General features: G+C 72.0%; 83 protein-coding genes and 2 tRNA genes (1 of these 85 running past the window's edge). 56 read left to right on the plus strand and 29 right to left on the minus strand.

Translation table 11 applies throughout. From position 1 onward, the window contains the following. The first annotated feature begins 201 nt into the window (after window positions 1-201). The 4 genes from ABZX11_RS19345 (at window position 202) to ABZX11_RS19360 (ending at window position 28598) form a co-directional block, all read left to right on the plus strand. Window positions 202-3399, plus strand: coding sequence for an SDR family NAD(P)-dependent oxidoreductase (locus ABZX11_RS19345; protein WP_354914607.1), 3198 nt, complete (start codon window positions 202-204; stop codon window positions 3397-3399). Between the two features lie 33 nt (window positions 3400-3432). Next, window positions 3433-18372: a type I polyketide synthase gene (locus tag ABZX11_RS19350; RefSeq protein WP_354914609.1), complete on the plus strand. Its 14940-nt coding sequence runs from the start codon at window positions 3433-3435 to the stop codon at window positions 18370-18372. A gap of 33 nt (window positions 18373-18405) precedes the next feature. Further along, window positions 18406-26919, plus strand: a complete 8514-nt coding sequence (locus ABZX11_RS19355; RefSeq protein WP_354914611.1) for an SDR family NAD(P)-dependent oxidoreductase — start codon at window positions 18406-18408, stop codon at window positions 26917-26919. Window positions 26920-27029: 110 nt separating this feature from the next. Then, window positions 27030-28598 carry a carbohydrate-binding protein gene (locus ABZX11_RS19360; RefSeq protein WP_354914613.1) on the plus strand — a complete coding sequence of 523 codons (1569 nt, stop codon included), beginning with the start codon at window positions 27030-27032 and terminating at the stop codon, window positions 28596-28598. Window positions 28599-28601: 3 nt separating this feature from the next. Here ABZX11_RS19360 and ABZX11_RS19365 read toward each other — a convergent pair whose 3' ends face one another. Further along, entirely contained in the window at window positions 28602-28985 is a 384-nt protein-coding gene (locus ABZX11_RS19365; protein ID WP_354914615.1) for a helix-turn-helix domain-containing protein, read from the minus strand. A gap of 48 nt (window positions 28986-29033) precedes the next feature. Between ABZX11_RS19365 and ABZX11_RS19370 the strand changes: the two genes are divergently transcribed. The 5 genes from ABZX11_RS19370 (at window position 29034) to ABZX11_RS19390 (ending at window position 33327) form a co-directional block, all read left to right on the plus strand. Further along, window positions 29034-29828: an NAD(P)H-binding protein gene (locus ABZX11_RS19370; RefSeq protein ID WP_354914617.1), complete on the plus strand. Its 795-nt coding sequence runs from the start codon at window positions 29034-29036 to the stop codon at window positions 29826-29828. Beyond that, window positions 29825-30574, plus strand: a complete 750-nt coding sequence (locus ABZX11_RS19375; RefSeq protein WP_354914619.1) for an alpha/beta fold hydrolase — start codon at window positions 29825-29827, stop codon at window positions 30572-30574. Before ABZX11_RS19370 ends, ABZX11_RS19375 begins: the two co-directional genes overlap by 4 nt. Before the next feature lie 136 nt (window positions 30575-30710). Continuing rightward, a complete protein-coding gene (locus ABZX11_RS19380) occupies window positions 30711-31028 on the plus strand; it encodes a DUF6317 family protein (RefSeq protein WP_354914621.1) in 318 nt (105 codons plus the stop codon). Then, entirely contained in the window at window positions 31028-32722 is a 1695-nt protein-coding gene (locus tag ABZX11_RS19385) for an alpha/beta hydrolase (RefSeq protein WP_354914623.1), read from the plus strand. Before ABZX11_RS19380 ends, ABZX11_RS19385 begins: the two co-directional genes overlap by 1 nt. A gap of 14 nt (window positions 32723-32736) precedes the next feature. Beyond that, entirely contained in the window at window positions 32737-33327 is a 591-nt protein-coding gene (locus tag ABZX11_RS19390; RefSeq protein ID WP_354914625.1) for an LppA family lipoprotein, read from the plus strand. 67 nt (window positions 33328-33394) lie between these two features. On the opposite strand, the gene ABZX11_RS19395 is transcribed toward ABZX11_RS19390, so the two are convergent. Then, window positions 33395-33468 (minus strand) — tRNA-Pro (locus ABZX11_RS19395). 79 nt (window positions 33469-33547) lie between these two features. On the opposite strand from ABZX11_RS19395, the gene ABZX11_RS19400 reads away from it, so the two are divergent. Further along, window positions 33548-33618 (plus strand) — tRNA-Gly (locus tag ABZX11_RS19400). On the opposite strand, the gene ABZX11_RS19405 is transcribed toward ABZX11_RS19400, so the two are convergent. Then, window positions 33573-38246, minus strand: coding sequence for a HAMP domain-containing protein (locus ABZX11_RS19405; RefSeq protein ID WP_354914869.1), 4674 nt, complete (start codon window positions 38244-38246; stop codon window positions 33573-33575). The two genes, ABZX11_RS19400 and ABZX11_RS19405, sit on opposite strands and share 46 nt — an antisense overlap. A gap of 139 nt (window positions 38247-38385) precedes the next feature. Here ABZX11_RS19405 and ABZX11_RS19410 point away from each other — a divergent pair, with 139 nt between their 5' ends. The 3 genes from ABZX11_RS19410 (at window position 38386) to ABZX11_RS19420 (ending at window position 40863) form a co-directional block, all read left to right on the plus strand. Then, complete coding sequence (locus tag ABZX11_RS19410; protein ID WP_354914627.1) at window positions 38386-39939, plus strand: SpoIIE family protein phosphatase; 1554 nt, start codon at window positions 38386-38388, stop codon at window positions 39937-39939. Between the two features lie 87 nt (window positions 39940-40026). Beyond that, a complete protein-coding gene (locus tag ABZX11_RS19415) occupies window positions 40027-40569 on the plus strand; it encodes a type 1 glutamine amidotransferase domain-containing protein (RefSeq protein ID WP_354914629.1) in 543 nt (180 codons plus the stop codon). 129 nt (window positions 40570-40698) lie between these two features. Continuing rightward, window positions 40699-40863: a hypothetical protein gene (locus ABZX11_RS19420; protein WP_354914631.1), complete on the plus strand. Its 165-nt coding sequence runs from the start codon at window positions 40699-40701 to the stop codon at window positions 40861-40863. Between the two features lie 54 nt (window positions 40864-40917). Here the strand turns inward: ABZX11_RS19420 and ABZX11_RS19425 are convergent, their stop codons facing one another. Beyond that, complete coding sequence (locus tag ABZX11_RS19425) at window positions 40918-41328, minus strand: hypothetical protein (protein WP_354914633.1); 411 nt, start codon at window positions 41326-41328, stop codon at window positions 40918-40920. Between the two features lie 153 nt (window positions 41329-41481). On the opposite strand from ABZX11_RS19425, the gene ABZX11_RS19430 reads away from it, so the two are divergent. The 3 genes from ABZX11_RS19430 to ABZX11_RS19440 all read left to right on the plus strand — a co-directional run bounded on the left by ABZX11_RS19430 (window position 41482) and on the right by ABZX11_RS19440 (window position 44328). Beyond that, a complete protein-coding gene (locus ABZX11_RS19430) occupies window positions 41482-41895 on the plus strand; it encodes a helix-turn-helix domain-containing protein (protein ID WP_354914635.1) in 414 nt (137 codons plus the stop codon). Between the two features lie 135 nt (window positions 41896-42030). After that, window positions 42031-43128 (plus strand): hypothetical protein, encoded by a 1098-nt coding sequence (locus tag ABZX11_RS19435; RefSeq protein WP_354914637.1) that lies wholly within the window; start codon window positions 42031-42033, stop codon window positions 43126-43128. A gap of 360 nt (window positions 43129-43488) precedes the next feature. Continuing rightward, complete coding sequence (locus ABZX11_RS19440; protein ID WP_176171860.1) at window positions 43489-44328, plus strand: SAM-dependent methyltransferase; 840 nt, start codon at window positions 43489-43491, stop codon at window positions 44326-44328. 36 nt (window positions 44329-44364) lie between these two features. Here ABZX11_RS19440 and ABZX11_RS19445 read toward each other — a convergent pair whose 3' ends face one another. Both ABZX11_RS19445 and ABZX11_RS19450 read right to left on the minus strand, forming a co-directional pair. Further along, a complete protein-coding gene (locus ABZX11_RS19445; RefSeq protein WP_354914639.1) occupies window positions 44365-45198 on the minus strand; it encodes an aldo/keto reductase in 834 nt (277 codons plus the stop codon). 23 nt (window positions 45199-45221) lie between these two features. After that, the gene (locus ABZX11_RS19450; protein WP_354914641.1) at window positions 45222-46406 is read right to left on the minus strand and encodes an MFS transporter; all 1185 of its coding nucleotides are present in this window, start codon (window positions 46404-46406) and stop codon (window positions 45222-45224) included. Between the two features lie 133 nt (window positions 46407-46539). On the opposite strand from ABZX11_RS19450, the gene ABZX11_RS19455 reads away from it, so the two are divergent. The 9 genes from ABZX11_RS19455 (at window position 46540) to ABZX11_RS19495 (ending at window position 54839) form a co-directional block, all read left to right on the plus strand. Continuing rightward, window positions 46540-47001 carry a MarR family transcriptional regulator gene (locus tag ABZX11_RS19455; RefSeq protein WP_354914643.1) on the plus strand — a complete coding sequence of 154 codons (462 nt, stop codon included), beginning with the start codon at window positions 46540-46542 and terminating at the stop codon, window positions 46999-47001. A 558-nt stretch (window positions 47002-47559) separates the two neighbouring features. Then, complete coding sequence (locus ABZX11_RS19460) at window positions 47560-48669, plus strand: inositol-3-phosphate synthase (RefSeq protein ID WP_354914645.1); 1110 nt, start codon at window positions 47560-47562, stop codon at window positions 48667-48669. Then, on the plus strand, window positions 48654-49505 hold the full coding sequence (locus tag ABZX11_RS19465) for an SCO3242 family prenyltransferase (RefSeq protein ID WP_354914647.1): 852 nt from the start codon (window positions 48654-48656) through the stop codon (window positions 49503-49505). The genes ABZX11_RS19460 and ABZX11_RS19465 overlap by 16 nt, the downstream gene beginning before the upstream one ends. Beyond that, window positions 49502-50323 (plus strand): sugar phosphate isomerase/epimerase family protein, encoded by an 822-nt coding sequence (locus tag ABZX11_RS19470; RefSeq protein WP_354914649.1) that lies wholly within the window; start codon window positions 49502-49504, stop codon window positions 50321-50323. The genes ABZX11_RS19465 and ABZX11_RS19470 overlap by 4 nt, the downstream gene beginning before the upstream one ends. After that, window positions 50320-50841: an EboA domain-containing protein gene (locus ABZX11_RS19475; protein WP_354914651.1), complete on the plus strand. Its 522-nt coding sequence runs from the start codon at window positions 50320-50322 to the stop codon at window positions 50839-50841. Before ABZX11_RS19470 ends, ABZX11_RS19475 begins: the two co-directional genes overlap by 4 nt. Then, window positions 50841-51692: a TatD family hydrolase gene (locus ABZX11_RS19480; RefSeq protein WP_354914653.1), complete on the plus strand. Its 852-nt coding sequence runs from the start codon at window positions 50841-50843 to the stop codon at window positions 51690-51692. Before ABZX11_RS19475 ends, ABZX11_RS19480 begins: the two co-directional genes overlap by 1 nt. Continuing rightward, window positions 51689-52816 carry a metabolite traffic protein EboE gene (gene eboE / locus ABZX11_RS19485; protein WP_354914655.1) on the plus strand — a complete coding sequence of 376 codons (1128 nt, stop codon included), beginning with the start codon at window positions 51689-51691 and terminating at the stop codon, window positions 52814-52816. Before ABZX11_RS19480 ends, eboE begins: the two co-directional genes overlap by 4 nt. Continuing rightward, a complete protein-coding gene (locus ABZX11_RS19490) occupies window positions 52813-54183 on the plus strand; it encodes a nucleotide pyrophosphatase/phosphodiesterase family protein (RefSeq protein WP_354914657.1) in 1371 nt (456 codons plus the stop codon). The genes eboE and ABZX11_RS19490 overlap by 4 nt, the downstream gene beginning before the upstream one ends. An 11-nt stretch (window positions 54184-54194) precedes the next feature. Further along, a complete protein-coding gene (locus ABZX11_RS19495; RefSeq protein WP_176171849.1) occupies window positions 54195-54839 on the plus strand; it encodes a ThuA domain-containing protein in 645 nt (214 codons plus the stop codon). 16 nt (window positions 54840-54855) lie between these two features. Here the strand turns inward: ABZX11_RS19495 and xylA are convergent, their stop codons facing one another. Continuing rightward, the gene (gene xylA / locus ABZX11_RS19500) at window positions 54856-56004 is read right to left on the minus strand and encodes a xylose isomerase (RefSeq protein ID WP_354914660.1); all 1149 of its coding nucleotides are present in this window, start codon (window positions 56002-56004) and stop codon (window positions 54856-54858) included. Between the two features lie 98 nt (window positions 56005-56102). Between xylA and ABZX11_RS19505 the strand changes: the two genes are divergently transcribed. Beyond that, on the plus strand, window positions 56103-57326 hold the full coding sequence (locus ABZX11_RS19505; protein WP_354914662.1) for an ROK family transcriptional regulator: 1224 nt from the start codon (window positions 56103-56105) through the stop codon (window positions 57324-57326). On the opposite strand, the gene ABZX11_RS19510 is transcribed toward ABZX11_RS19505, so the two are convergent. Beyond that, window positions 57323-60556 carry a S8 family serine peptidase gene (locus ABZX11_RS19510; protein WP_354914664.1) on the minus strand — a complete coding sequence of 1078 codons (3234 nt, stop codon included), beginning with the start codon at window positions 60554-60556 and terminating at the stop codon, window positions 57323-57325. The genes ABZX11_RS19505 and ABZX11_RS19510 overlap by 4 nt on opposite strands. Window positions 60557-60793: 237 nt before the next feature. Here ABZX11_RS19510 and ABZX11_RS19515 point away from each other — a divergent pair, with 237 nt between their 5' ends. The 4 genes from ABZX11_RS19515 to ABZX11_RS19530 all read left to right on the plus strand — a co-directional run bounded on the left by ABZX11_RS19515 (window position 60794) and on the right by ABZX11_RS19530 (window position 65512). After that, entirely contained in the window at window positions 60794-61408 is a 615-nt protein-coding gene (locus ABZX11_RS19515; RefSeq protein WP_354914666.1) for a TetR family transcriptional regulator, read from the plus strand. 2 nt (window positions 61409-61410) lie between these two features. Further along, complete coding sequence (locus ABZX11_RS19520) at window positions 61411-62319, plus strand: ABC transporter ATP-binding protein (RefSeq protein WP_354914668.1); 909 nt, start codon at window positions 61411-61413, stop codon at window positions 62317-62319. Then, on the plus strand, window positions 62316-63878 hold the full coding sequence (locus ABZX11_RS19525) for an ABC transporter permease (protein ID WP_354914670.1): 1563 nt from the start codon (window positions 62316-62318) through the stop codon (window positions 63876-63878). Before ABZX11_RS19520 ends, ABZX11_RS19525 begins: the two co-directional genes overlap by 4 nt. Window positions 63879-64063: 185 nt before the next feature. Continuing rightward, a complete protein-coding gene (locus ABZX11_RS19530) occupies window positions 64064-65512 on the plus strand; it encodes an amidohydrolase family protein (protein WP_354914672.1) in 1449 nt (482 codons plus the stop codon). On the opposite strand, the gene ABZX11_RS19535 is transcribed toward ABZX11_RS19530, so the two are convergent. Continuing rightward, entirely contained in the window at window positions 65496-66821 is a 1326-nt protein-coding gene (locus ABZX11_RS19535; RefSeq protein WP_354914674.1) for an erythromycin esterase family protein, read from the minus strand. The genes ABZX11_RS19530 and ABZX11_RS19535 overlap by 17 nt on opposite strands. After that, window positions 66822-67616 carry a MerR family transcriptional regulator gene (locus ABZX11_RS19540; RefSeq protein WP_176171841.1) on the minus strand — a complete coding sequence of 265 codons (795 nt, stop codon included), beginning with the start codon at window positions 67614-67616 and terminating at the stop codon, window positions 66822-66824. Between the two features lie 117 nt (window positions 67617-67733). On the opposite strand from ABZX11_RS19540, the gene ABZX11_RS19545 reads away from it, so the two are divergent. From ABZX11_RS19545 to ABZX11_RS19560, 4 genes are read left to right on the plus strand one after another with little or no spacing between them, the layout of a single operon-like run. Then, window positions 67734-70061, plus strand: a complete 2328-nt coding sequence (locus ABZX11_RS19545; protein WP_354914676.1) for a GH92 family glycosyl hydrolase — start codon at window positions 67734-67736, stop codon at window positions 70059-70061. A 54-nt stretch (window positions 70062-70115) separates the two neighbouring features. After that, window positions 70116-70310: a zinc finger protein gene (locus ABZX11_RS19550; protein ID WP_176171840.1), complete on the plus strand. Its 195-nt coding sequence runs from the start codon at window positions 70116-70118 to the stop codon at window positions 70308-70310. Continuing rightward, complete coding sequence (locus ABZX11_RS19555; protein ID WP_254896885.1) at window positions 70292-70720, plus strand: hypothetical protein; 429 nt, start codon at window positions 70292-70294, stop codon at window positions 70718-70720. The genes ABZX11_RS19550 and ABZX11_RS19555 overlap by 19 nt, the downstream gene beginning before the upstream one ends. Window positions 70721-70746: 26 nt before the next feature. Beyond that, window positions 70747-71223: a DUF2127 domain-containing protein gene (locus ABZX11_RS19560; protein WP_176171838.1), complete on the plus strand. Its 477-nt coding sequence runs from the start codon at window positions 70747-70749 to the stop codon at window positions 71221-71223. 131 nt (window positions 71224-71354) lie between these two features. Here ABZX11_RS19560 and ABZX11_RS19565 read toward each other — a convergent pair whose 3' ends face one another. After that, complete coding sequence (locus ABZX11_RS19565) at window positions 71355-72065, minus strand: serine/threonine protein phosphatase (RefSeq protein ID WP_176171837.1); 711 nt, start codon at window positions 72063-72065, stop codon at window positions 71355-71357. A gap of 91 nt (window positions 72066-72156) precedes the next feature. On the opposite strand from ABZX11_RS19565, the gene ABZX11_RS19570 reads away from it, so the two are divergent. Further along, a complete protein-coding gene (locus ABZX11_RS19570) occupies window positions 72157-72891 on the plus strand; it encodes an AfsR/SARP family transcriptional regulator (RefSeq protein ID WP_354914679.1) in 735 nt (244 codons plus the stop codon). Here ABZX11_RS19570 and ABZX11_RS19575 read toward each other — a convergent pair. After that, the gene (locus tag ABZX11_RS19575) at window positions 72879-73628 is read right to left on the minus strand and encodes a hypothetical protein (protein WP_354914681.1); all 750 of its coding nucleotides are present in this window, start codon (window positions 73626-73628) and stop codon (window positions 72879-72881) included. The genes ABZX11_RS19570 and ABZX11_RS19575 overlap by 13 nt on opposite strands. A gap of 88 nt (window positions 73629-73716) precedes the next feature. On the opposite strand from ABZX11_RS19575, the gene ABZX11_RS19580 reads away from it, so the two are divergent. Then, complete coding sequence (locus ABZX11_RS19580; RefSeq protein WP_254896883.1) at window positions 73717-74145, plus strand: nuclear transport factor 2 family protein; 429 nt, start codon at window positions 73717-73719, stop codon at window positions 74143-74145. A 27-nt stretch (window positions 74146-74172) separates the two neighbouring features. On the opposite strand, the gene ABZX11_RS19585 is transcribed toward ABZX11_RS19580, so the two are convergent. The 4 genes from ABZX11_RS19585 to ABZX11_RS19600 all read right to left on the minus strand — a co-directional run bounded on the left by ABZX11_RS19585 (window position 74173) and on the right by ABZX11_RS19600 (window position 78229). Continuing rightward, window positions 74173-76011, minus strand: coding sequence for a glycosyltransferase family 39 protein (locus ABZX11_RS19585; protein ID WP_354914683.1), 1839 nt, complete (start codon window positions 76009-76011; stop codon window positions 74173-74175). Next, window positions 76011-77267, minus strand: coding sequence for a bifunctional glycosyltransferase family 2/GtrA family protein (locus ABZX11_RS19590; RefSeq protein WP_354914685.1), 1257 nt, complete (start codon window positions 77265-77267; stop codon window positions 76011-76013). The genes ABZX11_RS19585 and ABZX11_RS19590 overlap by 1 nt, the downstream gene beginning before the upstream one ends. Before the next feature lie 69 nt (window positions 77268-77336). Continuing rightward, entirely contained in the window at window positions 77337-77960 is a 624-nt protein-coding gene (locus ABZX11_RS19595; protein WP_354914687.1) for a hypothetical protein, read from the minus strand. Further along, complete coding sequence (locus ABZX11_RS19600; RefSeq protein ID WP_176171831.1) at window positions 77957-78229, minus strand: hypothetical protein; 273 nt, start codon at window positions 78227-78229, stop codon at window positions 77957-77959. Before ABZX11_RS19600 ends, ABZX11_RS19595 begins: the two co-directional genes overlap by 4 nt. Before the next feature lie 536 nt (window positions 78230-78765). Here ABZX11_RS19600 and ABZX11_RS19605 point away from each other — a divergent pair. Genes ABZX11_RS19605 through ABZX11_RS19620 form a run of 4 tightly spaced genes read left to right on the plus strand, consistent with a single transcriptional unit; the run spans window position 78766 to window position 82386 of the window. Then, complete coding sequence (locus ABZX11_RS19605; RefSeq protein WP_354914689.1) at window positions 78766-79983, plus strand: helix-turn-helix transcriptional regulator; 1218 nt, start codon at window positions 78766-78768, stop codon at window positions 79981-79983. A gap of 15 nt (window positions 79984-79998) precedes the next feature. Further along, window positions 79999-80748, plus strand: coding sequence for a hypothetical protein (locus ABZX11_RS19610; protein ID WP_176171829.1), 750 nt, complete (start codon window positions 79999-80001; stop codon window positions 80746-80748). Next, window positions 80745-81359 carry a dCTP deaminase gene (dcd, locus tag ABZX11_RS19615; RefSeq protein ID WP_176171828.1) on the plus strand — a complete coding sequence of 205 codons (615 nt, stop codon included), beginning with the start codon at window positions 80745-80747 and terminating at the stop codon, window positions 81357-81359. The genes ABZX11_RS19610 and dcd overlap by 4 nt, the downstream gene beginning before the upstream one ends. Further along, complete coding sequence (locus ABZX11_RS19620; RefSeq protein WP_354914692.1) at window positions 81343-82386, plus strand: thiamine-phosphate kinase; 1044 nt, start codon at window positions 81343-81345, stop codon at window positions 82384-82386. The genes dcd and ABZX11_RS19620 overlap by 17 nt, the downstream gene beginning before the upstream one ends. Window positions 82387-82431: 45 nt before the next feature. Here ABZX11_RS19620 and ABZX11_RS19625 read toward each other — a convergent pair whose 3' ends face one another. Genes ABZX11_RS19625 through ABZX11_RS19635 form a run of 3 tightly spaced genes read right to left on the minus strand, consistent with a single transcriptional unit; the run spans window position 82432 to window position 86249 of the window. Next, window positions 82432-82821 carry a hypothetical protein gene (locus ABZX11_RS19625; RefSeq protein ID WP_354914694.1) on the minus strand — a complete coding sequence of 130 codons (390 nt, stop codon included), beginning with the start codon at window positions 82819-82821 and terminating at the stop codon, window positions 82432-82434. 4 nt (window positions 82822-82825) lie between these two features. After that, window positions 82826-83956 (minus strand): hypothetical protein, encoded by a 1131-nt coding sequence (locus tag ABZX11_RS19630; protein ID WP_354914696.1) that lies wholly within the window; start codon window positions 83954-83956, stop codon window positions 82826-82828. 19 nt (window positions 83957-83975) lie between these two features. Beyond that, window positions 83976-86249, minus strand: a complete 2274-nt coding sequence (locus ABZX11_RS19635) for a tetratricopeptide repeat protein (RefSeq protein WP_354914698.1) — start codon at window positions 86247-86249, stop codon at window positions 83976-83978. Window positions 86250-86508: 259 nt separating this feature from the next. On the opposite strand from ABZX11_RS19635, the gene ABZX11_RS19640 reads away from it, so the two are divergent. Together ABZX11_RS19640 and ABZX11_RS19645 are read left to right on the plus strand one after the other, a co-directional pair. Next, a complete protein-coding gene (locus tag ABZX11_RS19640) occupies window positions 86509-87552 on the plus strand; it encodes a helix-turn-helix transcriptional regulator (protein WP_354914700.1) in 1044 nt (347 codons plus the stop codon). 71 nt (window positions 87553-87623) lie between these two features. After that, on the plus strand, window positions 87624-88697 hold the full coding sequence (locus ABZX11_RS19645) for a hypothetical protein (RefSeq protein WP_354914702.1): 1074 nt from the start codon (window positions 87624-87626) through the stop codon (window positions 88695-88697). Between the two features lie 10 nt (window positions 88698-88707). On the opposite strand, the gene ABZX11_RS19650 is transcribed toward ABZX11_RS19645, so the two are convergent. Then, window positions 88708-90543, minus strand: a complete 1836-nt coding sequence (locus ABZX11_RS19650; protein ID WP_354914704.1) for a glycosyltransferase family 39 protein — start codon at window positions 90541-90543, stop codon at window positions 88708-88710. 5 nt (window positions 90544-90548) lie between these two features. Beyond that, window positions 90549-92084 (minus strand): ATP-binding protein, encoded by a 1536-nt coding sequence (locus tag ABZX11_RS19655; protein WP_354914706.1) that lies wholly within the window; start codon window positions 92082-92084, stop codon window positions 90549-90551. Between the two features lie 198 nt (window positions 92085-92282). On the opposite strand from ABZX11_RS19655, the gene ABZX11_RS19660 reads away from it, so the two are divergent. Continuing rightward, window positions 92283-92804: a hypothetical protein gene (locus ABZX11_RS19660; RefSeq protein WP_354914708.1), complete on the plus strand. Its 522-nt coding sequence runs from the start codon at window positions 92283-92285 to the stop codon at window positions 92802-92804. A gap of 20 nt (window positions 92805-92824) precedes the next feature. On the opposite strand, the gene ABZX11_RS19665 is transcribed toward ABZX11_RS19660, so the two are convergent. Then, entirely contained in the window at window positions 92825-94927 is a 2103-nt protein-coding gene (locus ABZX11_RS19665; RefSeq protein ID WP_354914710.1) for a fatty acid desaturase, read from the minus strand. Window positions 94928-95065: 138 nt separating this feature from the next. Here ABZX11_RS19665 and ABZX11_RS19670 point away from each other — a divergent pair, with 138 nt between their 5' ends. From ABZX11_RS19670 to ABZX11_RS19700, 7 genes are all read left to right on the plus strand, one after another. Next, window positions 95066-95656 carry a TetR family transcriptional regulator gene (locus tag ABZX11_RS19670; RefSeq protein WP_354914712.1) on the plus strand — a complete coding sequence of 197 codons (591 nt, stop codon included), beginning with the start codon at window positions 95066-95068 and terminating at the stop codon, window positions 95654-95656. Window positions 95657-95784: 128 nt separating this feature from the next. Continuing rightward, the gene (tig, locus tag ABZX11_RS19675; protein WP_176171817.1) at window positions 95785-97164 is read left to right on the plus strand and encodes a trigger factor; all 1380 of its coding nucleotides are present in this window, start codon (window positions 95785-95787) and stop codon (window positions 97162-97164) included. Between the two features lie 140 nt (window positions 97165-97304). Then, window positions 97305-97910 (plus strand): ATP-dependent Clp protease proteolytic subunit, encoded by a 606-nt coding sequence (locus ABZX11_RS19680; RefSeq protein WP_091320319.1) that lies wholly within the window; start codon window positions 97305-97307, stop codon window positions 97908-97910. Window positions 97911-97934: 24 nt separating this feature from the next. Continuing rightward, the gene (locus ABZX11_RS19685) at window positions 97935-98588 is read left to right on the plus strand and encodes an ATP-dependent Clp protease proteolytic subunit (RefSeq protein ID WP_091316263.1); all 654 of its coding nucleotides are present in this window, start codon (window positions 97935-97937) and stop codon (window positions 98586-98588) included. 229 nt (window positions 98589-98817) lie between these two features. Beyond that, window positions 98818-100113 carry an ATP-dependent Clp protease ATP-binding subunit ClpX gene (gene clpX, locus ABZX11_RS19690; RefSeq protein ID WP_004562779.1) on the plus strand — a complete coding sequence of 432 codons (1296 nt, stop codon included), beginning with the start codon at window positions 98818-98820 and terminating at the stop codon, window positions 100111-100113. A gap of 52 nt (window positions 100114-100165) precedes the next feature. Next, window positions 100166-100573, plus strand: coding sequence for a hypothetical protein (locus ABZX11_RS19695; RefSeq protein ID WP_176171816.1), 408 nt, complete (start codon window positions 100166-100168; stop codon window positions 100571-100573). Between the two features lie 53 nt (window positions 100574-100626). After that, the gene (locus tag ABZX11_RS19700) at window positions 100627-101547 is read left to right on the plus strand and encodes a sensor histidine kinase (protein ID WP_354914715.1); all 921 of its coding nucleotides are present in this window, start codon (window positions 100627-100629) and stop codon (window positions 101545-101547) included. A 162-nt stretch (window positions 101548-101709) separates the two neighbouring features. On the opposite strand, the gene ABZX11_RS19705 is transcribed toward ABZX11_RS19700, so the two are convergent. Together ABZX11_RS19705 and ABZX11_RS19710 are read right to left on the minus strand one after the other, a co-directional pair. After that, complete coding sequence (locus ABZX11_RS19705) at window positions 101710-102663, minus strand: alpha/beta hydrolase-fold protein (RefSeq protein ID WP_354914717.1); 954 nt, start codon at window positions 102661-102663, stop codon at window positions 101710-101712. A gap of 79 nt (window positions 102664-102742) precedes the next feature. Then, window positions 102743-103450 (minus strand): TetR/AcrR family transcriptional regulator, encoded by a 708-nt coding sequence (locus ABZX11_RS19710; protein ID WP_176171813.1) that lies wholly within the window; start codon window positions 103448-103450, stop codon window positions 102743-102745. 71 nt (window positions 103451-103521) lie between these two features. Between ABZX11_RS19710 and ABZX11_RS19715 the strand changes: the two genes are divergently transcribed. Beyond that, a complete protein-coding gene (locus tag ABZX11_RS19715) occupies window positions 103522-104961 on the plus strand; it encodes a carotenoid oxygenase family protein (protein WP_176171812.1) in 1440 nt (479 codons plus the stop codon). Here the strand turns inward: ABZX11_RS19715 and fdhD are convergent. Beyond that, window positions 104958-105782: a formate dehydrogenase accessory sulfurtransferase FdhD gene (gene fdhD, locus ABZX11_RS19720; RefSeq protein WP_354914720.1), complete on the minus strand. Its 825-nt coding sequence runs from the start codon at window positions 105780-105782 to the stop codon at window positions 104958-104960. The two genes, ABZX11_RS19715 and fdhD, sit on opposite strands and share 4 nt — an antisense overlap. 104 nt (window positions 105783-105886) lie before the next feature. On the opposite strand from fdhD, the gene ABZX11_RS19725 reads away from it, so the two are divergent. The 5 genes from ABZX11_RS19725 to ABZX11_RS19745 all read left to right on the plus strand — a co-directional run bounded on the left by ABZX11_RS19725 (window position 105887) and on the right by ABZX11_RS19745 (window position 110445). Continuing rightward, window positions 105887-107236 (plus strand): OFA family MFS transporter, encoded by a 1350-nt coding sequence (locus ABZX11_RS19725; RefSeq protein ID WP_354914722.1) that lies wholly within the window; start codon window positions 105887-105889, stop codon window positions 107234-107236. Continuing rightward, on the plus strand, window positions 107236-107361 hold the full coding sequence (locus ABZX11_RS19730) for a hypothetical protein (protein ID WP_303246965.1): 126 nt from the start codon (window positions 107236-107238) through the stop codon (window positions 107359-107361). The genes ABZX11_RS19725 and ABZX11_RS19730 overlap by 1 nt, the downstream gene beginning before the upstream one ends. Continuing rightward, entirely contained in the window at window positions 107358-108110 is a 753-nt protein-coding gene (locus ABZX11_RS19735; protein ID WP_176171809.1) for an SDR family oxidoreductase, read from the plus strand. Before ABZX11_RS19730 ends, ABZX11_RS19735 begins: the two co-directional genes overlap by 4 nt. 51 nt (window positions 108111-108161) lie before the next feature. Then, window positions 108162-109586 carry an LCP family protein gene (locus ABZX11_RS19740; protein WP_354914725.1) on the plus strand — a complete coding sequence of 475 codons (1425 nt, stop codon included), beginning with the start codon at window positions 108162-108164 and terminating at the stop codon, window positions 109584-109586. 277 nt (window positions 109587-109863) lie between these two features. Next, window positions 109864-110445 carry a hypothetical protein gene (locus ABZX11_RS19745; protein WP_254896879.1) on the plus strand — a complete coding sequence of 194 codons (582 nt, stop codon included), beginning with the start codon at window positions 109864-109866 and terminating at the stop codon, window positions 110443-110445. Here the strand turns inward: ABZX11_RS19745 and ABZX11_RS19750 are convergent. From ABZX11_RS19750 to ABZX11_RS19765, 4 genes are all read right to left on the minus strand, one after another. After that, window positions 110433-112748 (minus strand): FdhF/YdeP family oxidoreductase, encoded by a 2316-nt coding sequence (locus ABZX11_RS19750; protein WP_354914727.1) that lies wholly within the window; start codon window positions 112746-112748, stop codon window positions 110433-110435. The genes ABZX11_RS19745 and ABZX11_RS19750 overlap by 13 nt on opposite strands. 42 nt (window positions 112749-112790) lie before the next feature. Continuing rightward, a complete protein-coding gene (locus ABZX11_RS19755) occupies window positions 112791-114092 on the minus strand; it encodes an MFS transporter (protein WP_176171806.1) in 1302 nt (433 codons plus the stop codon). Between the two features lie 65 nt (window positions 114093-114157). After that, window positions 114158-114595 (minus strand): MarR family transcriptional regulator, encoded by a 438-nt coding sequence (locus ABZX11_RS19760; protein ID WP_176171805.1) that lies wholly within the window; start codon window positions 114593-114595, stop codon window positions 114158-114160. A 52-nt stretch (window positions 114596-114647) separates the two neighbouring features. Then, on the minus strand, window positions 114648-115343 hold the 3' portion of the coding sequence (locus ABZX11_RS19765) for a hypothetical protein (RefSeq protein WP_354914730.1). It continues 303 nt past the right edge of the window; 696 of the gene's 999 nt are visible here — the last part of the coding sequence; the start codon falls outside the window, past its right edge — the gene reads right to left on this strand; the stop codon is at window positions 114648-114650.

Raw genomic sequence — 115343 nt, forward strand, 5'->3', positions numbered from 1 at the left:
TTCCCCCCTTGGTCCCCGCCGGACCCGACGGGGCCCGGCGCCCCCGGCCCGGTGCCCTGGGTCCTGTCCGCCAAGACGCCCGCTTCGCTGGCCGCGCAGGCCGGCCGGCTGCAGGCGTGCGTAGGGGCCGCACAGGGGGTCCGAGCCGCAGATGTGGGGTACTCCCTGGCGAAATCCCGGTCTACGTTCGAGCAACGGGCGGTGCTCGTGACCGCCGTCGAGCACGACGGCCACGACACGCTGGGCGCGCTCGCCCACGACCGGGCCGTCCCCGGCCTGGTGCGGGGCAGCGCCCGCCACGGGGGCAAGGTCGCCTTCGTCTTTCCCGGGCAGGGCTCGCAGTGGGTGGGGATGGCTTTGGACCTGATGGACACGTCGCCGGCGTTCGCGGCCCGCATGCGGGACTGCGAACGCGCGCTGGCGCCGTTCGTCGAGTGGTCACTGCCCGAGGTCCTCGGCGACGAGGCCGCGCTGCAGCGGGTCGACGTCGTGCAGCCCGCGTTGTTCGCGGTGATGGTGTCGCTGGCCGAGGTCTGGCGCGCACACGGGGTCGCCCCGGACGCCGTGGTCGGCCACTCCCAGGGCGAGATCGCCGCCGCCGTGGTCGCGGGCGGACTGTCCCTGGAGGACGGTGCCCGCGTGGTCGCGTTGCGCAGCAAGGCGATCCTGGCCCTCGCCGGACACGGTGGCATGGTCTCGGTGGCCGCCTCCCGCGAAACCGTCGAGCCGCGGCTCACGGACGGGCTGTCGGTCGCGGCCGTCAACGGCCCGGCCGCGGTGGTGGTGTCCGGCTCGCCGGCCGCCCTGGCCGCGCTGATCGAATCCTGCGAGGCCGACGGCATCCGCGCCAAGCGGGTCCCGGTGGACTACGCGTCGCACTCGGCCCAGGTCGAAGCGATCGAAACCGAGCTGCGCGAGCTGCTCGCCCCGGTGGCGCCGCGGTCCTCGGAGATCGCCTTCTGCTCCACGGTGACCGCCGAGCCGATCGACACCGCGGCCCTCGACGGCCCGTACTGGTACACCAACCTGCGCCGCCCGGTGCTCTTCGACGCGGCCGTCCGGCGGCTGGCCGAGGACGGCTACGGCACCTTCGTCGAATGCAGCCCGCACCCGGTGCTCACGATGAGCGTCCAGGACACCGTGGACGAAGCCGTGGTGACCGGCACGCTGCGTCGCGGCGAAGGCGGCCTCGATCGGCTGTACACCTCGTTCGCCGAGGCGTGGGTGCACGGCGTCGACCTCGACTGGACACCCGCGTTCGGCGAAGGCGCCCGGCTCGTCCCGCTCCCGACCTACGCCTTCGACCACCAGCGCTACTGGCTCGACCCCGCGCCGTCCGCCCCGGCCGATGACGGCTTCTGGACGGCGCTGGAGGAAACCGGCGACCTGGCGGGTGTCCTCGGCGTCGACGGCGCCGCGCTCGACGAGGTGCTGCCCGCGCTGACCCGCTGGCGGTCGCGCCGCACCGAGGAATCCACTGTGGACTCGTGGTGCCTCGCTGTCGGCTGGACGCCGGTCGCCGAGCCCGCGTTGCCGCTGCTGTCCGGCCGCTGGCTGGCCCTCGTGCCCGCCGGACCAGGCCGGTTCGGCTCCGCGGTGCTCGACGCGCTCGCCGCCCGCGGCGCCGACGTCGTCACCGCCTCGCCGCAGGAGCTGCCGCCGGGGGCGTACACCGGCGTGGTTTCCCTGCTGGGCCTGGACGAAACGCCGCTGCCCGGGCACCCGCTGCTCGCCACAGGCCTGGCCGCGACGGCCGCGCTCGCCCCGGCGCTGGCCGCCGCCGGCATCGACGCCCCGCTGTGGCTGCTCACCCGCGGCGCCGTGGCCACCGGGCCCGGCGACGCCCCGGCGTCGAGCGTCCCGGCGCAGCTGTGGGGCCTCGGCCGGGTGATCGGCCTGGAGTACCCCGGCCTCTGGGGCGGGCTGGTCGACCTGCCCGCGGTGCTCGACGAACGGGCCGCGGACCGGCTGGCCGGCCTGCTGGCCGAGCCCGGCGGCGAGGACCAGCTCGCGGTCCGGGACCACGGCGTACTGGCCCGGCGGCTGCGCCCGGCCCGGCCGGCGCCGGCCGGTGCGCCGTGGCGGCCGCGCGGAACCGTGCTGGTCACCGGCGGCACCGGGGCGCTCGGGGCGCACGTCGCCCGCTGGCTGGGCCGCTCCGGCGCCGAGCACCTCGTGCTCACCAGCCGCCGGGGCGAAGCCGCGCCCGGCGCGGCCGAACTGGCCGAAGAGCTGCGCGGGTACGGCTGCGCGGTGACCATCGCCGCGTGCGACGTCGCCGAGCGCAAGGCCGTCGAAGCGCTGCTGGACGGCCTGGAGCACCCGCCGTCCGCCGTCGTGCACGCGGCCGGGCTGCCGCAGTCGAGCACCCTCGCCGAGACCGGGCTCGACGAGTTCGAAGACGTCCTCGCGGCCAAGGTCGCCGGCGCCGCGCACCTGGACGCCCTGCTCGGCGACGACCTCGAAGCGTTCGTGCTGTTCTCCTCCAACTCCGGGGTCTGGGGCAGCGCGGGCCAGGGCGCCTACGCCGCCGCGAACGCCTACCTGGACGCGCTCGCCGGACAGCGCCGCGCCCGCGGGGCGAAGGCGACGTCGGTGGCCTGGGGGTTGTGGGCCGGCGGCGGCATGGCCTCCGACGACGGCGAGCAGCAGCTGCGCCGCCGTGGCCTGCGGCCGATGGCGCCCGAGCGGGCCGTGGCCGCGCTGCAGGGCGCGCTCGACCGCGACGAGACCTTCCTGGCCGTGGCCGACGTCGACTGGGACCGGTTCGTGCCCGCCTTCACCGCGTCGCGGCGGCGGCCGCTGATCGAGGACCTGCCCGCGGTTCGCGGGGTGCTCGACCGGCTGGAAGCCGAGCAGGAGGTCCGCGACGACGGCGCCTGGAGCGAGCGGCTGGCGGCGCTGCCGGAGGCCGAACGCGACCGGGTCGTGCTCGACCTGGTCCGCACCGAGGCCGCGGCCGTGCTCGGCCACCGCGGGGCCGAGGCGATCGGCAGCACCCGGCCGTTCCGCGACCTCGGGTTCGACTCGGTGACCGCGGTCGAGGTGCGCAACCGGCTGCGCCGGGTCACCGGCCTGCGGCTGGCCGCCACCGCCGTCTTCGACCACCCGACCCCGGTCGCGCTGGCCCGGTTCCTCGCCGCGGAAATCGCGCCCGGGAGCACGCCCGCGGACACGGCGTTCGGCGCGCTCGACCGGCTGGAGGCGTCGCTGACCGACCTCGCGCAGCCGGACGAGAACGTCCGGCTGCGCGTCGAGATGCGGCTGAAGTCCCTGCTGAACCAGTGGCGCGGGGAGGCGGAGGCCCCGCGGCAGGCGCAGCTGGCGGACGCCTCGGCGGCCGAGGTCTTCGCGTTCATCGACAACGAGCTCGGGGTTTCCCCGCCGCCGGCGCACTGACCCCCTGACCTGGACGAACGGATGAGGTTGGCGATGGCAGAGCAGGACAAGCTCCTCGAGTACCTCAAGCGCGTGACCGCCGACCTGCACCAGACCCGGCAGCGGCTGCAGGCGGCGGAGGCGGCGGAGCAGGAGCCGATCGCCATCGTCTCCCTCGCCTGCCGGTACCCGGGCGGGGTCGCCTCACCCGAGGACCTGTGGGACCTCGTCGCGGGCGGCACCGACGCGATGTCGGGTTTCCCCGGCGACCGCGGCTGGGACGTCGACCGCATGTACGGCGCGGAAGGTGCCCGCGCGGCCGAGGGCGGCTTCGTCCACGACGCGGCTTCGTTCGACCCCGGGCTGTTCGGCATCTCGCCGCGCGAAGCGCTGGCGATGGACCCGCAGCAGCGCCTCCTGCTGGAGACGTCCTGGGAGCTGCTGGAACGCGCCCGGCTCGACCCGTTTTCCCTGCGCGGCAGCCGGACCGGCGTGTTCATCGGCGCGAACGCGTCCGGCTACAGCAGCACGCTGCAGGCCGCGGCGGGCTCCGAGGGATACCTGCTCACCGGTGAGGCGCCCAGCGTCATGTCCGGGCGGCTGTCCTACACCTTCGGCCTCGAAGGCCCGTCGGTCACCGTCGACACGGCGTGTTCGTCGTCGCTGGTCGCGCTGCACTGGGCCTGCCAGGCGCTGCGGCAGGACGAATGCGGCCTGGCGCTGGCCGGCGGGGTCACCGTGATGGTGAGCCCGCTGGCGTTCGCGGAGTTCAGCCGCCAGCGCGGGCTGGCCGCGGACGGCCGGTGCAAGTCCTTCGCCGACGCCGCCGACGGCACCGGCTGGGGCGAGGGCGTCGGCATGGTGCTGCTGGAGAAGCTCTCCGACGCCCAGCGCAACGGGCACCGGGTGCTCGCGGTGATCCGCGGCTCGGCGGTCAACTCCGACGGCGCGTCCAACGGCCTGACCGCGCCGAACGGGCCGTCGCAGCAGCGCGTCATCCGGACGGCGCTGGCGAACGCCGGCCTGTCCACTTCGGACGTGGACGCGGTCGAGGCGCACGGCACGGGGACCGCTCTCGGCGACCCGATCGAGGCGCAGGCCCTGCTGGCGACGTACGGCCAGGACCGGCCGGCCGACCGGCCGCTGTGGCTCGGGGCGCTGAAGTCGAACATCGGGCACACGCAGTCGGCGTCCGGCATCGCGGGTGTCATCAAGATGGTGCTGGCGCTGCGGCACGAGCTGCTGCCGCGCACGCTGCACGTCGACGCGCCCTCGTCCGAAGTGGACTGGACGGCGGGTGCGGTGGAGCTGCTGACCACGGCGCGGACGTGGCCCGCCGGCGCGGTGCCGCGGCGGGCCGGGGTTTCGGCGTTCGGTGTCAGCGGGACGAACGTGCACGTCATCGTCGAGGAGGCGCCCGCGGTTCCCGACGAGCCCGCGTCCGATGCCGAGCACGGGCTGCTGCCGTGGGTGCTGTCCGGGGCGAGCGATGCCGCGCTGCGGGCGCAGGCCCGGCGGTTGCTGGACGCGGACCCCGACCCGGTCGACGGCGGGTACTCGCTGGCCGTCACCCGGGCGCGGCTCGCCCGGCGGGCGGTGGTGCTCGGGTCCGATCGCGACTCTCTGCGGGACGGTCTTTCGCACATCGAAGACGCCATCACCGGGACGGCCGATCCGGATGCCCTGCTGGCCGTGTTGTTCACCGGTCAGGGAGCGCAGCGGGTGGGCATGGGGCTGGCTCTGTACGACCGGTTTCCGGTGTATGCCGAGGCCTTCGATGCGGTGCTCGCGCACTTCGATCCGGCTCTTCGTGACGCTTTCTCCGATGCTTCCCTGTTGGATCGGACGGAGTTCACGCAGCCTGCGTTGTTCGCGGTCGAGGTGGCGTTGTTCCGGTTGGTTTCTTCGTTCGGTGTTCGTCCGGATTTTTTGGCGGGGCATTCGATCGGGGAGATCTCGGCGGCGCATGTGGCCGGGGTGTTGTCTCTGGAAGACGCCTGTCGCTTGGTTTCCGCCCGGGCGTCGTTGATGCAGGCGTTGCCGTCGGGTGGGGCGATGGTGTCGATCGCTGCGCCGGAGTCGGCGATCGAGCTGGCCGAGGGTGTTTCGATTGCGGCGGTGAACGGGCCGGAGTCGGTGGTGATTTCGGGCGAGGAGGCCGCGGTGCTGGCGATCGCGGCTCGGTTCCCGAAGACGAAGCGGCTTTCGGTGAGTCATGCGTTCCATTCGCCGTTGATGGATCCGATGCTGGCGGAGTTCCGCGCGGTGGCGGAGTCTCTCACGTATCACCCGGCGGAGATTCCGGTGATCTCGAATGTGAGCGGTGCGCTTGCTGAGCCGTTCACGGCGGAGTATTGGGTGCGGCACGTGCGGGAAGCGGTCCGGTTCGCCGATGGGGTGTCCACTTTGGAGGCCGCCGGGGCCGGGGTGTTCCTGGAACTCGGGCCCGACGGGGTGCTCAGCTCGATGGTGCCCGGGGTGGCCGTCCCGGCGTTGCGGGAAGGCCGCTCCGAAGAGAGAGCACTGCTCACCGCGTTGAGCACGGTGCACGTCCACGGGGTGGACGTCGACTGGACGCCGTTCTTCCCCGGCGGCCGCCGGATCGACCTGCCCTCGTACGCGTTCCAGCGCGAGCGGTTCTGGCCACGCGGCGGCGTCGCGCACGGGGACGCGGGATCGCTGGGCCTCGGCGCACTGGACCACCCGCTGCTGGGCGCGGCGGTGAGCCTGGCCGGCCACGACGGCGTCGTCTTCACCGGGCGGCTGTCGCCGGAGGCCCAGCCGTGGCTGTCGGGGCACGCCCTGGGCGGCACGGTCCTGGTCCCGGGGACGGCGCTGCTGGAACTGGCGGTCCGGGCGGGCGACCAGGTGGGATGCGACGTCGTCGAGGAGCTGACCCTGGAAGCTCCGCTGGTTTTGCCGGCGCGCGGCGGGGTGGCGGTCCAGGTCTACGTCGGCCCACCGGACGGCGAGGGCCGCCGCGAGCTGACGCTGTACTCCCGCCCGGACGACGGCACGGCACCGGGCGAGGACACCTGGACCCGCCACGCCGGCGGCCTGCTGGCCCCGGGCGGCGCACCGGCGGCCGACCTGCCGGAGTGGCCCCCGCCGGGAGCAGCGCGGGTTCCGACGGACGGGCTGTACGAGCAGCTGGAGGGCTTGGGGTTCACGTACGGCCCGGCCTTCCACGGCTTGGGATCGGTGTGGCGCCTCGGGGACGAGACCTACGCGGAGGTGACGCTCCCGGAGGAGTGCCACGAGGACGCGGCCGCATTCGGCCTGCACCCGGCCCTGCTCGACGCGGCTCTGCACCCACTGGGTTTGGCCGCTCCCGCGACGGCCGACTCCACTGCGCCCGGCGGCGCGGGCGTGGGCGCGGTTTCGGCGGCTGATGGCCCTTCGGCCAGCGCTGCGACTGGCGCGGCGAGCGCGGCTTCGGCGCATGCCACCGCACGCTCCGGTGGCATGCCGTTCTCCTGGAGCGGCGTCACCCTGCACGCCTCGGGCGCCACCGCCCTCCGCGTCCGGCTTTCCCCGGCCGGGGACAACGCCGTCTCCGTCGAAGCCTGGGACCACGCCGGGGGCCCGGTCGCCTCCGTCGATTCCCTCGTCCTGCGCCCGATCTCCGCCACCGCCGCCGCCCCCGTCCAGGACGGCTCGCTCTTCCGCCTCGACCAGGTCCCGGTCCCCGCCGGTCCGCGAACCCGGGCCGTCGCGCTCGGGGAAGGCGAACACGGCCTCGACCTCCCCACCGTGTCCGAAATGGACACCGAAGCCGACCTCGTCTTCGCCGTCATAGCAGCCCAAAACGTCCACGAAGCCACCGGCCAAGCCCTCACCCTCGTCCACGACTGGCTCGCCGCCGACCACCCGGGCCGCCTGGTCGTCGTCACCCGCGACGCCGAAACCGACCCGGCCGGCGCCGCCGCCCGGGGCCTCGTCCGGTCCGCCCAGACCGAGCACCCCGGCCGGTTCCAGCTGCTCGACCTCGACGGCTCCCCGCACCCCGACCTCGCCACCCTCCCCGCCGAACCGCAGATCGACCTCCGCGACGGCGTCTTCACCGCCCCGCGCCTGGCCCGCGCCCAGGCCCTCGCCGTCCCGGACCAGCACTGGCGGCTCACCACCACCGGCACCACCCTCGACGACCTCGCCCTCCGCCCCCAGCCGGAAACCCCGCTCGCCGAAGGCGAAGTCCGGGTCGCCGTCCGGGCCGCCGGCGTCAACTTCCGGGACGTCCTGATCGCCCTCGGCATGTACCCCGACCCGGCCGCCGTCCTCGGCTCGGAAGCCGCCGGGATCGTCACCGAGGTCGGCACGGGCGTCACCGGGCTCGCCGTCGGCGACCGGGTTTTCGGGCTGTTCACCGGGGCGTTCGGCCCCGAGGCGGTGACCGATGCCCGGCTGCTCGTCCCCGTCCCCGGCGGCTGGACCTTCGCCGAGGCCGCGTCCGTGCCCGTCGCCTTCGTCACCGCCTACTACGCCCTCTTCGACCTCGGTCACCTGGCCGCCGGCCAGTCCGTGCTCGTCCACGCGGCCGCCGGCGGCGTCGGGATGGCCGCCGTCCAGCTCGCCCGCCACCGGAACGCCGAGGTGTTCGCCACGGCGAGCCCGGCCAAGCAGGACGCCGTCCGCGCCCTCGGTGTCGAGCACGTCGCGTCGTCGCGGGACCTCGGGTTCGCGACGCAGTTCCCCCGCGTCGACGTCGTCCTCAACTCGCTGACCGGCCCCTTCATCGACGCCTCGCTCGGCCTGCTCACCCCCGGCGGCCGGTTCCTCGAGATGGGCAAAACCGACCTGCGCGACCCCGAAGACGTCACCTACCTCCCCTTCGACCTCGGCGACCCCGGCCCGGACCGGATCCAGGAGATCCTGCGCCACCTGCTGGCGCTGTTCGCCGACGGCGCGCTGCACCCCCTGCCCACCAGGACCTGGGACGTCGTCCGCGCCCCCGACGCGTTCCGGTTCATCAGCCAGGCCAAGCACGTCGGCAAGAACGTCCTCACCCTCCCGGTGCCGCCGGACCCCGATGGCACCGTGCTCGTCACCGGCGGCACCGGCACCCTCGGCGCTCTCGTGGCCCGGCACCTCGTGACCACCCACGGCGTCAAGAACCTCCTGCTGACCAGCCGTCGCGGCCCCGACGCCCCGGGCGCGGCCGAGCTGGTCGCCGAACTGACGGCCGCCGGCGCCACCGTGCGCGTCGAGAGCTGCGACGTCGCGAACCGGGCGGAGCTCGAAGCCCTGCTCGCCCCGGTGAACCTGACCGGTGTCGTGCACACCGCGGGCGTCCTCGACGACGGGGTCATCGCCTCGCTCACCCCCGAGCGGCTCGGCACCGTCCTCCGCCCCAAGACCGACGCCGCCCTGCACCTGGACGCACTGACCCGCGACCGCGACCTCGCCTGGTTCGCGCTGTACTCCTCCCTCGCCGGGGTCGCCGGCGCCGCGGGCCAGGCCGGCTACGCGGCCGCCAACGCCGCACTCGACGCGCTCGCCGCCCGCCGCCGCGCCGAGGGCCTGCCCGGCGTCTCCCTCGCCTGGGGCCAGTGGGCCGCGGCGAGCGGCATGACCGCCGGCCTCGACGACGAGGACCTTTCCCGGATCGCGCGGTCCGGCATCGGCGCGCTGGGCACCGAGGAAGCCCTGGCGCTGTTCGACGCCGCCCAGGTCGCCGGCGCCGCCTGCGTGGTCCCGGTCCGCGTCGACCTCGCCGCCCTGCGCGCCCAGGCCGAGCACCTGCCCGCGCTGTGGCACGGCCTGGTCCGCGTGCGGACCCGCCGGGCGGCCGGGCTGCCGTCCGGGACCGACGGGCTCGCCGCCCGGCTGGCCGGGCTGAGCGGCGACGACGTCCGCCGGTTCCTGCTCGACCTCGTCCGCACCCACGTCGCGGCGGTCCTCGGCCACGACGGCGCCGACGCCGTCGAACCCGCCAAGGCGTTCAAGGACCTGGGTTTCGACTCCCTGACCGCGGTGGAACTGCGCAACCGCCTCACCGCGGTGACCGGCCTGCGCCTGCCGGCCACGGTCATCTTCGACCACCCCAACCCGCAGGCGCTCGCCGCGCTGCTGCAGGCCGAGCTGATCGGCGACGCCGGTCCGGCCACGACGGCGGCGATCACCACCGCCACCGACGGCGACCCGATCGCCATCGTCGCGATGAGCTGCCGCTACCCGGGCGAGGTGACGTCCCCGGAGGACCTGTGGCGCCTGGTCGAAACCGGCCGCGACGCGCTCACCGCGCTGCCCGCCGACCGCGGCTGGGACCTCGCGGCCCTCGGCGCCGCCGAGGGCGGGTTCGTGCACGACGCCGGCGGCTTCGACGCCGAGTTCTTCGGCATCTCCCCGCACGAAGCCCTCGCGATGGACCCGCAGCAGCGGCTGCTGCTGGAGATCTCCTGGGAGGCACTGGAACGCGCCGGGATCGACCCGCGCTCGCTGCGCGGCAGCAGTACCGGCGTCTTCGTCGGCGCCGCGCACCAGGCCTACGGCAGCGGCGTGGCCGAGGTGGCGTCCGGCGTCGAAGGCCACCTGCTGACCGGCAACGCGACCAGCGTCGTCTCCGGCCGCGTGTCCTACACCTTCGGCTTCGAGGGCCCCGCCGTCTCGATCGACACGGCCTGTTCGTCGTCGCTGGTCGCGCTGCACTGGGCGGCACAGGCGCTACGCCGCGGCGAGTGCGACCTCGCGCTGGCCGGCGGCGTCGCCGTGATGGCCCAGCCCGGCATGTTCGTCGAGTTCGACCGGCAGGGCGGCCTCGCCTCCGACGGCCGCTGCAAGGCCTTCGCCGAGGCCGCGGACGGCACCGGCTGGGGCGAAGGCGCCGGTCTCGTGCTGCTGGAACGGCTGTCCGACGCCCGGCGGAACGGCCACGCAGTCCTGGCGCTCGTCCGCGGTTCGGCGGTCAACTCCGACGGCGCGTCCAACGGCCTGACCGCCCCGAACGGCCCGTCGCAGCAGCGGGTGATCCGCGCCGCGCTGGCCGGCGCGGGCCTGCGTCCGTCCGAAGTGGACGCGGTCGAGGCGCACGGCACCGGCACGACGCTCGGTGACCCGATCGAGGCACAGGCCCTGCTGGCCACCTACGGGCAGGACCGCGACGAGCCGCTGTGGCTCGGCTCGCTCAAGTCCAACCTCGGGCACACCCAGGCCGCCGCGGGCATCGCCGGGGTGATCAAGGTCGTCATGGCGCTGCGGCACGGCGTGCTGCCGCGGACGTTGCACGTCGACGCGCCGTCGTCGCGCGTCGACTGGGAGTCCGGCGCGATCGAACTGCTCACCGAGGCCCGCCGCTGGCCGGACACCGGACGGCCGCGCCGCGCCGGCATCTCGTCGTTCGGCATCTCCGGCACCAACGCGCACACGATCATCGAGCAGGCCCCGGCCGCTCCGCCCGCACCCGAGCGCCCCGAAAGCACCGGCCCCGTGCCGTGGCTGCTGTCCGCCCGCGATGCCGACGCGCTCGCCGCGCAGGCCGGACGCCTCCGTGCGCACGTCGAGGCCCACCCCTCGCTGTCCCCGGTCGACGTCGGCTTCTCGCTGGCCGAGACCCGGGCGGCCCTCGAACACCGGCTCGTGGTGTTCGGCCACGACCGCGCCGAACTCCTGGCCGCGCTGGCGAACCCGCCGGTGACCGGGGTCGCGCGGCCGGACCGCCGGCTCGCCGTGCTGTTCACCGGCCAGGGCGCGCAGCGACCGGGCATGGGCCGCGAGCTGTACGAGCGGTTCCCGGTGTACGCGGAGGCGTTCGACGCGGTCTGCGCGCACTTCCCCGGCCTGCGCGAACGGGTCCTCGACGGCGCCGAGCCGCTCGACGACACCGGCGTCACCCAGCCGGCGCTGTTCGCCGTCGAGGTCGCGCTGTTCCGGCTGGTTTCGTCCTTCGGGGTCCGTCCGGACTTCGTGGCGGGGCACTCGATCGGCGAGATCTCGGCCGCCCACGTCGCCGGGGTGCTCACGCTGGCCGACGCGTGCCGGCTGGTGTCGGCCCGTGCGTCGCTGATGCAGGCGCTGCCGCCGGGCGGGGCCATGGTGTCGATCGCCGCGCCCGAATCGGCCATCACGCTGACCGAGGGCGTCTCCCTCGCGGCCGTCAACGGGCCGGAGTCGGTCGTGATCTCCGGCGAGGAGGCCGCGGTCCTGGAGATCGCGGCGAAGTTCCCGAAGACCAAGCGGCTGCCGGTGAGTCACGCGTTCCATTCGTCCTCGATGGACCCGATGCTCGCCGATTTCCGCGCGGTGGCGGAGTCGCTGACCTACCACCCGGCGCAGATACCGGTGATCTCGAACGTGAGCGGTGCGCTCGCTTCGCCGTTCACGGCGGAGTACTGGGTGCGGCACGTGCGCGAGACCGTCCGCTTCGCCGACGGAGTGTCCACTCTGGACGCCGCCGGGGTCGACGTGTTCCTGGAGCTGGGGCCGGACGCCGTGCTCAGCGCGATGGTGCCGGGCATCGCGATCCCGGCGTTGCGCCGCGACCGCTCCGAAGAGAAAGCACTGCTCACCGCGTTGAGCACTGCTCACGTCCACGGCGTGGACGTCGACTGGACGCCGTTCTTCCCGGGCGCCCGCCGGGTCGACCTGCCCACCTACGCCTTCCGGCACCGCAGCTACTGGCTCGCCCCGGAACCCGGCGTGGCCCCGGGTGGCGACTCGGGTTTCTGGGACGTCGTCCGCAGCGGCAAGCTGGCCGCCGAGCTCGAGCTGGACGCGGCCGTCGCCGAGGCGGTCACCCCGGCCCTGTCGGCCTGGTACCGGCGACGCCACCAGGAGTCCACTGTGGATTCCTGGCGCTACGGGATCGCGTGGCGGCCGGTGTCGCCGGACACCGCCGCACTCACCGGGCACTGGCTGCTGGTCGTGCCGGAGGAAGGTCAGCCCGGTGTCGTGGCCGGGGTCGCGCAGGCCATCCTCGAACGCGGCGCGCGAGTAACGCCGGTGCGAATCGACCCGCTCCTGCCGCGCGCCGAGTTCGCCGAACGCCTCCGCGCGGCCCTCGACGGGGCCGAAGTGGACGGAGTGCTCTCGCTGCTGGCCCTGGCCGACGGCGGCCACGGCATCGCGGCGGGCACGGCCACCCTGCTCCAGGCCCTCGGTGACCTCGGCGCGGGCGGACGGCTGTGGTGCCTGACCCGCGGCGCGGTCGCGGCCGGCCGGGCCGACCGTGTCGAAGCCCCGGTCCAGGCCCAGGTCTGGGGCCTCGGCCGCACCGCGGCGATGGAGTACCCCCAGCGCTGGGGCGGCCTGGTCGACCTGCCCGCCGAGCTGGACGAACGGGGCCGCACCCGCCTCGCCGCCGTCCTCGGCGGCACCGAAGACGAGGTCGCGCTCCGGCCGTCCGGCGTCTTCGCCCGGCGGCTGGAACGGCGGGCCGCAGCGGGGGAGTCCTGGCAACCTCGCGGCACCGTACTGGTCACCGGCGGCACGGGAGCCCTCGGCGCCCGAGTCGCCCGGCGGCTGGCCACCAGCGGGGCCGAGCGGCTGGTGCTGCTCAGCCGGCGCGGACCGGCGGCGCCGGGTGCCGCGGACCTCGAACGCGAGCTGACCACCCTCGGCTGCGAGGTCTCGATCCTGGCCTGCGACGCCGCCGACCGCGACGCACTGGCCGCGGTCATCCCCGCCGACCTGCGCGCGGTGGTGCACGCGGCGGGCGTCCTCGACGACGGCGTCATCGAGTCCCTCACGCCGGAGCGCTTCGACACCGTCCTGCGCGCCAAGGCGGCCGCGGCCGAGAACCTCTCCGCGCTCACCGGCGACCTCGACGCCTTCGTCCTGTTCTCCTCGATGGCCGGTGCGTTCGGCGCGGCCGGCCAGGGCAGTTACGCCGCCGCCAACGCCCACCTCGACGCGCTCGCCCAGCAGCGGCACGCCGCCGGCCAGCCCGCGGTCTCGATCGCGTGGGGCCCGTGGGCGGGCGACGGCATGGCCGCGGGCGACGCCGAAGCTCGGCGACGCCTGCGCGCCGCGGGCGTCGGCGCTCTGGACCCCGGCCTCGCCCTCGACGCCCTCACGCTCGAAGCCGCGGGTGACACCCCGCTGGCCGTGGTGGCCGACCTCGACTGGGACGTCTACCTCCCGGCGCTGCGGTCCGTCCGGCCCCGGCCGCTGTTCACCGGGTTCGGTGAGCCGCGCGAAACCGCGCAGGGCCCGGCCGAACCGGCGGGGCTGCTCACCGGGCTGTCCGAGGCGGACGCCGCCCGTACGGTCCTCGACCTGACCCGCACGCACGTCGCGGCCGTGCTCGGCTACCCCGACGCGGCCGCGGTCGACCCCGAGCGCGCCTTCTCCGACAGCGGGTTCACCTCCCTGACCGCTGTCGAGCTGCGCAACCGCCTCGACTCCGCGACCGGGCTGAGCCTGCCCGCGACGTGCGTGTTCGACCACCCGACGCCGGCCGCGCTGGCCCGGCACCTGCACCGCGAGCTGCTCGGCCGCCTGCCCGAACCGGCCGCGGCCGCACCGGCCCGCACCGGCGGCGACGAGCCGATCGCCCTCGTCGCGATGGGCTGCCGGTTCCCCGGCGCGGTGGCCACACCGGAGGACCTCTGGCGGCTCGTGGAAGACGGCGTCGACGCGATGACCGGCCTGCCCGAGGACCGCGGCTGGGACCTCGGCGCGCTCTACGACCCGGACCCGGGCAAGAGCGGCCACAGCTACGCCCGCGACGGCGGCTTCCTCGACACGGCCACGGAGTTCGACGCCGCCTTCTTCGGCATCTCGCCCCGCGAAGCCCTCGCCATGGACCCGCAGCAGCGCCTGCTGCTGGAGATCACCTGGGAGGTCTTCGAGCGGGCCGGGATCGACCCGCACGCGCTGCGCGGCAGCCGCACCGGCGTGTTCGCCGGCACCAACGGCCAGGACTACGCGGGCCTGCTCGGCGCGGCGGGCGACGAGGTCGGCGGCTTCATCGGCACCGGCAACGCCGCCGCGGTCGTGTCCGGCCGGCTGGCCTACGCCTTCGGCCTCGAAGGCCCGGCCCTCACCGTCGACACCGCGTGCTCGTCCTCGCTGGTCGCCATCCACCTCGCCGCGCAGGCCCTGCGCCGCGGCGAGTGCGACCTCGCGCTGGCCGGCGGCGCGACCGTGATGGCCACCCCGGCGACCTTCGTCGAGTTCAGCAGGCAGCGCGGCCTGGCCGCCGACGGCCGGTGCAAGGCCTTCGCCGAGGCTGCGGACGGCACCGGCTGGGGCGAAGGCGCCGGGCTCGTGCTGCTGGAACGGCTGTCGGACGCCCGCCGCAACGGCCACCGGGTCCTGGCGGTGGTGCGCGGTTCGGCGGTGAACTCCGACGGCGCGTCCAACGGCCTGACGGCTCCGAACGGTCCTTCGCAGCAGCGGGTGATCCGCGCCGCGCTGGCCGACGCCGGTCTGTCCACTTCGGACGTGGACGCGGTCGAGGCGCACGGCACCGGGACGAAGCTGGGCGACCCGATCGAGGCCCAGGCGCTGCTGGCGACCTACGGCCAGGAGCGGGAAACGCCGCTGTGGCTGGGCTCGGTGAAGTCCAACCTCGGCCACACCCAGGCCGCCGCGGGCATCGCCGGCGTCATCAAGATGGTCATGGCCATGCACCACGGCGTCCTCCCGCGGACGCTGCACGTCGACGCGCCGTCGTCGCAGGTGGACTGGTCGGCCGGGGCGGTGAAGCTGCTCACCGAGGCGACGCCGTGGCCGGAGACCGGGCGCGCCCGCCGGGCCGGCGTGTCGGCGTTCGGCGTCAGCGGCACCAACGCCCACGTGGTCCTCGAAGCCGGCGAACCGGAACCGGCCACGTCCATCCACACCGGACTCACCGTGTGGCCGCTGTCGGCGAAGGACGAGCAAGCGCTGCGCGAGCAGGCCCGGCTCCTCCGCTCCGCGGTCGGCGAGGACGTGCCGGCGGTCCGGGTCGGCCGCACCCTGGCGACCGGGCGGGCGGCGCTGGAGCACCGGGCCGTCGTGCTCGGCGCGGATCGGGACGAGCTGCTGGCCGGACTGGCGGACCTGGACAACGCGGTGCGCGGCACCGCGGTTCCGGGTGGCCGGCTGGCCGTGCTGTTCACCGGCCAGGGCGCCCAGCGCGCCGGGATGGGCCGCGAGCTCTACGAGCGGTTCCCGGTGTTCGCCGACGCCTTCGACGCCGTGTGCGCCGAGTTCGACGGCCTGCTGGATGCGTCCCTGCGCGAAATCGTCTTCGACGGCGGCGAGCGGCTCGACCGGACCGGCTACACCCAGCCCGCGCTGTTCGCGGTCGAGGTCGCCCTGTACCGGCTGGTGACGGCGTGGGGCGTGCGCCCGGACTTCGTCGGCGGGCACTCGATCGGCGAGCTGGTCGCCGCGCACGTCGCCGGGGTCATGACGCTGCCCGGCGCCTGCGCGCTGGTCGCCGCCCGGGCCACGCTCATGCAGGCGCTGCCCGCCGGCGGGGCGATGGTCTCGATCGCCGCGCCGGAGTCGGCCGTCACCCTGACCGAGGGGGTCTCGATCGCCGCGGTCAACGGCCCCGAGTCGGTCGTCGTCTCCGGCGACGAGACCGCGGTACTGGCGATCGCCGCGGAGTTCGCCGCGCGGGGTGTGAAGACCAAGCGGCTCACCGTGAGCCACGCCTTCCACTCCCCGCTGATGGACCCGATGCTCGACGAGTTCCGCGCGGTCGCGGACACCCTGACCTACCACCCGGCCGAGATCCCGGTGCTCTCGAACGTGACCGGTGCGCTCGCCGGGCCGTTCACCGCGGACTACTGGGTGCGGCACGTGCGGGAGGCGGTCCGCTTCGCCGACGGGGTCGCCACTCTCGAAGCCGAAGGCACCCGGATCTTCCTGGAACTGGGGCCCGACGGGGTGCTCAGCGCGATGGTGCCCGGCGTCGCGGTCCCGGCGTTGCGGCGCGACCGCTCCGAAGAGCGAGCACTGCTCTCGGCGCTGAGCACGGTCCACGCCCACGGCGTGGCCGTCGACTGGGCCGCGTTCTTCCCGCAGGCCGGCCCGGTCGACCTGCCCACCTACCCCTTCCGGCGGCAGCGGTTCTGGCCCGAGCCCGCGCCGGCCGCGCCGGTGTCCGAAGGGGACGCCGAGTTCTGGGCGGCCGTCGAAGGCGAGGACCTGGAGGCGCTCGGCTCGCTGCTCGGGCTCGACGGCGACCAGCGCGCCGCCATCGCCCCCGCCCTCCCGGCCCTTTCCGGCTGGCGACGGGACGCCCGGTCCGCCGCGGACTCCTGGCGCTACCGCGTCGCCTGGCGCAAGCTGCGCGAGGAACCCGCCGGGGTGTCGGGCGACTGGCTGTTCGTCCTGCCCGAGACCCTCGGCGACCCGAGCGCGGTGACGGCGGTGGCCGGCGCCTTCGCGACAGCCGGGGCGCGGCCGCTGGTCGTCCGGGTGCCCGAGGACGCCGACCGCATCACGGTCGCGAAGCTGGTCGAGGCCAAGCTGGCGGAAGAAGCCGCCACGCCGGTCGGGGCCCTGTCGCTGCTCGCGTTCGCGCCCGGCACGCCGGGGTCGGCCGTGGCCGCCGGGCTCCCGCAAACGCTTGCGCTGGTCCAGGGCCTGGGCGACGCCGGGGTCACCGCCCCGCTGTGGTGCGCCACCCGCGGCGCGGTCGCGACGGCGGACGGCGAGGCCGTCGCGGACCCGGCCCAGGCCCAGTTCTGGGGCTTCGGCCGGACGGTCGCGCTGGAGCACCCGAACCGCTGGGGCGGCTTGATCGACCTGCCGCCCACCCTGACCGCCGAAGACGGCGAGCGGCTGTGCGCGGTGCTCGCCGCCGGAGGCGAGGAGGAAATCGCCCTCCGGTCCTCCGGCGTCTTCGCCCGCCGCCTCGTCCGGGACACCGGGCGGGGTCCACAGTGGACGCCGACCGGCACGGTGCTCGTCACCGGCGGCACCGGGGCCCTCGGCGGGCACGTCACCCGCTGGCTGCTGGACCACGGCGCCGGGCACGTCGTCCTGGCGAGCCGCAGTGGCGGCGAAGCACCGGACGAGCGGGTGACGGTCGTCTCCTGCGACGTCGCCGACCGGGACGCGGTCGCGGCGCTGCTCGCCGAGCACCCGGTGACCGCGGTGGTGCACGCCGCGGGCGTCCTCGACGACGGCGTGGTCGACACCCTGACCGGCGACCGGTTCGCCGAGGTCCTGCGGGCCAAGGTGACCGGCGCCCGGCTCCTCGACGAGCTGACCGGCGACCTCGACGCCTTCGTGCTGTTCTCCTCGCTCGCCGGCGCGGTCGGCGCCGCGGGACAGGCGAACTACGCGGCCGCCAACGCCGAGCTGGACGCCCTCGCCCAGCGCCGTCGCGCGTCGGGCCGCTCGGCCGCCGCGATCGCGTGGGGCCCGTGGGCGGGTGAGGGGATGGCCGCCGAAAACGCCGATCGGATGCGGCGCGCCGGGGTCACCCCGCTGCCCGCGGCCGACGCCGCGGCGGCCCTCGGCAGGCTCACCCGGTCGTCGGTCGTCGCCGACATCGACTGGGACACCTACCCGGCCGTCCGGCCGCTCTTCGCCGAACTGGCCCCGGCGGCTCCGGTCGCGGCGGCGCCCGTGCACCTCGGCGACCGGCTGGCCGGGCTGTCCGCGGGTGACGCAGGCGAGCTCGTGTTGACCGTCGTCCGAGAGCACGTGGCAGCGGTCCTCGGCCACGGCCGGGCCGCCGACGTGGCCCCGGACCGGGCGTTCAGCGAAACCGGCTTCACGTCGCTGACCGCGGTCGAGCTCCGCAACCGCCTGGACCGCGTCACCGGGCTGAACCTGCCCGCGACGCTGGTCTTCGACCACCCGTCGCCGTCCGCGCTGGCCCGGCACCTGACCGCGGAACTGCGGGACGACGAGCCCGGGGTCGACGGCCTGCTCGACCAGCTGAGCCGCGTCGGCGCCACCCTCGGCGAAGCCGATCGCGCCCGCGTTGCCGAGCAGCTGCGGCAGCTCACGGCGGGCTGGACGGGCGGCCCGGCCGCCCCGAGCCTCGACTCGGCCAGCGACGAGGAGATGTTCGACCTCCTCGGCAAAGAGTTCGGCATCTCCTGACCCGGCGCCCGCGACCTACGGAGTGAGAAGACGATGGACAACGAGGAAAAGCTCCGCTACTTCCTCAAGCGGGTCACGGCCGATCTGCAGGACACCCGCCGCCGGCTCCAGGAGGCGCAGGCGACCGAGCCGGTCGCGATCGTCGGCCTCGGCTGCCGGTTCCCGGGTGGGGTCCGCACCCCGGCGCAGCTGTGGGACCTGGTCGAGGGCGGCCGGGACGCGATCTCCGGCTTCCCCGAGGACCGCGGCTGGGCACTCGGGTCGCTGTACGACCCCGACCCCGAAGCCCCCGGGACGTCGTACGTGCGCGAAGGCGGCTTCCTCGACGGGGTCGCGGACTTCGACGCCGGGTTCTTCGGCATCTCCCCGCGTGAAGCACTGGCCATGGACCCGCAGCAGCGGCTGCTGCTGGAGACGTCGTGGGAAGCACTGGAAGACGCGGGCATCCGGCCGCCGTCGCTGAAGGGCAGCCGGACCGGTGTCTTCGTCGGCTCCAACGGCCAGGACTACGGCACCCTCATGCTCAGCTCCGCCGAGGCGCTGGAAGGGCACCTCGCGACGAGCAACGCGGCGAGTGTCCTTTCCGGACGCGTTGCCTACGCGTTCGGTTTCGAGGGCCCGACGCTCACCGTCGACACGGCGTGCTCGTCGTCGCTGGTCGCGTTGCACCTGGCGGTGCAGGCGCTGCGGCAGGGGGAGTGCGACCTCGCCCTCGCCGGCGGCGTCACCGTGCTGCCGACGCCGGGCTCGTTCATCGCGTTCAGCCGGCTGCGCGGGCTGGCTCCGGACGGCCGCTGCAAGGCGTTCGCCGAAGCCGCCGACGGCACCTCGTGGGGCGAGGGCAGCGGCATGGTCGTCGTCGAACGGCTGGCGGACGCCCGCCGCAACGGCCACCCGGTCCTGGCGGTGGTGCGCGGTTCGGCGGTGAACTCCGACGGCGCGTCCAACGGACTGACGGCTCCGAACGGTCCTTCGCAGCAGCGGGTGATCCGCGCCGCGCTGGCCGACGCCGGTCTGTCCACTTCGGACGTCGACGTCGTCGAGGCGCACGGCACCGGCACCACGCTGGGCGACCCGATCGAAGCACAGGCGCTGCTGGCGACCTACGGCCAGGAGCGGGACACGCCGCTGTGGCTGGGCTCGGTGAAGTCCAACCTCGGGCACACCCAGGCGGCGGCCGGGGTGGCCGGGGTGCTCAAGATGGTCCTCGCGATGCGGCACGGCGTGCTGCCGCCGACCCTGCACGTCGACCGGCCCTCGTCCCAGGTGGACTGGTCGGCGGGGGCGGTCGAGCTGCTCACCGAGCGCCGGGCGTGGCCGTCGGACCGGCCGCGCCGGGCGGCGGTGTCGGCGTTCGGCATGAGCGGCACCAACGTGCACACCATCCTGGAGGAAGCGCCGGCCGAGGATCGGCCCGCCACCGGCCCCGACGAACCCGGCCGGGTCGTGCCCTGGGTGCTGTCGGCCCGGTCGCCGGAAGCCCTGCGGGCCCAGGCCGCCGCGCTCGCCGGTGTCGAGGCGCCGTCCGGGGACGTCGGGCTGTCCCTGGCGACGACGCGGTCCGCGTTCGACCACCGCGCGGTGGTGATCGGTGATCGCGACGGGCTGTCGGCCGGGCTCGCCGCGCTGGCCGGGGACGTCCCGGCCCCCACCGTCGTCAAGGGGACGGCCGCCGCGGGCAAGGTCGCGATGGTGTTCCCCGGCCAGGGTTCGCAGTGGGCCGGGATGGCCGTGGACCTGCTCGCCGAGTCGCCGGTCTTCGCCGCGCGGATGGCCGAATGCGCGGAAGCTTTATCGTCCTTCGTGGACTGGAGGTTGACGGACGTCATCCGCGACGCCGCGCAGCTGGAGCGGGTCGACGTCGTGCAGCCCGCGCTGTTCGCCGTGATGGTCTCGCTCGCCGAGCTGTGGCGCTCGTACGGTGTGGAGCCCGCCGCGGTCGTCGGGCACTCGCAGGGCGAGATCGCCGCCGCCGTCGTGTCCGGCGCGCTGTCCCTCGAGGACGGTGCAAGGGTGGTGGCGTTGCGCAGCCAGGCGATCCTCGCGCTGGCCGGGCAGGGTGGCATGGTGTCGATCGCCGAGGGCGCCGACGCGGTGGCGGCCCGGATCGCGCCGTGGGGCGAGCGGCTGTCGATCGCCGCGATCAACGGCCCGGCCGCCGTGGTCGTCTCCGGGACGCCGGACGCCCTCGACGAACTGGTCGCGTCCTGCACCGACGTCCGCGCGAAGCGGGTCCCGGTGGACTACGCCTCGCACTCGCCGCAGGTGGAACGGATCCGCGAACGCCTCCTCGAGGTCCTGGCCCCGGTCCGGCCGGGCCGGGCCACGACCGGGTTCTTCTCCACGGTCACCGGCGCCTGGCTCGACGGTCCCGAGCTGGACGCCGAGTACTGGTACACCAACCTCCGCCGCGCGGTCCGGCTCGACACCGCCGTGGCCGCGCTGACCGGCCAGGGCTTCCGCACGTTCGTCGAAGCCTCGCCGCACCCCGTGCTGACCATGGCGATCGGCGGCGACGACGTGACCGCGCTCGGCTCGCTGCGCCGTGGGGAAGGCAGCCTCGCCCGGTTCCACACGTCCCTGGCCGAAGCCTGGGTCACCGGTGTCGACGTCCGGTGGGACGACGCGTTCCCCGGCGCCCGCCGCACCGGCCTGCCGACGTACGCCTTCCAGCACGAGCGCTACTGGCCGCGGCTGGTCTCGGCCGGCGACGCCGCCGGTCTCGGCCTGGCCCCGGCCGGGCACCCGCTGCTCGGCGCGGTCGTGGCACTGGCCGGCTCCGGCGGCACGGTCCTCACCGGCAAGCTTTCGCTGCACAGCCTGCCGTGGCTGGCCGACCACCGCGTCGGCGGGGAGGTGCTGTTCCCGGGCACGGCGTTCGTCGAGCTGGCGCTGCGCGCCGGCGACCAGGCCGGCCGGCCCGCCCTGGACGAGCTGACCCTGGAAGCGCCGCTGGTCCTGCCCGCGCAGGGCGGCGTGCACGTCCAGGTCTCGGTGGGGGAGGACGGCGAACTCGCGATCCACTCCCGCCCGGACGAGTTCACCCCGTGGACCCGGCACGCCACCGGCCTGCTGACCGAGGCCGCTCCCACCGTCGAGCGGGTCGACGCCTGGCCGCCCGCCGATGCCACGCCGGTCGAGCTCGACGGCTTCTACCCGGCCATGGCGGCCACCGGCGTCGACTACGGCCCGGCCTTCCGCGGGCTGCGTGCGGTGTGGACCCGCGGCACCGACGTGTTCGCCGAGGTCGAGCTGCCCGAGCCGCAGCGGGCCGACGCGAGCCGGTTCGGGCTGCACCCGGCGTTGCTGGACGCGGCCCTGCACGCGGCCGGGCTCGGGGCGCCCTCCGCGGGTGCAGACGGGCCGAAACTGCCGTTCGCCTGGAGCGGCGTCTCCCTGACCGCGTCCGGTGCCACCGTGCTGCGGGTCGTCCTCACGCCGGGGCCCGGGGACGCGGTCGCGCTGACCCTCGCCGACGAAACCGGCGCCCCGGTCGGTGCGGTGCGGTCCCTTGCACTGCGCACGCCCGCGAAAACGACGCGGCCCGACGCGCTCTTCGAGGTCACCTGGCCCGAGGTCACCGGCACCGAGGTGACCGGCGAGTTCGAGGTGTTCCGCGTCTCCGGCGGCCCGGTCCGGGAGGTGACCGCGGAGGTCCTCGCACGGCTCCAGGACGGGCTCGCCGGCGACGGGCTCCTGGTCCTGCACACCACCGGCGCGGTCTCGGCCGACGGCGAAGACGTCACCGACCTCGCCGCCGCGGCCGTGACCGGCCTGGTGCGCTCGGCCCAGGCCGAGAACCCCGGCCGGTTCGTGCTCGTCGACGCCGACGAGGTCCCGGCGGAACTGCCGCTCGGCGAACCCCAGCTGGCCCGGCGCGCCGGGAAGTGGCGGGCCCCGCGGCTGGCCCGGGCGTCCACTTCGGACGGAGCACCGGACTGGGGCGACGGCGAAGTGCTGATCACCGGCGCGTCCGGCCTGCTCGGCGGCCTGATCGCCCGGCACATGGTCACCTACCACGGCGTCCGGCGGCTCCTGCTGCTGTCCCGCCGCGAACCCGCGCAGCTCGCCGGCGAACTCGCCGGGCTGGGCGCCACCGCGACCGCGGTCGCCTGCGACGTCGCCGACCGCGCGCAGCTGGCGGCGGCACTGGCCGGGCACCGCGTGTCCGCGGTCGTCCACGCGGCCGGCGTGCTGGACGACGGCGTCGTCGAATCCCTCACCCCGGAGCGCCTCGACGCGGTCCTGCGGCCCAAGGCCGAAGCGGCACTCGCCCTGCACGAACTGACCTCGGACCTCTCCGCGTTCGTCCTGTTCTCCTCCTTCGCCGCCACCATGGGCGGCGCGGGCCAGGCCAACTACGCCGCCGCGAACGCGTTCCTCGACGCGCTCGCCCAGCACCGCCGCGCCCGGGGGCTGCCCGCCGTTTCGCTGGCCTGGGGGCTGTGGGCCGAAGCCAGCTCGATGACCGGCCACCTGGCCGACGGCGACCGGCAGCGGATGGCCGGCGCGGGCATGACACCCCTGGACACCGAGCTCGGCCTGGCGTTGTTCGACCGGGCCGTCGCCGCGGACCAGGCGGTGCTCGCGCCCGTCCGGCTCGAACTCGCGGCGCTCCGGCGCCGTCCGGTGACACCCGCGCTGCTGCACGGCCTGCTGCCCCCGGCCCGGCGGCAGGCCACGGCGGCGGTCGCGACGTCGTCGTTCGCGCAGCGGCTGGCGGGACTGGGGGCGGACGACCGCGTCCGGCAGGTGCTCGACCTCGTCCGCGGGCTCGTCGCGGGCGTGCTCGGGTACGCGTCCGGCGCCGCCGTCGACCCGGCGCGCGCGTTCAAGGAACTCGGCTTCGACTCGCTGACCGCGGTGGAGCTGCGCAACCGGCTCGCCGCCGAGACCGGCCTGCGGCTGCCCGCGACGCTCGTCTTCGACCACCCGACCCCGCAGGCGCTCACCCGGCACGTGCTCGAGCGGGTGTCCGGGGAGGCGGCTTCGGTGGCGGTGCCGCAGCGCCGGGTCTCCGGCGACCCGATCGTCGTCGTCGGCATCGGCTGCCGCTACCCCGGCGGCGTCCGGAGCCCGGAAGACCTGTGGGACCTCGTCGCCGCGGGCCGTGACGCGGTCGCCGGCCTGCCCGACGACCGAGGCTGGGACCTCGACGCCCTCTACGACCCCGACCCGGACCACCCGGGCACCAGCTACGCCAAGGAAGGCGCGTTCCTCCACGACGCCGCCGACTTCGACGCGGGCTTCTTCGGCATCTCGCCCCGCGAGGCGCTCGCCATGGACCCGCAGCAGCGGCTGCTGCTGGAGACCTCCTGGGAGGCACTGGAACGCGCCGGCATCGACCCGGACTCGCTGCGCGGCAGCCGGACCGGCGTCTTCACCGGCGTGATGTACTCCGACTACGCGTCCCGGCCGCTCGCCGTGCCCGAAGGGGTCGAGGGCTTCCTCGGCACCGGCAGCTCGGCCAGCGTGGTGTCAGGCCGGATCGCCTACGCGTTCGGCCTGGAAGGGCCGGCGATCACGGTGGACACGGCGTGTTCGTCGTCGCTGGTCGCCCTGCACCTGGCGTGCCAGGCGCTGCGGCAGGGGGAGTGCGACCTCGCGCTGGCCGGCGGGGTGACCGTGCTTTCGACGCCGGGCGTGTTCATCGACTTCAGCCGCCAGCGCGGCCTCGCCGCCGACGGCCGGTGCAAGTCCTTCGCCGACGCGGCCGACGGCACCGGCTGGGGCGAAGGGGCCGGGATCCTGGCCGTGGAAAGGCTTTCCGACGCCCGGCGGCTCGGGCACCCGGTGCTCGCCGTGGTCCGCGGCACGGCGGTCAACTCCGACGGCGCGTCCAACGGCCTGACCGCCCCGAACGGCCCCTCGCAGCAACGCGTGATCCGCGCCGCGCTGGCCGGAGCCGGGCTGGAGCCGTCCGAAGTGGACGTCGTCGAAGGGCACGGCACCGGCACCACGCTGGGCGACCCGATCGAGGCCCAGGCCATCCTGGCGACCTACGGCCAGGACCGGGTGAGTCCACTGTGGCTCGGCTCGCTGAAGTCCAACATCGGGCACACGCAGGCGGCCGCCGGGGTGGCCGGCGTGATCAAGATGATCATGGCGATGCGGCACGGCGTGCTGCCTGCGACCCTGCACGTCGACGCGCCGTCGTCCCATGTGGACTGGTCGGCCGGTGCGGTGGAGCTGCTGACCGAGTCGCGCGACTGGGTGGCCGACCGGCCGCGCCGGGCCGGGGTGTCGTCGTTCGGCGTCAGCGGGACGAACGCGCACGCGATCCTCGAAGAGGCGCCTTCGCTGGCTCCGGTGGCGGCTCCCCGCGGGGAAACCGGTTTGCTGCCGTGGGTGCTGTCCGGCCGCAGCGAAGCGGCGTTGCGGGCGCAGGCCGCCCGGCTGCTGGACGTCACCGAGCACCCCGCCGACATCGGGTGGTCGCTGGTTTCGTCGCGGAGCCGGTTCGCGCACCGGGCCGTGGTCCACGGCACCACGGCCGAAGAGCTGTCCGCCGGGCTGGCCGCGCTGGCGGACGGCCGGTCCGCGGCCACCGTGGTGACCGGCCGCGAACGGCCCGGCCGGCTCGCGGTGCTGTTCACCGGCCAGGGTGCGCAGCGCGTGGGCATGGGGCGTTCGCTGTCCGAGCGGTTCCCGGCCTTCGCCGCCGCTTTCGAAGCTGTGCTCGCGCATTTCGACCCGAAGCTGCGCGAGGCCCTCGCCGACGCCGAGCTGCTCGACCGGACCGAATTCACCCAGCCCGCGTTGTTCGCCGTCGAGGTCGCGTTGTACCGGCTCGTCGAGTCGTTCGGCGTGCGCCCGGACTTCGTGGCCGGGCATTCGATCGGCGAGATCTCCGCGGCCCACGTGGCCGGGGTGCTGTCCCTCGAAGACGCGTGCCGGCTGGTCTCGGCCCGGGCGTCGCTGATGCAGGCCCTGCCCGCCGGTGGGGCGATGGTGTCGATCGCCGCGCCGGAGTCCGGCATCGAGCTGACCGAAGGCGTCTCGATCGCCGCCGTGAACGGCCCGGCGTCGGTGGTCATCTCGGGCGAGGAGGCCGCGGTGCTGGCGATCGCGGCTCGCTTCCCGAAGACGAAACGGCTTTCGGTGAGCCACGCGTTCCATTCGCCGTTGATGGACCCGATGCTGGCGGAGTTCCGCGCGGTCGCGGAGTCGCTGACCTACCACCCGGCGCAGCTTCCGGTGCTCTCGAATGTGAGCGGTGCTCTCGCTGAGCCGTTCACGGCGGAGTACTGGGTACGGCACGTGCGGGAGACCGTCCGGTTCGCCGACGCCGTGCGGACCCTCGAAACCGAGGGCGTCACGACGTTCCTGGAGCTGGGCCCGGACGGCGTGCTCAGCGCGATGGCCAGGGAAACCCTGGGCGAAGACGGCGTCGCCGTCCCGGCGTTGCGGCGCGACCGCTCCGAAGAGAGCGCACTGCTCTCGGCGTTGAGCACGCTGCACGTCCGCGGGGTGGACGTCGGCTGGACGGCGTTCTTCCCCGGCGCCCGCCGCGTCGACCTGCCCACCTACGCCTTCCAGCGGACCCGCTACTGGCTGGACCTGGTCCTGCCGGAGACGGTGGTCCCCGAGGCGGCCGAGGCGCCGGAGGCCGAGCCGATCACCGGACGGCTGGCCGCCCTGCCGGCCGCCGACCGCCCGGCGTGGCTGCTCGACTGGGTCCGGGCGGAGGTCGCGGCGACGCTCGGGCACCCGTCCGCCGACGCGGTCGAGCCGGAGTCCGCGTTCGCCGACCTCGGGTTCACCTCCCTCGGTGTCGTCGAGCTGCGCAACCGGATCAGCGCGGCGACCGGCCTCGACCTGCCCGCCGCGCTGGTCTGGGACTACCCGACGGTCGCCGAGCTGGCCGCGCACCTGCTCGCCGACGTCCCCCTGCCCGCGGCCGATCCCGGTGGCTCGCTGGGCACCCTGCTCCGGACGGCGAGGGAAACCGGCCGCACGGCCGAGTTCCGGACGTTCCTGAGCACCGCCGCGCAGTTCCTCCCCGCGTCGCCGTGGACGCCCCGGCTCCGGCGCGCGACGACGGGCGCGGCCCGGCCGCTGCTGTTCGCGTTCGGCACGCTGACCGGCTCGACCCGGTGGTGCGAGGACGTCACCGCGCGCTTCGACGGCGTCCGCGAGACGTGGCTGGTGCCCGCCCCGGGCTTCGACGGCGAGACGCCCGCGCCCGCAGACCTGGACACCCTGGTCACGACGGCGGCCGCAGCGATCCGCGACCAGGCGGACGGCGAGCCGTTCGTCGTGCTCGGCTCCGGCTCGGGCGCGCTGCTCGCCGCCGCGGTGGCGGACGCCGCGGGCGCGACCGGCGTGGTCCTGGCCGGCCCGGCGGGGGTGGAGTTCGACGAGCTGTCCGAGACCGTGCCCGACGCCGAGCTGACGGCCGTCGGCGCCTACCTGCGGCTGTTCGGCGCCGCGGTCACCGAGCCGCGGGTGCCGGCCCTCACCCTGGAAGCGGGGGCGGACGTCGCGGACGCGGCCCGGCGGCTCCACACGTGGCTGGTGGAGGAACTGCCCGTGCCGTGCCGGTGACCGGGATGATCCGACGTCATATCTGATGTTTCGTGCAGCAGACCTTGACGGCCTGATTGGAAGGAACTTTTACTAACCGGAGGTCCTCCACCTCACCTCCGGGAGCACGCATGTCCTCACTCCGGCGCACCGCGAGCGCGGCGGCCGCCTTCGCCATCGCGGCCAGCGGTCTCGTCCTGGGTGCGCCCACGGCGTCGGCCCTCGAAAACGGCCTGCTGCGCACGCCGCCGATGGGCTTCAACAACTGGAACTCGACGCAGTGCCGCGCCGAGTTCAACGAGGCGATGATCAAGGGCATCGCGGACACCTTCGTCAGCAAAGGCCTCAAGGACGCCGGCTACACGTACGTCAACATCGACGACTGCTGGGCGCTGCCGTCCCGCAACTCGGCGGGGAACCTGGTGCCGGACCCGGCGCGGTTTCCGGGCGGCATCAAGTCGCTCGCCGACTACGTGCACGGGAAAGGCCTGAAGTTCGGCATCTACACCAGCGCCGGCACGAAGACCTGCAACACCGCGGGTTTTCCCGGCGCGCTGGGGCACGAGCAGCAGGACGCGAACCTGTTCGCCTCCTGGGGCGTCGACTACCTGAAGTACGACAACTGCAACAACCAGGGTGTCGACGCGCAGCAGCGGTACAAGGCGATGCGGGACGCCCTCGCGAAGTCCGGCCGCCCGATCGCGTACTCGATCTGCGAATGGGGCCAGAACAAGCCGTGGACCTGGGCCGAGCCGGTCGGGAACCTGTGGCGCACCACCGGTGACATCTCCGACAAGTGGTCGAGCATGATCTCGAAGGCGCAGACCAACCGCGGCCTCGCGCAGTACGCCGGCCCCGGCCACTGGAACGACCCCGACATGCTGGAGGTCGGCAACGGCGGCATGACCACGGCGGAGTACCGCACGCACTTCAGCCTGTGGGCGATGATGGCCGCCCCGCTGCTGATCGGCAGCGACCTGCGCAAGGTGTCCGACGACAACTTCGCGATCCTCAAGAACACCGACGTCATCGCCCTCGACCAGGACCCGCTGGGCAAGCAGGCGACGGTGCTGAGCGCGAGCGGCGGCCTGGTCGTGTACAGCAAGGTGCTGGCCAACGGCGACCGCGCGGTGGCCCTGTCCAACGAGACGGCCGCGACGGCGACGATCAGCACGACCGCGTCCGCGACCGGGATCGGCAGCGCGTCCTCGTACACGCTGAAGGACTTGTGGAGCAAGGCTGTGCGGAGCACTTCGGGGACGATCAGCGCGTCGGTGCCCTCCCATGCGACCGTGCTGTACCGGGTGTCGCGCGCCGGTGGCGCGACGCGCTACGAAGCCGAGTCGGCCACGGTTTCGGCGGGCGGGACGATCGACTCCAACCACGCGGGCTTCTCCGGGACCGGCTTCGCGAACGGCGCGAACGCCGTCGGCAGCTACGTGGAATGGCAGGTCACGGGCCCGGCGTCGACGCTGACGTTCGGTTACGCGAACGGCACCACGGCGGCGCGTCCGGTGGACATCGCGGTGGACGGCACGGTGGTCGCGGCGGGCGTGCCCTTCCCGGGGACCGGCGCCTGGACGACGTGGAGCACGGTGGCCAGGTCGCTGTCGCTGCCGTCGGGCTCGCACACCGTCCGCGTGACCGCGACGACGGCCGACGGGCCGGCCAACCTGGACTACCTGGACGTTGCGCCGTAGCCGTCACCTGGCGGAGTTGCGTTCGTCGTAGCTCCGCCGGGCCGCTTCGACCTTGCCGAGGTTGCCCGACCACTCGGTGAGCGACGCGAACAGCGGGCCGAGGCTGCGGCCGAGCTCGCTGATCTCGTACTCGACGCGTGGCGGGACCTCGGCGTGGTAGGTGCGGGTGATCAGGCCGTCCCGCTCCAGCTGCCGCAGCCGCTGGGTGAGCACCTTCGGGGTGATCGTGGTGATGCGGCGCTCGAGTTCGACGAACCGCTGGCGCCCGAACTCGTTGAGCGCCCACAGGATCGGCGTCGTCCACCGGCTGAAGACGATGTCGACGACCGGGGCGATCGGGCAGGCCAACTCGGGTGTGGTCTCGGTCACTTTCACGTCTTCGGCCATTACTTTCCTCTAGGTACCTACTATCACCCCGAATGTAGCGTCTTTCCCATGATCATGGTTGTGGGAGCGACGGGAAATGTCGGAACACCGCTGGTCCGGATGCTGGCGGAGGCGGGCGAAGAGGTGACGGCGGTGTCCCGCCGGATCACCTCGGCCCCGCCGGGAGTCGTGGTGCGGCAGGGAGATCTGGGGTCGGTGTCGTTTTCGGGCGTCGCGTCGGCGTTCTTGATGGTGTCGGGCGCGTTCGTGCCCCTGGACGACGTCCTCGCCCGCGCGGCAGCGGCGGGCGTGCGCAAGGTGGTGGTGCTGTCGTCCCAGGGCGTGCCGACCGGCCGCCACCCGGCGGTGACGGAGGAGTCGGTACGCCGCTCGGGTCTGGAGTGGACACTGCTCCAGCCGGGCGCGTTCGCGTCGAACGCACTGCAGTGGGCGGAAAGCGTGCGATCGTCGCGCGAGGTGGTGGCGCCGTTCGGGGACGTGGCGCTGCCGGTGGTGGACCCGGAGGACATCGCGGCGGTGGCGGCGGTGGCGTTGCGCGCGGAGGGGCACGCGGGCAAGTCGTACGTGCTGACGGGCCCCGCCCCGATCACCCCCCGCGACCAGGCGGCGGCGATCGGCGCGGCCGTGGGCGAGCCGGTGCGCTTCGTTCCGCAGACGCGCGACGAGGCTCGCGCTGTCATGTCGGGCTTCATGCCGCCGGAGGTGGTGGCCGTGACGCTGGATGTTCTCGGCTCGCCGACGCCGGAGGAGCAGCGGGTGAGTCCGGACATCGCCGCCGTCTTGGGCCGCCCGCCGCGCCCGTTCGCGGAGTGGGCGTCGCGCTTCGCGGGGGCGTTCAAGTGACGCTGGCTCACCGTTCTTCGGGTTCCGGGGCGCCGGTGGTGTTGCTGCACGGCAATCCGACGTCGTCTTACTTGTGGCGCAACGTGATGCCGTCCCTGCCGGGCCGGGTGCTGGCCCCGGACTTGATCGGCATGGGGGAGTCCCCGCGGCCGGACATCGCTTACACGTTCGAGGATCACGCCCGCTACCTGGACGAGTGGTTCGATTCGTTGTCCTTGACCGACGTGGTCTTGGTCGGCCACGACTGGGGTGGCGCACTGGCGGCGGACTGGGCGTCCCGGCACCCCGCGCGGGTGCGCGCGTTGGCCTTCACGGAGGCCGTGGTGAAGCCGATGACGTGGGAGGAGTTCCCACCGGCGGGGGCAGAGGTGTTCCGGGCGATCAAGGATGGAGGCGCGCTCGGCGGCTTCTTGCCGGGTCTGCCGCCGGAGTACGCGACGACGTTCGAGCGTCCCCTGCTGCAGTGGGCCCGCTCGATGCCCCTGGGCGGCTCGCCGGCATCGGTGGTCGCCCGGATCGAGGCGTTCGACCGGTGGCTGGGGTCTTCCGCGGAGGTTCCCAAGCTGCTGGTGACGTTCGAGCCGGGTTTCGACACGATGCTGACGCCGTCGATGGTGGAGTGGTGCGAGAGGAACTTCGCCTCGTTGGAGGTGGTTCGACGTCCGGAGAAGGCGGGGCACCACACGCCGGAGGAACAGCCGGAAGCACTCGCGCAGGCGTTGTCGACCTGGCTGACGAAGGCTTGAGTAGTACTACTCAGGAGGCGCCTGCGTAGATCCGCCCGAATTGCGTTTCGCCTGCCCCCACCTGCCTTCGCACGGTTGTTCCCGCGAAATGTCATGCCTTAGAGTGACGGGGCTGCCACATACCGGGGAGGGCATTGTGAGCACGGGTTACCAGGTGGTGATTGCAAAGATCCGCCACACCGGCGAAGCGGCCGGGCGGGTGGCCGACGGACTACGCGGCGCGGGGTGTGCGGCTGCCATACCCAGTGGTGACCTGGGCATGCCGGGGTCGCGGGCCGCGCTGAAGATGGCCGAAGTCAAACACGCCTTGGTGTACCGGCAGCAAGGATTCGAATCCCGCCTTGACACGCACGCGGGCAACATGGCGAAAGCGGCCGACCATTATGCAGCGCAAGAATCGGCAGCCGCCGCGGATCTGTCCACGCGGACCGTGGGACCGGTGAAGGCAAGCTGATGGTCGTTTGGTCTGACGTGACGCGGTGGAATCCCGCCGTCCTGCAGAACGCGGTCGACAACATCAACACCGCCTACAACAAGCTGGTGGCATGCTCGGACGACCTCCGGGATGTCAACACGCCCGAGGGTTGGCACGGTGAGGCGGCCTCCGCGGCGGCCGCCGAGGTCAACGGGATCATCGACGGCCTCGAGGAGTACGCGGCTGATCTCGCTGCCCTGCGCCGGAAAGTGGGCGACGTCGGTGACGCCATCACGGGCGTGCAGAACGGTGTCAAGGAAGCCGAGGCGATCGCGGCGCACAACCACTTCGCCATCGCCGGTGACGGCGCGATCGTGGACAATGGCGCGCCCGACGTCCCCGAAGAACAGCGGGAAGTCGTCGCCGAAGAACGCAACCGGATCGCCGAGGAGCTGAAGGACCGAGTCGAGGAAGTCCTGCGGCAGGCGACGAATGTCGACGAAGACCTGTGCGCAGTGCTTGACCTGATCCAGGCCGGCCAGGTCATCGACGCCACAACCAACGACAACGAGCACACGAGCCTGGCCGCCGCAGGTAACTCCGGCGAGGCGATCGCGATCTCCTCGATCATGCCTCCGCCGGCGGTGGACGCGGACCCCTCCATGAACGCAGCCTGGTGGGCGGCACTGTCGGACAAGGAACGGCAGCAACTGATCGCCCGGCATCCCGACTGGGTCGGCAACCGGGACGGCATCAAGGCCGCCGACCGCAGCAAAGCCAATCTGGCTCTCGTCGAGCAGGAGAGGCGCAGCTTCACCGCCGAACTCGACAAGCTGCGCCGGGACGTGGGCGACGCCGGCGAAATCGTCCGCGTCGAAGAACGGCTCAAAGCGCTCGACGCGATCGCCGGCATGATGCACAACCCGGACGGCAGCTTGAACTCCCACCGCCAGCTGATGTCCGTGGACATGACCGGCGACCACCCCAAGGCCGCCATCGCCAACGGTGATGTCGACACCGCGCAGCACGTCGCCGTCTTCACCCCCGGCATGAACAGCACCGTGGACGGCAACATGCACGGCTACGTCGACGACATGGACGGCGTCCAGCGCAGCGCGGAGCGGATGCTCGCCACCCAAGGCGGCGGTACCGTCGCCACCGTGACGTGGATCGGCTACGAGCCATCATCATTCGACGACAAGGGCTCGCTGGCGGGGCTCATCACCGGCGAGAACGCCGACACCGGCGGCGCCAAGCTGGCGCGGTTCGACCAGGGCATCAACGCGTCCCGGCCGACCGACCCGCACTTCACCGCGCTCGGCCATTCGCAGGGCTCCATCGTCACCGGCGTCAGCCTGACCCACGGCGGCACAGGCGTGGATGACGCCGTGGTGTTCGGCTCTCCAGGGGTGGCGGACCACTTCGGCATCGACAACACCGCCCGCGACCTGAAAGTGCCCACCGGGCACACCTACAACATCACGGCGGCCGGTGACCCCGTCGCGCAATGGGTGCCGGAAACCTGGCGCTACGGCACGGCCCCCTACGCCATGGACGGCATGACCCAACTGTCAGCCGGCGCTGCCACCGGCTCGGACGGCAGCCCTCTGGCCGCGTCGACCGGACACAGCGAGTACACCCGCGCGCTGCCGGACGGCACCGACACCACCAGCAAACACAACATCGCGGCCATCGTGGCAGGCATGCCGCAGCTTGCCGTACCCGCGCGGTAGGGAAGATGGCTTCCATGCTGACCAAATCCTTGTCGGCCGCCGCGGTGGTCGCGGGCGCCCTGCTGCTCGCGGCCTGCGACAGCGGCGATCGATACCTCGGAACGCCGTCATCGGAGACCACAGTGCCCAGCCAGCAGCAGTACGCCGAACTCCTGCGGCGGCCGACGATCGACGAGGCCGTCACCCGCTACGAAGAAGCCCGCAAGACACTGCAGACGAAGCTGACCGAAGGCCTCGGCATCACCGGCTGGGTCGACAAGCACGACGGTCGCCAGTCCGGCTGCGCCAATGAATTCCCCGGCGTCGACAGCCGTGACGCCGTGCGCACGTTCCTCAGCTTCCTCACCGCACCCCGAGGTATCTCCGGCGAGCAATGGGCTGACGCGAAGCGAATCGCCACGGAAGTGGGCGCGGGCTACGGGTTCACCAAACCGGGGGTGCAGACGAACAACCCGCCCACGTTCGAGTTCGAGCTGAAGGACCAGTACGGAGCCGCGCTCGCGCTCTCCTCGGGCACGACCACGGTCATCTCGATCGAAACGGGCTGCCACCTGACCACCGAGGCGAAGGGGCGGATCGGAGCGGCCGCGACAACGCGACGCTAGCCGATGATGACAGAAAGTGCCCAAACACGCCCGGCGATCGCCGGGCGTGCAGAACAGGCCTATCCGGTCGGGATGACAGGATTTGAACCTGCGACCCTCCGCTCCCAAAGCGGATGCGCTACCAAGCTGCGCCACATCCCGGCACACCCCCAGGGGGGTGTGTGATCAGCCTAGCGGGTCACGCTAAGCTGGCCACGCACCCGGGTACCTCCGGGGGCACGCGGGTGTAGCTCAATGGTAGAGCCCTAGTCTTCCAAACTAGCTACGCGGGTTCGATTCCCGTCACCCGCTCCGGAAACGTCACGGGTCGACGCGGCGTCCGCTTCCAAGGACGCCGCGATCACGTCCAGCAGCTTGTCCGTGTCCACCGGCTTCGTGATGTAGTCGTCCGCCCCGCTCGCCAGCGTCCGGGCCCTGTCCTCCGCCGTTGCCTTCGCTGTGACCGCGATCACCGGCAGGTCCGCGTTCGCCGCTTCTGCCCTGATCGCCGCGATCGTGGCGTTGCCGTCCAGCTCCGGCATCATCACGTCCATCAGGACCAGCGCCGTGTCCTCGTTGCGCTCCAGCGCCCGGATGCCGTCCACGCCCGTCTCCGCGTAGATCACCTCCAGGCCCGCCTGCTCCAGGACCGCCGCCAGGGCGAACACGTTCCTGAGGTCGTCGTCGACGATCAGGACCTTCTCGCCGTGGAAGCGCTTCGGCCTGACGTCCGGGGCCGCCACCAGGACCGTGCTCGGCACCGGTGGCAGCCGGGGGGAGGACAGCGCCGTCAACGCCGGGTCCACCAGGTTGGCCGCCGCCACCGGGAGGTACAGGGTGAACGTCGAACCCACGCCCGGCTCGCTCACCACGCGCAGCTCGCCCCCGAGCAGCTCCGTCAGCTGCTGGCTGATGTTCAGCCCCAGACCCGTGCCGCCGTACTTGCGGCTCGTCGTGCCGTCCGCCTGGCGGAACGCCTCGAAGATCACCGCCAGCTTCTCCTCGGGGATCCCGATGCCGGTGTCCTCGACCGCGAACGCGATGATCCCGGGGGCGTTGCGAAGCGACTCCTGCTCCACCTCCGCCGGGTCGGCCGCGCGGATGTGCAGGCGGACGCCGCCCTCGTCGGTGAACTTCGCCGCGTTCGACAGCAGGTTCCGGAGGATCTGCTGGAGGCGGTGCTCGTCGGTGTGGACGCTGCCCGGCACCGGCGGGTCGATGTGGACCGCGAACTCCAGGCCCTTGTCCGCGGTCAGCGGCCGGCACAGCGATTCGACGTAGTCCACCAGCTCCGGCAGCGTGATGTCCGTCATCTGCAGGTCCAGCCGGCCCGCCTCGACCTTCGCCAGGTCGAGGATGTCGTTGATCAGCTGCTGCAGGTCCGACCCGGCCGCGTAGATCGTCTTCGCGAACTGGATCTGCTTCTCCGTCAGGTTCCCTTCCGGGTTCTCCGACAGCAGCTTCGCCAGGATCAACGCGCTGTTCAACGGCGTCCGCAGCTCGTGCGACATGTTCGCCATGAACTCGGTCTTGTACTGCGACGCCACCGTCAGCTGCCCGGCGCGCTCCTCCAGCTCCTGCCGCGCCTGCTCGATCTCGCTGTTCTTGACCTCGATGTCGCGGTTCTGCTGCGCCAGCAGCGCGGCCTTCTCGGCCAGCTCGGTGTTCGACCGCCGCAGCTCGCCCTGCTGGGCCTGCAGCTGCTCCGACCGGGCCCGCAGCTCCTGGGCCAGCCGCTGCGACTCGGTCAGCAGCGCCTCGGTCCGCGAGTTCGACAGGATCGTGTTCACGTTGACGCCGATCGTGTGCCGCAGCTGCTCCAGCAGGTCCTGGTGGACCGTGCTGAACTCGTTCACCGAGGCCAGCTCCAGCACCCCGAGCACCTCGCCCTGGAACAGCACGGGCAGCACGATCAGGTTCACCGGTGCCGCCGAGCCCAGGCCGGACGAGATCAGCGCGTACTCCGGCGGCGCGTTGTGGACCAGCACCGTGCGCTGGTCGACGGCGGCCTGCCCGATCAGCGACTCGCCCATCGCGAACCGCAGCCCGGCGCGGGACTGCGCCAGTCCATACGCGGCGATGCACTCCAGCACCGTGCCGTCGCGGTCGTCGTCGCGGGCCAGGAAGAACGCGCCCTGCTGGGCCCGGACCAGCGGGGCCAGCTCGGACAGGATCAGCGCCGCGACCGACGCCAGGTCGCGGTGGCCCTGCATCCGCCCGGACAGCTGGGCGAGGTTCGTCTTCAGCCAGTCCTGCTCGCGGTTGGTCCTCGTCGTCTCCTTGAGGTTCGCGATCATCTGGTTGATGTTGTCCTTGAGGTCCGCGACCTCGCCGGACGCGTCGACCGTGATGTGCCGGGTCAGGTCGCCGGCCGTCACCGCCGTCGCCACCTGGGCGATCGCGCGGACCTGCGTGGTCAGGTTCCCGGCCAGCTGGTTCACGCTCTCGGTGAGCCGCTGCCAGGTGCCGGACACGCCGTCGACCTCGGCCTGGCCGCCCAGCTTGCCTTCGGTGCCGACCTCGCGGGCGACCCGCGTGACCTCGGAGGCGAACGCCGAGAGCTGGTCGACCATCGTGTTCATCGTGGTCTTCAGCTCGAGGATCTCGCCGCGGGCGTCGACGTCGATCTTCTTCGTCAGGTCGCCCTTCGCGACCGCCGTCGTGACCTGCGAGATGTTGCGCACCTGGCTGGTCAGGTTGTGCGCCATGAAGTTGACGTTCTCGGTCAGGTCCTTCCACGTCCCGGCGACGCCGGGCACCCGCGCCTGGCCGCCGAGGATGCCTTCCGTGCCGACCTCGCGGGCGACACGGGTGACCTCGTCGGCGAACGCGCGCAGCGTCTCGACCATCCCGTTCAGCGTCTCGGCCAGCGCCGCGACCTCGCCCTGGGCCTCGATCCGGATCTTCTTCGACAGGTCGCCGTTGGCCACCGCGCTCGCCACCGTGGCGATGTTGCGGACCTGGTCGGTCAGGTTGTCGGCCATGACGTTGACGTTGTCGGTGAGGTCCTTCCAGGTGCCGGCGACGCCGCGCACGCGCGCCTGGCCGCCGAGGATGCCTTCGGTGCCGACCTCGCGCGCCACTCGGGTGACTTCGTCGGCGAACGCGGACAGCTGATCCACCATCGTGTTGAGCGTGGTCTTGAGCTCGAGGATCTCGCCGCGGGCGTCGACGGTGATCTTCTGGGTCAGGTCGCCCTTCGCCACCGCCGCCGTCACCGTGGCGATGTTCCGGACCTGGTCGGTCAGGTTGTTCGCCATCGAGTTGACGTTGTCGGTGAGGTCCTTCCAGGTCCCGGCGACGCCGGGCACGGTGGCCTGGCCGCCGAGCTTGCCCTCGGTGCCGACCTCGCGCGCCACTCGGGTGACTTCGTCGGCGAACGCGGACAGCTGATCCACCATCGTGTTGAGCGTGGTCTTGAGCTCGAGGATCTCGCCGCGGGCGTCGACCGCGATCTTCTGGGTCAGGTCGCCGCGCGCGACGGCCGTCGCGACCTGGGCGATGTTGCGGACCTGGGTGGTCAGGTTGTTCGCCATGAAGTTCACGGACCCGGTCAGGTCGCGCCACGTGCCGGCGACGCCGGGGACCTGCGCCTGGCCGCCCAGCTGACCCTCGGTGCCCACCTCGCGCGCCACCCGGGTGACTTCGTCGGCGAACGCGGAGAGCTGGTCCACCATGGTGTTCATGGTCGTCTTGAGCTCGAAGAACTCGCCGCGGGCGTCGACGGTGATCTTCTGGGTCAGGTCGCCCTTCGCCACCGCCGTGGTGACGTGCGAGATGTTCCGGACCTGGTCGGTGAGGTTGTCGGCCATCTGGTTGACCGAGTCGGTGAGGCTGCGCCACGTCCCGGCCGCGCCCGGCACCTCGGCCTGCCCGCCCAGCTTGCCCTCGCTGCCGACCTCGCGCGCCACCCGGGTGACTTCGCCGGCGAACGCCGAGAGCTGGTCGACCATCGTGTTCAGCGTGTTCTTCAGCTGCAGGATCTCGCCGCGGGCGTCGACGTCGATCTTCTTCGTCAGGTCGCCGTTGGCCACCGCGGTCGCCACCTGCGAGATCCCGCGGACCTGGTCGGTGAGGTTGTCGGCCATCAGGTTGACCGAGTCGGTGAGGTCGCGCCACGTCCCGGCGACGCCCGGCACCTGCGCCTGGCCGCCGAGCTTGCCGTCCGAACCGACCTCCCGGGAGACCCGGGTGACCTCGTCGGCGAACGCCGAGAGCTGGTCGACCATCGTGTTGATGGTGTTCTTGAGCTCGAGGATCTCGCCGCGGGCGTCGACGTTGATCTTCTGGGTCAGGTCGCCGCGCGCGACGGCGGTGGTGACCTGGGCGATGTTGCGGACCTGCTCGGTGAGGTTGTCGGCCATGAAGTTGACCGAGTCGGTCAGGTCGCGCCAGGTGCCCGACACGCCCGGGACGACGGCCTGGCCGCCGAGACGTCCCTCACCCGCGATCTCGCGGGAGAGCCTGGTCACTTCGGCGGCGAAGCGCGACAGCTGCGCGATGAGGCCGTTGACCGTCTTCGCCAGTGTGGCGTACGCGCCCTGCAGCGGGCGCCCGTCCAGGGTGAGGGTCATCGGCTGGGACAGGTCGCCGTCGGCGACCCCGCCGAGCACGCGCTCCAGCTCGATCGCCGGCCGGGTGAGGTCCTCGACCAGGCCGTTCACCGCGTCGACGGCGGTGGTCCAGCCGCCCGGGCCGACCTGGCCTTCGAGCCGCTCGCTGAGCCTGCCCTCCTGGCCGACGGCCGCGCGAACCCGCAGCAGCTCGCTGACCAGCCGCTGGTTGCGCTCGGCGATGTCGTTGAACGCGACCGCGAGCTGCGCCGAGATGCCGTCGCCGTGCGGGACGAGCCGCCGGCGGAAGTTGCCGTCCCCGAGATCCCGCACCGCCACGAGCACCCGCTCGAGCGCGGCCGCCTCGCTCTGGGATTCCGTTGTCATGTGTGCCGACCCTCTCCACCACGCATGCGCCAGCCATGGTCGTCGACCCAGCGTGCCATGCTTCGCCCTACACTTCGAGCCAGCCCGCCCGCTCACGCGGTAGCCGTGCGACAGCAGTCCGGAGGCAGGAGGTCCGTGCATGGTGTCACGTCCGGCCCCGGCCTCGGCGGCCCTGCCGCCGGTGACCGGTGACGGCGGGCCGCCGGGCATCGACGCCTTCACCCGAGCGGCCCTCGAAGACGTCCGCGACGCGGTGTTCCTGCAGGACGCCACGGGCGCGGTGCGCTGGGCTAACCCGGCCGCGCGAGCGCTGACCGGGGACACCGGACCGCAGCTGCACCCGGTCACCGAAACCGCAGGTCACCTGGACGTGGCCGGGCTCCGCCGTCCGGCGCGGATCCGCGCGCTGCCCGGCGGCTGGCACGCCTGGACCGTCCCCGCCGACGACGTCCCGCAGCGGCGCGTCGGCGACTTCCTGGCCGAGGCCGGCCCCCGGCTGGCCGCCGCGCGCGGGCGGCACGGCACCGCCCGGGTGATCGCCGAGCTGGCCGCGTCCGCGCTGGCCGAGACCGTGTTCGTGCTGCTGCCGACCACCCGCGGCCGGTGGGAGTGGTGGAGCTGCGAGCGCCCGGCCGCGCAGGGCCACGGCCGGATCCGGCGGGTCGCACCGCACGTCGCGCCGGTGCTGGCGGCGACGTTCGGGGCCACCGGGCCGCCGCAGCAGGCCCCGCTGCCCGCGCCCGAGGTCGCCACCCTGCCGTCGGTGGTCGCCGACCGGCTCGAAGGGCACGCCGAGGTGTCGGTCGTCTCGCTCGGCCCGAGCGCGAGCGCCGAGGTCACCGGCGCCCTGCTGCTGGGCCGCCACGGCGACGCCGGCTTCGGCGCCGAGCAGTCCCGCGCGGTGGCCGAATTCGCCGTCGCGGCCGGGACGGCGCTGGCCAACGCCCAGCGCTACGCCCGGCAGGAAGAGGCGACCCGCGGCCTGGAGACGACGTTGCGCCCGGTCGACCCGCCGGAGCTCGACGGCGCCCGGTTCGAGACCTGGTACGAGCCGGCGGGCGGGGTGCTCACCGTCGGCGGCGACTTCTTCGACGTGCTGCCCCACGACGACGGCAGCGCGTTCCTGGTGCTCGGCGACGTCTGCGGCAAGGGGCCGGAGGCGGCGGCCCTGACCGGCCGGGTCCGGCACGCGCTGACCGCGCTCGCCATGGTCGAACGCGACGGCCGCACCCTGCTGCGGCTGCTCAACGAGCTGCTCATCGCCGGCGGCAGCAGCCGGTTCGCCACCCTCGTGCTGGGCACGGCCCGGCCGTCCGATGGCGGCGTCGGCCTGACGCTGGCCTCCGGCGGCCACCCGGCGCCGCTGATCCTCCGCCGGTCGGGCGTGGTCGAGGAGGTCACCGTGCCGGGCACGCTGGTCGGCATCTCGCCGCAGGCCCGGTTCGCCGAGGCGGAGGTCCGGCTGGAGCGCGGAGACGTCTGCCTGCTGTACACCGACGGCATCACCGAAGCCCGCAACCGGCGCGACCAGACGGAACTCTTCGGAGACGACCGGTTGCGCGCTGTGCTCACGGCGGCGGCGGGCGAGCCGGCGCGCGAAGTCGTGCGGCAGCTGCGGCAGTCCGTTCGCGACTGGCTCGGCAGCTCCGCACACGACGATATCGCCGTGCTCGCCGTGGAATGCGTCGACTGATTGCACCGTCCTCAATGGACTGAGTTTGACGCCGTCGCGAGGGGGTAATCACCCCGGTGCACTCAGATTTTCCGACGGAGGAGCCCCATGGCGAACGCACTGCAAGGACGCCGGGTCGCGATCCTGGCCGCGGACGGCGTCGAACAGGTCGAGCTGGAGAAGCCGCGCCAGGCCGTCCTCGACGAGGGCGCGACGGTCGAGCTGGTTTCGCTGGACACCGGTGAAATCCAGGCGATGAACGGCGACATCGACAAGGGCGACCGGTTCCCGGTGGACCGGAAGGTCGCCGACGTCGGAATCGGCGACTTCGACGCGCTGCTGCTGCCCGGCGGCACGATGAACCCCGACCACCTGCGCACCGACCCCGCCGCGGTCAAGTTCGTCGGCGACTTCGTGCGCGCGGGCAAGCCGGTCGGGGTGATCTGTCACGGTCCGTGGACGCTCGCCGAAGCGGATGTCGTGCGTGGCCGCACGCTGACGTCCTACCCGAGCATCCGGACGGACCTGCGCAACGCCGGCGCCACGGTGGTCGACGAAGAGGTCGTCGTGGACAACGGACTGGTCTCCAGCCGCAACCCGGACGACCTGCCGGCGTTCTGCCAGGCGGTCGTGCGCGAGTTCGCGGGCTGACCGCGCGTCCTTTGTGGACGTCACCCGTTCGTGTCTGTTAAGTCCGGCTTAAATCTGTTGGCGTTCGGCCCCGCGGCGGAGGACGCTGATGGTGTGACGAGGATCGCCCGCGGAGAGGAGGTGGACGCGATGACTGTGCACGCAAGGCGCTACGGCCGCTGGTGCCGTGAACACTTCGACGCGATCGCCGCCGAGGGCGTTCCCGCTCCCCGCGGTGGCGAGCCCGCCGGCCAGGCGCTGCCCGAGCCCGAGCGGGAGCCCGTTCAACCGGCTGCCGAACAGCCCCGAGGCTGACGAACACGTGAGAAGGCCTCCCCCGCCGCGGCGGGGGAGGCCTTCTCACGTGGGTCAGCGGTAGCTGCGCCGGTACCAGACGCGCCGCGGGCCGGGGATGCCGATCCGGGCGATGACGTCGGTCAGGATGGCGCCGATGACGAGCCAGAGAACGGCGGCGAGGCCGTCGTTGAGGAACGTCCGCAACCCCTCCGAATCCGGCGTGAAGAGGTTCCGCAGGCCGAGCGAAACGCCCGCCGACCACTCCGAGATCAGGTGCGCGAAGCCGTTCGCCGAGTTCGCCCCGCCCAGCACCAGCACGATGTGCACGGCCAAGACCAGCGCGAACACCGCGCAGACCAGGTGGATGAGGGCGTTGACCGTGCGAACGGCCCGGATCCGCGGGTGGGTGCGCTCCACGATTTCTTCGGTGGGGGCGGGCTCGTACGGCGTTCCGTACGGCTCCGGGGGCGGGGGATACGGCATCGTCGGCGTCCTTTCGACTGTCCGATGTGGACGTATCTGGGCGGACTTGAGTGACACCGGGGAGTACCCGTCACTCGGGTGAGCGAACCGTCGACTCCGCAAACTTCCCTAATCGGCGCGTGATAGGGTCGTTTGGGGAATGCGAGGAGGGGTATGACCCAGGACCTCTACTCCGTCGAACAGGTCGCCGCGAAGCTCGGGCTGCACGTCCGGACGGTCCGGAACTACGTCCGGGACGGTCGGCTGAAGGCGGTCCGGATCGGCAAGCAGTACCGGATCGCGGCCGCGGACCTGGCGGCCTTCACCGGGCTGCCGGTGGCCGAGCGGGCCGCGGCGCCGGTGGCGGAGCTGTCCGGGGTCGTCGAGATCGCCGGCGTCGACCGGGCGGCGGCCGACCGGATCGCGGCCTCGGTCAACGGGCCCCGCGACGGCGACGAGCGGCCGTTGCGCGTCGAAACCATCCACGACGGGGAGCGCGCCACGATGAAGATCATCGTGCTCGGCGACCTGGCCGCCGGGGCCGATCTGCTGCGCTGGGTCGCCTCGGTTACGGAAAACCTGGCCTGACCGCCACCGCGGTCCGCGTCGCGCGGGAGACGTCCGGACCGGGCTCGGCGCCCGGGCGGCGGCAGGGCGCTGAGCCGGGCGGCGCAACCGGCGCGCGGAGGGCAACCCGTGGTGCGCACGGGACGTCAGGTGATCATGAGAACTCCCCGGCGCGCTGCGCTGCTGGTGTCCGTCATCGCCCTCCTCGCCGCGTTCGCCTCGCCCGCGACCGCCGAACCCGTGGTCCCGTCCGGGTTCCAGCCCGCGTCGACGAGCTGGACCGGCCCGGACCGGGGGTACGTCCTGGGGTACCGGCCGTGCGCCGGGACGTGGTGCCCGGTGCTGCTGGGCACGACCGACGCCGGACGGCACTGGCGGCGGCTGGGTGCGCCGCCGATGGCGCTGCCGGACAACCACAACCACGTCGCGCTGCGGGTGTTCGGTGACCGGGTGGCGTACGTCGAGGACGGCGTGCACGTCCTGACGACCCGCGACGGCGGCGTCAGCTGGCAGCCGGTCACGCCGGCCGGGGCCCGGGAGCCGTACTACCTGTCGAAGATCGCCGAGACCGGCGGCCGCGTCTTCGCCCTGCTCACCAGCTACGGCGATGGCCGCGGCTCGACCCGGCTGTATTCGGGGGCCGCGGGTTCGCCGGCGCTGGTCCCGGTGCCCGGGTTCTCCGCGACGGGCGGCCTCACCTACGGCGACCTGGCCGTCGGAGGTGGTCTGCAGATCGCGCTCGGGGCCGACTACGGCACCGAGCAGTACTGGACCTCCCGCGACGGCGTCCGGTTCGCCCCGGCCGACCCGCCGTGCCCGGAGGGGCAGGTGGCCTCGCTGAGCGCGGTCCGCGACGGGCAGGTGGTGGCGTTGTGCAGCAGCAGCCCGGGCTCGCCCCAGCCGGGTTCGACCGAACGGCAGCTGCGGCACGCCCCGCAGCTCGGAGCGCGGTTCAGCGGAACGGACGCGGCCCCGTTCGCGGGCATCAACCAGGGCTTCGCGGCATCGTCCCCGAAGTCGGCAACGGTGGCGGCGGTGGCCGGCGGAGTCGGGTTCCTGCACACCACGGCCGACGGCGGCCACACGTGGACGACGGCGGAGCTGTCCGACCGGGGGTTCGCGCTGACCGACCTGGACTTCCCGGGCAGGGGCGTCGGCGTCGTGGTGGACGGCCAGCCGGACGCGTCGGGCGGGTCGGCGGTGTACCGGACCACGGACGGGGGAAGGACGTGGCGGGAACTGCCGTTCGGGTAGCCGGTTCCTGGGGGCAGGCGGGTCGCGGGTTCCCGGCTGCGGGGTTGGCGGCGGCCGGGCGTCAACCCGGCCGCTCGGCCCCGAAGCGCCTCGGCGGTGTACCGGACCACGGACGGGGGAAGGACGTGGCGGGAACTGCCGTTCGGGTGATTGATCCCCGCGTGGCGCACTCCGCACACGGATGGGGGAAAGTCCCGCCGCCGGCGGCGTTTCGGGTAGTTATCCCTGGCAGGTAAGGCCCTTGTGCCCGGTTCACTTGGTGAACGGCATGTCGTAATCTGAGCACTGTCCGTTGCCGGACACGGTGAGCGAAACCCGGGCAGGGGTGTCGTCGCCACGGGGAGAGTGGGAGAGCAGCCGATGACGCCTGGCGACCTGCGGTCCGGAACCGGGGGCGGTGCCGCCGCCCTCGATTTCAGCAAGGCGAGCCTGGCCCGGCTGTCCGACGCGCTGCTCGGCGGGCACGACCACTACGAAGTGGACCGCGAAGCGATGCGGCGGCTGCTGGCCATCGCGCCCGGCGCCCGGACGATGGCTAAAGAACACCGCGACTGGCTGGTGCGCGCGGTGCGGTTCCTGGCCGGCAAGCGCGGCATCGACCAGTTCCTCGACCTCGGTTCCGGCATGCCCACCGCGGAGAACACCCACGAGGTGGCGCAGCGGTACAACCCGGACGCGCAGGTGGTGTACGTCGACAACGACCCGGTCGTGCAGGTGCACGGCCGGGCGCTGCTCGAGGAGAACTACCTGACCCACGTGACCGGAGCCGACCTGACGCGGCCGGCCGAAACGCTCGCCGACGAGGTCGTCAAGGAGTACCTCGACTTCACCCGTCCGGTGGCGTTGATCCTGACCTCGATCGTGCACCACATCGACGACTACGACCGCGCGAAGGCGATCGTCTCCGAGTACGTCGACGCGCTCGCGCCCGGGTCGTTCCTGCTGCTCACGCACAACTTCGACCCGGAAGAGGACTCCCCGCGCCAGGAACTGGCGCGGCTGCTGGAGACCAGTTTCCAGGGCACCGGCCTGGGCAGCGTCCACCGCACCCGCGAGCAGATCACCGGGTTCTTCGACGGCACCGAGCTGCTCCGGCCCGGCCTCGTCTACCTGCACGAATGGTGGCCGGACGGCCCGCGCCTGCACCCGCTGGGCGAGCTCAACTTCCTCACCCTCGGCGGGGTCGCCCGCAAGCAGTGAGCGTTCAGGCGGGCCGCCTGAACGCCCACGGCCGCGTCAGGCGGCGTTGAAGGTGTCCGGGTCCGGGCCGGTGCGCTCGCCGCGGTCCAGCGGGGTCAGCGACTCCATCTCCTCCTCCGTGAGGGTGAACCCGAACAGGTCGAAGTTCTCCTCGATCCGGGACCGCGTGACCGACTTCGGGATCACTACGTTGCCCAGCTGCAAATGCCACCGCAGCACGATCTGCGCGGGCGTCCGGCTGTGCTTCACCGCGAGTTCCGCGACCACCGGGTCGCCGAGCAGGCTGCCGCCCTTGGCCAGTGGGCTCCACGCCTCGGTCGCGATGCCCTGCTTGGCGTCGAATTCGCGCAGCTCGCGCTGCTGCAGGTACGGGTGCAGTTCGACCTGGTTGACCGCGGGGGCGATCTCGGCGGCGTCGAGCAGGCGCTCGAGGTGCGACGGCTGGAAGTTGGAGACGCCGATCGCGCGGACGCGGCCGTCGGTGTAGAGCTTCTCGAACGCCTTCCACGTGTCGAGGAACTTGCCGCGCGCCGGGGTCGGCCAGTGGATCAGGTACAGGTCCAGCTGCTCCAGGCCGAGCTTGGCCATGCTCTCGTCGAACGCCTTGAGCGTCGAGTCGTAGCCCTGTGCGGAGTTCCACAGCTTGGTGGTGACGAACAGCTCGCCACGGGCGATGCCGGACTCGGCGATCGCCTGGCCGACACCCTTTTCGTTGCCGTAGACGGCCGCGGTGTCGATGCTGCGGTAGCCCACTTCGAGGGCGGTCTTCACGGCGGCGGCGGTCTCGTCGTCCGGGACCTGGAACACGCCGTAGCCGAGTTGCGGCATCCGGACGCCGTTGTTGAGTTCGATGTCGGGCACGCTGGTCACGAGGGGTCCTTTCGGTGGCTGGTTCATCGGGCGAGTACCCGTTCCGCGGCATCGAAACTAGCCGGGGAACGGCGGTCGAGCAGTCCGGAGACGAGCGCCACGGCGAGGCCGGCCGCGGCGAGCGCGGCGCCGATCCAGTTGGAGGCGGTGTAACCGAGGCCGGCGTCGATGGCCTGGCCGCCGAGCCAGGCGCCGCCGGCGTTGCCGAGGTTGAACGCGGCGATGTTCGCGGCCGAGGCCAGCGCCGGGGCGCCCTCGGCCTTGGCCATCACGCGGGCCTGCAGCGGCGGCACGGTGGCGAAGCCGGCCGCGCCGAACAACGCGATCGTGATTGCCGCGGGCACCTTCGCGTGCGCGGTGAACACGAACGCCACCAGCACCAGCGCCAGTGCGGCGAGGATGACGTAGAGGCTGGGCATCAGCCTGCGGTCCGCCGCCCGGCCGCCGAGCAGGTTGCCGGCGAACAGGCCGGCGCCGAAGAGCACGAGCAGCCAGGTGACGGCGCCGCTCGAGAAGCCGGCGACCTCGGTCATCATCGGGGCGATGTAGGTGAAGGAGGCGAACACCCCGGCGAAGCCGAGCGTGGTCATCACCAGCGCGAGCCACACCTGCGGGCGGCGGAACACGGCGAGCTCGCCGAGCAGGCCGGCGCCGGGGTCCGGCTTCTGGTGCGGCACGAGCGCGAGGATGCCGATCGCGCCGGCCACGCCGAGCGCGCTGACCACCCAGAACGTCGAGCGCCAGCCGAAGGCCTGGCCGAGTGCGGTGCCGGCGGGCACGCCGAGCACGTTCGCCACGGTCAGCCCGGTGAACATCAGCGCGATGGCGCTGGCCTGCTTGGCCGGGGCGACCAGCGACGCGGCCACGACCGAGCCGACGCCGAAGAAGGCGCCGTGCGAGAGGGCGGCGACGACCCGGCCGGTCATCAGCAGGCCGTAGCTCGGGGCGAGCGCCGAGAGCACGTTGCCCGCGATGAACAGGCCCATCAGGGCGACCAGCACGGTCTTGCGCGGCACCCGCGAGGCCAGCGCGGTGAGCAGGGGAGCGCCGACGACGACGCCGAGCGCGTAGCCCGAGATGAGCAGGCCTGCGGACGGGATCGAGACACCGAAATCGGCCGCGACCTCGGGCAGCAGGCCCATGATCACGAACTCGGTGGTGCCGATCCCGAAAGCGCTGATCGCCAGTGCGAGCAGAGCGGCGGGCATGGACTTCCTTCTTCCGGGGGTAGACTGTGGTTGTCGTTGACAGCTACAAGCGTCCGAGATAGTTGCAGACGCCGTATATTGCACAAGCTTGCGACTTGTCGGGTGGTCCGCGCAAGCCGGGGAGAGGTGAACCGTGTCACTGGACGACGACGCCATCGAAGCGCGCGCACAGGGCTGGCGGACGCTGGCCGCGCTCCACGCGCGGATCGAGGACAGGCTGCAGCGCGCCCTCGAGCGCGACCACGAGCTGTCGGTGAGCGAGTACACGGTGCTGGACGTGCTGGCCCGCCAGGACGGCTTCCACCTGCGGATGAACCAGCTGGCCAACGCGGTGGTCCTCAGCCAGTCGGCGACGACCCGCCTGGTGACCCGGCTGGAGGGCCGCGGGCTGCTGGCCCGGTACCTGTGCGCGGACGACCGCCGCGGGATCTACACGGAGGTGACGCCGGCCGGCCGCGCGCTGTTGACGGCGGCCCGGCCGACGCACGACTCGGCGCTGGCGAAAGCGCTGGCGGAGGCGGAGACGCTGCCGGAGCTGGCCCCGCTGGTCGGGGCGCTGGGCGCCCTCAGCTTCGGCGGCGCCGCTTCGGCTTGATCAGGCTGGGCTGATCAAGCTCGGCTTGATGGGGGCTTGCGGCTGCGGGCGGACGGCGCTTGGCGTGGCTGGGGCGGCTTCGGTCTGACGGGCCGGGGTCGCTTCCGCTGGACCGCCTCGGCTTGACAGGCCGGAGCTCGCCTTTCGTCGGTCGGCTTCGGCCTGACGGGGCCGGGGTCGCCTTCCGCAAGACCGCTCCGGCCCGACACGCCCGAGGCGCGCCGCGAAGAGGTCCCCGGCCCGGGGGTCCCCCGGTTCTTACGTTACCGGGCACCTCCGACAATTCCGGGTCCCGCGCACCGCGAGGCCGCCGGGGCTCGGGCACGGCGATTCGCCCGGATGATCGCGCTCTGTCCGCCATGTTGTCCGCGCGGCGGGGTCGATTTGGGCGTTTCTGCCGGTATCGTGAAACCGGGGGGCCGACGCCGTCGGCCGTGAAGTTCTTACCAGGCAACAGAACCCAGTACCGCCGCGCCGGGCGCAGACCGGCGCGTGATCTCTCGCTGTGTGGACCCGCGTCAGGGCCGGCGCGGGCTGGACCGGGGAACTGGAGGAGCCATGGGGAAGATCGGTGTCTGGCTGATCGGCGCGCGCGGCTCGGTGGCCACCACGGCCGTTGCCGGGGCCGCCGCCTTGCGGGCGGGGCTCGCCGCCCGCACCGGCTGCGTGACCGACCTGCCGGACTTCGCCGGAGCCGCCGTGCCCGCCGTCGGCGACCTCGTCTTCGGCGGTCACGACGTCGTCGGCACACCGCTGGTCAAGCGGGCCGAGCAGCTCGCGGCCGCCGGGGTGCTGCCGGCCGCGCTGCCCGGTGCGGTCGCGGCCGAACTGGACGCCGCCGAAGCCCGGCTGCGGCCCGCGCCGTCCGGGCCCGGCCGCGCGGCGATCGAGCAGGTCGTCGCCGATCTCACCGAGTTCCGTCGGCACGTCGACCACGTCGTCGTGATCAACGTGGCCTCCACCGAACCGCCGTGCCCGCCGCACCCCGCGCACGCCTCCCTGGCCGCCCTGGACCAGGCGCTCGACGTGCTGCCCCCGAGCGCCCGCTACGCCTACGCCGCCTTCCGCGCCGGTTGTGGCTTTGTCGACTTCACCCCGTCCACCGGGGCTCGCCTGCCCGCGCTCGACGAGCTCGCCCGCCTCACCGGGCAGCCGTACGCGGGCCGCGACGGCAAGACCGGCGAGACGCTGCTCCGGTCCGTACTCGCGCCGATGTTCGCCCAGCGCGGGCTGAACGTCCTGGCCTGGTCGGGCACGAACCTGCTCGGCGGCGGTGACGGCGCCACCCTGGCCGATCCCGCGGCCGCCTCGAGCAAGAACGCCTCGAAACAGCAGGTCCTGGCCCGCAACCTCGACCGGCCGGTCGACGGCGAGGTGCACATCGACTACGTCCCGGCGCTCGGCGACTGGAAGACCGCCTGGGACCACGTGCTCTTCGAAGGCTTCCTCGGCACGCGGATGACGCTGCAGCTCACCTGGCAGGGCTGCGACTCGGCGCTGGCCGCGCCGCTGGTGCTCGACCTCGCCCGGCTGACCGGCAAGGCGTGCCGCGACGGCGTGGCCGGGCCGGTCGCCGAATTCGGCTTCTTCTTCAAGGACCCCGTCGGCGACGGCCCGCCCGACCTGGCTTCGCAGTACGCGGCCCTGCGCGAATGGGCGCACCGGTGACGGCCCCGGTGAAGGTACTGGCCGAGCTCGTCCGCGCGCCCGCCGCGCTGACCGTGCCGGGGGACGCCGTCGCCGGGGCCGCCGCGTCCGGCTGGCCCTTCGGCCGCCGCACGCTCGCCCTGACCGGTGCCTCGGTCTGCCTCTACTGGGCGGGCATGGCGCTCAACGACTACGCCGACCGCGCCCTCGACGCGGTCGAACGGCCCGAACGGCCGATCCCGTCGGGCCGGGTCTCGCCCGGGACGGCGCTCGGCGTCGCCACCGGGCTGACCGCGGGCGGCCTGGGCATCGCCGCGGCCGCCGGGGGACGGCGGGCCCTGCGTGTCGCCCTTCCGTTGGCCGTCACCGTGTGGGCCTACGACTTCGCGCTCAAGAAGACCGTCCTCGGCCCGGCCGCGATGGCCGCCGCCCGGACCCTCGACGTCCTGCTCGGCGCCGGCGGGCAGCGCGCCGCCCTGCCCGCGGCGCTGACGGTCGGGGCGCACACCTACGCCGTGACAACGCTGTCGAGGTCCGAAGTGGACGGTGCCACGCCTGCTCTGCCCGCCGCCGCACTGGCCGCGACGGCCGGGGTCGGGCTCGCCGCCTGCCGCGGTGGCCCGCTGGCTTCGGCGCTGCTCGGCGCGTATGCCGTCACCACCGGAGGGGCGCAGTTCGACGCCGTGCGCGATCCCGCCGCCGTCAAGATCCGGCGGGCGGTCGGCGCCGGGATCCACGGCATGATCCCGCTGCAGGCCGGGCTGATCGCGCGGGCGGGCGCGTGGCGCCCGGCGCTCGCCGTGGCCGCGGCGTTCCCGCTCGCGCGGGCGCTGGGCCGGAAGGTGTCGCCGACATGAGGTTCGGGTACGGCACCAACGGCTTCGCCAACCACCGCCTCGGCGACGCCCTGCGCGTGCTGGCCGACCTCGGGTACGACGGCGTGGCGCTCACCCTCGACCACCAGCACCTCGACCCGTTCGGCCCGGACCTGGCCCGCCGCGTCGCCGCGCTGGCCGCCGACCTGGACCGGCTCGGGCTCGCCGTGGTGATCGAGACCGGCGCCCGGTTCCTGCTCGACCCGTGGCGCAAGCACTCGCCGACGTTCCTCGACACCGACCGGGCGCGCCGCGTCGAGTTCCTGACGCGGGCGGTGGCGATCGCCGCGGACCTGAACGCCGAAGCGGTGTCCTTCTGGAGCGGCAACAAACCTGCGGACCTCGAACCCGAGAGCGCTTGGGCGTACGTGGTCGACGGGTGTGCCGAGGTGCTCGAGGCCGCCGACGAACACGACGTCGAGCTGGGCTTCGAACCCGAGCCCGGCATGCTCGTCGAGGACCTCGACGGGTACTTCGAGCTGTCGAGGAGACTCGGCGACCCGGCCCGGTTCGGGCTCACGCTGGACATCGGGCACTGCCGCTGCAACGAGTCGGCGTCCGTCCCGGACTGCGTCCGCCGGGCCCTGCCGCGGCTGGTGAACGTCCAGATCGACGACATGCGCCGCGGCACCCACGAACACCTGGAGTTCGGGAACGGCGAGATCGACTTCCCGCCGGTGCTGGCCGCACTGGAGCCGTACCGCGGGCTGGTCGCCGTCGAACTGCCCCGTGACAGCCACGCGGCCCCGCGGATCGCCCGCGAATCCCTGGAGTTCCTGCGGAAGGCGGTGACCGCGTGAACGCCTGGCTGGAAACGGCGCTGTCCGACGTGGCCGCCGACGCGACGGCGCTGCGCACGGTGTTCCCCGCCGTCGGCCGCCGGGTCGGCCGGACGGTGGCCGACACGGCTCGCGTGGAGCTGCTCAAGGCGGCCCCCGGCGCCGCGGCGGAGATGCCCGATCTCTACCGCTACGGTGACGCGGCCGAGAAGCGGGCAGTCCTGCATGGACTGTCCGTTGTAGACATTGGAGATGCCGGTGTCGAACTGGTCGCGGACGCGCTTCGCACCAACGACACCCGGCTGGTGACCGCGGCGATGGGTGAGTACGCCGCCACCCACCTCGACGCGCCCGCGTACCGCCACGGCGTCCTCAAGTGCGTCTTCATGGGCATCCCCCTGGAAGCGGTGGCCGGCCTCGACCGCCGCACCGACGAAGAACTGCTCCGCATGCTGCGGGACTTCGCCGCCGAACGCACCGCGGCGGGCCGCGAAGTCCCCGCCGACCTCCGCACCCTGCTGAACGAACAGGACGGCTGATGCGCATCTTCGACCCCCACATCCACATGAGCTCGCGCACCACCGACGACTACGCCGCCATGCACGCCGCCGGCGTCCGGGCGCTGGTCGAACCGGCGTTCTGGCTGGGCCAGCCGCGCACGAACGCCGGCAGCTTCACCGACTACTTCGACTCCCTCGTCGGCTGGGAACCGTTCCGCGCGAGCCAGTTCGGCATCGCCCACCACTGCACGATCGCGCTCAACCCGAAGGAGGCCAACGACCCGCGCTGCGTCCCGGTGCTCGAACTGCTGCCGCGCTACCTGGAGAAGGACGGCGTGGTCGCGGTCGGCGAGATCGGCTACGACTCGATGACCGCGGAAGAGGACACGGCGTTCGCCGCCCAGCTCGCGCTGGCGATCGCCCACGACCTGCCCGCACTCGTCCACACCCCGCACCGCGACAAGGCGGCCGGGACCGAGCGGAGCATCGCCGTCGTCCGCGAGTCGGGCATCGCGCCGGAACGGGTGGTGCTCGACCACCTCAACGAGCTGACCGTGGCTCCGGCCAAGGAGTCCGGCTGCTGGCTGGGCTTCTCCATCTACCCGGACACGAAGATGGACGAAGACCGGATGGTCGCGATCCTCAAGGAGTACGGCACCGAGCGCGTGCTGGTGAACTCGGCCGCCGACTGGGGCAAGAGCGACCCGCTCAAGACCCGCAAGACCGGCGACGCGATGCTCGCCGCCGGGTTCACCGAGGACGACGTCGACAAGGTGCTGTGGCGCAACCCGGTCGAGTTCTACGGCCGGAGCGGGCGGCTGTCGCTGGACGAAGTGCCGCCGGAAGCCGAGTTCGCGGGCAACTCGATCCTGCGGGGGGCGCGCAAGTGAGGTTCCGGCACCGTGACGGCACGCTCGTCCACCTCGCCTACTGCACCAACGTCCACCAGGCCGAAGACCTCGACGGCGTGCTCGCCCAGCTGGCCCGCTTCGGCGAGCCGGTGCGCGAGCGCCTGGGGGTGGACCGGCTCGGGCTCGGCCTGTGGCTGGCCCGGCCGGTGGCGGCCGAGCTGGCCGGCGACCCGGCCGCGGTGACCCGGCTGCGCGGCGAACTGGCCGCGCGGGGGCTGGAGGTCGTCACCTTCAACGGTTTCCCGTACCAGGGCTTCCACGACCCGGTCGTCAAGCACAAGGTGTACCGGCCGGACTGGGCGGCGCCCGAGCGCACGCGGTACACCCTGGACCTCGCCCGGCTGCTCGCCGAGCTGCTGCCGGACGACGCCGTGCGCGGCAGCGTCTCGACCCTGCCGCTCGGCTGGCGCACGGACTGGCGGGGCGACGGCGGCCAGCTGGACCTCCTCGCGAAGGGGCTGGCCGGGCTGGGCCGGCCGGTGCGGGTGGCGTTCGAGCCGGAGCCCGGCTGCGTGATCGAGACGACCGCGCAGGCGGCGGCTCTGCTGTCCGCAGTGGACAAGGAGTGGCTGGGAGTCTGCCTGGACACCTGCCACCTCGCGGTGGGGTTCGAAGAGCCGGCCGCCGCGCTGGGCCGGCTCGACGCCGCCGGGCTGGCCGTCGTCAAGGTCCAGGCGTCGGCCGCACTGGAGGCCGCCGATCCCGCCGATCCCGGGACGCGGGCCGCCCTGGAGTCCTTTGTGGAGCCCCGGTTCCTGCACCAGAGCAACGAAGGACCGCCACCCGGCGCCGACGACCTCGACCTGGCGCTGGCCGGCGGCCTCCCGGGGCGATCCCCGTGGCGGGTGCACTTCCACGTGCCGCTGCACGCCGACCCGGCACCGCCGCTGACGTCGACCCGGCCGGTGCTGGCGGCCGCACTGGCCGAGCTGTTCGGCGGCGCGGCCGCGCGCACCGACCACGTCGAAGCCGAGACCTACACCTGGCAGGTGCTGCCGGACGCACCCGCCGACGACGCCGGGCTGGTCGCGGGCATCGCGGCCGAGCTGGAGTGGACCCGGCGGGAACTGACCGCCCTCGGCCTGGAAGAGGTGCGTGGATGAGTTTGCTGGTCCTCGACGTCGTCGGGCTCACCCCGCGGCTGCTCCCGCACATGCCGAACCTGCGCCGGATGGCCGAGCCCGGTTTCACCGCGCAGCTGGACACGGTGTTCCCGGCGGTCACCTGCTCGGTGCAGTCGACGTTCCTCACCGGCCTCACCCCGGCGCGGCACGGGATCGTCGGCAACGGCTGGTACTTCCGCGAGCTCGGTGAGGTGTTCCTGTGGCGCCAGCACAACCGGCTGGTGCAGGGCGACAAGTTCTGGGACGCGGCCCGCCGCGCGCACCCCGGTCACCGCGTCGCGAACGTCTGCTGGTGGTACGCGATGGGCGCGGCCACCGACCTCACGGTGACCCCGCGGCCGATCTACCACGCCGACGGCAAGAAGTCGCCGGACTGCTACACGTACCCGCCGCAGCTGCACGACCGGCTGGTCGGCGACCTCGGCGAGTTCCCGCTGTTCACCTACTGGGGCCCGACGGCGTCGATCACGTCGTCGCGGTGGATCATCGCGGCCGCGCAGCGGGTCATGGAACAGGACCGGCCGGACACCATGCTGGTCTACGTCCCGCACCTGGACTACGACCTGCAGCGCTTCGGCCCGGACGCACCCCAGGCCGCGGCGGCGGCACGCGAGATCGACGCGGCCTTGCAGCCGCTGCTCGAGCAAGCGGCCGCGGGCGGGCACACCGTCGTCGCGCTGTCGGAGTACGGCATCACGAACGCGAGCCGTCCGGTCGACGTCAACCGGGCGCTGCGCCGCGAAGGCCTGTTGAACGTGTACGTCCAGGCGGGCATGGAGTACCTGGACCCGTGGACGTCCCGGGCGTTCGCGGTGGCCGACCACCAGGTCGCGCACGTCTACGTCGCCGACCCCGCGGACGTCCCGCGCGTGCGTGACCTCGTCGCCGGACTGCCCGGCGTGGACGTGGTCCTCGACCGGGACGGGCAGGCCGGCCTCGGCATCGACCACGAGCGGGCGGGCGAGCTGGTCGCGATCGCCGAGCCGGCCGCGTGGTTCACCTACTACTACTGGCTGAGCGACGACCGCGCGCCGGACTTCGCGAGGACGGTGGAGATCCACCGCAAACCCGGCTACGACCCGGCCGAGCTGTTCTTCGACCCGCGTGATCCGAGGGCCAAGCTGAAGGCGGCGGCCGCGCTGGCCCGCAAGAAGCTCGGCCTGCGGTATTCGATGCAGGTCGTCCCGCTGGACCCGGCGCCGGTCCGCGGCAGCCACGGCCGCCTGCCGGACTCGGCCGACGACGGGCCGGTGCTGCTGTGCTCGGACCCGGCACTGGCCCGCGAGAAGATCCACGCCACCGAGGTCAAGGACCTCCTGCTGGCCGCCGCCGTCCCCGCCGAGTGAAGAGGTTTCCCGTGCAGGTGCTGGTGTTCTCCAAGACGGCCGGGTACCGGCACGCCTCGATCCCGGCGGGGATCGAGGCGATCCGGGAACTGGGCGCGGCGCACGGTTTCACCGTCACCGCGACCGAGGACGCGTTCACACCCGCCCACGACGTGGTGGTGTTCCTGTCGACCAGCGGCGAGATCCTGGATGCGGCGCACCAGGCGGCATTCGAGTCCTATGTGGAGGGAGGCGGTGGCTTCGTCGGCGTCCACGCGGCCGCCGACACCGGGTACGACTGGCCCTGGTACGGACAGCTGGTGGGGGCCCGGTTCGACCGCCACCCGGAGATCCAGCGGGCCCGGTTCGTGACCGAGGACGGCACGCACCCGGCGACCGCCCACCTGCCGCCGGTGTGGACCCGGACCGACGAGCTGTACGACTTCCGGACCAATCCGCGTGGCCGCGTCCGGGTGCTGCAGACGCTGGACGAGTCCAGCTACACCGGTGGCGGCATGGGGGCCGACCACCCGATCACGTGGTGCCACCCGCAGGGCCGCGGCCGGGCGTTCTACACCGGGCTCGGCCACACGAGCGAGTCCTACGCCGAGCCGGGCTTCCGCGCGTTGCTGCTGGGCGCGATCCGCTACGCCGCGGGAGTGCTTCCCGCGGCGTAGCGGCATCGGCAGTGGGTCAGCGCACGCCGAGGAGGTGCTCCAGGGCGAGCTGGTTGAGCCGGGTGAAGTGGTAGCCGCGCGCGGCGGCCGCGTCGAGGTCGAACTCGTCGTTCAGCACGTCGTCGAACGTCTCGCCCGGCGCCAGCGTCGGGGTCGAGAGGTCCGGGACCCGCGACGCGGCGAGTGCTTCCACGACCTCCGGGTCGGCCCGGAACGCCGCCGACTTCTCCTTGAGGATCAGGTAGGTCCGCATGTTCGCCGCCGCCGACACCCACACGTCCTCGGCGTCCTCGGTGCGCAGCGGCTTGTAGTCGAAGTGCCGCGGACCCTCGTAGCCGCCGTTTTCCAGCAGGTCGACCAGGAAGAACGCGCTCTTCAGGTCACCGTGGCCGAAGATCAGGTCCTGGTCGTACTTCGGGCCGTGCTGGCCGTTGAGGTCGATGTGGAACAGCTTGCCCTGCCACAGCGCCTGCGAGATGCCGTGCACGAAGTTGAGGCCGGCCATCTGCTCGTGCCCGACCTCCGGGTTCAGCCCGAACAGCTCCGGCCGCGCGAGCTGGGAGATGAAGCCCAGCGCGTGCCCGATCGTCGGCAGCAGGATGTCGCCGCGCGGCTCGTTCGGCTTCGGCTCCAGGGCGAACCGCAGGTGGTAGCCCTGCTCGACGACGTAGTCGGCGAGCAGGTCGAGGCCCTCCTTGTAGCGGTCCAGCGCCGCGCGGACGTCCTTCGCGGCGTCGGACTCGGCGCCTTCGCGGCCACCCCAGACGACGTAGGTCTCCGCGCCGAGCTCGGCCGCGAGGTCGAGGTTCCGGCGCACCTTCCGCAGCGCGTAGCGGCGGACGTCACGGTCGTTGCTGGTCAGGCCGCCGTCCTTGAACACCGGGTGGGTGAACAGGTTCGTCGTCGCCATCGGGACCTTGAGGCCGGTCTCGGCCAGCGCCTTGCGGAACCGCTCGATCGCCTTGTCGCGGTCCGGCTCGGTGGCCAGCAGGTCGTCGTCGTGGAAGGTCACGCCGTAGGCGCCCAGCTCCGCGAGCCGGTGCACGCTCTCGACCGGGTCGAGCGCCGCCCGCGTCGCGACGCCGAACGGGTCGTTGGCGGGCCAGCCCACGGTCCAGAGGCCGAAGGTGAACTTGTCGGCCGGCTGGGGAGCGTAGTCGCTCATGACTGTCCCTTCATTTAGTTCGCGTTGTAGACTAAATATGCGCCGCGGAGCACCGGGGCGTCAAGAGGGCCGGTTAGAGTGCTTCGCGGGAGGACACGATGACGCAGGCCGTGCGGCACGAGGAGATGCGCGCCCGCAACCTCGGGGTCGTGCTGGGCGCGGTCAGCCGCGGCGCCCCGCTCACCCGGGCCTCGCTCGCCGAAGCCACCGGCCTGACCAAGTCGACCGTCTCGAAGCTGGTCGGCGACCTGGTGGAAGCGGGCCTGCTCGCCGAGACCGGCCCCGCGCGGGCGGGCGAACGCGGCCGGCCGGGCGTGGACCTGGTGCTCAGCGGGGCGCGGGTGGCGTCGCTGGGCCTGGAGGTCAACGTCGACTACCTCGCGGCACGCGTGCTCGACCTCACCGGCGAGGTCCGCGTCGCCGCCCGCCGCGAACGCGACAACCGCGGCTCGCGGCCGGAGCTGGTGCTGGGGGAGCTGCAGGACCTGGCGTCCGAGGCGCTCGGCGAGGCCGGCCGGCTGGGGCTCGAGACGGCGGGCGCGGTGCTCGCGGTCTCCGGCCCGGTCGGCGACGGCGTGCTGTTCAGCGCCCCCAACCTCGGCTGGCAGGACGTCCGCCCGGCCGGCCTGCTCCGGCTGCCGGTCCCGGTCGAACTGGACAACGAAGCGAACCTCGCGGCTCTCGGCGAGCTCTGGTACGGCAACGGCGAGCGCGACTTCCTGTACGTGTCCGGCGAAGTCGGCATCGGTGCGGGCCTGGTGGTCAACGGCGTGCTGTACGCCGGCGCGACGGGCCTGGCCGGCGAGCTGGGGCACGTCGTCGTGGCGCCCGATGGCGCGCAGTGCCGCTGCGGCGGCAGCGGCTGCCTGGAGACGTACGCCGGGCAGGAAGCCTTGCTGGCGGCGGGAAACGCGGCCTCGGTGCCTGCCTTGCTGGCGGCCCTCGAAAGCGGCGACGAGACGGCGCTGGCCGCGTGCGCGGCGGCCGGGCACGCCCTCGGCATCGCCCTGACGTCGGCGGTGAACCTGCTGGACCTCGACCGCATCGTGCTCGGCGGGGTGTTCACGCCGCTGTACCCGTGGTTGTCCGGACCGGTGTCGGAGGTCCTGGCCAAGCGGCTGGGCGGCCTGCGCGGCGCGCCACCGCACCTGACGGCGTCCCGCCTGGGCGGTGACGCGGCCACGCTCGGCGCCGCCGGCCGGGTCATCCACCGGGTCATCGCGGACCCGGCGCCGTTCGTCACCCGGGCGCAGGAAACCCAGCAAAACGGAAGGCCGCCCCGGGGAGTTCCCGAGGCGGCCTTCACGGACTTGCCGGACTAGCTCACCGAGGTGATCTGCACCAGCGAGGTGCCGACCGTGACCCCGGTGTCGGTCTGCACGCTCAGCTGACCGCGCAGGGTGCGGCCGGCCGCCGGGGCGGCGGTGGCCGTCACCGTCGCCGGCACCGTCCACGAGCTGCCCGAGGCGTGCAGGGCGTTGGCGTCGGTCACCGCGACCGACCCGAAGGCCGGGTTGGTGAAGACGTCCAGGTAGTCGAACTCCGTGGTGCCGGAGGGCACCGCGTAGCCGTCCACCAGCGCGACCCAGACACCCGCCGCCGGGTTGGGCACGGTCACCGACTCCTCGGAGTCACCGTCCGCGCTGATCCCCGCCTGGACGCACGACCCGGTGGTGCAGTTGTACAGCACCAGGTCGAGGTCGGCGCCCACGTCGGAGGTCTTGCCGATGGTGGCGGTCAGCGACGTCGAGCCCGGCGTCACCGCGATCTGGTACTGCTGCTGCGCACCCTCGGCGATCGACGGGCGCAGGGTCTTCGCGCTGCCCAGCGTGGCCCCGTTCAGCTTGCCGGTGAACGCGCCGAGGGTGTTCTGCACGGTGTAGGACCGCGAGATCGGCGTGTTCAGCGTGGCGGAGGCGATGGTGTCCGGGTTCGGCGAGATCGCCGTGCCCAGCACCGAAGCCGACAGCTTGTACGGCGCTTCGGCCGCGTCGGACGTCCGGCGCGCCTCGACGACGATCTCCCACACGCCCGGAAGCGGGTTGGCGATGGTACGGCTGGTCGGCGTGCCGCCGGGGCAGCCCGCGCCCGCGTCGGGGAGGTAGCAGTACGTCGTCGACGTGCTGGCCTCGGCCGGGACACCGGTCGGGTCGTACCGCAGGAACCGCACCTGGCCCTTGCCCGGGGCGCCGGCGCCGGCGTCCAGGTCCACCTTCAGCGCGCTGGCGCCCTGCGGCACCCGCACGAAGTAGCTGGTCGCCTGGTTGCGGGCGGCCTTGCCCGTGACGTCGACCTGGAAACCCTTGCCGGCGACGAACTCCTGCGGCGCGAAGACCGTGTTGAGGGTCTGCACGTCGATGCCGACGGTCAGCGGGTTGTCCAGGTAGAGCAGGGCCGAGTGGACCCCGGTGCCCTTCGGGTTCACCTTCACGTCGAACTTCACCGGCGCGTTCAGCGGCAGCACCACCGTCGAGCCGGAGGAGTACGTGCCGTCGTTGCCGACCCACCGCACGAAGTACGGCACCGGGTGCGCCGCGCCCGTGGTGCGGGTGATCGTGTACGTCCGGGTGTAGGCCTTGCCGGCGGTCACGCCTTCGCGGTCGTGGATGCCCACGCCGGTGTTCGGCTTGGCCAGCAGGCCCGACAGCGCGGTGTGCACCTCGACCGACGTCGAAACCGTGTCCGGCTTCGGGTTGAGCGAAAGCGCGACGAACGCGGCGGGGACGTTGAACAGGCCCGCGCCCTGGGCGTACGCGCCGATGCCCGGCACGAACCGCGCGGTCGACTTGATCGCCGAACGCAGCTGCGCCACCGGCGGCCGCTGGCCGTTGTGGGTCGCCTTGTACGCGCTCACCAGCAGGGCTGCCGCGCCGGTCGCCTGCGGCGACGCCATCGACGTGCCCTGCAGCATCGCGTAGCCCGCGGGCAGGCCGTACGTGCCGGCCACCGGGCCTCCCGCTTCCCAGCGCGGGATGGTCGCGATCGCCGCGCCGGGCGCGATGATGTCCGGCTTGAAGCCGCCGTCCTCACGCGGGCCGCGCGAGGAGAACGGGTGCAGCGACTCGGCGTTCTGCGTGACCGAGCCGTAGTTGGACAGCCAGGTCTCCTTGGTGATGTAGGAGCCGACCGAGATCGCGTCCGTGGCCACCGACGGGTCGCCGACGGTGTTCGCCCCGGCGCCGCTGTTGCCCGCCGAGATGAAGATCTGGACGTTGTACTCGGCGATCGTGCGGTTGTAGAGCTCCGCACGGGCGTTGTTGCCGTCGTTGAGCGCGGGCAGGCCGCCGATCGAGATGTTGATGACGTCGGCACCGTGACTGGCCGCGTAGACGACACCGTCGATCAGGCCCGACGACGTGCAGGCGGTGCCGGTGAGGCAGACCTTGACCGCCAGCAGCTTCGCGCCCGGGGCCGCGCCGTCCATCTTGCCGCCGAAGAGGTCGTTGCCGGCGGCGATGCCCGCGACGTGCGAGCCGTGCTCGGCGCCGGCGATGCCGATGCCGACGTAGCCCGGCTTGTCGGTCTGGACGACGAAGGCCATCCGCTCGGCGACGTCGGTCGCCGGGTTGTCCGTGCCGAAGAAGCCGTAGTCGTACTTCTTGGCGTAGTCGGTCATCGGCTTCTCGTCGGTGAAGTCGCCGTTGCCGTTGAGGTCGACGCGGACCTCCTTGGTCGCGCTGTCGAGCAGCACGCCCCAGGAGTCGGCGCGGTCGCCGTCGCGGTTGACGTCACCGCCGGTTTCGCTGTCGGCGCCGCCCAGGTCGCCGGCGGTCTCGCTGAAGAGGCCGAAGGTGTACGGGCCACCGGTCGCCGGGGCCGTCCACGTCTTGCCGTTCGAGGTGAAGGTGCCGGTGTAGGTGGCCGTGGACTGCTTGACCCAGGTGCCGTCGCCGGAGTTGGTGGCGTTGGCGTTGTACCAGTCGACGATCTTGCGTTCGCCGTGGCTGGTGGTGGCCAGCGCGGGGGAGTCGAGGTCGACGCCGGAGTCGAGCACCGCGACCGTGGTGTCCTTGCCGTCCCAGTTGGGCAGGACCTGGCCGAACTGCGCCGCGTACGTGTCGCCGGTGGGCAGGTACGGGTTGACGCGCGGGGTGTTCTTGCCCGGGGCCGGCTGCGGCAGCGGGGTGGTCGCGCCGTCGGGCTTGGGGTCGTCGCGGTAGACGAGGCCGTCGACGTCGACGGCGTTGACCGACTTGAGCTTCGCGGCCTTCTCCGCCTTCTCGGGCGGGATGCTGACCTTGACGTAGTCGAGCTTCGTGTCCGTGGACTGGACCACCCCGCCGAGCGCCTTGAGCTCGTTCACGGCGGCGCCGGTCTGGCCCTTTTCCGCGGCGATCAGCAGGGTGACGTCGGGCTTGCCCGCCTTCTCGGCTTCGGCGACGAGCGCGCGGTCGTGCTCGTCGAGGGTCTTGCCGTCGGCCGCGCCGCTGGTGGGCGAAGCCTGCTGGGCGGAGGCCACCGGGACGGCGACGCCGAGGACGGAGGCGCCGAGTGCGGTGGCGAGGACGGTGATCCCGGCCCGCCGTCTCCAGCGCGATCTGTGCTGTGTCACTGAAACGACCCTTCGTGAAGATGTGCGTACCGAGCAGTACACAGGGTGGGATCTTCGTCAGCAATCAGACAGTTAGCCCATAGACCGCAATTGGTTGCGAGCCAAATGGCCTAATGCACTGCCCGGTTAGGCCGTCACCGGAAGCTGCACTTTCCCGTGAAAGTGCGGCCTTGCTACACGTGTGTGCAGCGGACTATATTTCCGTGTAGTTGACTACACGTACGTATAGGACGCCTGATGAACGCCGAAGACCTCACCGCCCGGGCCCGGATCCGCGACGCCGCCATCCGGCTGTTCACCGAGCAGGGCATGGAGAAGACGTCGATCCTCGACATCGCCCGGGAAGCCGGGGTGTCGGGCGGCCTGATCCGCCACCACTTCGGCTCCAAGGAGGGGCTGCGCGAAGCCTGTGACGCGCACGTCTTCGACGAACTGGTGAAGTTCAAGGAGGACGTGCTGGCCAAGGGCGCCGCGAACCCGGGCTTCCTCCCGGTGTTCGACACCCGTCAGCTGCTCTACCGCCGGTACCTGGGCCGCGCCCTGATCGACGGTTCGCCCGCCGCCGAGGTGCAGTTCACCGAGATCGTCGACGAGACCGAACGCTACTTCCGCGAGCAGGGCCTGGACATGCCGGACCCCCGGGGCGTCGCCGCAGCGCTCGCGGCGATGACCGGCGGGCTGATGATCCTGCAGGACCACGTGGCCCGCGCGCTCGGCGAGGAGCCGGGCACGAACGAGGCGATGCTGCGGATGTCGGCGGCCGCCGGCCACCTGTTCCTCAACCCGCTCGCCACCTCCGAAGTCCTCGACAAGGCCCGCGAAGCGCTGGCCGCCTACCAACGGAAGGAATGACGATGGCCGCAGCGATCACCGCCGACGGCCTCACCAAGGCGTTCGGTCCGGCGAAAGCCCTCGACGGGCTCGACCTGACCGTCCACACCGGCGAGGTGCACGGCTTCCTCGGGCCCAACGGCGCCGGCAAGACCACCACGATCCGCGTCCTGCTGGGGCTGGTGCGCGCCGACGGCGGCCGCGCCACCCTGCTCGGCGGCGACCCCTGGACCGACGCCACCGAGCTGCACCGGCGGCTCGCGTACGTGCCGGGAGACGTCACGCTCTGGCCGAATCTGAGCGGCGGCGAGGTCATCGACCTGCTCGGCCGGCTGCGCGGCGGCCTCGACCCCGCGCGCCGCGCCGAGCTGGTCGAGCGCTTCGACCTCGACCCGCGCAAGAAGGGCCGGACGTACTCGAAGGGCAACCGGCAGAAGGTCGCGCTCGTGGCCGCGCTGGCGTCCGATGTGGAACTGCTGGTCCTCGACGAGCCGACGTCCGGGCTCGACCCGCTGATGGAGGAGGTGTTCCGGGAGGTCGTCGCCGAGGAGCGGGAGCGCGGCGACCGGACCGTGCTGCTGTCCTCGCACATCCTCTCCGAGGTCGAGGCGCTGTGCGACCGCGTCACGATCGTCCGCGCCGGCCGCACGGTCGAGTCGGGCACCCTGGACGAGCTGCGGCACCTGGGCCGGATCACGATCGACGCCTCGCTCGCGCACGTGCCGGCGGATCTCGGGACGCTGCCGGGGGTGCACGACCTGAGCTCGTACGGCTCGCACGTCCACCTGTCGGTCGACCAGACCGCGCTGGACGGCGTGATGCGGCACCTCGCCGAAGCCGGGCTGCGGAGCCTGGTGAGCCGCCCGCCGACGCTCGAAGAGCTGTTCCTGCGCCACTACCGCCACGACGAGCCGGTCGGAGCGGCGCGATGACCGGCACCGGGGCGCTGCTGCGGCTGGTGCTGCGCCGCGACCGCCTGCTGATGCCGGTCTGGATCCTCGGGCTCGCGCTCGCGCCGGTGGGCTACCTGTCGTCGATCAAGGCGGCCTACCCGGATGCCGCGGCGCGGCAGCACTTCTTCGAGCTGAACGCCTCGAGCACGACGTTCGTGGTCCGCAACGGCCCGCTGTACGGCTCCTCGGTGGGGAACCTGCTGGCCTGGCAGTGCGGGTTCGTCCCGGTCGTCGTCGGGTTGATCGCGCTGCTCACCGTGGTGCGGCACACGCGCACCGAAGAGGAAGCGGGCCGCCGTGAGCTGACCGGCGCCACCGTCGTCGGCCGGCACGCGGGGCTGGTGGCGGCGGTGCTCGCCGCCTGCGGTGCGTGCCTGGTGTTCGGGCTGGTGACCGCGTTCGGTGTCGCCGCGCAGGGGGAGCCGATCGCGGGTGCGCTGGCGCTCGGTCTCGGGTTTTCCTCGGCGGGCTGGGTGTTCGCCGGGGCCGGCGCGATCGCGGCCCAGCTCACCTGGGGCGCGGGCGGCGCGCGGAGCCTGGGCATCGGGGCGCTGGTGCTCGCGTTCCTGCTGCGGGCGGCGGGGGACAGCAGCGGTTCGGCGGGCCGGCTCGCCTGGCTGTCGCCGATCGGCTGGGCGCACCGGCTGCGGCCGTTCGCGGGCGAGCAGTGGTGGGTCCTGGCCTTGGGCGTGGTCGCGACCGGGGCGTCGGTGGCCGTGGCCATCGCGCTTTCGGCGCGGCGCGACCTCGGGGCGGCACTGCTGCCGGCGCGGCTCGGGCGGTCCGGCGCGAAGGCGTCGCTGCGCTCGCCGCTGGCGCTGGCCTGGCGGTTGCAGCGGGGGACGCTGCTGGTCTGGACCGGGTGTCTCGGGCTCGTCGGGCTGCTGATGGGCGGGGTCGCGCGGAACGTCACGGAGATGATGCGGGACAACAGGGCGGTCGCCGAGGTGTTCTCCCGGATGGGCGGCGGCGGCGCGGTGCTGGACACGTACCTGGCCGGGACGATGACGTTGTTCGGCCTGGCGGCGGCGGGTTGTGCGGTGCAGGCGGCGCTGAAGCTGCGCGCGGAGGAGGCGGCGGGCCGGGCGGAACCGGTCCTGGCCACGGCGGTCGGCCGGCTCGGCTGGGCGCTGGCCCACCTGACGTTCGCGTGCTTCGGCCCGGCGGTCGTGCTCGCGGTGGCGGGCTGGACGACGGGACTGGCCTACGGCAGCGGTTTCGCACTGGTCCCGGCGGCGCTGGCCCAGCTGCCGGCGGTGTGGGTCCTGACCGGCCTGGCGGCGTTGCTGATCGGCTGCGTCCCGAGGTACGCGGCGGCGGCCTGGGGACTGCTGGCGGCGTTCCTGCTGCTGTCGCTGGTGGGGACGGCGTTGCGGTGGAACGAGGTGGTACTGGGGATCTCGCCGTTCCAGCACCTGCCGCGCTTGCCGGGCGGAACGTTCTCGGCGGTACCGGCCCTTGGGCTGGCGGCGATCGCGGTGGCCGCGGGCGCGGCCGGGCTGTACGCGTTGCGGCGCCGGGACATGCCCGTGGCTTGAATCTGCTTCGGCGGCAACCGAGGGAGTCGAACCCTGCGCGGCTTGTGAAGGCGGCGCCCATGGACCGGCCCTGACCCTTCGGCGGGCGACGGCTGCCATCTCTTCTGACGCTAGGCGAATACCCCGCTATTCCTCATCTCAAGCCGTGCTTCACCCGGACGGGCCCGGCTGGCAAGGTGGTCGGCATGGACGATCTTCTGCTGCGCCGCGTCCGGCCGGGGCTCGGCGGCGAGCTCGCCGACGTCCGGGTGAACGACGGCCGGGTCACCGCGATCACCGAGCCGGGGTCCACCGGGTTCGCCGCGCGCGTGGTCGACGGGCACGGTGGGACGCTGCTGCCGGGGCTGGTCGACGCGCACGTCCACCTGGTGCAGTGGGCGACGTCCCGGCGCCGCATCCCGCTGGACGCCGCCCGCTCGGCGGGGGAGGCGGTCGAACTGCTGCTCGCCCACCTGCTGGCCACCCCGGCGCCGCAGACGGAACTCGTGGTGGGCGCGGGGTTCCGCGACGCGCTGTGGCCGGACAAGCCGCACAAGGACCTGCTGCAGCGGGCACTGCCCGGGCGGGCGGTCGCGTTGTTCAGCGCGGACCTGCACACGCTCTGGCTGAGCCCGGCCGCGCTGAAGCTGATCGGCCGCGACCACCCCACGGGCGTCCTGCTCGAAGGCGACTGCATGACCGCCACCGCCCAGCTCCCGACGGCGGCGATCGACGTCCAGGACCGGTGGGTGGCGGAAGCGGTGGCCGCGGCGGCCGCCCGGGGCGTCACGCAGATCGTGGACTACGAGTACGCGGACACGGTCGCGGACTGGACCCGCCGGGGCGCGCCGGCGGCCCGGATCTCGTGCGTCATCGCCCGGTACCTGCTGGACCAGACCATCGAACGCGGCCACCGCACCGGCGACGTCCTGCCGGACTCGGGCGGGCTGCTGACGGTCGGGCCGTTCAAGCTCTTCGTCGACGGCTCCCTCAACACCCGCACGGCCTACTGCCACGATCCGTACCCCGGGGTGGATTCCCCCGGCCTGCTGGAACTGCCCCCGGCCGAGCTGGTTCCCCTGCTGCAGAGGGCTTTCGACCACGGGCTGCTCCCGGCGGTCCACGCGATCGGCGACCGGGCGAACACGATCGCGCTGGACGCGTTCGAGGAGGTCGGCTGCCCCGGCCGCATCGAACATGCCCAGCTGCTCTCCCCGGAAGACGTCCCGCGGTTCGCCGCGCTGGGCGTGATCGCGGCGGTCCAGCCCGCCCACCAGCCGGACGACCGCGACGTCGCGGACCGGCACTGGCACGGCCGGACGGCCCGCGCGTTCCCGTACCGCTCGCTGCTGGAGTCGGGGGCCCGCCTGGAGTTCGGTTCGGACGCCCCGGTGGCGCCGCTGGATCCGTGGGACGGCATCGCCTCGGCGGTGGCCCGCACGGACGACGACCGCCCGCCGTGGCACCCGGAGCAGTCGATCCCGTTCGCCGACGCACTGGCGGCGTCGTCGGGCGGCCGCCGGGGCGTGGCGGTGGGCGACGTCGCGGACCTGGTGGTGACGGCCACGGATCCCTCGGGGCTGTCCCCGGCCGACCTCCGCGCCCTCCCGGTGACGGCGACGATCGTCGACGGGCACGTCACGCACCAGGTCTGACCCCGGGATCCGGGACGTCGATGAAGGTGTGCCATGGGCTGACCCGGTCGACGTGCACGACGGCGTCGAATGCGGCGAGCGGGTCGGCCGGCTGCAGGTACGGGCCCTGCCGGGTGCCGTCGACCTCGGCGAAGCGGCGGGCCACCGCGCCGTCGCGGGGAACCTTCCGCAGGTCGAGCAGGGCGAGTGGTTCGCCGGCTTCGGCGAGCAGGGCGTCGAGGCTGCCCGGTTCGGTGCAGGGGGTGACGTCCTCGTAGTAGACGTCGGTGTGGCCGGGTGGTCCCTCGGGCCGCGGCCGGTGGCTGAACACGCGGCCGCCGTCGTAGGTGGTCGCGATGACCACCATCCGGTCGCCGAGAGAGCGGGCCAGGTGCTGGCCGAGCATCACCTGTTCTTCATTGACGATCGGCGGGACGCGGTACGGCAGCCGCTGCACGTGCCCGTTGGCCGCTCCGACGACGATGCGCTCCTCCCGTTCGAGGATCCATCCGACGTTGTCGGCCATCGCCGCGTCCCGGACGTTGGCGCCGCGGTAGGTGCGGCCCGGCGCGGCCGCCATGTTCGCCAGGAAGGCGTCCGCGAACCGCGCGTTGACCGCGCACTGCAGGGCGATGTCCGCCCGGGTCGCGTCCACAGTGGAGTAAGGCACGCGCAGCGCGCGGAGGCGTTCGGTCAGCTCGCCGATCCGGGCGGTCAGCTCGTGCCGGTGGGCGGGGCCGAGCGCCAGGTAGGCGTGGATCGCGGGCGCGGCCCAGGCCAGCCCGGTGCGGTCGGAAGGCAGGTAGCCGAACAGCGGCAGCAGGTGCTCGCGGGCCGCCGCGGCGTAGGCCGGGTCGGCCTCGTCCAGGAACGCCAGCGCGGCCGTGACTCCCGGCAGGGCGGACGCGCTCGAGTCCGGCAGGTCCATGCCGTAGAAGCGGAGCTTGCGGTCGTGGGTGCGGTTGTGCTCGCGCATCCACCGCAATTGGTCGCGCATCTCCGCGCACCGGCCCATGTGATAGGTGATCCCGGTGCGCAGCAGCGGATCCAGGTCGCCGTCGCCGCCGAGCACCCAGTCGTGGACCGCCCAGCCCTCCGGGAAGCCGGACTCCATCGCGAACCCGGTGAACCCCAGCTCCTCGGCCAGGAACCGGGTCACCCGGTGGCGTAGCCGGGAGAACTCGTGCACCCGGTGCGTGCTCTCGCCGATCGCCACCACCCGGGCGTCGCCGACGATGTCCCGTAGCGGCTCCAGCTCGTCGTGGCCGGCGTCGGGCTCAAGCGTCCGCAGGCGGACCAGGTTGTCCCGGAGCCAGCCGCTGATGTCCATTCACTCGTCCTGTTCTTCGGGGGTGTCTTCGCCCGCGGCGCGGGCCTTGCGCAGGTAGTCGACGACCTCGGCGGCGCCGCCCGGGCCGGCCCAGCCGAGGCGCTCGTCGAGGCCCCGGCCCGTGCGGGCCCGGTTGTCCTCCCAGAGCGCCGTGGTCGCCGCTTCCAGCCCGCGGTCGGGCGGGTGGAACGCGGCCGCCGTGTCCCGCCAGCGGCCGGCCAGCTCCTGCACGGCCGGATCGTCGACGGGCGTCCCGGCGAGCAGGTGCCGCCGAAGCTGCGTGAAGAGTTCGAGCCACTCGGTCTTGAGCGTCTCGACCGTCCCGCGGCCCAGTTCCGCGGCCCGGCCGGTGATCGTGGCCAGCTGCGCGTCGGACAGGTACCGGTGGACGTCCACCGGCATCGGCTCCAGGGCGGCGAGGAACTGCTCCGGAGCCGGCATGGCCTCTTCGGCCAGCCGGGCGAGCAGGCCCCGGAGCCGCTGGGCCGACTCCTCGATCCGCGCGGCCCTGGCGTCCAGGTCGGCGAGCTGGGCGGTCAGCAGGGTCCGCAGCGCGCCGAGGTCGTCGCCGGCGTGGCGCAGCACGACGGCCACTTCGTCCAGGGACAACCCCAGCCCGCACAACGTCCGCACCCGGTAAAGCCGACGCACGTCCGCCTCGACGTACCGCCGGTGCCCGGCCGGTGTCCGCTCGCCCGGTGACACCAGCCCGATCCGGTCGTAGTGGTGCAAGGTGCGGACCGAGACGCCGGCGGCCCTGGCCAGCTCGCCGACGCTCCACCTGCGTTCGTTCACGCCTCGACGGTAAAACCTGACGTGACGTCGGGTTCAAGGCTTTCCGGGGTTGATTTGTCCACCGGACAACGGAAAAGATCCCACCGTGCATGTGACAACGTTGTCAGGAGGACACCGATGAAAGCGCGCGTCCTGGCCACCCTGCTCGCCGGAGCCACGACGCTGGCCCTCGCGACACCCGCGTCCGCCGCCGGGCCGAGGTTCGCCGACGACCCCACCACGCTCGTCGACACCTCGATCGGCAACAACGGCGACGGGACCACCTTCCCCGGCGCCACCACGCCCTTCGGGATGGTCCAGCTCAGCCCGGACACCCAGCTCAAGAAGTACGCGTCCTACGACTACGCGCAGGACACCACCCTCGGCTTCAGCCACACCCACCTCTCCGGGGTCGGCTGCCAGACGATGGGCAACTTCCGGTTCATGCCGACCACCGGCGCCGTCACCAGCAGCGACCCGGCGGCGTACGGGGCGAAGTTCAGCCACGCCGACGAGACCCGGCAGCCCGGCTACTACGGCGTCAAGCTCGCCGGCGGCATCGAGGCCGAGCTGACCGCCACCCAGCGCACCGGCCAGCACCGTTACACCTTCCCCAGGGGCACCACCAGCGAAAACGTCCTCATCGAGGTCGGCGAGAGCAACGGCTACACCTACGCCGGCGACGTCCACGTCGTCGGGGACGACACCGTCGAGGGCTGGCTGCAGGGCGGCAACTTCTGCTGGGAGACGCAGAAAGAGCGCTACAAGGTCTTCTTCAGCGCGAAGTTCGACCGGAAGTTCACGAGCTTCGGCACCTGGACCGACAGCAAGCTCACGCCGAACCAGCGTGACGCGAAGCTCGGCAGTCAGCGCACTGGCGCGTGGCTCACCTTCGGCACCGACAAGGCCCAGGTCGGGGCGTCCGTCGGCCTGTCATACACCTCGATCGACGGCGCCCGGCTCAACCGTGGCGCCGAGCAGCCCCGTTCGTTCGACAAGGCGCGCCAAGCCGCCCACGACACCTGGCGCGACGAGCTGGACCGGCTGCGCGTCGCCGGCGGGACCACCGCCGACCAGCGGACCTACTACAGCGCGCTGTACCGGTCGCTGCTGCACCCGTCCGTCGGGTCCGATGTGGACGGCTCGTACCGCGGCTTCGACGACGCCGTGCACCGCAGCCGGGACACCTACTACCAGATGTTCTCGCTGTGGGACACCTACCGCTCGCAGAACCAGCTGGTCGCGCTGCTGCACCCGGACCGGGCCGCGGACATGACGAAGTCGGTCCTGAAGATCCACCAGGACGGCGGCTGGGTGCCGCGCTGGGCGCTGGCCGGCGGCGAGACGAACGTGATGAGCGGCGACCCCGTGACTCCGTGGGTGGTCGACAACTACCGCCGTGGCCTGCTCGACGACCGGACGGCGCGTCAGCTGTTCGACGCCCTGTGGCGCAACGCCACCGAAGTGCCGCAGGACCAGTCGATCTTCCGCGGCCGCGACGGCAACCCGACGTACGTGCGGAACGGCTGGATCGGCTACCAGGACCTGCCGGGCTACACCTACGGCGACACGCGCCAAGCCGGCTCGGCGACCCTCGAGTACGCCCTTGCGGACTGCGCGCTGTCCACCATGGCCTCCGGCCTGGGCTACCGCGACAAGGCGGCGACCCTGCACGCCCGCTGCGGCAACTTCGCGAAGCTGTGGGACACGAGCGTCGAGTCCCACGGTTTCACCGGCTTCCCCCGCACCCGCGCGGCGGACGGCACCGGCGTCGGCGACCCCGACCCGGCCCAGTCGACCGGCTTCCACGAGGGCACGCCGTGGCAGTACCAGTGGCTGGCCCAGCAGGACACGGCGAAGCTGTTCGCCCTGATGGGCGGCCCGGCCCAGGGGGAGAAGCGGCTCGACACGTTCTTCGACCTGCCGCTGCTGCTGACGGACCCGGCGAAGGCGGCCAAGGACTCGTGGGTCCACGGCGCGTACGACTACCACAACAACTTCGCGTTCAACCCGAACAACGAGCCGGACCTGCACGCGCCCTGGATGTACAGCTGGACGGGAGCACCGTGGAAGACCTCCGCGGTGCTGCGAGCGGCTCGCACGTTGTTCACGGACACGCCGTACGGCATGCCGGGCAACGACGACCTCGGCACGATCTCGTCGTGGCTGGTCTTCGGCATGGCGGGGGTGTTCGAGGCCCAGCCGGGGTCCGGGACGTACCTGCTGAGCACGCCGATGTTCGAGAAGGTCGAGATCCGGCCGGAGGGTGGCCGCAAGATCGAGATCTCGGCTCCCGGGGCCAGTGCGGCGAAGCTGCAGTACACAAAGGACGTCCGGATCGGACACCGCGGGTACGACCGCAGCTGGATCTCGCACGCGGACCTGCTGCGGGCGGGCAGGATCGAGTTCCGCTTGAGCGACACCCCGACGACCTGGGGGACGGCTTCGGCGCCACCCGCGCTGTAGGTCCACGCTTTCGCGTGTTGGCGTCAACCGGGTGCGACAGTTCTACTGGACGTCATGTTGAGGTGGCAGCAGGCGGAGGGGAAGCGCCACGCGCTCGACGGGGCGTTCCCTCCGCGTCCGGAAGAACGGTTCGTGGCTTTGTGCGGGGAGGAAGTGACGGTCGCGGTGAAGGACGTGCCGCAGCTCGGAGGGCATTGGTTCGACCCGACCTGCGCGGAATGCGAGTCGGCGTGGCTGGCCCGGTGCTGAACGGCGCCGACCGGGACCATCGGCTGCTGGAGCGCATCCGCGACCTGCACGCGTCCCTCGTCCCCGATCTGACGTGGCTGGCCAGGACGGTCGGGGAGGAGGCACCGCGGCCGGACATCCTCCGCGACCTCGGGGAGCGGCTCGCCGACCTGGGCGCGGACCTGCTCGGCCGCGCCGACGAGCTCGACGCCCAGGTCCGAGCCGGCCTCCCGGACGACGGCTGGCTCCCCGAAGCGGGCGCCCGGCGGCGCGAGCTCGCCGTCGCCCACCAGGTCGGCCCGCACCCCCTCCGGTGCGGGCCGATCTTCCTCGCCGTCTGCGGCGCGGCGTGCTACCCGTACTACGGGACGGACCCGACCGGCCGGACAGCGCGGCACGAACGGTGCGAAAAGTGTCTCCACGTGCGGTGATCGGGAGTTTCTGCTGAGCTGGGGGCATGGCTGAGACTACGGCGACCGAGCGGTTCTTCCGCGTGGCGATCGCGATCAAGGGGCTTGACGGTGGGCTGCAGGTCGTCGGGGCGTTGATCCTGGCGTTCGTCCCTGCTTCGACGGTCAGCGGGTTCAGTCATGCGGTGATCACGCGGGACCTGCTGGGTGATCCTTCCGGGACGCTGGCCCGGCATCTCGAGTCGGCTACGGAGAACTTTCTGCACGGGGATACGAAGACTTTTGCCGTTGCTTATCTGCTTGCTCATGGGTTGATCAAGCTTGGGTTGGTTTGGGCCTTGGCTCGGAAGATTGTCCGGGCTTATCCTGTTGCTGCGGTGATTCTTGCGGCCTTTGTTGTTTATGAGGTTTTTCGGGCGGTTCATACGCATTCTATTGCGTTGCCGTTTTTTGCTGCTCTTGATGTGGTTATTATTGTGCTGGTTCTGCGGGAGTATCGGCAGTTGAAGCGGGAGCGGGCGTAGTTGCTCTGCCGGGTCTGTCCCCCTGCCGGCCGCTGAGGCGGCTGCGTATCGGGTTGGCAGGGGGGTGTGGTCGGAAGGTTGGGTTGGGTGGGCTGCCGGGTGGCCGTCAGCCTTCTGTTTTCGGGTCTGGGCTACGCGGCGATGGGAAATCGGACCGTCTTGCTGTCGACCTCCAGGGGTTCGACGTAGAGGGCCGTTGCGTTGTCCGAACCTCCGCGGCTGAGTGCTGCCTCGACCAGCTCCGCCGCGCCCGTTCCCGGCTGGGCCAGTACCGCTCGGATGCCGCTGCCCGTCAGCGGCTTGTGTACTCCGTCGCTCGTCAGCAACAGGCCTGTGCTCGTCGTCTCCGCCGTGCCTATCTCGTGGGCTTCGGCCGTTCGGACGCTTGTGGTCACCACGTGCTCCATTCGGGGCGTCACCGGCTGGTGGTGCGCGCGGAAGTACTCGGCGAGCGTGTGGTCCGTGGTCAAGCGGCTCAACGTCGTGCCGTCCCAGGCGTACGCGCGGGCGTCTCCTACCCAGGCGATGCGGTAGCCGCCGTTCTGCGATGGCATGGCCACCACCAGCACCGCGTCTCCGAGCGTCTGCTCGCGGACCGCCCGCTGCGCCGCCAGTACCGCCTCTACCGGTCCTTTATGGACCGGCGTGCGGGCGGCGGCCGCCGCGGCGGTGCGGGCCGCGCGGGCTGCTTCCGGGGCGTCTCCGACGCCGTCCGCCAGTGCGAATGCGATGCCGGGGCCGCCCGCTGCCGCGTACGCTCCGACCGCGTCCGCGTTGAGCGTGCGGGGGCCCTGGGCGCTCGCCGTGTGCCAGCGTGGGTATCCCGGACGTGTGGTGATCATCGCGGCCTCCTCGTCCCCTCTGATCTCCATGGTCCGCCTCGAACCTAAGGGGCGGCTGAGATTTCCGGGTATCGTGGGAAGGGGGTGGGGGATGGAGTTCCGGATTCTCGGGCCGCTGACCGTGTCACGCGCCGATGGGCGGCCTGCCGTGCTCGGCGGGCGGAAGCCTCGGACGTTGCTGGCCGCCTTGCTGCTGGCCCGCGGGCGGGTCGTGCCCGATGCGCGGCTGATTTCACTTTTGTGGGACGGCGAACGGCCCTCGACGGTCGATGCGCAGGTGTGCACCTACGTCTCGCGGCTGCGCAAGGCCCTCGGCCGCCCGGCTCGGCTCGTGCGGTCCGGGGGTGGCTACCTGCTGCTGCCCGGCGGGACCGTCGACGCCGAGGAGTTCGAACGGCTGGCCTCCGCGGGCCACGACGAGCTGCGCGCCGGCCGGCCGGCGCGGGCGGGGCAGCGGTTTCGCACCGCGCTGGAGCTCTGGCGCGGTCCGGCGCTCGGCGGTGTTGCCGAATCGCTTCGGGCCGGTGAGGCGGCGCGGTTCGACGAGCTGCGGCTGACGGTCCTGGAGGGCAGGCTCGAAGCCGAAATCGCGTCGGGCGACCACCTGCGCGCGGTGCCGGACGCGACCGCGTTCGTCCTCGAGCACCCGCTGCGGAAACGCGCACGGGCCCTGCTGATGGCCGCGCTCTGCGCGAGCGGGCGGCCGGCGGACGCGGTGGCCGTGTACCACCGCGGCCGCCGGCTGCTCGACGAGCGGCTCGGGATTGCGCCCGGCCCCGCACTGCGGGCGGCCTACCAGCGCGTGCTGGACGCTCAGGCGGGGTAAGGCGCCGACTGGAAGTCCCGGTCGAGCTGGGCCGCCGAGCGGGGCAGCCAGTGCCGGGCCAGCGCGCGGACCTGCTCGCGCGGCAAGCCCGGGTTGACGTGGCGGTGGTCGGGTTTCGCGATGGATTGCAGCGCCCAGGCGAAGCCGACCATCGGGTCGATCCGGGCCCACCGGCGCCGGTCGATGCCGAGGACCGTCTGGGCGCGCAGGATCACGTGCCAGAAGTGGTAGCTGCTCGGCGGGTTCCCGTCCATGGTGTGCACTTCCGACTCCTGCGGCGCCCGTCGCGGGTCGTAGAGGACGCCTTGCCCGAAGTCGGCGAACGCCCTGACGAGACCGGCTTCGTCACCGCGGTAGAAGCGGTCGAAGTTGTCGAGCTGCAGGGTGGAGAGCGTTCTGAGCGGCTGTTCGACGGGTTGGGCGAATTCGGCGTAGTTCTTCGGGTAGGCCGGGTCCCGGCTCAGTTCGCGCCACTTTTCGTAGAGGCCGTCCGGCGCGTTCTCCTGCGCGAACCGGCCAAGTTCGGCGTAGGCGTCCAGGACGGCCTGAGACGGGTGGTAGAGCGCGATTTCGTCGAGCTGGTACCAGAGTTCGTTGGCCCGCCGGTCCCCGAGCATCCCGGGTACGGGCGGCAACCCGGTGTCGGCGACGGCGGTCCCGGTGGCGGCCCCGGCAAGAGCCACCCCGGCGACGGAGGCGGCCCCGATTTTGAGCAGAGTACGGCGATCGAGCGACATGAAGCACCCCCTGGCGCGGCGGCCCCCTGCCGCCGTTCGCCCGCCAAGGTACGGAAGATTTCTATACTTTCTCTGTAAGATCGTTTCCGTGGAAGACGGTCGCGCGCTGGAGAACCTGGTCTTTTCGTACGCCGCGCTGGTCGACGCCGGGGACTTCGCCGGGGTGGGGGCGTTGTTCGCCTCGGGGACATTCGCGGGAAGCGGAGGCGTACTGCGAGGAGCGGCGGAGGTCGAGCGGATGCTGCGCGAGACGGTGATCGTGTACGAGGACGGCACGCCGCGAACCAAGCACGTGACGACGAACGTGGCCCTCGAGATATCCGAAGCGACGGCATCGGGCCGGGCGTATTTCACGGTGCTGCAGGCGGTGCCCGGCTTCCCGCTGCAGACGATCGCGGCGGGCCGGTACGAGGACCGCTTCACCCGGGAAGAGGGTGGCTGGCGGTTCACCGAACGCCGGGCGACGGTGGACCTGCTCGGCGACGTCAGCCACCACCTGCGGGCGAAGGGGCCGTGAGCGGACTCACGACCCCTCCGCCGACCTTCAGCTCTGCAGGTCGTACACCGTCTGGCCGTCGACCGTCGTGGCGGTGAAGTTCGCCGTCACCCAGTCCGTGATCTCCGACGATCCACCACCGGGCCCACCTCCCCGGCCACCCTCGATGTAGTACTTCACTTCGCCCGCCGCCACGTACGCCTTGAACTCCTCCAACGTCGGTGCCGGGTCCGAGCCGCTCCAGCCGCCGATGCCGATCACCGCCTTGCCGCTCGCCAGCTCCAGTGATGCCGCGCTCTGCGAACCCGTCGTTGCCGCCGCCCACTTCGTCGTCGTCTTCGCCAGCAACGCGCCCATCGCCGTCGACGAGTCGTCGAAGCCGCCGCCGAAACCGCCGCCCATCGCGCTCGACGTCGGGCCCGAAGTCGGGATCGAACCGCTGTGCGCCACCGACGCCGTTTCCACGCCGTAAGCCGCCGACGACACGCCGATCGTCAAGACCACCGCCGCCCCCACGACGGCCACGAGACGGCGAGAAGCCGGCACGCCCATCACCAGCACCGTCCCCACCAGCACCCCGAGCACCGCGACGATCCAGCGCAGCGCCGGGAACCACTCCGGCGTCCGGTCCAGCAGGATGAACGACCACACCGCCGTCACCACCACCATCCCGGCCAGCACCGCCCGCGGCGCCAGGTGCGCCCGGCCCCGCCACAGCGCGCGGCCCGAAATCGCGACCAGCGCGGCGATCGGCGGGGCCATCGCCACCGCGTAGTACGGGTGCACCGTGCCGCTCATGAAGCTGAACACCGCCGCCGTCACGACCAGCCAGCCGCCCCACAGCAGCAGGGCCGCCCGGGTGGCGTCCGTGCGTGGTGCGCGGCGGGTGAACCACAGCCCCGCGACCAGCCCGATCAGCGCGGCCGGCAGCAGCCACGAAACCTCCGTCCCGAAGCTGGCGCCGAACATCCGGAACAGGCCCGTCGAGCCGCCGAACGCGGTGTTCCCGCCCATCCCGCCACCCATGCCGCCGCCGTTGCCCTCGCCGCCGAAGATGCGGCCCAAGCCGTTGTAGCCCAACGCGAGTTCGAGCAGACTGTCCCCTTCGGACCCGCCGATGTACGGCCGCGACGCCGTCGGCCACAGCTCCACCAGCGCGATGAACCAGCCCGCCGAGACGACCAGCGCCACCACCGCGCCCCCGAGGTGCAGCAGCCGCCTGCCCAGTGACGTCGGCGCCGCGAGCAGGTACACCAGGCCGAACGCCGGCAGCACCAGGAACGCCTGCATCATCTTCGTCAGGAAGCCGAACCCGATCGCGGCCCCGGCCAGCGCCAGCCACCGCGGGCTCGCCGTTTCCGTGGCCCGCACGAGGAAGTAGGCGCCCGCGACCAGCAGCAGCACCAGCAGCGCGTCCGGGTTGTTGAAGCGGAACATCAGCGCGGCGACCGGCGTCACGGCCAGCATCGCCCCCGCCAGCAGCCCGGCGACCGGGCCCGCACTCCGTTTCACCGTCAGGTAAAGGATCCCGACCGACGCGACACCCATCAGCGCTTGCGGCGCCAGCACGGTGAAACTCGAGAAGCCGAAGATCCGGGCGAACGCCGTGCCGACCCACAGCGCCGCGGGCGGCTTGTCGACGGTCAGCACGTTCCCCGAGTCCAGCGACCCGAACAGCCACGCCTTCCAGCTCTGCGTCCCGGACTGGACGGCGGCGGCGTAGAAGGAGTTGCCGTAGCGGGACGCGGTGAGGTTCCAGAAGTACAGCACCGCGGTCGCGGCCAGCAGCCCGAACACCGCCGGGCGCACCCAGCGCGGTGGCGCGTGCGCGGCGGACTCCTTGCGGTGCCGGGGTTCGGACACCGGGGCGGGCAGGACGGTGGTCATCAGTACTCCTTCGACGAGGTGGCCTGGCGGCGCGGGTTGAACACCCAGCCGCGCAGGAGCAGGAACCGGAGCACCGTGGCGGCGAGGTTCGCCAGCACCAGCACGGTGAGCTCCAGGACCAGCCCGGGGGTGGTGGATCCGTTGAGCAGCGCGAGCGAGCCGCTGGTGAGCGCGAGCCCGAGGACGAACACGATCAGCCCTTCGAACTGGTGCCGCCCGGCGCCGGCCCGGCCGCGGATGCCGAAGGTGAGCCGCCGGTTCAGCGCGGTGTTCCCGATCGCCGTCACCAGCAGCGCGGTGAAGTTCGCCGGCTGCGCGCCGACGACGGTGCGCAGCAGCAGGAAGAGCACGAGGTAGGCGAGGGTGCTGCTGACGCCGATCGCGGCGAACCGCACCAGCTGCGTCACCAGCCGCGGCGGCACGCCCGGTGCGTCGACGCCGATGGGCTGCCTGCCGAGCTGCTCGCGCAGCCTGCTGATCGGGATCTCGCCGGTGAACGTGGCTTTGGTGACGCGGGCGATGCCCTTGAGGTCTTCGGCGGCCGTCCGCAGGATGTGGACCGACGAGTCCGGGTCGTCGACCCAGTCGACGGGCACCTCGTGGATCCGCAGGCCGGCGCGCTGGGCCAGGACGAGCAGCTCGGTGTCGAAGAACCAGCCGGTGTCCACGACGTGCGGCAGCAGTTCGCGGGCGACGTCGGCGCGGATGGCCTTGAACCCGCACTGCGCGTCGCTGAACTTGGCGGCGAGCGTCGAGCGCAGGATCAGGTTGTAGCAACGGGAAATGAACTCGCGCTTCGGGCCCCGCACCACTCGCGCCCCCCGGGCGAGCCTGCTGCCGATGGCGAGATCGGAGTGCCCGGACAGCAACGGCGCGACGAGCGGCCCGAGCGCGGCGAGATCGGTGGAGAGATCGACGTCCATGTAGGCGAGCACGGCGGCGTCGGAGGCCAGCCACACGGCGTTGAGCGCGCGGCCGCGGCCCTTCTCGTCGAGGTGGTGGACGGCCACCTCGGGGAATTCCCGGGCCAGCCGTTCGGCCACCTGCAGCGTCGCGTCGGTGCTCGCGTTGTCGGCGACGGTGATCCGGTAGGGGTAGGAGACGTGTTCGGCCAGGTGCGCGTGCAGCCGTCGGATGCACGGTTCGAGGTCGGTCTCTTCGTTGAAGACCGGGATGACGACGTCGAGAACGGGCCGGGGACCGGCCAGGTCGACCGGGACGGTCCCGGGCCGCGATGCGGGGGCGGTGGCTGTCATGCCCTCACGATCGCGGCCGCCGCTTTGGTGATCGTGTGTTCTCTCTGTGCGGTTCCTGTGCGGTGGCCGTCAGCTGTGCGCCCGCAGCGGCACGACGTTGCTCGGCAGGGCACCGCGGCCCGGCTCGCGCTTCGGCGGCGTCGTGCTGATCGTCAGCGTCACCAGGCTCGCGTACCTCGGGTGGCGGTCGACGTACACCTCGGGCACCCCGCAGGCCACGGCCAGGACGGCGCGGTGGCGGTGCAGGTGCTCGAACGCTTCCCGGCCGTAGAGCGACACGACGATGTCACCACCGCGCGGACGGCTCCACAGGATGGCCGGCAGGCGGCCGCCGGGCAGGCGCAGGTGGGGGAAGACCGCCCGCAGCCGGTGCTGCAGCCGGATGGCGTGGATGCGCGCCTGCACCTGGCGGCGGCGCAGCACCGCCACCGCGAGCACGCCGGCGAGGACCACCGACGCCCGCAGCGGGCCGGCCCACAGCGCGAAGGTCACCACGCCGTAGGGGAGCAGCGTGACGGCCAGGATCTCCCAGCGCCAGTGGTAGACCCGCAGCGGGAAGGTCGGAGGGGTGCTGGTCATTTCCGTGCTCCTTTCGGTGGGACGGCGGCGCAGCAGGCCGCCGAGGTGGCGCAGCAGACGCCCGGCACCGGCGGCCACCACGAGGGCGGCGACGATGACCGGCCCGGACGTCATGTCGGGATCCGGGTCTTGGGTGCGGGCTCGGGTTTGACGTCCCGGTCGCGGCCGAGCCGCCAGGTCCACCGCCACCCGGCCCAGATGGCGACGGCGGAACCGAGCAGGATGAGGACGAAGGCCTGTCCCACGAGCCCGTCGAGCGGGGCCAGCCGCAGCAGCACCAGCAGCGCCCAGACCTGCGAAGCGGTGAAGGGGATGACGAGCCCGGCCGCGTAGACGCCCCGGCGCCAGCGGCTCCGGCGCGGTGGGGTGGTGTAGGGGTCCATGAATGCCCTCCTCTGCCCGTGGATCCAGGAAACCTCCGGCCCGCGGATTTCTTTGTGTCAGCTGACACAGAGCGCGGGATTCAGCTCGCCGGACGTCGAAGTCCGGCCCAGCGGTGGACCGTCTACCGGCGCCGGTCGCTCCTGAAAGAGGGGAGCGAACCGGCCGGGTCGGTGATACGTAGGTAGGGGGTATGTCCCTGCATCGTGACCGCGCCGAGTGCGGAAAGCAGGCTTCCTCGAGCCGCCTGGCGAGGGCGGTCGGGGGAGGTCGGTGGACACTCTCCGTCAGGCCCCAGCCGCGCGTGGTCGTGGCCGCTGCGGCGAAAAGGTGGTCTGTTAGCTGGGGCCATGACCCATTTGGGCGAGCCGCGTCGAGTCGACACCAACAATGCGTCGCTGATGGGATAAGGTGCGCTCTGTGTCCACATATTGTCACCTCCCTACAGTCGCCTACCAAGGTAGGTAAGAGTGGTGCAGAATGCTTGCCTACATCTTATGTCGGCCGTGACCCGGCCGAAAGGACTGAAGTGGTAACGGTGACCGTCGAGCAGGTGGGTGCCGAGTTGCGGCGGCTGCGCAAGCTCGCCGGGCAGACCCAGGCGGACGTGGCCAGGATCGTCGGCGTCAGCCGGGCCAACCTGACCCAGTGGGAGACCGGGCGCTATCTTCCGTCGGTGGAGAACGCCAGGCTGCTGGACGATCACTTCAGAGCGGCGAATCACCTGGTCGAGCTGGCCGAAGCGGCCCGGACGCCGGCCCCTGCGGCCGGTGGGGTCCTGACCACGGGCGGCTCCCTGCTGGAAGTCTTCCGGCGGGCGGGCGCCGCTCTCGCCGGAGAGCTGATCCGCGACGAGAACGGTCGTGCGGTCGGCTGGCGGCACAACCTCCAGAAGCGGGGCGAGCACACGACGCTGGCCACCGCCTACGGTGTCAGCGCCATGGCGGTGTTGGGTGACACCTACATCGACCTACACACAGTCGTCGAGAACCTCTACGCCAAGAAGACCGAGCTCGGCTGGCAGGGCCGGTCGGCGGGACGCCGCCCGGAGGTCACCGCGGCCGTCGTGGACGCGTTGTTCCAGGTCAGCACCATCCTCTCGGCCGAAGAGGCGCTGGAACACCTCGAGCACTCGCTCGCCGACGACTACAGCCGGACCCGGCCGTTCCTGCTCGCCACCGCGTTGCGCACGGCGGCCCGGATCGGGCCGGACACCCCGCTGACCCGACGGCTCACGGACGACCTCCTCGCGGCCCGGCTCGACATCGACGGCGTCCGGCTGTGGGGCGAGAAGAAGGAACCGCGGCTGGTGGCGCCCGAACCGACCACGGCACACACCGCGCGGGCCGTGGTGGCCCTGCGGGAGCTCCTGCGCAACGGCGACGACCGCGCCGACGTCAGGGACGCCGTCGAGGTGGGAACGCAGTGGCTCGTCGACCGCACCCACGCGGACGACGGGATCATGGAAGACCTGGCTCTCCCGCAACCCGGGCAGCGAGCCATCCCGGTGAACATCAAGCACTTCACTTCCGCATGGGTCGTCCAGGCCCTGGCCGAGGCACCGAAGGTGCCGACGGTCCGGCTGAGCCGCGCGCTCGGTTCGCTGTGGGAACGCTACGAAGCCGGCCTCGGCCTGTGGGCCTGGGGCAGTGGCGACCTCCCCATCTGGATGACCCTCGACGCCGTCACCGCCCTGCGCGCGGCTGCGCTGGCTTTCGCGGCACCGCCGTTCCTCCCGACGACAGCCGCAGAATAGAGACCTCCCCGCACGATGAGCACGACATCCTCGTCCGTCGCCACCGACCACGCGTTCCCGCGGCAGATCGCGGAAGCCCTGCGTGGTGACGGTTCCCGGCCCGATCTGGGCCGGCTCGAAACCGCGGCCCGCCGCATCCGCACCGGACGGCGCGGGCTCGCCGCCTGGCTGCAGGACCTGGTCGCCGACCAGGCCGCGGTCGCCGAGATCGCCAAACGCTCGTACTGGCACCCGAACGGCTTCGCGAAGATCGTTCTGCACACGAGCATCGAACCCGAGTTCCGGATCCGCCTCCACGTGTGGCCGCGGGGCGAAACGCCTTCGCGCGGCGAATCCAACCCGCACAGCCACCGCTGGGAGTTCGCTTCCCACGTGCTCACGGGCACCGGCATGCACATGGTGGAGTTCGCCGAGACCGCCGAGGGCGGCAAGCCGTACCGGCGGTACCGCTACGGAACGGATCCGGCGGACCCGGCGGCCCTCGTCGCCGACGGCGAGGTGCGCTTGCGACGCCTGGGAGTACCGCACGTGCAAAGCGGCGACGTGTACACCTGCGACACCTCGATCGTGCACACCGTTCGCCCGATCGACGCAGGTCTGACGGCCACGGTTGTCGTGCAGGGGCCACGGCGGTCACCCACAACGGTCGTCTACTGCGAGCCGGGTGAAAGCGACGACCAGCCGAACGGCGAGCTTACCGACGCCGATTTCGTGGCACTCGTGAGCGAATTACTGCCGTCCCTCGACAGCGAGGTCGCACGATGACGTCCGTGGAGCTGAAAGTCCAGGTGGAGGAGGCCGCGGAGCGCGGCGTCCTGACCGATCGGGGCATCCGGCGGGCGCTCGAGGCCGGTGAACTGCACGTCGAGCCGTTCGACGCCGCGCTCGTGCGCCCCGCCGCACTCAGCCTCCGGCTCGGGCACGAGGCGTTCACCCTGGTGACGACCGGGCCGGTCGACGTCGCGGACCGCTCGACCCACCCCGAGCTGGTCGCGAAGGAACTGGACGCCCAGGGGCGGCTGGTGATCGAGCCGGGCGAAGTCGTGCTCGCGCCGACCCTGGAGAAGATCGGCCTGTCCGAGCACCTGGTCGGTCTGGTGGACGGGACGAGCGACTACGCCAGGCTCGGGATCAGCGTGGTGCTGTGCGGTCAGGTGAGCCCCGGTTTCGGGCGCGACGCCGGAGCCGTGCTGACCCTGGAGATCGTCAACCACCTCCGGCACCCGGTGCTGGTGTATCCAGGCGCCCGGATCTGCAACTTGATGCTGTTCGCTTCGAGCGGGAGCGAGCTGCCGTACGGCGCAATGCCGCACAACTACTCGAACGACCACGCCGTGGTCGCCTCCCGATTGGCGGATCATGTCCGGCACGATTGAGCTGCGCCTCGGCGACCTGGGGGAGCGCGGCATCCAGGAGAAGGTGTTCCAGCCGCGCTACGGCGCCACGGAGGGTTTCGGCGACGACAGCGCGTTGCTGGGCGCGGTGGGCGTCCCGAGCGAGCTCGTCGCCACCACCGACAGCTGCCCGACGCCACTGGTCAACCTGCTGCGTGAGAAGGATCTTTACCACGCGGGCTGGCTGCTGGCGACGATCAACCTGTCGGACCTGGCCGCGGCGGGCGCCGAGCCACTGGGGCTGGTCGTCAACTACACGCTGCCGAAGTCGACAACGGTCCGCGAATTCGAGCGCCTCCTCGACGGCGTCGACGAGTGTTGCGCCGTCAACGGCACAAAGGTGGCCGGCGGCGACATCCGAGACGGCGAGGTGGTCCAGCTGACGGCAACGGCCATCGGCCGGTGTGCGCCGGGCACCAGGCTCAGGAGGTCCGGAGCCCAGGCGGGCGACCGCTTGCTGCTGGTCGGTTCCCCGGGTTACCTGTGGGCCGCGGCGCTGGTGGAGACGGGCCAGGCAAAGCTGTCGCAGAGGGACCGGGACGAGGTCTGGCACCGTGCCTCCCGGCCGGAGGCCCAGCTGAAGGCGGGCCGCGTCCTGGCGTCAACGGGCTTGGCACGCGCGGCGATGGACGTGTCGGACGGACTGTTCGCGACGGTCCGAACGCTGTGCGAGGCAAACGGCCTCGGCGCGGCGGTCACGGGGGAGTTCGAGCTGGACGGGCCGGTGGCTTCGGTGGCGTCGCAGTGCGGGTTGAGGCCGTTCGACCTGGCCCAGACGTGGGGTGACTGGGGCCTGGTCGTGGCGGTCCGGGCGGAGGACGTCCATCTGGTGACGAAGATGTTGCGAGAAGAAAGCATCGCTGCACAGGAATTCGGGACGCTCAACTCGGAGCGGGAGCTCACCGCCGGAACCACTCCGTGGCAGGGGATCGCTCAAGAGCGGTTCTCGGCCAGTTCCTGGCACGGTGGTGATCTGGCCACTGTCGTTGCGGACGTGCTGGGACGCTGAACGCTCAGCGGTGAGCCCGAGGCAAGCGGGATCAACTCGTGGTTGTCAGAAGGAGACTCCTCCCTGGATTTCACGAGCTTGAACCACGTTGCCGGAGACGTAGCCGGTCACGGAGTTCACGGTCCCGTTTGCTTCGGCCTTGTTCACCGCCTGGGCTCGTTCCCATTCTTCGTGTAGTTCCTTGCCGAATGCGGGGTCCTTCGCTTGCGCGTCGGCAAGCTTCTCTTGCAGTTTTTTCAGTGCCGGAGCATCCTCGGCCGCGCCTTCGGCAGCTTCGAGAATCGTCGTCGCTTCGGGATCGTCCGAGAATTTTCTCTTCACCAGCTTGTACAGGCCGACAACGGATCGGCTGGCCAGTGCGGCCGCGATCGAGATGAGCACGGGTTCAGGCATCGAAACCTCGCTTTCCTTCCGGTCGAAGGCTTTCTCCGACATCCGGTCAGCCCGGCGATGAGCTCAAGTGCTCCCGCCACACTGATCTGTCATGAGCCCAGTCGTCGACGAAGCCGGCGAGGAGTTCCGGCCAGTCAGGTCGGTGCGCGGCGAGAACGGCTCGCATCGCGGACGCGCCGTCGGTCACTCCTCGCTGTTCCAGGTCTGCTTCGGCTTCCTGTACCAACCTGCGCCGGTCTTGGAGCACCGATTCCCAGTACCGTGGATTGCGGAGTTCGGCCGGATCGTGACGCCGCCCGTATCCCTCGGTCAAGACCTCGCCGAACTCCTGGGCCGATGCGCGGGCGGGATCGGCGAAGGGTGCATACGCGTCCTGTCCGAGTGTGCCCGCCACGCAGACGGACGTGGGGTCGTCGGCCAGCATGGTCAGGCCGGCGAGCAGATCCTCGTTGTACACCGGCGGGAAGAACGGCGCTTGCGAGTCGCAGGTGATCGCCATCGCCCCACCGCCGACGTAAGACACCTTGCCGCGGGTTTCCCGCCTGCGAGCGTGTCCCACCACCGAGAAATCGCCGAACTCGTCGAACGCCCAGCCGACCATCCGTCTCGGGATTCCGCCCCGGTCGGCCCCGGCCAGCAGGTCTGACGCGTATCGAAGGTCCTGCTGCCCGATCGTTTGCACGTCGTCATCGACGAAGAGAACGGTTCGCCATCCGTTGCGGCGGGCGAACACGAGGGCGTCGTTCCGCTTTCGGCTGATGTCCGTCGTCGTGGTGGCACACGGGTGGTGGAAGGTCCGGAGCATGGGACCTCCGAGGCCCGGCGGCGTTTCGAGCACCAAGCAGCGGTCCTCCCCCAGGAGGAGTCGAGTCGCCCTCGCGGTCGTACGACCGCTGGCGAGCACGACGAGTGTTGCGTCGGCGTTCCGTGCCGTGCGCGCGGCGCGGAGGAGCGCTTCTGCGCCACGCGCTGACGGCACGATGACTGCGTCGAACAGCGGGAAAGGTGCCAACGCGGTCGCCCGGTAGGTGCCAGGGCGAGGCATCGTGATCGATCCGCCGTCTCTGCGGTACATGGTGAGACTGCCGAAGTGCGGGACGACCGGACGGACGCGACCGGCTGCGACCCCCGCCAGGTGAACGCCTGCGAGCCACATTGCCATCTCGACCACCGTCATATCCGCTCCTTGTCGACGACTAGCTCTCGAGTTCACGTACGCGCTGATCGACTTCTTCCACCTCGGGCGCTCCGAGGTCGGCGTAGATCGCTCGCGCTTGGAGCCAGTGCGAGCGGGCCAGCGCTACGTTTCCGTTTCGCTGGTGCAAGGACGCGGCACCTTCGAGCGCTTGAGCTTCTTCGTACCGGTCACCGATTTCCTGGGCGATCCTGAGTGCTTCCTCGTGGAGTTCGAGCACGAGGTCCGTTCGCGCGAGCCGGCGGTTGGTGCTTCCGAGTCCGTTGAGCGCTGCGGCCTCCAGCGCTCGATCACCGGTCTCCCGGGCGAAGCTCAACGCCTCATCGTGGTGATTGCGCGCCTCGCCGAAGCGTCCCAGGCGCTGGAACGCCATGCCCACATCATTGAGCGCATACCCCGTCCGAGGCCCGTCGTTCGTCTCGCGGAACACGGCCAGAGCTCGTTGGATGTGGCCGAGGGCCTCCTCGAACCGGCCCAGCCGGATCAGGGCGAGTCCCATGTTGTTCAAGGCCTGGCCGGATCCGGTCCGATCGCCTTCTTGCTCGAACAGCCGCAAAGCCTCGGAAAGGCGTGAGAGAGCTTCGTCGTAATTGCCGAGCAGCGTGGAGACCAGGCCGAGGTCGCTGAGCGCAAAAGCCTCCACCATCGGCTGCCCGACTTGTCTCGTCGACGCCAGCGATTGCTCCAAGTAAGCAACGGCTTCCTGGTAGCGGCCGAGGCGCTGATAAACGCTTCCGAGGTTGTGCAGGGCTCGGCCGACCGCGACCGGCTCGTCACGTTCCTGGCCCGCCGCGACCGCAGCGGTGTGCAAAGTGACGGCGTCCTCGAAGTGACCATGGCTGTCCAGGAACCGGTAGAGGATCGTCGACAGGGCGACCGTGAAGATGGCCCAGCTGCTGTGTGAGGTGTGCGCGGCCATCGCCAGGAGCGCGGCTCGCTCGGCCTCCAGCCAATGCACCGCCTGCGTGTCGTCGGTCAACGGTGCGCTGCCTTCGGTGGGCACGCGGGGGCGGCGATCGCTTTCCTGGGGGTAGAGAATGTCCATGGCGACCGATGCGGTGGCGAGGAAGAAATCGAAGAGCCTGCGGCGGGCGGCCTCCTGTTCGCCTGCCGACTCCTCGTTCTTGGCGAGGTCGGCGGCGTAGATCCTGATCAAGTCGTGCATCTGGTACCGGCCGGTCCGCGTGCGCTCGACCAGGTGCGACCGCACCAGCGAGTCGAGTAGCCGTCGCGCCTGCAGCGACGTCGTACTGAAGAGGATGGCCGCGCTCACCGGCTCGAAATCGCGCCCGGGATGGAGGCCGAGCAGACGAAAGGCTCGCGCCTGCTCGGTGGGGAGGTTCCGATAGGACCAGGAGAAGACCGCGCGCACCGCCGTGATCGGGTCGTCTCCGGCGTCGAGGGCCGCCAGCCGCTCCTGCTCGTTCTCGAGGTCGCCGGCGAGTTCGGCGAGCGTCACCTCCGGGTTCATCGCCGCCAGGTCGGCGGCGATCCGCAACGCGAGCGGAAGCCGGCCGCATTCCTGCACGAGCGTCGCCGCGGCGACGGGTTCGGCGTCCACCCGGGCGCCGATCAGCATCCGCAGCAAGTCGATAGCCTGCGCGGGAGGGAGCAGGTCGAGGTTGACCCGGCGTGCGCCGTCTCGGGACACCAGCCCCTGCAGCACGCTGCGGCTCGTCACCAGGACGACACAGGATGACGTTCCTGGCAGCAGTGGCCTGACCTGTTCGGGGCCGGCCGCGTTGTCCAGCACGATCAGCATGCGCCGCCCAGCGAGCAGGCTGCGGAACCGTGCTGTGCGTTCATCGACGTCGAGGGGGATGTCTTCCCTGGGCACTCCCAGCGAGCGCAGGAACCCGGCCAGGGCGTCGGCAACCGAGACTGGCGTGTGCGGCCCGAAGCCGCGAAGGTTCACGTAGAGCTGCCCGTCGGGGAACCGGTCACTGACCCGGTGTGCCCAGTGTATGGCGAAGGCGGTTTTCCCCACGCCGGGCGTACCCGAGACCGCGGAGATCACCACAGCCGCCGTCGGCGTCGGTTCGTCGGAAGCCGCGAGGAGCAGGTCGAGCTGCTCGAGTTGCTCGATGCGGTCGGTGAACGCGTGCACGTCCGGAGGGAGCTCGTGCGGTGGCGACTGGAAAGCGGACTGCGTCGGATGCAGGTGGATGTCACCGGTGATCGATCCGGCCTGGACCACCGCGCCGGCCATCCCCGACATTTCGTTGGCTCGGTCGGCGCCGTCCCTCGTCACGTCGTCCTTCCCCGCCAGTGCCACCCACAGGCCTTGCGCTTCGGAGTGGAGAAGGCACACGTGACCGACATTGTCGGTGTCGGGAATTGCAATTACAAGAGACCGAAAGAGTGAGGTTGCTCGGCTCGGGATTACGAGTTCGAGGCCAGTGCCGGCCTCGTGGGCCGTATCATGGGATGGTCGAGACGGGTGAGTGTCGTTTGGCACGCGTCAATTGCGGCCACAGAGGAGTTAGGCCATCGTCCTGAATTCTGAAATTTTCTGACTGAAAGGCGACGAAGCTGTGTCACCAGCTGCACCGCTCGCGCGCCGCCTCAAGGCCCTGCGGGAAGAGCAGTGGCCTGACGCCGGAGTCACCCAGGCCCAGCTGGCCGAGGTGTTCGGCGGGGTCAGCATCTCGCTGATCTCGTCGTGGGAGAACGTCGACAAGCCCGTCCGGCCGCCGGTCAAGCGGCTGGAAACCTACGCGACACTCTTCGCCACCCGCCGATCCTTGAACGGCGATGCGCTGCGTGTCCTCCCCGTCGACCAGCTGACAGGTGAGGAGCGACGCCGCCGCCGCGAGCTCCTGCAGGAGCTGTCAGAGCTCTGGGGAGGTCGAGGGTTCGCTTCGCCTGCCTTGGTGAGGGACATCTGGACTTTCGAGGCAGACCAGGACGTCACCATCGTCTGCGCCCCGCTGCCGGAGGTGTACCGGCGGCACCTGTCGTATACGGACCCGGAGAGCGCCGACTTTGTCTCCCTGTACACCTATGCTGACCCGGATGCGCTCATCGAGCTGTTCGGGCACATCCGCTCACGCAATCCGGACAGCGACGTCAGGTTCCGCGCCAGCGACGAACTGACGGTCGATGACTATACGACTCACCTCGTTCTGCTCGGTGGAGTTCACCGGAATCCGGTGACCCGGGACGTGATCGAGCGGGTGGACCTCCCAGTGGAGCAAATCAGCCGGGCCGGCGATGCCGAACACGGTGGCTTCCGGGTGCAGCAGGACGGTCGTCCGAAGCTGTTCCAACCCGAACTCGACAGCCTGGAGCACTTGCTGGAAGACGTCGCCCACTTCTACCGCGGCGAAAGTCCGTTCAATCGAAAGCGCACCGTGACCATCTGCAATGGTATGTACGGTCGTGGCACGCTCGGCGCGGTTCGCGCGCTGACGGACGCGCGCTTTCGCGACCGGAACACCGCGTACGTGCAGGACCGATTCGGCGAAGGGAAATCCTTCAGCGTCATCAGCCGGGTGCCTGTCATCGGCGGACAGGTGTTGACTCCCGATTGGACGCTCGAGGAGAACCGGTTGCACGAATGGCCCGATGCTCCGTGATCGCGCATCAGCGCCGATCTCACCGGAACTTGGTATGTCACCTTCCGGACGGTTCCGGCGCACCAGGACGAGTGGATGCGATCATCGTGCCCAGCGGGCGTCCGGTGTCTTGTCTGCAGCATGCGATTGATGTGGCGAAGGAACACGACGCTTGGCTTGTCTTGATGTGCAGTTTGCGGAGCAGCGCGTCGGACGCCGCGTTGGCTGCGGAACGTGCGGGAGTCCGGACAAAGGCGATCGACGTCCGCCGGGTTCCGGACAGCGTCGTACCCAAGTTCGCCTCGGACGGACTCCTCCGTTCCAGTCCTTTTCATCGACTGGTCGACACCAGTCTCAAGCGCAACCTCGGTTTGCTGATCGCAGTTCTCTGCGGCTGGAAACGGATCATGTTCCTGGATGACGACATCGTTCTGTCGCAACCTTCGAATGTGCCCGCGGCCGATGGCTTGCCGATCGTCGGCTTGGCGAACGCCGGGATGCCCGACAATTCGGTGGTATGCCACGCGCTGCGCGACACCGGCGAAGATCAGGACGTGTTCATCGGTGGGGGCGCGCTGGTCGTCGGCGAAGCCGCGTTCTCCTCGTTCTTCCCGAACATCTACAACGAGGACTGGTTCTTCCTGATCGACGGACTGAGGCGGCGTTCCGTGGCTGTCACCGGCGCCGCGATCCAGGCTGCCTACGACCCGTACTGCGATCCTCGTCGCGCTCGCAGTGAAGAACTGGGCGACATCCTGGCTGAGGGAATTTTCGCGTTGCTGGACATCGGCCGCGGTTTGGAGGACGCCAACGGGGCGTACTGGGCTGAGTTCCTGCGGGACCGCCGGCGGCTCATCAGCGCGATCATCGCGCGCGCGGCGGGTTCTGTGAACAAGCCGGAGCAGCGCGCGCGGGTGAGCGCCGCGCTCAAGGCGGCGATCGGCCGGAGCCGGCTGATCACGCCGGAGCTCTGCGTGCGCTACCTCCACCACTGGCAGTCGGATTGCCTGCTCTGGCGCGCCCATCTGCGGGATCTCCGGCGTGGTCACCGCGCAGCCAGTGGAATCGAAGGCGCGCTCGCCACGCTCGGAATCGCCCACTCGGCGCAGCCGGGGATGTCCGGTCGCATGATGCGCGGTGCAGTGCGGCGTCCGTTCTTCCGCTGATGCTCTCGGATCACGAGGTCGCAGTCAGGTTGTACACCGTTACACCGTCCACAGTGGACGCCTCATAGTGGTCGGCCACCCACTCCGCGATCTGCTGAGCCGCGTCCGAACCGCTCGAACCCCGCATCGTCATGCCTTCACCCAGGAAGTAATGGATCCGGCCACTAGCCACGTACTGCTGGAACTGCGCCAGCGTCGGATACGGGTCCGTGCCGTTGAACCCACCCACCGCCATCACCGGGGCTCCACTCGCCAGCTGGTAACCCGCCGCCGCATTGGACAGCACCGTCGCCGCCGTCCAGGTGTAATGCGATGCGTCCTGCTGGAGCAACGCCGTCAGCGAAGCGCCCGGCATCGTCGTCGACAGCAGTGACCCCGGGCCGCCCCCACGGCCACCGAAGCGGCCGAATCCGGAGGACGGCCCCGCCGACGGGATTGCTCCACTGTGCGTCGTCGCCGCCGTGGCCAGCGTGTACGCGCCGGTGCCCAGGAGCAGAACCACCAAAGACAACGCCGCCACGAACGAAGCCGCGGTGCGGGTCAAGTGCGGGGCGAAGAACAGGGCCACCGCCGCCAGGAGGCCACCCACCAAGACTGCCGGGGCGAGCCAGGACGACCCCAGTAGTAGGTAAGAAGTCAACGCCGTCAGCGCCACGCCGCCGCTCAGGAAACCCGATGCCGCCGGGTGGGCGCGCAGGCGCCACAGCTGGACCGCCGCCGTGCCCACCAGCGCGGCCACGGCCGGGGCCAACGCCACCGTGTAGTACGGGTGGATGATGCCGCCCATGTAGCTGAACACCAGCGCCGTCACCAGCAGCCAGCCTCCCCACAGGAGGAGCGCCGCGCGGGATGTGTCCGTCCGCGGGGCTCGGCGGGTGAACCACAGCCCCGCCCCCAGCGCCAGCAGTGCCGCCGGCAGGAGCCAGGCGATGCCGCCCGCCATCTCGCTGCCGAACAGGCGAGTCAGGCCCGTCGACCCCCAGCCTCGGCCTGCGCCGCCGCCGACGCTGCCCACCTCGTCGCCCGTGATGCGGCCGAAACCGTTGTAGCCGAACGCCAGCTCCCACAGGGAGTTCGTCTGCGAACCGCCGATGTACGGGCGCGAGTCCACCGGCCAGAGCGCGACCACCACCAGGTACCACCCGGCCGACACCAGCACCGCGGCCACCGCGCCGAGCAGGTGCAGCAGCCGCTTGCCCAGTGACGTCGGCGCCGCGAGCAGGTACACCAGGCCGAACGCCGGCAGCACCAGGAACGCCTGCAGCATCTTCGCCAGGAAAGCGAACCCGACCGCGACGCCGGCCAGTGCGAGCCAGCGCGGGCTCGCCTTCTCGCACGCGCGCACCACGCAGTACGCCCCCGCCACCAGCAGCAGCACGAGCAGCGCGTCCGGGTTGTTGAACCGGAACATCAGCGCCGCGGCCGGGGTCAGGGCCAGCACCAGGCCCGCGACCAGTCCGGCCGCCGGGCCCGACGACCTGCGGACCGTCGCGTACAGGAGCCACACCGAGCCCACGCCCATCAGCGCCTGCGGCACCAGGATGCTCCACGCGTTGACGCCGAACAGCCGCGCCGACAGGCCCATCACCCACAGCGCGGCCGGGGTCTTGTCGACGGTGATCGCGTTGGCCGCGTCGCTGGAGCCGAAGAACAGCGCCTTCCAGCTCTGGGACCCCGCCTGGGCCGCCGCCGAGTAGAACGCGTTGGCCCAGCCCGAGGCGCCGAGACCCCACAGGTAGAGCACGGCGGTTCCGACCAGGAGTGCGGCCAAGGCCGGGCGGTGCCACGAAGGGCGAGCGGGTGCCGAAGCAGGCACAGCGGTTTCGCGGGAGGCGAGAGCGGTCATGACGCTCAGCTTCCGGTGCCGAGCTGGGGCTGCCTTGTGCCGATGCTGTGCACGCGCTGTGCGGGCACGGCCACGGGGAGCCGCACCGCGAACTCCGTCCGCCCGGGCCTGCTGTGCACCTCGATCGTGCCGTGGTGGGCGACGACGACCGCGGACGCGATCGCCATCCCCAGCCCGGTGCTGCCGGCCTGGCGCGAGCGAGACGAGTCGCCGCGGGCGAACCGCTCGAAGACGTCCGGCAGCAGGTCCGGCGGGATCCCGGGGCCGTCGTCGGTCACCGTGAGCACGGCGCTGCCGTCCGCCGAGCGGGTCAGCGCCGTCACCACCGTCGTGCCCGGCGGGGTGTGCGTGCGCGCGTTGGCCAGCAGGTTCGCCAGCACCTGGTGCAGGCGCTGGACGTCGCCGAACACGAGCACCGGGTCCGGTGGCAGCTCCAGCAGCCACCGGTGCCGCCGCCCGGCGACCTGCGCGTCGCCGACGGCGTCGGCGACCAGGCGGGTGAGGTCGACGTCGCGGACGTCCAGTGGCCGGCCCGCGTCGAGCCGGGCGAGCAGCAGCAGGTCCTCGACCAGCGCCGACATCCGGACGGCCTCGGACTGGATGCGGTCCATCGAATGGGCGACGTCCGGCGGCACCAGCGCGCTGCCGCGGGCGGCCAGCTCGGCGTACCCGCGGATCGCGGCCAGCGGCGTCCGCAGCTCGTGGCTGGCGTCCGCGACGAACTGCCGGACCCGGATCTCGCTGTCGTGCCGCGCTTCGAGGGCCTGGGCGACGTGGCCGAGCATCAGGTTCAGCGCCGAGCCGACCTGGCCGACCTCGGTGCGCGGGTCGGTGTCGCCCTCCGGGACGCGGATCGACAGCGCCACCTGGCCGCGGTCCAGCGGCAGCTCGGTGACGCGCCCGGCGGTCGCCGCGACGCGGTCGAGGGGGCGCAGCGTGCGGCGGACCGCGAAGGCCCCGAGGAACGCCGCGCCGAGCACGCCCGCCGCGGCCACGCCGAACAGGATCAGCCCGACGGTGAGCAGCGTGTCGGTCACCGGCTTCATCGGCAGGCCGGTCACCACGACGTCGGACGTCCCGGCGACCGGCAGCGCCATCAGGCGGTACTCGCCGAGGTCGGCGAAGGAAAGGGTGTGCGGCTTGCCGTCGGCGGGCACCGAGAGCATCAGGGCCTGCTGGTCCGCGGTCAGGTACAGCCGGCCGCCGTGCTCGGAAATGCTGTCGTCGTGGACGAGCTCCCGCCTGGAGAAGGTGCCGCTGACCGTGCCGACGTTCTGCCCGAGCGGGTGCTGGCCCTGGTCCTGCGGGGGCGGCCCGAGGCCCGGCAGCCGGGCGTTGCTCGCGAAGACGAGCGAGCGGTTCGCCGCGGCCGAGAGCTGCTGGTCGATCTGGCGGGTGAGGAACAGATCGAGCGCGAACTCGCTGACCACACCGACGATCAGGCACACCACGGTGAGCAGCACGACCATCGAGCCGGTCAGTTTCGCGCGCAGCGAGAGCCGTCCCCGGCGGGGACGTGGCGGGACGGTTCGCGCGGCCATGGCACCAGCGTCCGTCCGCGCGGTGTGTGCGGGTTGTGCGCTGCCTGTGAAGCGGCTGTGGGGTGACCGGCCCGTGGCCGGATGTCCGGTTCCCCGGCGCGAACCGGTCACAGGAACGGCTGACGGCGGGCACAGTCGGTGCACAGCGAGCGGCTCCACCGTGGATCCCACCGAACGACCACGTTGAGGAGCAGCAGCATGACCACACCGCAGGCACCGTCCACACCGGACCAGACGTGGGGCGCGACGCCCGCGCCGGCCGCCAAGCAGCCCTGGTCGCCGGGCCGGAAGATCGCGGCGGGCGCCGTCGCGGCGGCGATCGTGGCCGGCGGGGGAGCGGCGGTCTGGGCCGCGTCCTCGTCGGCGGCCACCGACACGCAGGCCGGGCCGGGCGGCATGATGGGCGGCCCCGGCGGCCTGCCGGGCGGCGGGCTGGGTTCCGCGCTGCACGGCGAGTACGTGGCTTCCGACGGCAACGGCGGCTACGTCATGAAGATCGTGCAGACGGGCGAAGTGACGGAGCTGAGCGCGACCTCCCTGACCGCGAAGAGCGACGACGGCTTTTCGAAGACGTACACGATCACGTCGGACCAGGCAACGGGCCTCGCGACGGGCGACACGGTCACGGTGGTGGCCACGGAGTCCGGCTCGACGGCCACGGCGACGTCGGTGACGGACGGCGACGCGGGCGGCCAGGGCGCCCCGGCCCGCACCGGCTGAGACCGCGGCGGCTCCGGAGGTCAGGGGCGGTCGTAGTCGACCGCGACCTCCGGGGTCGTCGCGCGGGAGCGGCAGGTCAGGATCCGGCCCGCCGCCACGTCGTCCTCCGTCAGCGCGTAACGGACGTCCATGTCCACCTGGCCGTGCCGCAGCGTGGCCCGGCACGTCCCGCACGCGCCACCCGTGCACGAGTACGGCACCTCGTACCCGGCCCGCAGCGCCGCGTCCAGGACCGTCTCGCCGGCTTCGGCCGTCACGCACGTCGTCGTTCCGCCCAGCGTCACGGCCACCCTGGCCGGGATGCCCGCCGGGTCGCGCAGGGGTGCCGCGCCGCGGAACAGCTCGAAGTGGACGTTCTCCTCCGGGACGTCCGCGTCGGCCAGGGTGCGGCGGGCCAGCTCCGTCAGGCCGCGTGGCCCGCACAGGAACCACTCGTCGACCTTCGCCGGGTGCAGCCGGTTCTGCAGCAGCGCGCGCAGGCGCGTCCCGTCGAGCCGCCCGCGCTGGTAGCGCTCGTGTGAGATCGCCAGCGCCTCGCCGACCGTGTCGAACTGGCGGGGCCGGTGCGCGTGCAGGTCCGGGTCGCGCTCGTCGGTGCGGTAGTGGACGACGTGCAGCCGGCCGCCGAAGCCGTCCGCCAGCGCGCTCAGCTCCGCCGCGAACAACGTCGTCGCGCCGGACGTGTTGACGTACAGCAGCGTCGCCCGGCTGTGCGGCTCCGCGCTGAGCGTGCTGACCAGGATGGACAGCACCGGCGTGATGCCGCTGCCCGCGGCCAGCGCGACGTAGTGGGCGGCCCGTGCCGGGTCCGGTGTGAGCGTGAACGCGCCGGACGGCGGCAGGACGTCGAGGAAGTCACCCGCGGCCAGCGTCGTGGTCGCGTACCCGGAGAACGCCCCGCCGGGACGCCGCTTCACCGCGATCCGCAGCTCGCCCGACCCCGCCGGGGCGCAGATCGAGTACGTCCGCCGCACGGGCTGCCCGTCGACCACCGCGCGGACCGCCACGTGCTGGCCGGGCGAGAACCGGAACTCCGCGGCCAGGTGCGGCGGGACGTCGAAGGTGATCGCGACCGCGTCGGCGGTCAGCGGCCGGACCTCGCGCACCCGCAGCCGGTGGAACCGGCTCGGCCCCACCGGCGGCGGTTCCGGGCCGGGCTCGTGGTCGCCGAGGTCGTCGGCCAGCCGCCGCCACGCGCGGTACTCCGCCGGCGTCAGCTCGCGGCCCCACGCCGTGATGATCGGGACGTCGCGCGCCAGGTAAGCGTCCCGGTTGTCCCGCCAGGCCCGCAGGTAGCGGTAGAACGGCACGGCCGGGTGGAGGTGGTGCACCAGGTGGTAGTTCTGGAACAGCATCATCGGCGTCATCAGCCACTCGAGCCCCACCCGCACCCGCGTGGTGCCGAACTTGTCGCGCGGCTTCGCGGCGGGGAGGCCGTGGTGGGGCAGCCAGTCGAACCACCACGCCAGCACGGCCAGCCCGATCCGCTGCGGCAGCAGGTACCCCAGCAGCAGCTCCCGGCCGTGGCCGCAGGCGATCAACGCCGCGGCCGCGACGGACGCCAGCGACAGCAGCACGATCGTCTCCGCCCGCTCCGCGGCCGGCCGGGTGCGCACGCGGGCGGTGTAGAAGCGGGCGTACCAGAAGTCGATGGTGAGCCAGCGGAACGGCAGCGACCACCAGGCTCCCTGCGACGTCCAGGCGTCGGGATCGGTGCGGGAATCCGCGTTCGTGTTCCGGTGGTGTTCACTGTGGATGAACCGGAGCAGCGGGAACGAGGCGTACGCCGCGACGAACGGCATCGCCAGCCGGCCGAGCACCTCGTTGACCCATGTCAGCTTCCCTGCGGCGTGGTGGGCGGATTCGTGCACCACGGTGAACATCGTGAAGGTGACGATCGCGTGCAGCGGCACGGTGTACACCGGTGGCGCGATCCCGGCCAGCAGCAGCCAGGTCGCCGTGCCCCACAACGCGGCCCCGCCGGTGAACAACAGCAGCGTCGGCACCGAAAGCCGGGGCAGCGGGATGCGGGGCGAAGGCACCGGGCGCCGGGCGGGCACCGCGGCCGCCGGCGGGGATGCGGACGTCCGGGAGCCGCGCGGCGAGGTATCGACGACGGGCATCGAGCGGTCTCCTCGGTCGAGAAGCTCCTGGCGAGGCGGGAGTCACCGTAGACAACGCGCCGGGGTTTGTAAACGTCGTGCCAAGCTTCGAAAAAAGGTCTCGGCCAGCCGAACGCAAGCGGTGGGTAAGCTGCCCGTGTGAAGGCCGTCACCCACCCCGCCCCGGTGCGCACCCGGGACCGGCTGCTGGACGCGGCCGCCGGAGTGATCGCCGCCGACGGCTGGGCCGCGGTGACGATGGGCAAGCTGGCCGCGCACGTCGGCGTCAGCAGGCAGACCGTCTACAACGAACTCGGCTCGAAGGCCGAGCTGGCCGAGGCACTGGTGCTGCGGGAAACCGAGTGCTTCGCCGTGCGCCTGACCGAGGTCGTCGCCGCCCACCCCGGCCGTCCGGTCGACGGCGTCACCGCCGCGTTCGGCCACACCCTCGAAGCCGCCAAGGCCAACCCGCTGATGCTGCTCGCCCTCGGGTGCCCGAAGGCCGGCGGCGACGACTTCCTCCCCCTGCTCACCACCCGGCCCGAGGGCGTGCTGGAGCGCTCGGTCGACACCGTGGCCGCCCTGTTCGCGCGGTGCTACCCGGAGGTCGGGCTGAGCCTCTCGGAGTGGGCGGTCGCGGTCGAAGCCTTCGTCCGGCTGCTGCTCTCCCACCTGGTGCAGCCCAGCGGGTCGGTGGCGCACGCGACCGGCCAGATGCGCTGGGTGATCGGCCGGATGCTGGGCGCCTGACCTCGCGGGTGGCCCCCGGCCCGGTGGCGGAGGCCACTGGCCTAGACTCGGACGTCCCGGTCTGCACTCGACCGGGGCCATTTCCGCAGGATTGTCCACCACAATCGTTACCGCTCGAGGAGAAGACCTTGAAGAGCACCGTCGAGCAGCTCAGCCCGACGCGAGTCAAGATCAATGTCGAGGTGCCGTTCGACGAGCTCAAGCCGAACTTCGACCGCGCCTACCGCAAGATCGCCCAGCAGGTGCGCATCCCGGGCTTCCGGCCCGGCAAGGCGCCCGCTCGCGTCCTGGAAAGCCGGATCGGGCGCGGCCCGGTGCTCGACGAGGTCGTCAACGAGGCCATCCCGGCCAAGTACATCGAGGCCGTTCGCGAGAACGAGGTCCGCACGCTCGGCAACCCCGAGTTCGACGTGACCAAGCTCGAGGACCGCGACGTCCTCGAGTTCACCGCCGAGGTCGACGTGCGCCCGGAGATCGAGCTGCCCGACCTGGACGGCTTCGCGGTCACCGTCGACGACGTCGAGCTGACCGACGCGGAGGTCGACGAGCAGCTCGACGAGCTGCGCGCCCGGTTCGGCACCCTGACCGGCGTCGAGCGCCCGGCCGAGACCGGCGACTTCGTCTCGATCGACCTGTCCGCGACCGTCGACGGCGAGGCCGTCGAGGAGGCGAGCACCTCGGGGCTGTCCTACGAGATCGGCTCCGGCCAGCTCGTCGACGGCATCGACGAGGCGATCATCGGCGCGACCGCGGGCGAGACCAAGACGTTCACCACCCAGCTCGTCGCCGGTGAGCACGCCGGCAAGGACGCCGAGGTGACCGTGACCGTTCAGTCGGTCAAGACCCGCGAGCTGCCCGAGGCCGACGACGAGTTCGCCCAGATGGCCAGCGAGTTCGACACGATCGACGAGCTGAAGAACGACCTGCGCGAGCGGCTCGGCCGCGTCAAGAAGATGCAGCAGGGCGTCCAGGCCCGCGACAAGGTGCTCGACGAGCTCCTGGAGCGCACCGAGGTGCCGATCCCGGAGAAGGTCCTCGACGCCGAGATCGAGAACCGCAAGCACGACGCGATCCACCCGTTCGACCACGACGAGGCCCAGTTCGCGAAGGCCCTCGAGGCCGAAGGCCGCACCCTCGAAGAGTTCGACGCCGAGACCCGCACCGAGTCGGAGAAGGCCGTCCGCACGCAGCTGCTGCTGGACACCATCGCCGACAAGGAAGAGGTCTCCGTCAACGACGGCGAGCTCACCGAGCGGATCATCTACCAGGCCCAGCGCTTCGGGATCAGCCCGGACGAGTACGTCCAGCGCGCCCAGCAGTCCGGCCAGCTGACCGCGATCTACGCCGACGTGCGCCGCGGCAAGGCCCTCGCCTCGGTGGTCCGCAAGACCACCGTGACCGACGGCTCCGGTGCCGAGGTCGACCTCTCGGAGCTGTTCGGCTCCGACGAGCCGGCAACCGAGGAGACGCAGGTCACCGAAGAGACGGCGAAGACTCCGGCGGAGTGAAGCTGTGAGCGAACTTGGGCGGTGTCAGGCATTCTGCACCGCCCGAGTTCGTTAGGGTCGGATACAAGATCTCAAGCATCTGAAACGACAGCGGTGGCCGTCAGGACGGGGCCACCGCCGGCGCGAAAAGGCAGGCAGACGTGACGCAGCACACGCCCGAGGCGCGGACCGGCACCGCAGGGCTCAACCTCACCGACTCGGTGTTCGAGCGGTTGCTCCAGGAGCGCATCGTCGTCCTCGGTTCCGAGGTCAACGACGAGGTCGCCAACCGGATCACCGCGCAGCTGTTGCTGCTCGACGCGGACGACGCCGAGTCCGACATCCGCTTCTACATCAACTCGCCGGGTGGCTCGGTCACCGCCGGGTTCGCCATCTACGACACCATGCAGCTGATCCGCCCGGACGTCGCGACCTACGCGATGGGCATGGCGGCCTCGATGGGGCAGTTCCTGCTCTCCTCGGGCACGCCGGGCAAGCGCTACGCGCTGCCGCACGCGCGCATCCTGATGCACCAGCCGTCGGCCGGTGTCGGCGGCACGGCGTCGGACATCGCGATCCAGGCGGACCTGTTCAACAAGTGGAAGCAGGAGCTGGCCCGGATCACCGCGGACCAGACCGGGCAGACGGTCGAGCAGATCATCAAGGACGGCGACCGGGACCGCTGGTTCACCGCGCAGGAGGCGAAGGACTACGGGTTCGTCGACCACGTCCTCACCGCCGACATCGCCCGTCCGGGCTCTCGCTGAGCCGAAGCACCAAGGAGACTTTCGATGAGCAACTTCCGGCTCCCGGGTGACTTCCAGGGCCCGAGCATCCCCCAGTCGCGGTACATCCTGCCGTCGTACGTGGAGCGGACCAGCTACGGCGTCAAAGAGTCGAACCCGTACAACAAGCTCTACGAAGAGCGGGTCATCTTCCTCGGCGTGCAGGTGGACGACGCGTCGGCCAACGACGTGATGGCCCAGCTGCTGCACCTCGAGCACGAGGACCCGGACCGCGATATCCTGGTCTACATCAACTCGCCGGGTGGCTCGTTCACCTCGCTGATGGCGATCTACGACACGATGCAGTTCGTTCGTCCGGACATCCAGACGTACTGCCTCGGCCAGGCCGCTTCGGCCGCCGCGGTGCTGCTGTCGGCCGGCACGCCCGGCAAGCGCTACGCGCTGCCGAACTCCCGCGTGCTGATCCACCAGCCGGCCACCGAGGGCACCTACGGCCAGGTCTCCGACCTGGAGATCCAGGCCAACGAGATCCAGCGGGTGCGGCGCCAGATGGAGGTCATCCTGGCCAAGCACACGAACAAGGACCCGGACCAGATCCGGACCGACATCGAGCGCGACAAGATCCTGACGGCCGAAGAGGCCAAGGCGTACGGCATCATCGACGAGGTGCTGCCGTACCGTAAGGCGTCGGCTCTGTAGATCCGCCAGGCCGGTGTGTGTCGAGAAGACGACACACACCGGCATCCTGGTTTAGGGTCGTCCTCTGACGTGCTCCCGGCGCTCGCGGGTGTTCCCGCTCACGGCATCGGACGGGTACCGTCAGTGGCAATGCGTGAGGCTCGCACCCGGTCACCGCACCGGGGGGTCGCACCGTCGCAACACACGTCAGGCGCGGAAACCCGCGCCGGAGGGGACGAGGTCAACGGCCATGGCACGGATCGGTGACGGCGGAGACCTGCTGAAGTGTTCTTTCTGCGGGAAGAGCCAGAAGCAGGTGAAGAAGCTCATTGCCGGCCCCGGGGTCTACATCTGCGATGAGTGCATCGACCTCTGCAATGAGATCATCGAGGAGGAGCTGGCCGAGGCCGGCGACGTCAAGCTCGACGAGCTGCCCAAGCCCGCCGACATCCACGAGTTCCTCGAGCAGTACATCATCGGGCAGGAAGACGCCAAGCGGACGCTCGCGGTAGCGGTCTACAACCACTACAAGCGCATCCAGGCGGACGACAAGGCCGGGCCGAAGGACTCCAAGGAGGAGTCGGTCGAGCTCGCCAAGTCCAACATCCTGATGCTCGGCCCCACCGGGTGCGGCAAGACCTACCTGGCGCAGACGCTCGCGAAGCTGCTGAACGTGCCGTTCGCCATCGCGGACGCCACGGCGCTGACCGAAGCGGGTTACGTCGGCGAGGACGTCGAGAACATCCTCCTCAAGCTCATCCAGGCGGCGGACTACGACGTCAAGCGGGCCGAGACCGGGATCATCTACATCGACGAGGTCGACAAGATCGCCCGCAAGAGCGAGAACCCGTCGATCACCCGTGACGTCTCCGGCGAGGGTGTCCAGCAGGCGCTGCTGAAGATCCTCGAGGGCACCACGGCCTCGGTGCCGCCGCAGGGCGGCCGCAAGCACCCGCACCAGGAGTTCATCCAGATCGACACGACGAACGTGCTGTTCATCGTGGCCGGCGCGTTCGCCGGGCTGGAGAAGATCATCAACGAGCGGGTCGGCAAGCGCGGCCTCGGCTTCGGCGCGGAGATCCGCACCAAGTCCGAGATCGAGGAGAGCGACGTCTTCTCCGACACCATGCCGGAGGACCTGATCAAGTTCGGGCTGATCCCGGAGTTCATCGGCCGGCTCCCGGTCGTGGCGACGGTGAACCACCTGGACAAGGATTCGCTGGTCAACATCCTGACCCAGCCGCGCAACGCACTGGTGAAGCAGTACAAGAAGCTCTTCGAGATGGACAACGTCGAGCTCGAGTTCACCAAGACCGCGCTCGAGGCCATCGCCGACCAGGCGGTCCTGCGCGGCACCGGCGCCCGCGGGCTGCGTGCCATCATGGAAGAAGTGCTCCAGCCGGTGATGTACGACATCCCGAGCCGCGACGACGTGGCGAAGGTCGTCATCACCGAGCAGACCGTCCGGGAGAACGTGAACCCGACGATCGTCGCCCGGCAGCCGACGCGGCGCGCGCGCAGCGAGCGCGGCGAGAAGTCGGCCTGACCCGCCGGGCGTCTCCGGGCCGCCCGGCCCGGAGACCCGACAGGAAAGCTGAATGACTGCTGACTCCTTCCCGGGTTCCGGGGCCGCTCCTGGCGGCGGCGTGCAAGCGCCGGCGCCGCCGGCCCCGGAGCCCGTCGGGACCCCGGCCGCGCCGGTCCTCGGGTTCCGAGAGCTGAGCGAGCGCGTGATCGCGTCCGTCGCCGACCGGTACCCGTGGCTGCACCGCGTGCTGCTGGGCGTGCTGGCCGTGTTCACCGGGACGTGCGTGGTCGCCGTGGTGTCCCGGCTGTCGCCGTTGCCGCTGATTCCGGTGCCGTTGTTCGTCGTCGCGGCCTACGGGCTGCGGCAGGCCCGCGGGGTCACCGAGCGGCGTCAGCTGTTCAACTGGGTGCTGCTGTTCGCCGTGGCCACGACGGTCGGCTTCTGGCTGATCGCCGTCGTGGGCCGCTGGGTGGAGTGAACCGCCGACGTTCGTAGGGTTTGACGGCGCCGGCGGCTGGGTACGCCGAAGCCGTGGTAGATGCCCTCAGACCCTTCCGGCATCCGGCACTCTTCTATCGCGGTGACGCCGAATACCTCGATGGCGTCGTTCCGTTCCTGCTCGAAGGCCTCGACCGGGGTGAGCCCGTGGCGGTGGCCGTTCCCGGCCGCAACCTGCTGCTGATCGAGAAGGCGCTGGAAGACCGGGCGAACGAGGTCCGGCTGATCGACATGCAGCGGGCGGGCCGCAACCCCGGTGCGATCCTGCCGTCGGTGCTGCACGCCTTCGCCGCCGAGCACGACGGCCCGGTGCGGCTCGTGGGCGAGCCGATCTGGGCCGGCCGCACGGACGCGGAGTACCCGGCGTGCGTGGTGCACGAGGCCCTGATCAACACTGCGTTCGCCGGGCGTGACCTGGGGATCCTGTGCCCCTACGACGTCGGCGAGCTGCCGTCGCCGGTGCTGGCCGACGCCGAGCGCACCCACCCGGAGCTGTGGGGCCTGGCCGGGCCGTTCATCAGCCCGCGTTTCGACCCCGACGGCGTCCGCGCGGACTTCACCCGGCCGCTCGAGCCCCCGCCGGGTGCGGTGGAGCGCGAGTTCGACCTCCGGCAGCTGGCGTCGTTGCGCGGCTTCGCCGAGATCTGGGCCGCCCGCCACGGCCTGCGCCGCCCCCGCCGCGACGACTTCGCGCTGGCCATCGCCGAGCTGGCGACGAACAGCGTCCTCTACGGCGGCGGGACTGGCGTCCTGCGGCTGTGGGCGGACGCGGCGGAGGTGATCGGCGAGGTGAGCGACGCGGGCACGATCGCCAACCCCCTGGCCGGCCGCATCCCGCCTCCGGCGACGACGCTCGGCGGCCGGGGCCTCCTGCTGGTCAACCGCCTGGCCGACCTGGTCCGCACGTACTGGGTCCCGGGCCGCACGACCACCCGCATCCACTTCGCCCGCTGACCCGCTCGTCTCACGTACCCAGAGGGTCGGCCGGCGTGCCCGGAGGGTCGCCTGGCGTGCCTGGAGGGTCGGACGGCGGTCCGACCGTCCGGGTACGCAGCCCGACCGCCCGGGTACGCAGCCCGACCGTCCGGGTACGCGGTCCGGCCGGCTGGGTGCGGGTCAGTCGGCGCGGGGGACGTGCTTGCCGAGGAAGCTGATCAGGCTGGGCACCACCGTGCGGTTGAACGAGTCGCCGTGCTTGCCGTGGGCGGTGTGCGCGACCGCCGGGTGGGCCGCCTCGATGTAGCGGCGGACGCCGGTGATGAACGAGTCCTCCGTGCCGCACCAGATGCCGTTGGCCACGCCCTGGGTCTCGTCGATGTGCCGCAGCGGGTCGAGCGCGGTCCAGTCCTGGATGCCGGTGAAGATGTGGCGCTTGGCCATCTCCGGCCACGACGTGATCAGCGCCGGGGCCAGCGTCGCGACGGCGGCGGGCGGCTGGCGCCGCTCGACCCGGCGGCGCGTGTACAGCAGCGCGCCGAACCCGCCCATCGACACGCCGGTGGCGGCGAACGGCTGGCCGGTCGGGCCGGCGAAGCCGCGGGCCCGCAGCCACTGCGGGACCTCCTCCAGCAGCATGGCCATCGGGTCGTCGCCCGGGTGGACCTCGTGCCAGTAGTTGTCGCCGCCGTCGACGGCCACGAGGCCGAACGCCGGGACCGCCTTGCGGGCGACGTCGCTGGCGAGTTGCTTGAGCGTGCCGGTGGGGGCCGCGCTGCGGGCGTTGCCGTGCAGACCGTGCAGCATCAGCGACATCGGCAGCCCCTTCGGCGGGGTCTTCGACGGCAGGATGAACACCAGGTCGACCATCCGGCCGCGGGCGGCGGAGTAGACGCGTTCGACGCGCGTGCTGCCCAGCTGGGTGGTCGGGTTCGACGACGTCACGCCGAGCGTGCGCTGCATGGCCGGGCTGAACGGCAGCTTGCCGGTCGCGGTGCCGACGGCCAGCCCGGTCACGGCCAGCCCGGACGCGCCCGCGATCAGCACCGACCGGCGGCTCAGCCACCGCCGGGCGCCCTGGACGGCCTCGGCGACCGCTCCGGCCGGCTCCGCGTCCTCGTTTTGCTCGTTCACCCTGTCTCCATCCCCCTGCCCCCGTAATCAGAGACGCCGCGCACCCGCTCCGCGTTCCCTCTCGCCCCTGTTCACCGGGTCAATCGTTACCACCCTGCCCGGCGTTTCCGGTTCTCGCTCGCCAAGCCGCCTTCGCCGCTTCGGCCGAGCGCCCGGCCCGCTCCACAGTGTCCCCGAGACCCACCGCCATGGTGATCCCGAGGGGGATCAAAATGTGGTCTATGCCCTGTTCACCGGGGCCGAAGTGCCCCGACGCCTCCAGTGTGACGAATCCGTGCAGCGCACTCCAGAGCTGGGCGGCGGCCTGGTACTCGTCCGCGGGGCGGAACCGGCCGGCCGCGATGGCCCGTCCGGTCGCCCGGACGATGTGGGTGAACGCCTCCAGCCCCTCCTGAGCGGCTTCGCGGCCTTCCGCGGTGGTCAGGTCGGACAGCGTCGCCCGCTTGCCGCCGGGTGCGGACTGGCCGAACGTCACCGCGAACAACTGCGGCTGCTCGGCGACCGCCTGCCGGTAGGTGCGGGCCAGTCCGAAGATGTCCGCCACCGGGTCGTCGGTCTCGCCGACGCCGGCCAGCCACGCGCTCAGCCTGCGGAAGCCCGCTCGCGCCACCTCGTCGACCAGGGCCGCCATGCCGCCGAAGTGCGTGTAGACGGCCATCGTCGAGACGCCGACCTCGGCCGCGAGCTTGCGGGCCTGCAGGGCCTCGGGACCGCTCTCGTCGAGCAGGCGGATGGCGGCCTCGACGAGCCGGGCCTTGACGTCGGAAGCGCGCGGTTTCGGGCTCATGCTTGCCAGTGTCCCATAACCCTGTTATACCTGTATTTATAACTGCGTTATAGAAGCCGTGGAGGGGTCACATGGGCAACAAGTTCCTCGAAGGCAACTTCGCCCCGGTCAGCCGGGAGCACACGATCACCGAGCTGGCCGTCACGGGGGCGATCCCGGAGTTCCTCGACGGCCGCTACCTGCGCAACGGCCCCAACCCGCTGTCCGAAGTGGACCCCGCGGCCTACCACTGGTTCATGGGCGACGGCATGGTCCACGGCGTGCGCCTGCGCGACGGCAAGGCCGAGTGGTACCGCAACCGGTGGGTCCGCAACCCCGCCGTCGCGGCCACGCTGAACGGCGAGGACGCGAGCCGGTTCTGCGGGCTCGACGCGCTCGGCGCCAACACCAACGTCATCGGCCACGCGGGCAAGACCCTCGCCCTGGTCGAGGCGGGCGCGCCGATCTACGAGCTGACCGACGAGCTCGAGACCGTCGGCCGCTGCGACTTCGACGGCACCCTGCCCGGCGGCTACACCGCCCACCCCAAGCGCGACCCGCGCACCGGGGAGCTGCACGCCGTCTCGTACTTCTTCGGCATGGGGAACAAGGTCCAGTACTCGGTGATCGACGTGCACGGCCGCGCCCGCCGCACGGTCGACGTCGAGGTCACCGGGTCCCCGATGATGCACGACTTCTCGCTGACGGAAAACCACGTCGTCTTCTACGACCTGCCGGTGACGTTCAACGCCGAGATGGCGGTCGCGGCCAGCGTGCCGAGCGCGCTGCGCACGCCGGCGAAGCTGGTGGTGTCGGCCATGGTCGGCAAGGTCCGGGTGCCGGACCCGGTGACCGCGATGATGGCGGGCAAGCTCGGCGCGAACGGCGGCCTGCCCTACCGTTGGAACCCGAAGTACCCGGCGCGGATCGGCGTGATGCCGCGCGAGGGCGGCAGCAAGGACGTCCGCTGGTTCGACGTCGAGCCGTGCTACGTCTTCCACCCGCTCAACGCCTACGACGACGGCGACAGCGTGGTGCTGGACGTGGTCCGCCACCCGAAGATGTTCGACACGCAGCTGCACGGCCCGGACGAGGGCGGCCCGACGCTGGACCGCTGGACGGTCGACCTGGTGGCGGGCAAAGTCCTGGAGGAGCGCCTCGACGACCGCGGCCAGGAGTTCCCCCGCGTGGACGAGCGCCTGGTCGGCCGCCGCCACCGCTACGGCTACGCGATGTCGGCCGACGGCGGCGCGGAGCCCGGCGGCTCGCTGTTCAAGCACGACTTCGAGACCGGCGCCCGCGCCGAGCGCGCGTTCGGAGCGGGCCGCCAGCCGGGCGAGTTCGTGTTCGTCCCCCGCCACGAGGAGGCGGCCGAGGACGACGGGGTGGTGCTGGGGTTCGTGTTCGACCCGGCGACCCGGCGAAGCGACCTGACGATCCTGGACGCGGAGACCCTCGAGACGGTGGCGGCGATCCACCTGCCCGACCGCGTCCCGAACGGCTTCCACGGCAACTGGGTGCCGGTCGGCTAGGTCAGGACGCGGTGGTCGCCGGTGTAGAGGTTCATCGAGTCGCCGCGGAGGAAGCCGATCAGGGTCATCCCGTTCTCCTCCGCCAGCTCCACCGCCAGCGACGACGGGGCCGACACCGCGGCCAGCAGCCCGATGCCCGCCATCGCGGCCTTCTGGACCAGCTCGAACGACGCCCGCCCGGACACCAGCAGCCCGTAGCCCGGCGCCGGGATGCGGCCTTCGAGCACCGCCCAGCCCAGCACCTTGTCCACCGCGTTGTGCCGGCCGACGTCTTCGCGGACGACGGCGAGCGAACCGTCGGGGGTGAACAGCGCGGCCGCGTGGAGGCCGCCGGTGCTGGCGAACACCTTCTGGCTCGCCCGCAGCGCGTCCGGCAGGGCGGACAGCGTCTCGCTCTTCACCGCGAACGCCGCCGAGGCGGGGGAGAAGCGGGTGCGCAGCTTCACCGCGTCGAGCGCCGCCTTGCCGCAGACGCCGCACGAGGACGTCGTGTAGAAGTTGCGCTCGACCCCGGTGTCCGGCGGCGGGACGCCGTCGGCCAGCGCGATGTCCAGCACGTTGTAGGTGTTGCGGCCCTGGTCGTCGACGCCGTCACAGTAGCGGGCGACCGCCACGTCCGCCCGGCCGCCGATCACGCCTTCCGACAGCAGGAAGCCGTGGGCCAGCTCGACGTCGTGGCCGGGGGTGCGCATCGTGACCGCCAGCGCCCGGCCGCCGACCCGCAGCTCCAGGGGCTCTTCGGCCGCCAGCGCGTCCGGGCGGCGCCGGTCCCCGGTCGCGGAGATCCGCCGGACCGGCCTGCGCACGGTCACCCTGCCCATCCTCCACACCTTTCGCTGCCCGAAAGTTTGACACTCGCATAGTGCAACACCGGGTATTTAGTAATACATTCCCACCATCATCCCCACTCTAGGAGAGGGTTCCGATGGCTCTCGGCTTCCTGGACCGTTCCCGGATCGTGGCACCTCCCAGCTGGACGCGCTGGCTGGTGCCGCCGGCGGCCCTTTCGGTACACCTGTCGATCGGGCAGGCCTACGCGTGGAGCGTCTTCAAGACGCCGCTCGAGAAGACCATGCACCTGAACGGCACGCAGAGCTCGCTGCCGTTCCAGCTCGGCATCGTCATGCTGGGCCTGTCCGCCGCGTTCGGCGGGACCCTCGTCGAGAAGAACGGCCCGCGCTGGGCGATGTTCGTGTCGATGTGCTGCTTCGCCAGCGGGTTCCTCGTCGCCGCGCTCGGCGTGGCGACCGGGCAGTTCTGGCTGGTCGTCGCCGGCTACGGCGGGATCGGCGGGATCGGGCTCGGCATCGGCTACATCTCGCCGGTGTCGACGCTGATCAAGTGGTTCCCCGACCGGCCGGGCATGGCCACCGGCATCGCGATCATGGGCTTCGGCGGCGGCGCGCTGATCGCCTCGCCGTGGTCGTCCTCGATGCTCGGCACCGCGCCGACGACGAGCACCATCGCGACGGCGTTCCTGGTCCACGGTCTCGTCTACGCGGTGTTCATGTCGATGGGCTGGCTGCTCGTGCGGGTGCCTGCCGACGACTGGAAGCCGACGGGCTGGGAGCCGAAGACCGACCACGGCAAGGCGATGATCAGCACCGCGAACGTCTCGGCCGCCAACGCGATCAAGACGCCGCAGTTCTGGTGCCTGTGGGTCGTCCTGTGCTTCAACGTCACCGCGGGCATCGGGATCCTGGAGAAGGCGTCCCCGATGATCGTCGACTTCTTCAAGAACACGTCCACCCCGGTCGGCACGGCCGCGGCGGCGGGGTTCGTCGCCCTGCTGTCGCTGTGCAACATGCTCGGCCGGTTCGTCTGGTCGTCCACTTCGGACCTGGTGGGGCGCAAGAACATCTACCGCACCTACCTCGGCGTCGGCGCGGTGCTGTACCTGGTGATCGCGCTGACGGAGAACTCGTCGAAGCTCGTGTTCATCCTGTGCGCCATGGTGATCCTGTCGTTCTACGGCGGCGGTTTCGCGACGGTCCCGGCGTACCTGAAGGACCTCTTCGGCACCTACCAGGTCGGTGCGATCCACGGCAGGCTGCTCACCGCGTGGTCGGTGGCCGGCGTGCTCGGCCCGCTGATCGTCAACCGCATCGCCGACAGCGAAAAGGCGGCGGGCAAGTCGGGCCCGGCGCTCTACGAGCTGTCGTTCTACATCATGATCGGCCTGCTCGTGGTCGGCTTCGTGGCCAACGAGCTGGTGCGGCCGGTCAAGGAGAAGTACCACGAGCCGGTCCGCGAGGCCGTCGGGAGTGAGGCGTGATGAGCGAACCGTCGACGAAGCCGAACCGGCTGCCGCTGATCGTGCTGGCGTGGGCCTGGGTGGTGCTCCCGTTCGGGTACGGGGTGTACCAGCTGTTCCTGAAGCTGGTCCAGCTGTTCGGGTGAGCAGGGGAGTGCTCGTCACCGGCGCGTCCCGCGGTATCGGGCGCGCGGTGGCCACGGCGTTCGCGGCGCGGGGCGACCGGGTGGCCGTCCACTACGGGCACCGCGCCGCGGACGCCGGGGAAACGCTCTCGCGGCTGGCCGGCGAGGGGCACGTGCTGATCGGCGGCGACCTCGCCGACCCCGAGGCGGCCCGGCAGCTCGCCGACGCGGCCGAAGCCGGGCTCGGCGGGGTCGACGTGCTGGTCAACAACGCCGCCGTCGCGACCACGGCCGAGACCGCGCACCCGGTCGGCGCGGTGTCCTACGCGGACTGGCAGCGGATCTGGCGGCGCACCGTCGACGTCAACCTCTTCGGCGCGGCCAACCTCAGCTACTGCGTCGCCCGGCACCTCATCGCCCGCGGCGCGCCGGGGCGGATCGTCAACATCGGGTCGCGCGGGGCGTTCAAGGGCGAGCCCGACCACCCCGCGTACGGCGCCAGCAAAGCCGCGCTGCACGCGCTCGGCCAGTCGCTCGCCGTCTCCCTCGCGCCCCACGGCATCGCTGTGACGTCGGTGGCGCCCGGCTTCACCGCCACCGAGCGCGTCGCCGGCCGGATCGACGACGCGCTGCGCGCGCAGAGCCCGTTCGGGCGGGTCGGCACCCCCGAAGAGGTCGCCGCGGCCGTCGTGTACCTGGCCTCCGCGGAGGCGACCTGGGCGTCCGGGACGATCCTCGACCTCAACGGAGCCTCACACCTGCGGCTGTGACCCGGCTCTCACCCGTGCAGCGGTGCCCGGCGCGGCGGCGTCCAGGCAGTCGTGCATGCACTGGGCAAGATCGTCGTCGCCGGGCTGGCTCTCGTCGTGTTCGGCGGCACGGCTTACGGCTACGTGAACCTCCGCTCCCTCGACGGCGTGTCGCGGGACAACGTCATCGACGCCGAAGGCGAGACGAAGCCGGGGGAACAGCCCGCCGACGGCTCGCTGGACATCCTCCTCGTCGGCCGCGACTCCCGCAGCGACAACCAGGGCAACCCGCTGCCCGCGGACATGCTGCGCGAGCTGCGGGCCGGCGCCAACGGCGACGACCTCACCGACACCCTGATCGTGCTGCGGATCCCGAACGGCACCAAGGAGGTGAAGGCCTTCTCCATCCCCCGGGACAGCTACGTCTCGATGGCGGGCGGGAAGGGCAAGATCAACGCCGCGTTCGGCCGGGCGAAGGCCGCCGAAGCGCGGCGGCTGCGCACCGCGGGCGAGACCGACAAGGCGAAGATCAACCAGGGCGCGCTCACCGCCGCGCGCCGCGCGACGCGGCAGGCGGTCGAGGACCTCACCGGGGTGAAGATCGACCACTTCGCCGAGGTCAACCTGCTCAGCTTCTACGAGATCAGCAAGGCGATCGGCGGGGTCGACGTCTGCCTGAAGAAGGCGACCAAGGACGAGAACTCCGGCGCCGACTTCCAGGCCGGGCCGCAGCGCGTCTCGGGTGCGGACGCGCTCGCCTTCGTCCGGCAGCGCGACGGCCTCCCGGGAACCGACCTGGCCCGCGTCCGGCGCCAGCAGGTGTTCCTCGCCGGCCTGGCCCGGCAGGTGCTCTCGGCGGGCACGCTCGCCGATCCGGGGAAGCTGTCCGACCTGATCGACGCGGTGAAGCGCTCGGTGGTGCTGGACGGCTCGTGGAACCTGCTCGACTTCGTCGGGCAGATGCGCGGGGTCAGCGGCGGCGGCATCCGGTTCGCGACGATCCCGGTCGTCAACGTCGACTACCGCTACAGCAGCAGCGATCCGCGGGCGACGGCGGTGCAGGTCGACCCGGCCGCGGTGAAGGCCTTCGCGGCGAGCCTGATCGGGCCCGCGGCGCCGGCCGCGCCGACCGGACCCGCCGCGCCGCCCGCGGCGGTCACCGTCGACGTCTCCAACGCGAGCCCGAAGGAAGGTCTCGCGGGCCGGGTGGCGGGCGTCCTGCGCGAGAAGGGGTTCACGGCGACCGCGGCGGGCAACACCGCCGCGCGCCGGACCTCACTCGTCCGCTTCGGTCCCGACCTGGCCGAACGCGGTGCCGCGGTGGCGAAGGCGCTGGGCGGGCTGACCGCGCAGCAGTCCGCGTCGGTGCCGTCCGGCCACATCGAGGTGGTGCTCGGGACGGTCTACTCCGGCCCCGGCGCGGCCGCGGGCGGCGGCGCTCCCGGTGGCGTCGCGGACGACCCGATCACCTCGAACGGCGTCGTCTGCGTCGACTGACGGACGGGTGAAATTGCTCGATCGCGAAGTTCCGGATTTTCCGTCGAATCCCTGAATTGCGCGGGAATTCCCGTGCACTGGACCACGGTGGACCACGAGGGTCAGTGGTCTTGACGTTGCCGCACTGGTGAGGCAGGGTGCGGTGACCGTCGCCGGGGTGGACCCCGTGCCGGCGGGAAAGTTCACCCGATCGGTGGGTGATCTTGGAAACTCAATTTCAGGGAATACGGAAAGTCCGGAATTTATGCGCAGCAGCGTCGCCCGCGGTGGGTGGATCTTGCCCATCCTCGCTTCAGCCGTTCTTTCTGCCGGGTGCCAGTCGGCGTCCGCTTCGGCGCACTACCCGGGCGCGATCGACGCGTGCCGGCTGCCCGGGCCGAACGCGCAGGCGCGGCTCGCACCCGGGACCGTCGAAATCCCGGCCGACTCGGTGAAGGCCACCGACACCAAGGTCATCCCGGACGACCACGCCAGCGAGGGCAACGAGGTCACCACCTGCCGCCGCCTGTTCGCGCGCGACCTCGGCGGCGGCAAGCCCAACCTGCAGGACTACCGGTCCGTCACGATCGCCGTCGTGCGGTTCACGCAGTCCGACGCGGACGAGGCCGCGGCCAAGGCCACCCAGTTGATGACCGACGCGCTCGGCGACCACTCGGGCGTTAGGCTCGCCACCGGCGTCGGCGACGAGGCCGGCTTCTCCGAGCAGTGGGGCGCCGTCCGGACCGGCAACGTCGTGCTCGGCGTGGCGCTGGCCGACGGCGGCACCGAGGCCGCGCTGATTCCGCCCGCGACCCTGGACGACGTCCAGGCCGTGGTCACGGACATGACCGAAACCCTGCGGAAGGACTACCGGGGCTGAGACCCCGGTTCGAGCCGCACCACGATCGCCTTCGACACCGGCGTGTTCGACTTGTCCGCCACCGAGTCCAGCGGCACCAGCGCGTTCGCCTCCGGGAAGTACGCGGCCGCGCAGCCGCGGGCGGTCGGGTAGGCGACGATCCGGAACCCGGGTGCGCGACGGTCGCCGTCGCGCCACTCGGACACCAGGTCGACCACGGCGCCGTCGGCCAGGCCCAGCGCGGCGAGGTCGTCCGGGTTCACCAGCACCACGCGGCGGGCGTTCTCGATCCCGCGGTAGCGGTCGGAGAGCCCGTAGATGGTGGTGTTGTACTGGTCGTGGCTGCGCAGGGTCTGCAGCAGCAGCCGGCCCTCGGGGGCCTGTGGGTACTCCAGTCCGGACACCGTGAAGTTGGCCTTGCCGTTGGCGGTCCCGGTGAACTCGCGGGAGTCGCGCGGCGCGTGCGGCAGCACGAACCCGTCCGGTTCGCGGACCCGGCGGTTGTAGTCCTGGCAGCCCGGCACGACCCGGGAGATGCGGTCGCGGATCAGGTCGTAGTCGGTCTCGAACGTCCGCCACGGCACGGCGTGACCCGCGCCGAACAGCTTCTCCGCCAGCCGGCAGACGATGGCGACCTCGGAGAGCAGGTGCTCGCTCGCCGGCTTCAGGCGCCCGTGCGAGGCGTGCACCTGCGACATCGAGTCCTCGACGGTGACGAACTGCTCGCCGCTCGCCTGGACGTCACGCTCGGTCCGGCCGAGCGTGGGCAGGATCAGCGCGGTGCGGCCGTGCACGACGTGGGAGCGGTTCAGCTTCGTGGAGACGTGCACGGTCAGCGAGCAGGAGCGCAGCGCCTTTTCGGTCAGCTCGGAGTCCGGTGTCGCCGAAGCGAAGTTGCCGCCGACGGCGAAGAACACCTTGCCGCGGCCGTCGCGCATCGCCCGGATCGCGTCGACGGTGTCGAAGCCGTGCTCGCGCGGGACCTCGATGCCGAACTCGGCGGCCAGCGCGTCCATGAAGGACTGCGGCATCTTCTCCCAGATGCCCATGGTCCGGTCGCCCTGCACGTTCGAGTGCCCGCGGACCGGGCACAGGCCGGCGCCGGGCTTGCCGATCATCCCGCGCACCAGCGCCAGGTTCGCGATCTCGGAGATCGTCGGCACCGCGTGCTTGTGCTGGGTGAGGCCCATCGCCCAGCAGTAGATGGTGCGTTCGGAGGAGGCGATCATCCGCGCGACCCGCTCGATCTGCGCGCGGCCGAGGCCGGTGGCGCGCTCGACCTCCGGCCAGTCGATCTCCCGCAGGTGCGCGGCGTAGGCGTCGAAGCCCTCGGTGACCCGCTCGACGAAGTCGCGGTCGACGATCGCGCCCGGCGCCTCGGCGTCCCAGGCCAGCAGCAGGTGCCCGACGGCCTGGAACAGCGCCAGGTCACCGCCGAGGCGGACCTGGGCGAACTCGTCGGCCAGCGGCGTGCCCTTGCCGACGACACCGCGGACGTTCTGCGGGTTCTTGAACCGCATCAGCCCGGCTTCGGGCAGCGGGTTGACGGCGATGATCTTGGCGCCGTTGCCCTTGGCCTCTTCGAGTGCGGAGAGCATCCGCGGGTGGTTGGTCCCGGGGTTCTGCCCGACGACGACGATCAGGTCGGCCTTGTGGATGTCGGCCAGGCTCACCGAGCCCTTGCCGACGCCGGTGGTGGCCGACAGTGCCGCGCCCGAGGACTCGTGGCACATGTTGGAACAGTCGGGCAGGTTGTTGGTGCCGAAGGAGCGCACCAGCAGCTGGTAGAGGAACGCGGCCTCGTTGCTGGTGCGGCCGGAGGTGTAGAAGATGGCCTCGTTCGGGTCGGTCAGCGCTTTGAGCTCGCCGGCGACCAGTTCGAAGGCGTCGTCCCACGAGATCGGCTCGTAGTGGCTCGCGCCGTCCCGCAGCACGAACGGCTCGGTGATCCGGCCCTGCTGGCCCAGCCAGTAGTCGGTCTTGGTTTCGAGGTCGCCGATGGGGTGCCGCGCGAAGAACTCGCGGCCGACGCGTCGTTTGGTGGCTTCCTCGGCGACGGCCTTGGCCCCGTTTTCGCAGAACTCGGCGAGCTTGCGCTTCTCACCGTCGACCTCACGGGGTTCCGGCCACGCGCAGCCGGGGCAGTCGAAGCCTTCACGCTGGTTGAGCAGCCGCAGGGCCTTGATGGTCCGCCCGGTGCCGAGCTGTTCGACGCTGCGCGCGAGCGAGACGGCAACCCCGGGTATCCCGGCGGCCCACCCTTTCGGCTTACCCACCTCGAGGCGGGTCTCGTCCACGTCCTGCAGCGGCGCTTCACGGGTCATGGGTTCATCGTGCGCCTCCATGATCGGGTGCCGCCACGAGGGTCACGCCTTTTCCGCGCGCAACCCCCGGTCCGCCACCGTGACCACGAACAGCAGCCCGCTGATGACGACCAAAGCCACGGCCAGCCGGTGCAAGCCCGCCGAGTCCGCGTGCGGGCCGTAGCAGAGCGCGATCAGCGTCGAGGCCACGATCGCTCCGAGGTACTGGGCCGTCCGGAACAGGCCGCTCGCCGTGCCCATCTGCTCGGCCGGGGCCTCGCGGTACAGCGTCGTCTGGTTCGCGACGCTGGTCAGGCCCTGGGCGAGCCCGAACAACGCGGCCAGCGCCAGCAGCGCGCCGACCCACGTGCCGTCGTGGACGAGCAACAGCAGGGCCGAACCGCCGGCCAGGGCCACCGCGACCGTCACCAGCCGGGCCTTGATGCCCGACGCCCGCCCGGAGAACGCCGCGGCGCAGACCGCCGTGCCCGACATCGGCAGCAGCATCAGCCCGGCCGTCTCCTCCGACAGCCCGCGCGCGGTCTCCAGCCACTGGACGTACCCGAACATGATCGCGTAGATCGCCATGAAGCTCAGCGCCTGCCGCAGGTACGTCCGCAGGATCGCGCTGTTGGCCGCGAGCATCCGCAGGTCCAGGAACGGCGCGTCCCGCCGGAGCTCGACCAGCGTGAACGCCGTCCCGAAGGCCGCGACGACGGCGAGCAGCCAGACCTCGGCGCCCGGGTCCATCAGGAAGAACAGCAGCGCGAGCAGGGTCGCGGAGAACAGCGCGATGCCGAGCACGTCGATCCGGGTGGCCGTCCGCGCGCCGCGGTCGTCCTTCGGCACCCACAGCAGCGCCAGGACCAGCGACAACCCGGCGAGCGGGATGTTCACGGCGAAGATGGCCGGCCAGCCGAACAGCCCGATCAGCAGCCCGCCCAGCGTCGGCCCGATCACCATCACCGTCTGCGCGGACATCGACAGCAGCGACAGCACCCGCGCGGGCACGCCCTGGCCGCTCGCCTCGGCGTGGTGGCGCAGCACGGCCATCGCGGCCGGGAACCCGGCGCACGTGCCCAGGCCGAGGACCACCCGCACCCCGGTCAGCCAGCCGACCGAGATCGGGATCATGCCCGCGATCCCGGCGACGATGACGAGCGTCGCGCCGCCGAGCAGGACGCGGCGGGCGCCGTGGCGGTCGACCAGCAGGCCGACCACCGGCTGCCCGACCGCGGTGGCCAGGTAGAGCGCCGAGATCAGCCAGGCGGTCTGCCCGGGTCCGGCGCCGAAGCTCTGCCCGATCGGCACGAGCGCGACGGCGATGAGCGTGGAGTTGATCGGGTTGAGCACCGCGCCGGCCACCAGGGGGGTGACCAGGCGGGCGCCGAACTTGGCGGGCGCGGTGACGGTGGTCGTGGCGAGCTCCTTCAGTGTTCGGCGACGCGCTGCAGCAGCGGCAGCGCGCGCGTGACAGCGTCGAGTTCGGCGGGGGACAGCTCGTCGAGCAGGGCCTGGGCCAGCCACTCGTCGCGGTGCTGCTGGATCCCGCGCACCGTGTCGCGGCCGGCGTCGGACAGGCTGATCACCACGCGCCGCCGGTCGGCCGGGTCGGGGGTGCGGGCGAGGTAACCGAGCTCGTCGAGGACGCCGAGGGTGGCGGCCATGGACTGCTGCCGCACGTGCTCGGCGGCGGCCAGCTCACCCTGCGTGGCGGGGCCTTCGCGGTGAAGCCGGTGCATGACGGCGGACTGCGACGGCGTCAGGATCCCGGCGTTGTCGACGTGCCGCAGCCGTCGGTGCAGCTGCCCGACGACCCCACGGATCCAGCCGGCGCTCTCGGCGACGTGCGCAGGTATTTCGCCCATGCACACAGTTTAACTGTGCAGTCCAAACTGTGTAACTGGATGTGACGAACGGCTAGTCCGGGCAGCCGTCGAGGGTGGGGACCGGGTACTTCGGGTCGTAGTAGCCGGGTGCGTCCCGCTCACCCGTTGTCGGCACCGGCGCCGGCGGGTTCGCGTAGCCCGGCGCCAGGTAGCCCTCCTTGGCCGCGGCGCAGCCCACCGACGAGTACGCGCTGGAGGTGTTCTCGAGCCACAAGCCCTGGCTGCTCTCCGCGAACGAAGAGCCGCTCCGGAGCACGTACGTCTCGTCGAGGCGCTCGAACGTGACGATCTCCGCGGGGCTCAGCAGCTCCTTGGGGTGGGCGTGGTCGAAGGCGTACGCGACCGCGTACTTCGCCTCGACGACCAGCTCACCGGGCTTGGCGCCGGCGCGGGCGGTGAGCGTGCCGAACGTCCGCGGGCCCGCGTCGAGCAGGTGGTAGCCGTCGGCGATCTCGGTCACGTACGCGGCGAAGCCGCCGCGGTTCTTCTCCGGCTTCTTGGCCAGCTCGGGCACGATCTGGTCGCGGTCGTCGGCGGCGAACAGCGCCGCGTACGCCTTCCCGTCGTGCCCGGTCAGCACCGCCGGGTCGAGGTGCGCCGCGGTGATGGCCTGCTTGACCTTCGCGTACGCCTCCGTGACCGTCTCGGCCTTGAAGGACCCGACCGCGGCCGGTGCGGGGGCGGTGATCCCGTCCACACCCTTCGGCCAGACGTCGGCGGGGGTGTG

This window comes from Amycolatopsis sp. NPDC004169, assembly GCF_040610315.1.
Lineage (GTDB): Bacteria > Actinomycetota > Actinomycetes > Mycobacteriales > Pseudonocardiaceae > Amycolatopsis.

What these genes read in the sequence shown, in the direction of transcription:
- ABZX11_RS19590 (WP_354914685.1), bottom strand. Translation starts at nt 77,267, where the DNA reads ATGACAGCCACCGCCCCCGCATCGCGGCCCGGGACCGTCCCGGTCGAC.
- ABZX11_RS19565 (WP_176171837.1), bottom strand. Translation starts at nt 72,065, where the DNA reads ATGATCACCACACGTCCGGGATACCCACGCTGGCACACGGCGAGCGCC.
- xylA (WP_354914660.1), bottom strand. Translation starts at nt 56,004, where the DNA reads ATGAGCGACTACGCTCCCCAGCCGGCCGACAAGTTCACCTTCGGCCTC.
- ABZX11_RS19420 (WP_354914631.1), top strand. Translation starts at nt 40,699, where the DNA reads ATGACTGTGCACGCAAGGCGCTACGGCCGCTGGTGCCGTGAACACTTC.
- ABZX11_RS19430 (WP_354914635.1), top strand. Translation starts at nt 41,482, where the DNA reads ATGACCCAGGACCTCTACTCCGTCGAACAGGTCGCCGCGAAGCTCGGG.
- ABZX11_RS19625 (WP_354914694.1), bottom strand. Translation starts at nt 82,821, where the DNA reads ATGTCGGAGAAAGCCTTCGACCGGAAGGAAAGCGAGGTTTCGATGCCT.
- ABZX11_RS19715 (WP_176171812.1), top strand. Translation starts at nt 103,522, where the DNA reads ATGGGCAACAAGTTCCTCGAAGGCAACTTCGCCCCGGTCAGCCGGGAG.
- ABZX11_RS19415 (WP_354914629.1), top strand. Translation starts at nt 40,027, where the DNA reads ATGGCGAACGCACTGCAAGGACGCCGGGTCGCGATCCTGGCCGCGGAC.
- ABZX11_RS19685 (WP_091316263.1), top strand. Translation starts at nt 97,935, where the DNA reads ATGAGCAACTTCCGGCTCCCGGGTGACTTCCAGGGCCCGAGCATCCCC.
- ABZX11_RS19390 (WP_354914625.1), top strand. Translation starts at nt 32,737, where the DNA reads ATGCTGACCAAATCCTTGTCGGCCGCCGCGGTGGTCGCGGGCGCCCTG.
- ABZX11_RS19435 (WP_354914637.1), top strand. Translation starts at nt 42,031, where the DNA reads ATGAGAACTCCCCGGCGCGCTGCGCTGCTGGTGTCCGTCATCGCCCTC.
- ABZX11_RS19750 (WP_354914727.1), bottom strand. Translation starts at nt 112,748, where the DNA reads ATGACCCGTGAAGCGCCGCTGCAGGACGTGGACGAGACCCGCCTCGAG.
- ABZX11_RS19480 (WP_354914653.1), top strand. Translation starts at nt 50,841, where the DNA reads ATGCGCATCTTCGACCCCCACATCCACATGAGCTCGCGCACCACCGAC.
- ABZX11_RS19760 (WP_176171805.1), bottom strand. Translation starts at nt 114,595, where the DNA reads ATGGGCGAAATACCTGCGCACGTCGCCGAGAGCGCCGGCTGGATCCGT.
- clpX (WP_004562779.1), top strand. Translation starts at nt 98,818, where the DNA reads ATGGCACGGATCGGTGACGGCGGAGACCTGCTGAAGTGTTCTTTCTGC.
- ABZX11_RS19385 (WP_354914623.1), top strand. Translation starts at nt 31,028, where the DNA reads ATGGTCGTTTGGTCTGACGTGACGCGGTGGAATCCCGCCGTCCTGCAG.
- ABZX11_RS19530 (WP_354914672.1), top strand. Translation starts at nt 64,064, where the DNA reads ATGGACGATCTTCTGCTGCGCCGCGTCCGGCCGGGGCTCGGCGGCGAG.
- ABZX11_RS19620 (WP_354914692.1), top strand. Translation starts at nt 81,343, where the DNA reads ATGTCCGGCACGATTGAGCTGCGCCTCGGCGACCTGGGGGAGCGCGGC.
- ABZX11_RS19525 (WP_354914670.1), top strand. Translation starts at nt 62,316, where the DNA reads ATGACCGGCACCGGGGCGCTGCTGCGGCTGGTGCTGCGCCGCGACCGC.
- ABZX11_RS19630 (WP_354914696.1), bottom strand. Translation starts at nt 83,956, where the DNA reads ATGACGGTGGTCGAGATGGCAATGTGGCTCGCAGGCGTTCACCTGGCG.
- ABZX11_RS19600 (WP_176171831.1), bottom strand. Translation starts at nt 78,229, where the DNA reads ATGGACCCCTACACCACCCCACCGCGCCGGAGCCGCTGGCGCCGGGGC.
- ABZX11_RS19660 (WP_354914708.1), top strand. Translation starts at nt 92,283, where the DNA reads ATGACCACACCGCAGGCACCGTCCACACCGGACCAGACGTGGGGCGCG.
- ABZX11_RS19350 (WP_354914609.1), top strand. Translation starts at nt 3,433, where the DNA reads ATGGCAGAGCAGGACAAGCTCCTCGAGTACCTCAAGCGCGTGACCGCC.
- ABZX11_RS19550 (WP_176171840.1), top strand. Translation starts at nt 70,116, where the DNA reads ATGTTGAGGTGGCAGCAGGCGGAGGGGAAGCGCCACGCGCTCGACGGG.
- ABZX11_RS19730 (WP_303246965.1), top strand. Translation starts at nt 107,236, where the DNA reads ATGAGCGAACCGTCGACGAAGCCGAACCGGCTGCCGCTGATCGTGCTG.
- dcd (WP_176171828.1), top strand. Translation starts at nt 80,745, where the DNA reads ATGACGTCCGTGGAGCTGAAAGTCCAGGTGGAGGAGGCCGCGGAGCGC.
- ABZX11_RS19360 (WP_354914613.1), top strand. Translation starts at nt 27,030, where the DNA reads ATGTCCTCACTCCGGCGCACCGCGAGCGCGGCGGCCGCCTTCGCCATC.
- ABZX11_RS19545 (WP_354914676.1), top strand. Translation starts at nt 67,734, where the DNA reads ATGAAAGCGCGCGTCCTGGCCACCCTGCTCGCCGGAGCCACGACGCTG.
- ABZX11_RS19695 (WP_176171816.1), top strand. Translation starts at nt 100,166, where the DNA reads ATGACTGCTGACTCCTTCCCGGGTTCCGGGGCCGCTCCTGGCGGCGGC.
- ABZX11_RS19725 (WP_354914722.1), top strand. Translation starts at nt 105,887, where the DNA reads ATGGCTCTCGGCTTCCTGGACCGTTCCCGGATCGTGGCACCTCCCAGC.
- ABZX11_RS19405 (WP_354914869.1), bottom strand. Translation starts at nt 38,246, where the DNA reads ATGACAACGGAATCCCAGAGCGAGGCGGCCGCGCTCGAGCGGGTGCTC.
- ABZX11_RS19520 (WP_354914668.1), top strand. Translation starts at nt 61,411, where the DNA reads ATGGCCGCAGCGATCACCGCCGACGGCCTCACCAAGGCGTTCGGTCCG.
- ABZX11_RS19535 (WP_354914674.1), bottom strand. Translation starts at nt 66,821, where the DNA reads ATGGACATCAGCGGCTGGCTCCGGGACAACCTGGTCCGCCTGCGGACG.
- ABZX11_RS19515 (WP_354914666.1), top strand. Translation starts at nt 60,794, where the DNA reads ATGAACGCCGAAGACCTCACCGCCCGGGCCCGGATCCGCGACGCCGCC.
- ABZX11_RS19440 (WP_176171860.1), top strand. Translation starts at nt 43,489, where the DNA reads ATGACGCCTGGCGACCTGCGGTCCGGAACCGGGGGCGGTGCCGCCGCC.
- ABZX11_RS19505 (WP_354914662.1), top strand. Translation starts at nt 56,103, where the DNA reads ATGACGCAGGCCGTGCGGCACGAGGAGATGCGCGCCCGCAACCTCGGG.
- ABZX11_RS19410 (WP_354914627.1), top strand. Translation starts at nt 38,386, where the DNA reads ATGGTGTCACGTCCGGCCCCGGCCTCGGCGGCCCTGCCGCCGGTGACC.
- ABZX11_RS19470 (WP_354914649.1), top strand. Translation starts at nt 49,502, where the DNA reads ATGAGGTTCGGGTACGGCACCAACGGCTTCGCCAACCACCGCCTCGGC.
- ABZX11_RS19425 (WP_354914633.1), bottom strand. Translation starts at nt 41,328, where the DNA reads ATGCCGTATCCCCCGCCCCCGGAGCCGTACGGAACGCCGTACGAGCCC.
- ABZX11_RS19655 (WP_354914706.1), bottom strand. Translation starts at nt 92,084, where the DNA reads ATGGCCGCGCGAACCGTCCCGCCACGTCCCCGCCGGGGACGGCTCTCG.
- ABZX11_RS19460 (WP_354914645.1), top strand. Translation starts at nt 47,560, where the DNA reads ATGGGGAAGATCGGTGTCTGGCTGATCGGCGCGCGCGGCTCGGTGGCC.
- ABZX11_RS19450 (WP_354914641.1), bottom strand. Translation starts at nt 46,406, where the DNA reads ATGCCCGCCGCTCTGCTCGCACTGGCGATCAGCGCTTTCGGGATCGGC.
- ABZX11_RS19355 (WP_354914611.1), top strand. Translation starts at nt 18,406, where the DNA reads ATGGACAACGAGGAAAAGCTCCGCTACTTCCTCAAGCGGGTCACGGCC.
- ABZX11_RS19370 (WP_354914617.1), top strand. Translation starts at nt 29,034, where the DNA reads ATGATCATGGTTGTGGGAGCGACGGGAAATGTCGGAACACCGCTGGTC.
- ABZX11_RS19610 (WP_176171829.1), top strand. Translation starts at nt 79,999, where the DNA reads ATGAGCACGACATCCTCGTCCGTCGCCACCGACCACGCGTTCCCGCGG.
- fdhD (WP_354914720.1), bottom strand. Translation starts at nt 105,782, where the DNA reads ATGGGCAGGGTGACCGTGCGCAGGCCGGTCCGGCGGATCTCCGCGACC.
- ABZX11_RS19710 (WP_176171813.1), bottom strand. Translation starts at nt 103,450, where the DNA reads ATGAGCCCGAAACCGCGCGCTTCCGACGTCAAGGCCCGGCTCGTCGAG.
- ABZX11_RS19595 (WP_354914687.1), bottom strand. Translation starts at nt 77,960, where the DNA reads ATGACGTCCGGGCCGGTCATCGTCGCCGCCCTCGTGGTGGCCGCCGGT.
- ABZX11_RS19650 (WP_354914704.1), bottom strand. Translation starts at nt 90,543, where the DNA reads ATGACCGCTCTCGCCTCCCGCGAAACCGCTGTGCCTGCTTCGGCACCC.
- ABZX11_RS19490 (WP_354914657.1), top strand. Translation starts at nt 52,813, where the DNA reads ATGAGTTTGCTGGTCCTCGACGTCGTCGGGCTCACCCCGCGGCTGCTC.
- ABZX11_RS19570 (WP_354914679.1), top strand. Translation starts at nt 72,157, where the DNA reads ATGGAGTTCCGGATTCTCGGGCCGCTGACCGTGTCACGCGCCGATGGG.
- ABZX11_RS19665 (WP_354914710.1), bottom strand. Translation starts at nt 94,927, where the DNA reads ATGCCCGTCGTCGATACCTCGCCGCGCGGCTCCCGGACGTCCGCATCC.
- ABZX11_RS19365 (WP_354914615.1), bottom strand. Translation starts at nt 28,985, where the DNA reads ATGGCCGAAGACGTGAAAGTGACCGAGACCACACCCGAGTTGGCCTGC.
- ABZX11_RS19575 (WP_354914681.1), bottom strand. Translation starts at nt 73,628, where the DNA reads ATGTCGCTCGATCGCCGTACTCTGCTCAAAATCGGGGCCGCCTCCGTC.
- ABZX11_RS19560 (WP_176171838.1), top strand. Translation starts at nt 70,747, where the DNA reads ATGGCTGAGACTACGGCGACCGAGCGGTTCTTCCGCGTGGCGATCGCG.
- ABZX11_RS19585 (WP_354914683.1), bottom strand. Translation starts at nt 76,011, where the DNA reads ATGACCACCGTCCTGCCCGCCCCGGTGTCCGAACCCCGGCACCGCAAG.
- ABZX11_RS19465 (WP_354914647.1), top strand. Translation starts at nt 48,654, where the DNA reads ATGGGCGCACCGGTGACGGCCCCGGTGAAGGTACTGGCCGAGCTCGTC.